At 71.0% G+C, this 112345-nt stretch carries 114 protein-coding genes, 3 tRNA genes and 1 other RNA gene (1 of these 118 only partly in view); 71 read left to right on the forward strand and 47 right to left on the reverse strand.

Features of this window, described 5'->3' with window-relative positions; translation table 11 throughout:
- The first annotated feature begins 54 nt into the window (after nt 1–54).
- Together JUB10_RS10315 and JUB10_RS10320 are read left to right on the forward strand one after the other, a co-directional pair.
- Nucleotides 55–1407 carry a M16 family metallopeptidase gene (locus tag JUB10_RS10315; RefSeq protein ID WP_207456465.1) on the forward strand — a complete coding sequence of 451 codons (1353 nt, stop codon included), beginning with the start codon at nt 55–57 and terminating at the stop codon, nt 1405–1407.
- 19 nt (nt 1408–1426) lie between these two features.
- Entirely contained in the window at nt 1427–2032 is a 606-nt protein-coding gene (locus tag JUB10_RS10320; protein ID WP_207456467.1) for a histidine phosphatase family protein, read from the forward strand.
- Between the two features lie 104 nt (nt 2033–2136).
- Here the strand turns inward: JUB10_RS10320 and JUB10_RS10325 are convergent, their stop codons facing one another.
- The gene (locus tag JUB10_RS10325) at nt 2137–2622 is read right to left on the reverse strand and encodes a GNAT family N-acetyltransferase (protein WP_207456469.1); all 486 of its coding nucleotides are present in this window, start codon (nt 2620–2622) and stop codon (nt 2137–2139) included.
- A 44-nt stretch (nt 2623–2666) separates the two neighbouring features.
- Between JUB10_RS10325 and dapB the strand changes: the two genes are divergently transcribed.
- Both dapB and JUB10_RS10335 read left to right on the forward strand, forming a co-directional pair.
- Entirely contained in the window at nt 2667–3395 is a 729-nt protein-coding gene (gene dapB, locus JUB10_RS10330; protein ID WP_207456470.1) for a 4-hydroxy-tetrahydrodipicolinate reductase, read from the forward strand.
- The gene (locus tag JUB10_RS10335; RefSeq protein WP_207456471.1) at nt 3396–3851 is read left to right on the forward strand and encodes a hypothetical protein; all 456 of its coding nucleotides are present in this window, start codon (nt 3396–3398) and stop codon (nt 3849–3851) included.
- 5 nt (nt 3852–3856) lie between these two features.
- Here the strand turns inward: JUB10_RS10335 and JUB10_RS10340 are convergent, their stop codons facing one another.
- Nucleotides 3857–4747: a TIGR01777 family oxidoreductase gene (locus JUB10_RS10340; protein ID WP_207456472.1), complete on the reverse strand. Its 891-nt coding sequence runs from the start codon at nt 4745–4747 to the stop codon at nt 3857–3859.
- Nucleotides 4744–5169 (reverse strand): OsmC family peroxiredoxin, encoded by a 426-nt coding sequence (locus tag JUB10_RS10345; protein WP_207456474.1) that lies wholly within the window; start codon nt 5167–5169, stop codon nt 4744–4746. The genes JUB10_RS10340 and JUB10_RS10345 overlap by 4 nt, the downstream gene beginning before the upstream one ends.
- Nucleotides 5170–5286: 117 nt before the next feature.
- On the opposite strand from JUB10_RS10345, the gene thyX reads away from it, so the two are divergent.
- The 17 genes from thyX to JUB10_RS10430 all read left to right on the forward strand — a co-directional run bounded on the left by thyX (nt 5287) and on the right by JUB10_RS10430 (nt 21741).
- A complete protein-coding gene (gene thyX, locus JUB10_RS10350; RefSeq protein ID WP_307859189.1) occupies nt 5287–6030 on the forward strand; it encodes an FAD-dependent thymidylate synthase in 744 nt (247 codons plus the stop codon).
- A 43-nt stretch (nt 6031–6073) separates the two neighbouring features.
- Entirely contained in the window at nt 6074–7054 is a 981-nt protein-coding gene (gene dapA / locus JUB10_RS10355) for a 4-hydroxy-tetrahydrodipicolinate synthase (protein WP_207456478.1), read from the forward strand.
- Between the two features lie 64 nt (nt 7055–7118).
- Complete coding sequence (locus JUB10_RS10360; protein ID WP_207456480.1) at nt 7119–8795, forward strand: ribonuclease J; 1677 nt, start codon at nt 7119–7121, stop codon at nt 8793–8795.
- A 129-nt stretch (nt 8796–8924) separates the two neighbouring features.
- A complete protein-coding gene (locus tag JUB10_RS10365; RefSeq protein WP_207456482.1) occupies nt 8925–10562 on the forward strand; it encodes an ABC transporter substrate-binding protein in 1638 nt (545 codons plus the stop codon).
- A 90-nt stretch (nt 10563–10652) separates the two neighbouring features.
- Entirely contained in the window at nt 10653–11732 is a 1080-nt protein-coding gene (locus JUB10_RS10370) for an ABC transporter permease (RefSeq protein WP_207456484.1), read from the forward strand.
- Nucleotides 11732–12766: an ABC transporter permease gene (locus tag JUB10_RS10375; protein ID WP_207456486.1), complete on the forward strand. Its 1035-nt coding sequence runs from the start codon at nt 11732–11734 to the stop codon at nt 12764–12766. The genes JUB10_RS10370 and JUB10_RS10375 overlap by 1 nt, the downstream gene beginning before the upstream one ends.
- Nucleotides 12763–14427 carry an ABC transporter ATP-binding protein gene (locus tag JUB10_RS10380; protein ID WP_207456487.1) on the forward strand — a complete coding sequence of 555 codons (1665 nt, stop codon included), beginning with the start codon at nt 12763–12765 and terminating at the stop codon, nt 14425–14427. The genes JUB10_RS10375 and JUB10_RS10380 overlap by 4 nt, the downstream gene beginning before the upstream one ends.
- Complete coding sequence (locus tag JUB10_RS10385; RefSeq protein WP_307859190.1) at nt 14424–15287, forward strand: ABC transporter ATP-binding protein; 864 nt, start codon at nt 14424–14426, stop codon at nt 15285–15287. The genes JUB10_RS10380 and JUB10_RS10385 overlap by 4 nt, the downstream gene beginning before the upstream one ends.
- Nucleotides 15284–16276 carry an NAD(P)-dependent oxidoreductase gene (locus JUB10_RS10390; protein ID WP_207456489.1) on the forward strand — a complete coding sequence of 331 codons (993 nt, stop codon included), beginning with the start codon at nt 15284–15286 and terminating at the stop codon, nt 16274–16276. Before JUB10_RS10385 ends, JUB10_RS10390 begins: the two co-directional genes overlap by 4 nt.
- Entirely contained in the window at nt 16276–17277 is a 1002-nt protein-coding gene (locus JUB10_RS10395) for a lactonase family protein (RefSeq protein ID WP_207456496.1), read from the forward strand. The genes JUB10_RS10390 and JUB10_RS10395 overlap by 1 nt, the downstream gene beginning before the upstream one ends.
- A gap of 37 nt (nt 17278–17314) precedes the next feature.
- Nucleotides 17315–17387, forward strand: a tRNA-Asn gene (locus JUB10_RS10400).
- A gap of 135 nt (nt 17388–17522) precedes the next feature.
- Nucleotides 17523–18752, forward strand: coding sequence for a sensor histidine kinase (locus JUB10_RS15065; protein ID WP_207456498.1), 1230 nt, complete (start codon nt 17523–17525; stop codon nt 18750–18752).
- Nucleotides 18749–19432, forward strand: a complete 684-nt coding sequence (locus JUB10_RS10410; RefSeq protein ID WP_207456500.1) for a response regulator — start codon at nt 18749–18751, stop codon at nt 19430–19432. Before JUB10_RS15065 ends, JUB10_RS10410 begins: the two co-directional genes overlap by 4 nt.
- Nucleotides 19433–19522: 90 nt before the next feature.
- Nucleotides 19523–19816: an SHOCT domain-containing protein gene (locus JUB10_RS10415; protein ID WP_207456501.1), complete on the forward strand. Its 294-nt coding sequence runs from the start codon at nt 19523–19525 to the stop codon at nt 19814–19816.
- A 61-nt stretch (nt 19817–19877) separates the two neighbouring features.
- On the forward strand, nt 19878–20753 hold the full coding sequence (locus JUB10_RS10420; protein WP_307859191.1) for a sensor histidine kinase: 876 nt from the start codon (nt 19878–19880) through the stop codon (nt 20751–20753).
- Nucleotides 20750–21430 carry an AzlC family ABC transporter permease gene (locus tag JUB10_RS10425; RefSeq protein WP_207456503.1) on the forward strand — a complete coding sequence of 227 codons (681 nt, stop codon included), beginning with the start codon at nt 20750–20752 and terminating at the stop codon, nt 21428–21430. The genes JUB10_RS10420 and JUB10_RS10425 overlap by 4 nt, the downstream gene beginning before the upstream one ends.
- Nucleotides 21427–21741: an AzlD domain-containing protein gene (locus tag JUB10_RS10430; RefSeq protein ID WP_207456505.1), complete on the forward strand. Its 315-nt coding sequence runs from the start codon at nt 21427–21429 to the stop codon at nt 21739–21741. Before JUB10_RS10425 ends, JUB10_RS10430 begins: the two co-directional genes overlap by 4 nt.
- Before the next feature lie 53 nt (nt 21742–21794).
- Here the strand turns inward: JUB10_RS10430 and JUB10_RS10435 are convergent, their stop codons facing one another.
- Complete coding sequence (locus JUB10_RS10435; protein WP_207456507.1) at nt 21795–22106, reverse strand: hypothetical protein; 312 nt, start codon at nt 22104–22106, stop codon at nt 21795–21797.
- A gap of 79 nt (nt 22107–22185) precedes the next feature.
- Nucleotides 22186–22752 (reverse strand): peptide deformylase, encoded by a 567-nt coding sequence (gene def / locus JUB10_RS10440; RefSeq protein WP_207456514.1) that lies wholly within the window; start codon nt 22750–22752, stop codon nt 22186–22188.
- 20 nt (nt 22753–22772) lie between these two features.
- On the opposite strand from def, the gene JUB10_RS10445 reads away from it, so the two are divergent.
- The 6 genes from JUB10_RS10445 (at nt 22773) to JUB10_RS10470 (ending at nt 27477) form a co-directional block, all read left to right on the forward strand.
- Entirely contained in the window at nt 22773–23780 is a 1008-nt protein-coding gene (locus tag JUB10_RS10445) for a DMT family transporter (protein WP_307859192.1), read from the forward strand.
- Between the two features lie 44 nt (nt 23781–23824).
- On the forward strand, nt 23825–25021 hold the full coding sequence (locus JUB10_RS10450) for a glycosyltransferase (RefSeq protein ID WP_242682447.1): 1197 nt from the start codon (nt 23825–23827) through the stop codon (nt 25019–25021).
- Between the two features lie 113 nt (nt 25022–25134).
- Nucleotides 25135–25208: transfer RNA gene (locus tag JUB10_RS10455), tRNA-Ile, on the forward strand.
- A gap of 211 nt (nt 25209–25419) precedes the next feature.
- Nucleotides 25420–26031: a molybdenum cofactor guanylyltransferase gene (gene mobA / locus JUB10_RS10460; RefSeq protein WP_207456515.1), complete on the forward strand. Its 612-nt coding sequence runs from the start codon at nt 25420–25422 to the stop codon at nt 26029–26031.
- On the forward strand, nt 26024–26263 hold the full coding sequence (locus JUB10_RS10465; RefSeq protein ID WP_242682448.1) for a DUF6457 domain-containing protein: 240 nt from the start codon (nt 26024–26026) through the stop codon (nt 26261–26263). Before mobA ends, JUB10_RS10465 begins: the two co-directional genes overlap by 8 nt.
- A complete protein-coding gene (locus JUB10_RS10470) occupies nt 26260–27477 on the forward strand; it encodes a molybdopterin molybdotransferase MoeA (RefSeq protein WP_207456516.1) in 1218 nt (405 codons plus the stop codon). Before JUB10_RS10465 ends, JUB10_RS10470 begins: the two co-directional genes overlap by 4 nt.
- A gap of 20 nt (nt 27478–27497) precedes the next feature.
- Here the strand turns inward: JUB10_RS10470 and JUB10_RS10475 are convergent, their stop codons facing one another.
- From JUB10_RS10475 to nirD, 4 genes are all read right to left on the reverse strand, one after another.
- On the reverse strand, nt 27498–29102 hold the full coding sequence (locus tag JUB10_RS10475) for an FAD-dependent oxidoreductase (protein WP_307859193.1): 1605 nt from the start codon (nt 29100–29102) through the stop codon (nt 27498–27500).
- On the reverse strand, nt 29099–31183 hold the full coding sequence (locus JUB10_RS10480) for a molybdopterin oxidoreductase family protein (protein ID WP_207456517.1): 2085 nt from the start codon (nt 31181–31183) through the stop codon (nt 29099–29101). The genes JUB10_RS10475 and JUB10_RS10480 overlap by 4 nt, the downstream gene beginning before the upstream one ends.
- 22 nt (nt 31184–31205) lie before the next feature.
- Nucleotides 31206–32621: an MFS transporter gene (locus tag JUB10_RS10485; RefSeq protein ID WP_207456519.1), complete on the reverse strand. Its 1416-nt coding sequence runs from the start codon at nt 32619–32621 to the stop codon at nt 31206–31208.
- Nucleotides 32622–32705: 84 nt separating this feature from the next.
- Nucleotides 32706–33770, reverse strand: coding sequence for a nitrite reductase small subunit NirD (gene nirD / locus JUB10_RS15070; protein ID WP_307859194.1), 1065 nt, complete (start codon nt 33768–33770; stop codon nt 32706–32708).
- Nucleotides 33771–33962: 192 nt separating this feature from the next.
- On the opposite strand from nirD, the gene nirB reads away from it, so the two are divergent.
- Genes nirB through JUB10_RS10505 form a run of 3 tightly spaced genes read left to right on the forward strand, consistent with a single transcriptional unit; the run spans nt 33963 to nt 38741 of the window.
- Nucleotides 33963–36512, forward strand: coding sequence for a nitrite reductase large subunit NirB (gene nirB, locus JUB10_RS10495; RefSeq protein ID WP_207456521.1), 2550 nt, complete (start codon nt 33963–33965; stop codon nt 36510–36512).
- Between the two features lies 1 nt (nt 36513).
- Complete coding sequence (cobA, locus tag JUB10_RS10500) at nt 36514–37557, forward strand: uroporphyrinogen-III C-methyltransferase (protein ID WP_207456522.1); 1044 nt, start codon at nt 36514–36516, stop codon at nt 37555–37557.
- 20 nt (nt 37558–37577) lie between these two features.
- Complete coding sequence (locus tag JUB10_RS10505; RefSeq protein WP_207456524.1) at nt 37578–38741, forward strand: uroporphyrinogen-III synthase; 1164 nt, start codon at nt 37578–37580, stop codon at nt 38739–38741.
- Here the strand turns inward: JUB10_RS10505 and JUB10_RS10510 are convergent.
- Together JUB10_RS10510 and JUB10_RS10515 are read right to left on the reverse strand one after the other, a co-directional pair.
- Nucleotides 38717–39877, reverse strand: a complete 1161-nt coding sequence (locus tag JUB10_RS10510) for a glycosyltransferase (RefSeq protein WP_207456526.1) — start codon at nt 39875–39877, stop codon at nt 38717–38719. The genes JUB10_RS10505 and JUB10_RS10510 overlap by 25 nt on opposite strands.
- Nucleotides 39874–40839 (reverse strand): phosphodiester glycosidase family protein, encoded by a 966-nt coding sequence (locus JUB10_RS10515; protein ID WP_207456528.1) that lies wholly within the window; start codon nt 40837–40839, stop codon nt 39874–39876. The genes JUB10_RS10510 and JUB10_RS10515 overlap by 4 nt, the downstream gene beginning before the upstream one ends.
- A gap of 202 nt (nt 40840–41041) precedes the next feature.
- Between JUB10_RS10515 and JUB10_RS10520 the strand changes: the two genes are divergently transcribed.
- The 5 genes from JUB10_RS10520 to JUB10_RS10540 are packed head-to-tail and all read left to right on the forward strand — an operon-like array spanning nt 41042 to nt 46388.
- Entirely contained in the window at nt 41042–41626 is a 585-nt protein-coding gene (locus JUB10_RS10520; RefSeq protein ID WP_307859195.1) for a DUF4956 domain-containing protein, read from the forward strand.
- On the forward strand, nt 41623–42390 hold the full coding sequence (locus JUB10_RS10525; protein ID WP_207456529.1) for a polyphosphate polymerase domain-containing protein: 768 nt from the start codon (nt 41623–41625) through the stop codon (nt 42388–42390). The genes JUB10_RS10520 and JUB10_RS10525 overlap by 4 nt, the downstream gene beginning before the upstream one ends.
- 17 nt (nt 42391–42407) lie before the next feature.
- Nucleotides 42408–44153, forward strand: a complete 1746-nt coding sequence (locus JUB10_RS10530; protein WP_207456531.1) for a carbohydrate-binding domain-containing protein — start codon at nt 42408–42410, stop codon at nt 44151–44153.
- Nucleotides 44154–44208: 55 nt separating this feature from the next.
- The gene (locus tag JUB10_RS10535) at nt 44209–44940 is read left to right on the forward strand and encodes a response regulator transcription factor (protein ID WP_242682449.1); all 732 of its coding nucleotides are present in this window, start codon (nt 44209–44211) and stop codon (nt 44938–44940) included.
- Entirely contained in the window at nt 44937–46388 is a 1452-nt protein-coding gene (locus tag JUB10_RS10540) for a sensor histidine kinase (protein WP_207456535.1), read from the forward strand. The genes JUB10_RS10535 and JUB10_RS10540 overlap by 4 nt, the downstream gene beginning before the upstream one ends.
- A gap of 733 nt (nt 46389–47121) precedes the next feature.
- Here JUB10_RS10540 and JUB10_RS10545 read toward each other — a convergent pair.
- The 8 genes from JUB10_RS10545 to JUB10_RS10580 form a co-directional block, all read right to left on the reverse strand.
- Nucleotides 47122–48300 carry an MFS transporter gene (locus JUB10_RS10545; RefSeq protein WP_207456537.1) on the reverse strand — a complete coding sequence of 393 codons (1179 nt, stop codon included), beginning with the start codon at nt 48298–48300 and terminating at the stop codon, nt 47122–47124.
- A gap of 119 nt (nt 48301–48419) precedes the next feature.
- Nucleotides 48420–49277 carry a sugar phosphate isomerase/epimerase family protein gene (locus tag JUB10_RS10550; RefSeq protein WP_207456539.1) on the reverse strand — a complete coding sequence of 286 codons (858 nt, stop codon included), beginning with the start codon at nt 49275–49277 and terminating at the stop codon, nt 48420–48422.
- The gene (locus JUB10_RS10555) at nt 49274–50110 is read right to left on the reverse strand and encodes a carbohydrate ABC transporter permease (RefSeq protein WP_207456540.1); all 837 of its coding nucleotides are present in this window, start codon (nt 50108–50110) and stop codon (nt 49274–49276) included. Before JUB10_RS10555 ends, JUB10_RS10550 begins: the two co-directional genes overlap by 4 nt.
- The gene (locus JUB10_RS10560; protein WP_307859196.1) at nt 50104–51078 is read right to left on the reverse strand and encodes a carbohydrate ABC transporter permease; all 975 of its coding nucleotides are present in this window, start codon (nt 51076–51078) and stop codon (nt 50104–50106) included. Before JUB10_RS10560 ends, JUB10_RS10555 begins: the two co-directional genes overlap by 7 nt.
- Before the next feature lie 6 nt (nt 51079–51084).
- Complete coding sequence (locus JUB10_RS10565; protein WP_207456546.1) at nt 51085–52401, reverse strand: ABC transporter substrate-binding protein; 1317 nt, start codon at nt 52399–52401, stop codon at nt 51085–51087.
- Nucleotides 52402–52553: 152 nt separating this feature from the next.
- Nucleotides 52554–53666, reverse strand: a complete 1113-nt coding sequence (locus JUB10_RS10570) for a LacI family DNA-binding transcriptional regulator (protein ID WP_207456548.1) — start codon at nt 53664–53666, stop codon at nt 52554–52556.
- Nucleotides 53667–53717: 51 nt separating this feature from the next.
- Nucleotides 53718–54590 carry a PfkB family carbohydrate kinase gene (locus JUB10_RS10575; protein WP_207456550.1) on the reverse strand — a complete coding sequence of 291 codons (873 nt, stop codon included), beginning with the start codon at nt 54588–54590 and terminating at the stop codon, nt 53718–53720.
- A 70-nt stretch (nt 54591–54660) separates the two neighbouring features.
- On the reverse strand, nt 54661–55659 hold the full coding sequence (locus tag JUB10_RS10580; protein ID WP_207456552.1) for an SIS domain-containing protein: 999 nt from the start codon (nt 55657–55659) through the stop codon (nt 54661–54663).
- 301 nt (nt 55660–55960) lie between these two features.
- On the opposite strand from JUB10_RS10580, the gene JUB10_RS10585 reads away from it, so the two are divergent.
- Nucleotides 55961–56155, forward strand: a complete 195-nt coding sequence (locus JUB10_RS10585; RefSeq protein ID WP_207456553.1) for a hypothetical protein — start codon at nt 55961–55963, stop codon at nt 56153–56155.
- A 21-nt stretch (nt 56156–56176) separates the two neighbouring features.
- Here JUB10_RS10585 and JUB10_RS10590 read toward each other — a convergent pair whose 3' ends face one another.
- The gene (locus tag JUB10_RS10590; protein WP_207456555.1) at nt 56177–56638 is read right to left on the reverse strand and encodes a MarR family winged helix-turn-helix transcriptional regulator; all 462 of its coding nucleotides are present in this window, start codon (nt 56636–56638) and stop codon (nt 56177–56179) included.
- A gap of 31 nt (nt 56639–56669) precedes the next feature.
- Here JUB10_RS10590 and JUB10_RS10595 point away from each other — a divergent pair, with 31 nt between their 5' ends.
- From JUB10_RS10595 to JUB10_RS10625, 7 genes are all read left to right on the forward strand, one after another.
- Nucleotides 56670–56912, forward strand: a complete 243-nt coding sequence (locus tag JUB10_RS10595) for a hypothetical protein (protein ID WP_207456557.1) — start codon at nt 56670–56672, stop codon at nt 56910–56912.
- 42 nt (nt 56913–56954) lie between these two features.
- A complete protein-coding gene (locus tag JUB10_RS10600) occupies nt 56955–57350 on the forward strand; it encodes a hypothetical protein (RefSeq protein WP_207456559.1) in 396 nt (131 codons plus the stop codon).
- 83 nt (nt 57351–57433) lie between these two features.
- Nucleotides 57434–58369 (forward strand): DUF2510 domain-containing protein, encoded by a 936-nt coding sequence (locus JUB10_RS10605; protein ID WP_207456561.1) that lies wholly within the window; start codon nt 57434–57436, stop codon nt 58367–58369.
- Nucleotides 58370–58550: 181 nt separating this feature from the next.
- On the forward strand, nt 58551–58820 hold the full coding sequence (locus tag JUB10_RS10610) for a hypothetical protein (protein ID WP_207456563.1): 270 nt from the start codon (nt 58551–58553) through the stop codon (nt 58818–58820).
- Nucleotides 58813–59973, forward strand: coding sequence for a YihY/virulence factor BrkB family protein (locus JUB10_RS10615; protein ID WP_207456565.1), 1161 nt, complete (start codon nt 58813–58815; stop codon nt 59971–59973). The genes JUB10_RS10610 and JUB10_RS10615 overlap by 8 nt, the downstream gene beginning before the upstream one ends.
- Before the next feature lie 51 nt (nt 59974–60024).
- Entirely contained in the window at nt 60025–60849 is an 825-nt protein-coding gene (locus JUB10_RS10620; protein WP_207456567.1) for a DUF1684 domain-containing protein, read from the forward strand.
- A gap of 61 nt (nt 60850–60910) precedes the next feature.
- A complete protein-coding gene (locus JUB10_RS10625) occupies nt 60911–62596 on the forward strand; it encodes a bifunctional 3'-5' exonuclease/DNA polymerase (protein WP_207456569.1) in 1686 nt (561 codons plus the stop codon).
- Here the strand turns inward: JUB10_RS10625 and JUB10_RS15075 are convergent.
- Nucleotides 62575–63747: a glycosyltransferase gene (locus JUB10_RS15075; protein ID WP_207456571.1), complete on the reverse strand. Its 1173-nt coding sequence runs from the start codon at nt 63745–63747 to the stop codon at nt 62575–62577. The genes JUB10_RS10625 and JUB10_RS15075 overlap by 22 nt on opposite strands.
- Nucleotides 63748–63881: 134 nt before the next feature.
- On the opposite strand from JUB10_RS15075, the gene JUB10_RS10635 reads away from it, so the two are divergent.
- Entirely contained in the window at nt 63882–64385 is a 504-nt protein-coding gene (locus JUB10_RS10635; RefSeq protein WP_207456573.1) for a DUF3145 domain-containing protein, read from the forward strand.
- A gap of 99 nt (nt 64386–64484) precedes the next feature.
- On the opposite strand, the gene fabF is transcribed toward JUB10_RS10635, so the two are convergent.
- The 6 genes from fabF to aceE form a co-directional block, all read right to left on the reverse strand.
- A complete protein-coding gene (fabF, locus tag JUB10_RS10640) occupies nt 64485–65723 on the reverse strand; it encodes a beta-ketoacyl-ACP synthase II (protein WP_207456575.1) in 1239 nt (412 codons plus the stop codon).
- Nucleotides 65724–65782: 59 nt separating this feature from the next.
- Nucleotides 65783–66034 (reverse strand): acyl carrier protein, encoded by a 252-nt coding sequence (locus tag JUB10_RS10645; RefSeq protein ID WP_207456577.1) that lies wholly within the window; start codon nt 66032–66034, stop codon nt 65783–65785.
- An 83-nt stretch (nt 66035–66117) separates the two neighbouring features.
- On the reverse strand, nt 66118–67128 hold the full coding sequence (locus tag JUB10_RS10650; protein ID WP_207456578.1) for a beta-ketoacyl-ACP synthase III: 1011 nt from the start codon (nt 67126–67128) through the stop codon (nt 66118–66120).
- Nucleotides 67125–68051, reverse strand: coding sequence for an ACP S-malonyltransferase (locus JUB10_RS10655; protein ID WP_207457060.1), 927 nt, complete (start codon nt 68049–68051; stop codon nt 67125–67127). Before JUB10_RS10655 ends, JUB10_RS10650 begins: the two co-directional genes overlap by 4 nt.
- 119 nt (nt 68052–68170) lie before the next feature.
- Nucleotides 68171–69358 (reverse strand): PucR family transcriptional regulator, encoded by a 1188-nt coding sequence (locus tag JUB10_RS10660; protein ID WP_207456579.1) that lies wholly within the window; start codon nt 69356–69358, stop codon nt 68171–68173.
- A gap of 6 nt (nt 69359–69364) precedes the next feature.
- On the reverse strand, nt 69365–72091 hold the full coding sequence (gene aceE, locus JUB10_RS10665) for a pyruvate dehydrogenase (acetyl-transferring), homodimeric type (RefSeq protein ID WP_207456580.1): 2727 nt from the start codon (nt 72089–72091) through the stop codon (nt 69365–69367).
- Between the two features lie 259 nt (nt 72092–72350).
- Here aceE and JUB10_RS10670 point away from each other — a divergent pair, with 259 nt between their 5' ends.
- Nucleotides 72351–72824, forward strand: coding sequence for a peroxiredoxin (locus tag JUB10_RS10670; RefSeq protein ID WP_207456582.1), 474 nt, complete (start codon nt 72351–72353; stop codon nt 72822–72824).
- Between the two features lie 80 nt (nt 72825–72904).
- Nucleotides 72905–73699 carry a hemerythrin domain-containing protein gene (locus tag JUB10_RS10675; protein ID WP_207456584.1) on the forward strand — a complete coding sequence of 265 codons (795 nt, stop codon included), beginning with the start codon at nt 72905–72907 and terminating at the stop codon, nt 73697–73699.
- 54 nt (nt 73700–73753) lie between these two features.
- On the opposite strand, the gene JUB10_RS10680 is transcribed toward JUB10_RS10675, so the two are convergent.
- The gene (locus tag JUB10_RS10680; RefSeq protein ID WP_207456586.1) at nt 73754–73939 is read right to left on the reverse strand and encodes an Rv0909 family putative TA system antitoxin; all 186 of its coding nucleotides are present in this window, start codon (nt 73937–73939) and stop codon (nt 73754–73756) included.
- 101 nt (nt 73940–74040) lie between these two features.
- Here JUB10_RS10680 and JUB10_RS10685 point away from each other — a divergent pair.
- The 3 genes from JUB10_RS10685 to JUB10_RS10695 all read left to right on the forward strand — a co-directional run bounded on the left by JUB10_RS10685 (nt 74041) and on the right by JUB10_RS10695 (nt 75632).
- Nucleotides 74041–74113: transfer RNA gene (locus tag JUB10_RS10685), tRNA-Val, on the forward strand.
- A gap of 128 nt (nt 74114–74241) precedes the next feature.
- Nucleotides 74242–74835 (forward strand): hypothetical protein, encoded by a 594-nt coding sequence (locus tag JUB10_RS10690; protein WP_207456587.1) that lies wholly within the window; start codon nt 74242–74244, stop codon nt 74833–74835.
- The gene (locus JUB10_RS10695) at nt 74811–75632 is read left to right on the forward strand and encodes a GIY-YIG nuclease family protein (RefSeq protein ID WP_307859197.1); all 822 of its coding nucleotides are present in this window, start codon (nt 74811–74813) and stop codon (nt 75630–75632) included. The genes JUB10_RS10690 and JUB10_RS10695 overlap by 25 nt, the downstream gene beginning before the upstream one ends.
- A gap of 105 nt (nt 75633–75737) precedes the next feature.
- Here JUB10_RS10695 and JUB10_RS10700 read toward each other — a convergent pair whose 3' ends face one another.
- The gene (locus tag JUB10_RS10700) at nt 75738–76292 is read right to left on the reverse strand and encodes a cupin domain-containing protein (RefSeq protein ID WP_207456590.1); all 555 of its coding nucleotides are present in this window, start codon (nt 76290–76292) and stop codon (nt 75738–75740) included.
- 394 nt (nt 76293–76686) lie between these two features.
- Between JUB10_RS10700 and JUB10_RS10705 the strand changes: the two genes are divergently transcribed.
- From JUB10_RS10705 to JUB10_RS10730, 6 genes are all read left to right on the forward strand, one after another.
- Nucleotides 76687–77007 (forward strand): hypothetical protein, encoded by a 321-nt coding sequence (locus JUB10_RS10705; RefSeq protein WP_207456592.1) that lies wholly within the window; start codon nt 76687–76689, stop codon nt 77005–77007.
- A gap of 324 nt (nt 77008–77331) precedes the next feature.
- Nucleotides 77332–77898 carry a hypothetical protein gene (locus tag JUB10_RS10710; RefSeq protein WP_207456594.1) on the forward strand — a complete coding sequence of 189 codons (567 nt, stop codon included), beginning with the start codon at nt 77332–77334 and terminating at the stop codon, nt 77896–77898.
- Between the two features lie 96 nt (nt 77899–77994).
- Entirely contained in the window at nt 77995–78660 is a 666-nt protein-coding gene (locus JUB10_RS10715; RefSeq protein WP_207456599.1) for a hypothetical protein, read from the forward strand.
- Nucleotides 78661–78743: 83 nt separating this feature from the next.
- Nucleotides 78744–79106 carry a hypothetical protein gene (locus JUB10_RS10720; protein WP_207456603.1) on the forward strand — a complete coding sequence of 121 codons (363 nt, stop codon included), beginning with the start codon at nt 78744–78746 and terminating at the stop codon, nt 79104–79106.
- Between the two features lie 96 nt (nt 79107–79202).
- Nucleotides 79203–79631, forward strand: a complete 429-nt coding sequence (locus JUB10_RS10725; protein WP_207456604.1) for a VOC family protein — start codon at nt 79203–79205, stop codon at nt 79629–79631.
- A gap of 70 nt (nt 79632–79701) precedes the next feature.
- Entirely contained in the window at nt 79702–79899 is a 198-nt protein-coding gene (locus JUB10_RS10730; protein ID WP_207456606.1) for a hypothetical protein, read from the forward strand.
- Nucleotides 79900–79915: 16 nt separating this feature from the next.
- On the opposite strand, the gene JUB10_RS10735 is transcribed toward JUB10_RS10730, so the two are convergent.
- A complete protein-coding gene (locus JUB10_RS10735; protein WP_207456615.1) occupies nt 79916–80257 on the reverse strand; it encodes a DUF2200 domain-containing protein in 342 nt (113 codons plus the stop codon).
- 137 nt (nt 80258–80394) lie between these two features.
- Here JUB10_RS10735 and JUB10_RS10740 point away from each other — a divergent pair, with 137 nt between their 5' ends.
- The gene (locus JUB10_RS10740) at nt 80395–82020 is read left to right on the forward strand and encodes a xylulokinase (RefSeq protein WP_207456618.1); all 1626 of its coding nucleotides are present in this window, start codon (nt 80395–80397) and stop codon (nt 82018–82020) included.
- A gap of 108 nt (nt 82021–82128) precedes the next feature.
- Nucleotides 82129–82251 carry a hypothetical protein gene (locus tag JUB10_RS14925; RefSeq protein WP_278250355.1) on the forward strand — a complete coding sequence of 41 codons (123 nt, stop codon included), beginning with the start codon at nt 82129–82131 and terminating at the stop codon, nt 82249–82251.
- A 79-nt stretch (nt 82252–82330) separates the two neighbouring features.
- Here JUB10_RS14925 and JUB10_RS10745 read toward each other — a convergent pair whose 3' ends face one another.
- On the reverse strand, nt 82331–82555 hold the full coding sequence (locus tag JUB10_RS10745; RefSeq protein ID WP_207456620.1) for a hypothetical protein: 225 nt from the start codon (nt 82553–82555) through the stop codon (nt 82331–82333).
- Between the two features lie 167 nt (nt 82556–82722).
- On the opposite strand from JUB10_RS10745, the gene JUB10_RS14930 reads away from it, so the two are divergent.
- Together JUB10_RS14930 and JUB10_RS10750 are read left to right on the forward strand one after the other, a co-directional pair.
- Nucleotides 82723–82851: a hypothetical protein gene (locus JUB10_RS14930; RefSeq protein WP_278250356.1), complete on the forward strand. Its 129-nt coding sequence runs from the start codon at nt 82723–82725 to the stop codon at nt 82849–82851.
- A gap of 167 nt (nt 82852–83018) precedes the next feature.
- Nucleotides 83019–85412, forward strand: a complete 2394-nt coding sequence (locus JUB10_RS10750) for an ATP-binding cassette domain-containing protein (protein WP_207456621.1) — start codon at nt 83019–83021, stop codon at nt 85410–85412.
- A gap of 7 nt (nt 85413–85419) precedes the next feature.
- Here the strand turns inward: JUB10_RS10750 and JUB10_RS10755 are convergent, their stop codons facing one another.
- Nucleotides 85420–85698, reverse strand: a complete 279-nt coding sequence (locus tag JUB10_RS10755; RefSeq protein WP_207456623.1) for a hypothetical protein — start codon at nt 85696–85698, stop codon at nt 85420–85422.
- A 143-nt stretch (nt 85699–85841) separates the two neighbouring features.
- Between JUB10_RS10755 and JUB10_RS10760 the strand changes: the two genes are divergently transcribed.
- Nucleotides 85842–86204: a hypothetical protein gene (locus tag JUB10_RS10760; RefSeq protein ID WP_207456625.1), complete on the forward strand. Its 363-nt coding sequence runs from the start codon at nt 85842–85844 to the stop codon at nt 86202–86204.
- A 9-nt stretch (nt 86205–86213) separates the two neighbouring features.
- Here the strand turns inward: JUB10_RS10760 and JUB10_RS10765 are convergent, their stop codons facing one another.
- The 3 genes from JUB10_RS10765 to JUB10_RS10775 all read right to left on the reverse strand — a co-directional run bounded on the left by JUB10_RS10765 (nt 86214) and on the right by JUB10_RS10775 (nt 87513).
- Nucleotides 86214–86726, reverse strand: a complete 513-nt coding sequence (locus JUB10_RS10765; protein ID WP_207456627.1) for a hypothetical protein — start codon at nt 86724–86726, stop codon at nt 86214–86216.
- Between the two features lie 64 nt (nt 86727–86790).
- Nucleotides 86791–87042, reverse strand: coding sequence for a hypothetical protein (locus tag JUB10_RS10770; RefSeq protein ID WP_207456629.1), 252 nt, complete (start codon nt 87040–87042; stop codon nt 86791–86793).
- A 78-nt stretch (nt 87043–87120) separates the two neighbouring features.
- A complete protein-coding gene (locus JUB10_RS10775; protein WP_207456631.1) occupies nt 87121–87513 on the reverse strand; it encodes an ankyrin repeat domain-containing protein in 393 nt (130 codons plus the stop codon).
- Between the two features lie 109 nt (nt 87514–87622).
- Between JUB10_RS10775 and JUB10_RS10780 the strand changes: the two genes are divergently transcribed.
- The gene (locus tag JUB10_RS10780; protein WP_207456632.1) at nt 87623–87826 is read left to right on the forward strand and encodes a hypothetical protein; all 204 of its coding nucleotides are present in this window, start codon (nt 87623–87625) and stop codon (nt 87824–87826) included.
- A 25-nt stretch (nt 87827–87851) separates the two neighbouring features.
- Here JUB10_RS10780 and JUB10_RS10785 read toward each other — a convergent pair whose 3' ends face one another.
- The 4 genes from JUB10_RS10785 to JUB10_RS10800 all read right to left on the reverse strand — a co-directional run bounded on the left by JUB10_RS10785 (nt 87852) and on the right by JUB10_RS10800 (nt 90401).
- Nucleotides 87852–88049 (reverse strand): hypothetical protein, encoded by a 198-nt coding sequence (locus JUB10_RS10785; RefSeq protein ID WP_207456634.1) that lies wholly within the window; start codon nt 88047–88049, stop codon nt 87852–87854.
- A 196-nt stretch (nt 88050–88245) separates the two neighbouring features.
- Nucleotides 88246–89343 (reverse strand): carboxylate-amine ligase, encoded by a 1098-nt coding sequence (locus JUB10_RS10790; protein WP_207456636.1) that lies wholly within the window; start codon nt 89341–89343, stop codon nt 88246–88248.
- 29 nt (nt 89344–89372) lie between these two features.
- On the reverse strand, nt 89373–89861 hold the full coding sequence (locus tag JUB10_RS10795) for a MarR family winged helix-turn-helix transcriptional regulator (RefSeq protein WP_207456638.1): 489 nt from the start codon (nt 89859–89861) through the stop codon (nt 89373–89375).
- Nucleotides 89862–89900: 39 nt separating this feature from the next.
- Nucleotides 89901–90401: a MarR family winged helix-turn-helix transcriptional regulator gene (locus tag JUB10_RS10800; RefSeq protein ID WP_307859198.1), complete on the reverse strand. Its 501-nt coding sequence runs from the start codon at nt 90399–90401 to the stop codon at nt 89901–89903.
- 178 nt (nt 90402–90579) lie between these two features.
- Here JUB10_RS10800 and JUB10_RS15080 point away from each other — a divergent pair, with 178 nt between their 5' ends.
- From JUB10_RS15080 to rnpB, 5 genes are all read left to right on the forward strand, one after another.
- Nucleotides 90580–91479: a DMT family transporter gene (locus JUB10_RS15080; RefSeq protein ID WP_207456639.1), complete on the forward strand. Its 900-nt coding sequence runs from the start codon at nt 90580–90582 to the stop codon at nt 91477–91479.
- 10 nt (nt 91480–91489) lie between these two features.
- Nucleotides 91490–94909, forward strand: coding sequence for a cytosine permease (locus JUB10_RS10810; RefSeq protein ID WP_207456641.1), 3420 nt, complete (start codon nt 91490–91492; stop codon nt 94907–94909).
- Nucleotides 94910–94944: 35 nt separating this feature from the next.
- Entirely contained in the window at nt 94945–95763 is an 819-nt protein-coding gene (locus JUB10_RS10815; RefSeq protein WP_207456648.1) for a Nif3-like dinuclear metal center hexameric protein, read from the forward strand.
- A 41-nt stretch (nt 95764–95804) separates the two neighbouring features.
- Nucleotides 95805–96578: a zinc ribbon domain-containing protein gene (locus JUB10_RS10820; protein WP_242682450.1), complete on the forward strand. Its 774-nt coding sequence runs from the start codon at nt 95805–95807 to the stop codon at nt 96576–96578.
- 9 nt (nt 96579–96587) lie between these two features.
- An RNA gene (gene rnpB, locus JUB10_RS10825) (RNase P RNA component class A) lies at nt 96588–96949 on the forward strand.
- Between the two features lie 35 nt (nt 96950–96984).
- Here the strand turns inward: rnpB and ppgK are convergent.
- A complete protein-coding gene (ppgK, locus tag JUB10_RS10830) occupies nt 96985–97776 on the reverse strand; it encodes a polyphosphate--glucose phosphotransferase (RefSeq protein ID WP_207456650.1) in 792 nt (263 codons plus the stop codon).
- Nucleotides 97777–97853: 77 nt separating this feature from the next.
- Here ppgK and JUB10_RS10835 point away from each other — a divergent pair, with 77 nt between their 5' ends.
- Nucleotides 97854–98024 carry an SPOR domain-containing protein gene (locus tag JUB10_RS10835; RefSeq protein WP_207456652.1) on the forward strand — a complete coding sequence of 57 codons (171 nt, stop codon included), beginning with the start codon at nt 97854–97856 and terminating at the stop codon, nt 98022–98024.
- Nucleotides 98025–98037: 13 nt separating this feature from the next.
- Here JUB10_RS10835 and panB read toward each other — a convergent pair whose 3' ends face one another.
- Nucleotides 98038–98853: a 3-methyl-2-oxobutanoate hydroxymethyltransferase gene (gene panB / locus JUB10_RS10840; protein WP_207456653.1), complete on the reverse strand. Its 816-nt coding sequence runs from the start codon at nt 98851–98853 to the stop codon at nt 98038–98040.
- Between the two features lie 72 nt (nt 98854–98925).
- Here panB and glnA (JUB10_RS10845) point away from each other — a divergent pair, with 72 nt between their 5' ends.
- Both glnA (JUB10_RS10845) and JUB10_RS10850 read left to right on the forward strand, forming a co-directional pair.
- Nucleotides 98926–100263: a type I glutamate--ammonia ligase gene (glnA, locus tag JUB10_RS10845; protein WP_207456655.1), complete on the forward strand. Its 1338-nt coding sequence runs from the start codon at nt 98926–98928 to the stop codon at nt 100261–100263.
- A gap of 29 nt (nt 100264–100292) precedes the next feature.
- Entirely contained in the window at nt 100293–103256 is a 2964-nt protein-coding gene (locus JUB10_RS10850) for a bifunctional [glutamine synthetase] adenylyltransferase/[glutamine synthetase]-adenylyl-L-tyrosine phosphorylase (RefSeq protein WP_207456656.1), read from the forward strand.
- Here JUB10_RS10850 and JUB10_RS10855 read toward each other — a convergent pair whose 3' ends face one another.
- The gene (locus tag JUB10_RS10855) at nt 103257–103988 is read right to left on the reverse strand and encodes an SDR family NAD(P)-dependent oxidoreductase (RefSeq protein WP_207456657.1); all 732 of its coding nucleotides are present in this window, start codon (nt 103986–103988) and stop codon (nt 103257–103259) included.
- 260 nt (nt 103989–104248) lie between these two features.
- Nucleotides 104249–105673 (reverse strand): type I glutamate--ammonia ligase, encoded by a 1425-nt coding sequence (glnA, locus tag JUB10_RS10860; protein ID WP_207456658.1) that lies wholly within the window; start codon nt 105671–105673, stop codon nt 104249–104251.
- Nucleotides 105674–105814: 141 nt separating this feature from the next.
- Between glnA (JUB10_RS10860) and JUB10_RS10865 the strand changes: the two genes are divergently transcribed.
- Nucleotides 105815–106219: an RDD family protein gene (locus tag JUB10_RS10865; protein ID WP_207456660.1), complete on the forward strand. Its 405-nt coding sequence runs from the start codon at nt 105815–105817 to the stop codon at nt 106217–106219.
- A gap of 157 nt (nt 106220–106376) precedes the next feature.
- Here JUB10_RS10865 and JUB10_RS10870 read toward each other — a convergent pair whose 3' ends face one another.
- On the reverse strand, nt 106377–107093 hold the full coding sequence (locus JUB10_RS10870; RefSeq protein ID WP_207456662.1) for a DUF4191 domain-containing protein: 717 nt from the start codon (nt 107091–107093) through the stop codon (nt 106377–106379).
- Between the two features lie 166 nt (nt 107094–107259).
- Here JUB10_RS10870 and JUB10_RS10875 point away from each other — a divergent pair, with 166 nt between their 5' ends.
- Nucleotides 107260–108624, forward strand: coding sequence for a serine/threonine-protein kinase (locus JUB10_RS10875; protein ID WP_207456663.1), 1365 nt, complete (start codon nt 107260–107262; stop codon nt 108622–108624).
- Nucleotides 108625–108682: 58 nt separating this feature from the next.
- On the opposite strand, the gene sucB is transcribed toward JUB10_RS10875, so the two are convergent.
- From sucB to JUB10_RS10890, 3 genes are all read right to left on the reverse strand, one after another.
- Nucleotides 108683–110338, reverse strand: coding sequence for a 2-oxoglutarate dehydrogenase, E2 component, dihydrolipoamide succinyltransferase (gene sucB / locus JUB10_RS10880; protein ID WP_207456664.1), 1656 nt, complete (start codon nt 110336–110338; stop codon nt 108683–108685).
- Nucleotides 110339–110380: 42 nt separating this feature from the next.
- Nucleotides 110381–111754 (reverse strand): dihydrolipoyl dehydrogenase, encoded by a 1374-nt coding sequence (gene lpdA, locus JUB10_RS10885; protein ID WP_207456666.1) that lies wholly within the window; start codon nt 111752–111754, stop codon nt 110381–110383.
- 93 nt (nt 111755–111847) lie between these two features.
- Nucleotides 111848–112345, reverse strand: partial view of a leucyl aminopeptidase gene (locus tag JUB10_RS10890; RefSeq protein ID WP_207456667.1) — the end only. The gene runs 969 nt beyond the window's last position; only the last 498 of its 1467 coding nucleotides appear in the window; its start codon lies off the right edge, out of view — the gene reads right to left on this strand; its stop codon occupies nt 111848–111850.

The following is a 112345-nucleotide window of genomic DNA, read 5'->3' on the forward strand; positions in this document are numbered from 1 at the left end:
GGGCCTCGGAAGGCGCTCAGAGACGCGCTGCCGCAGTCCCGTAGCCTGTCGGGCGTGACCCGAGCCGTTCGCCTGCCCCTCGATCTTCCCGAGCTCACGTTCACTGCCGCGGGGGAGTCGCTCGTGCGGCGCTCGGTGCTGCCGAGCGGCGTGCGCATCCTCTCCGAGGCCGTGCCGGGGGCGCGCAGCGCGACGATCGGCTTCTGGGTGGCGGTCGGCTCCCGCGACGAGCGCGAGGGCACCTTCGGGTCGACGCACTTCCTCGAGCACCTCCTGTTCAAGGGCACCCCGACCCGCACGGCGCTCGACATCGCGGTGAGCTTCGACGCCGTCGGCGGCGAGCACAACGCCGTCACGAGCAAGGAGCACACCTGCTACTACGCCAAGGTGCAGGACCGCGACCTGCCGATGGCGATCGACGTGCTCGCCGACATGTTCACCTCGTCGCTCCTCGACGAGACCGAGTTCGAGAACGAGCGCGGGGTGATCCTCGAGGAGCTCGCCATGGCCGACGACGATCCCGCGGATGTCGCGAGCGAGCGCTTCTTCGAGGCGGTGCTCGGGGTGCACCCGCTCGGCCGCCCCATCGGCGGCAGCCCCGAGACGATCGAGGCAGCCACCCGCGACTCCGTGCTCGCCCACTACCGCGCGAACTACCGTCCGCAGGACCTCGTCGTCACGATCGCCGGCGCCGTCGACCACGACGACGCGGTCGCCCGCATCTCCGCGGCCCTCGAGCGGGCGGGCTGGGACCTCTCGGTCGCGGCCACGCCCGTGCCGCGCCGCACCCCCGCCGACCCGCCCGAGCAGGGGTCCCCGCTCGTCGTCGTCGAGCGGCCCCTCGAGCAGGTCAACATGTTCCTCGGCGTGCCCGGGCTCGCCGCGGGCGACGAGCGCCGCAGCGTGCTCGCCGTGCTGACGAGCGTGCTCGGTGGCGGCATGTCGTCGCGTCTCTTCCAGGAGGTGCGTGAGCGACGCGGCCTCGCCTACTCCGTCTACGCCTACACACCGAGCTACTCCGACGCGGGCGTCTTCGCGATGTACGCCGGATGCACCCCGGCCCGCGCCCCCGAGGTCGCCGAGCTCATGCTCGCCGAGTTCCGCCGCGTCGGCGACGACGGCATCGAGCCGCACGAACTCGCCCGCGCCGTGGGGCAGCTCGGCGGGGCATCCGCCCTGGCGCTCGAGGACTCCGACACCCGGATGTCGCGGCTCGGCAAGAGCGAGCTCGTGCTCGGCGAGTTCGTCGACCTCGACGAGACGGAGCGGCGCCTGTCGCTCGTGACCGCCGAGGACGTGCGCGCGCTGGCCGAGGAACTCGCTGAGCGGCCCGTCGCGGTCGCCGCCGTCGGGGCCGTGGAAGAATCGTCGTTCGCGGGGCTCACCGTCGAGGCGTCCGCGAGCTGACCACAGGAGCACTCGAACTTTGGCCCACTTCCTCTACCTCGTCCGCCATGGCCAGCAGCAGGACGCAGAACACGGACTGCCCGACGGCCCCCTGAGCGAACGGGGCAAGCGGCAGGCGCGCGCGATCGCCGACCGGCTCGGCGGGGTCCCGTTCACCGCGGCGTGGCACGCCCCGACGCAGGGTTCGGCCGAGACCGCCAAGGTGCTGCGCGAGCGCATGCCCGCGCTCGACGTGAAGCCGTCGGCGCTGCTGTTCGACTGCGTGCCGAGCGGTCCCACCCCCGACATGCCGCGCGCGTTCGAGCCGTTCTTCGGCGGCGTCACCCCCGCCGAGATCGAGGCGGGGCAGGCGCAGATGAGCGACGCGGTCGACTGCTGGCTACGCCCCGGCGGACGCGACGACCGCCACGAGCTGCTCATCACCCACAACTCGGTCATCGCGTGGTTCGTGCGCGAGGTGTTCCAGGCGCCGGAGTGGCGCTGGATGGGCATCAGCCAGGCCCACGCGGGGCTCTCGATCATCCGCGTCCGGTCGGCGAAGCCGCCCGTGCTGATCTGCCACAACGACCTCGGTCACCTGCCGGTCGAGCTCCGCACCGGCATGCCGGTCGAGCAGCCGTACTGACACCACCGGCGGTCGTGTAGAGCCGAAGCCGGGTGTCGAGACCCTCGCACGCGCAGAGACCTCGATACGCCGCTGTCGCGGCTACTCGAACGCCGAGGGGCTGATCAGCTCAGCCGCTTCGCGTACCAGTCCGTCGCGTCCGGGTTGTCGTTGTACGCCGGCACCGGTACGAAGCCCGCCGAGCGGTAGAGGCCGCCCGCCGCCTCCAGGGTCGAGTTCGTGTCGAGCACGAGCTCCTCGGCGCCGAGGTCGCGCCCGCGGCGCTCGAGTTCGGCGAGCAGCGCGCGCCCGAACCCCATGCCGCGCACGTGCGGCTGCAGGAACAGGTGCTTCACCTCGAAGCGCCGCAGCCCCTCCCGCGAGGTGCCGAGCGAGCGGATGCCGCCGCAGCCGACGTCCGCGGGCTCGCCTGCGAGGTCCTCGCTCTCGACGACGAGGAAGACGCCCTCCGGCGGCACGAACTCGGCCGGGTCGGGGAACGAGGGGCGGAAACCGTCTCCGCCGAAGGCGGCGCTCAGCGCGGCGAAGTACTCGCCGAGCAGGGCCAGCGCCGAGTCATCCGTCGTCCTCGCCTCGCGCCAGCTCACCATGCCTCCAGCGTAGGCGCGGGGAAAGCGTCGGTAGGGTGGGGGACATGGCAACCAAGGTCGCGGTCATCGGCGCGACGGGCAGGATGGGTCAGCTCGTCTCACGGGTGGTCGAACAGACCGACGGCTTCACGCTCGCGGCGCAGGTCGACTCGAAGGGCGAGCTGACCGAGATGCTCGGCGCCGACCTCGTCGTCGATGTCACCGTGCCGGGCGTCACGCAGCAGGTCGTCGAGTTCGCCGTCGCGCACGGCATCAACGTCGTCGTCGGCACGAGCGGCTGGTCGGGCGAGCGCATCGCCTCGCTCGAGCGGATGATCGACGGCAACCTCGCCGTCGGCGTGCTGATCATCCCCAACTTCTCCGTCGGCAGCGTGCTCGCGACGAGCTTCGCGACGATGGCGGCGAAGTACTTCGAGTCGATCGAGATCGTCGAGGCGCACCACGCCGGCAAGGTCGACAGCCCGTCCGGCACCGCCGTGCGCACCGCCGAACTGATCGGGCAGGCACGCGCCGAGCTCGGGCCCGTCATCGCGCCGCACGCCGACCAGCGCGCCCGCGGTCAGCAGGTCTCGAGCGTGCCCGTGCACAGCCTGCGCCTGCAGGGCGTGCTCGCCAAGCAGGACGTCTACTTCGGCGGCACCGGCGAGGTGCTCACCATCAGCCACGAGACGGTGTCGCCGAACGCGTACGAGGCGGGCATCCGCATCGCGCTGCAGGCCGGCCGCACGGCGACGGGCGTCACGGTGGGCCTCGACAAGCTCATCGGGCTCTAGATGCGCGGTTTCGTCGGGGCGCTCGTGATGGCCGCCCTGCTCGTGCTCTACTTCGTCGTCGCGGGCCAGCGCTCGGTCGTGCTGCTCGGCTCCGGCGATCCGATCGCGGTCGGCATCGGCGTGGGGCTGCTCGTGCTCCCGCTGATCGGCGCTGGACTGCTCGCCGCGGAGCTCGCCTTCGGGTTCCGGTCGCAGCGCCTCGTGCGCATCCTCGACGCCGAGGGCGGCCTGCCCGTCGACGACCTGCCCAAGCGGCCGAGTGGGCGCCCCGTGCGCGAGGCCGCCGACGCGGATTTCGTGCGCTACAAGGAGGCCGTCGAGGCGAACCCGGGGGAGTGGCGCGACTGGTTCCGCCTCGGGCTCGCCTACGACGCCTCCGGTGACCGGCGGCGCGCCCGTGCCGCGATCCGTCAGGCCATCAGGCTGGAGCGCGGCACGGCGACGCCCGAGGGCTGAGCGGCTCAGCCGTGCAGCCAGGCGTCGATCGCCTGCTCCACCGTCGTGTGGCGGAACGTGAACCCGTCGGCGGTGAGCTTGGTCGGCAGCACCTTCTGGCTCGGCAGCAGCAGCTCCCGGCCCGCCTCGCCCATACCGATCGCGATGACCTTCTCGGGGATCACGAACGCGTAGGGGCGGTGCATCGCGCGGGCGAAGTAGCCCGTCACGCGGTCGCTCGTGGCGGGCGTCGGCCCGGCGAGGTTGACCGCGCCGACGAGGGTGGGCGAGGTCAACGCGTGCACGATCGCGGCCGCCTCGTCGTGCAGGCTGATCCACGGCCAGTGCTGTCCGCCCGAGCCGAAGCGGGACGCGACGCCGAGCTTCGTCGTCGGCACGAGGGGCTTCAGCACCCCGCCCTTGCCGATCACGAGCCCCGTGCGGATCTTCACGACGCGGGTGGCCGGCGGCGCGACATCCGCCGCCTTCTCCCACCCCTCGACGACGTCCGCGAGGAAGCCCTGGCCGCGCTTCGACTCCTCGGTGAGGCGCTCGCCAGGGCGGTCGCCGTAGAAGCCCACCGCGCTCGCACTGACGAACACCTTCGGCGGGTTCTTCGCCATGTTCATCGCCTCGGCGAGCGCCTGCGTCGCCGTCACTCGCGAGTCGAGGATCGTGCGCTTGTAGCCCGGCGTCCACGGCAGCCGGCCCAGCGAGGCGCCGGAGAGGTTGACGACGGCGTCCATGTCGTCGAGCAGCGAGAAGTCCATCATCCGGGCGCTCGGCGCCCAGTTGAACTGGTGGTCGTCCTTCGGCTCGCCGCGCACGAGGGCGAACACCTCGTGCCCGCCCTCACGCAACTGCTCCGACAGCTCCGTGCCGATGAGGCCGGATGCGCCGGAGATCAGGACCTTCACGCCAGGCTCGCCTCGAGCGTGATCGGGATGCCCGCAAGGGCCTGCGACACGGGGCAGTTCTCCTTGGCGTCCGCGGCGAGCCGCTGGAAGTCCTCCTCGGAGATGCCGGGGATCTTCGCGCTCACGAGCAGGTGGCTGCCGGTGATGCCGGTGCCGGGCACGAACGAGACGGCGGCGGTGACCTGGATGTTCTCCGGCGGCGTGCCGTTCTCCGCCAGCGCGTTGGCGAAGGCCATGGAGAAGCAGGCCGAGTGCGCGGCGCCGAGCAGCTCCTCGGGGTTGGTGTCGCCGGTCTCGTCGGTCGAGCGGGCCTTCCACGACACGGCGAACTCGGCGGCCTCCGACGAGTCGAGCGAGGTGGTCCCGCTGCCCGTCATCAGGTCGCCCCGCCACAGGGTCGTCGCTTCGCTGGTCTTCGCCATGGGAACCTCCTCGGTCTGGTGGCTCCACACTATTGCCGGCCCTGTGCGGGCTCCCTTGGAATGCGCCGAGCACGCCGGTACCGCGCTGCGGGGCACGCGCCTTGTAGGTTGTTCCCCGTGCCGGAAGAACGCGAAGTCGACATCCAGTTCCGCTCCGACGTGACGGTCGAGCTCGTCCGCTCCAGCGCCCACGACTCCGACGTGCTCTTCGCCGCTCGGGTGTCGACGCAGGGCGAGCAGACGCTCGAGGCGGCGCAGTCCGACGCCGAGGCCACCGAGAAGCGCGACCGCGGGCTCATCAACTACCTCATGCGCGACCGCCACGGCTCGCCGTTCGAGCACAACTCGATGACCTTCTACGTGCAGGCGCCGATCTTCGTCTTCCGCGAGTTCATGCGGCACCGCATCGCCTCGTACAACGAGGAGAGCGGGCGCTACCGCGAGCTCCGCCCCGTCTTCTACGTGCCCGCGCCCGAGCGCAACCTGGTGCAGGTCGGCAAGCCCGGCGCTTACGAGTTCCTCCCCGGCAGCGAGGAGCAGATCCGTCTCGTCGACGCGCAGACCCGGCTCGTCTCCATCGAGGCGTACGCCGCGTACCAGCGGATGCTCGAGGCGGGCGTCGCCCGCGAGGTCGCACGCATCGTGCTGCCGCTCAACATCTACTCCTCGATGTACGTGACCGTGAACGCCCGGTCGCTCATGAACTTCCTCTCGCTGCGCACGAAGCACGAGGACTCCACGTTCCCCTCCTTCCCGCAGCGCGAGATCGAGATGTGCGCGGAGAAGATGGAGCAGCTCTGGACCGAGCTCATGCCGCTCACCGCCGAGGCGTTCACCCGTAACGGGCGCGTCGCTCCCTAGCAACGGTCCGCCGCCCGTGCCGGGCGCCGATACCCTTGTCTCCGTGTCAGACTCCGCCAACCCCTTCGGCCAGGTGCTCGTCGCCCTGGTGACCCCGATGACGCCGGACGGCGAGGTCGACTGGGCGGGTGTCGAGAAGCACATCGACGACGTGATCAACGCGGGTGCCGACGGCATCGTGGTGAGCGGCACGACGGGGGAGACCTCGACCCTCACCGATCCCGAGAAGATCCGGCTCGTCGAGGTCGGCAAGAGCGTCTCGGCCGGCCGCGCGAAGATCATCACGGGCGGCGGTTCGAACGAGACCGCCCACGCGATGCAGCTCGCGCGCCAGAGCGAGAAGGCCGGCGCCGACGGCAACATGGTCGTGACGCCGTACTACAACAAGCCGACCCAGGCGGGCATCCTCACCCACTTCCGGATGATCGCGGATGCCACCGACCTGCCCGTCATCCTCTACGACATCCCCGGCCGCACGGGCGTCCCGATCCGCTACGAGACGATCCTCCGCGCGGCGAAGCACCCCAACATCCTCGCCGTGAAGGACGCCAAGGGCGACCTCGCCGAGGCGAGCCGGGTGCTCAACCAGACCGACCTGCTCTACTTCGCCGGTGACGACGCCAACGCGCTGCCGTCGCTCGCGATCGGCGCGACCGGGCTCATCGGCGTCACCGCCAACATCGCCGCGACGCCGTACCGCCACATGGTCGACGCGGTGAACTCCGGCGACCTCCGGACGGCGACCGAGGCGCACAAGAAGCTCGAGCCGCTCGTGCGCGCCGTGATGACGCACGTGCCCGGCACCGTCGCGACGAAGTTCATCCTGCACGGCCTGCGGCGCATCGACTCGCCGCGCGTGCGGCTCCCGCTCGTCGGCCCCGAGGACTTCGAGGCCGCGCTCATCGAGGACGACATCGCCCTCGTCGGCCCCGACATCGACGGGCTGAGCTTCAAGAACTTCCGACCCGACCGCAACGCCGCCGCCGGCGGAGCGCTCCCCAAGATCGCCGGCACCACCCGCTGACGCGGGCGGTGCGGAGTATTACGCCAGGGGGCTGACGGCCCCACCGTCCGACCGACAGGACCCAATGCCCAACACCGTTTCAGAACCGCGCCCGCTCGATCGCGGCGTCCTCCGCGTCATCCCGCTCGGCGGCCTCGGCGAGGTCGGCCGCAACATGACGGTCTACGAGCTCGACGGCAAGCTGCTCGTCATCGACTGCGGCGTGCTCTTCCCCGAGGAGCACCAGCCCGGCGTCGACCTGATCCTGCCCGACTTCACGCCGATCCGTGACCGCCTCGACGACGTCGTGGGCGTCGTGCTCACGCACGGTCACGAGGACCACATCGGCGCGGTGCCCTACCTGCTCCGGCTGCGCAACGACATCCCGCTCATCGGCTCGACCCTGACGCTCGCACTCGTCGAGGCGAAGCTCAAGGAGCACCGGATCAGCCCCTACAGCCTCACCGTCAAGGAGGGGCAGCGGGAGCAGCTCGGGCCGTTCGAGCTCGAGTTCATCGCCGTCAACCACTCGATCCCGGATGCCCTGGCGGTCGCCGTCCGCACGTCCGCGGGTCTCGTGCTGCACACCGGCGACTTCAAGATGGACCAGCTGCCGCTCGACGGCCGGCTGACCGACCTCCGCGCGTTCGCCCGCCTCGGCGAGGAGGGGGTCGACCTCTTCCTGCCCGACTCCACCAACGCCGACGTGCCCGGCTTCACCCCGCTCGAGCGCGACATCGGACCGGTCATCGAGTCGGTGATCTCGAAGTCCTCCCGTAAGGTCGTCGTCGCGAGCTTCTCCAGCCACGTGCACCGCGTGCAGCAGGTTCTCGACGCCGCCTCGCGCAACGGGCGCAAGGTCGCCCTGATCGGCCGGTCGATGGTGCGCAACATGGGCATCGCCGCCGACCTCGGCTACCTCAAGGTGCCGCAGGACGTGCTGATCGACGCGAAGGCCGCCGGCAACCTGCCCGACGACCGGGTCGTCTTCATGTGCACCGGCTCGCAGGGCGAGCCCATGGCCGTGCTGTCGCGCATGGCGAACATGGAGCACGCCATCGAGATCGGCAAGGGCGACACCGTCATCCTCGCCTCGTCGCTCATCCCCGGTAACGAGAACGCCGTCTACCGCGTGATCGACGGGCTGACCAAGCTCGGCGCGAACGTCGTGCACAAGTCGAACGCGAAGGTGCACGTCTCCGGGCACGCCGCCGCCGGCGAGCTGCTCTACTGCTACAACATCCTGAAGCCTCGCAACGTGCTCCCGGTGCACGGCGAGTACCGCCACCTCACCGCGAACGCCGACCTCGCCACGAGCACCGGCGTGCCCGAGCAGAACGCGATCATCGGCGAGAACGGCATCGTCGTCGACCTCGTCGGCGGCGTCGCCCGCGTGACCGGCCAGCTCGACCTGGGCTACGTCTACGTCGACGGCTCGACCGTCGGCGAGATCACCGAGGCCGACCTCAAGGACCGCCGCATCCTCGCCGAGGAGGGCTTCATCTCGATCTTCGTCGCCGTCGACGCGCAGACGGGCCGCGTCATCGTGGGCCCGGAGATCCAGGCGCGCGGCTTCGCCGAGGAGGAGCGCGTCTTCGACTCCGTGCGCCCGCAGATCATCAAGGCGCTGCAGGAGGCCGCCGAGAACGGCACGCGGGACACGCACCAGTTCTCGCAGGTCGTGCGCCGCACCGTCGGGCGCTGGGTCAACACCAAGCACCGCCGGCGCCCCATGATCGTGCCGGTCGTGATCGAGGCCTGACCGGCATCCGTTGCAGGCTGGTTACAGAACTGCCGAGCGACACCGTGATCGGTCGACCCTGGTGTTGACTGACGACGAACTCCCCTGATTCCGGGGACACTCCCACACAGCACGACAAGAGAGGCACGGATGTCCAGATCCGTATTCCGCGCTCGCTCGCTCGCCGCCCTCGGCGGCACGGCGGCGGTCGCGATCGCACTGACCGGCTGCACGGCCGGCGACGACGGCGGCAACGGCGGCGGGGGCGACGACTCGATCATCGTCGGCACCACCGACAGCGTCACCTCCCTCGACCCCGCGGGCTCGTACGACAACGGCTCGTTCGCGGTGCAGAACCAGGTGTTCCCCTTCCTGCTGAACACCCCCTACGGCAGCCCCGACGTCGAGCCCGACATCGCGGAGTCCGCCGAGTTCACGAGCCCGAACCAGTACACGGTCACCCTCAAGGAGGGCCTGACCTGGGCCAACGGCAACGAGCTCACCTCCTCCGACGTGAAGTTCACGTTCGACCGCCAGCTCGCGATCGCCGACGCCAACGGCCCGTCGAGCCTCCTGGGCAACCTCGAGAGCGTCGAGACCCCCGACGAGACGACGGTCGTCTTCAACCTCGTCAACCCCAACGACCAGACCTTCCCGCAGGTGCTCTCGAGCCCCGCCGGTCCGATCGTCGACGAGGACGTCTTCAGCGCCACCGAGCTGACCCCCGACCAGGAGATCGTCGACGGCAACGCGTTCGCCGGCCAGTACACGATCACCAGCTGGGAGCTCAACAGCCTCGTCGAGTTCACCGCGAACCCGGACTACCAGGGCCTCCTCGGCCCGGCCGAGACCGAGAACGTGCTGCTGAGCTACTACGCCGACTCCTCGAACCTCCGCCTGGACGTCGAGACCGGTGAGATCGACGTCGCCTACCGCAGCCTCGCGCCGGCCGACATCGAGGACCTCCGCGGCAACGACGACGTCAACGTCGTCGACGGCCCCGGTGGCGAGATCCGCTACATCGTGTGGAACTTCGACACGCAGCCCTACGGCGCGACCACGCCCGAGGCGAACGCCGACCAGGCGACCGCCGTGCGTCAGGCCGCTGCCGCGCTGATCGACCGCGAGCAGATCGCCGAGCAGGTGTACCGGGGCACCTTCACCCCGCTGTACTCCTTCGTGCCCGAGGGCCTGACCGGCGCGACGACCTCGTTCCAGGAGCTTTACGGCGAGAACGGCGGCCCGAGCCTCGACCAGGCCACGCAGATCCTCGCCGACGCCGGTGTCACGACCCCGGTCACGCTGAACCTGCAGTACAGCCCGGACCACTACGGCCCGTCGTCGGGTGACGAGTACGCGCTCGTCGAGAGCCAGCTCGAGGAGGGCGGCCTGTTCGACGTGAACCTGCAGTCCACCGAGTGGACGCAGTATTCGGCCGACCGCACGAGCGACGTGTACCCCGTGTACCAGCTCGGTTGGTTCCCGGACTACTCCGACGCGGACAACTACCTCACGCCGTTCTTCTTCAACTCGGAGACGACGACCGCGTTCCTCGCGCAGCACTTCGACGACCCGGAGATCAACGCGCTCATCTCGCAGCAGGCGACCACCGCCGACGCCGCCGAGCGCACCGCGATCATCGAGCAGATCCAGGACCGCCTGGCCGAGATCGTCCCGACGATCCCGCTGCTCCAGGGTGCGCAGGTCGCCGTGACCGGAACCGACATCGAGGGCGTCACGCTCGACCCGTCGTTCAAGTTCCGCTTCGCGCCGCTGACGCGCAGCTGAGCCAGCAGTAGCAACGGGCGCCGCCCGGGGGACCGCCACGAGCGGGACCCCGGGCGGCGCCTGCCCCTCCTGACGAAGAGGCACCACCACATGACCACGACAACGGATGCCCCCGCCGCGGCCCCCACGAAGAAGCCGCGCAGCGCAGGCGGCGGCCTCGGCCGCTACATCCTCGTCCGCTTCCTCCTGATCTTCCCGACCATCTTCATCCTCGTGACGATGGTCTTCCTGCTGATGCGCACGATCGGCGACCCGATCACCGCCGCGCTCGGCGGGCGTCTACCACCCGACCAGCTGCGGGAGCGGATCGCCGAGGCCGGCTACGACCGGCCCGTGCTCGTGCAGTACTTCGAGTACCTCGGCGACATCCTGCGCGGCGACTTCGGCACCGCCCTCACCGACAACCGGCCGGTCACCGAGATCCTCACGACCTTCGGCGCCGCGACCGTCGAGCTCGCGTTCTACGCGCTTCTCGTCGCGTTCCTCGTCGGCATCCCGCTCGGCATGCTCGCCGCCTACCTCCGCGACCGCTGGCCCGACGCGGTGCTCCGTGTCTTCGCGATCCTCTGCTACGCGACCCCGGTCTTCTTCGCCGGTCTGCTGCTGAAGCTCGTCTTCTCGGTCGCCCTCGGCTGGCTGCCCGTCGCCGGTCGAGCCGGCACCCGCACCGAGCTGCGGCTGCAGAACGTCGACGACCCGACGGGCATCTACCTGATCGACGCGATCCGCCTCGGCAACGCGTCGGTGATCGGCGACGTGCTCTCGCACGCCGTGCTGCCGGCGCTCGCGCTCGGCCTGCTCACGGCGGGCGTGTTCCTCCGCCTCGTCCGCACGAACATGATCGGCACGCTCTCGATGGACTACGTCGACGCGGCCCGCTCGCGCGGCGTGCCCGAGTCCCGGCTCGTGCGCAAGCACGCGTACCGCCCCGCGCTCATCCCGATCGTCACGGTCATCGGCTTGCAGATCGCGATGCTGCTCGGCGGCGCCGTACTCACCGAGACGACGTTCGAGTGGGAGGGCCTCGGCTTCCAGCTCGCCCGCTACCTCGGCGCGCGCGACTTCGTCGCCGTGCAGGGCATCGTCGCGCTCCTCGCGGTGATCGTCGCCCTCACCAACTTCGTGGTCGACATCATCGCCGCCCTCATCGACCCGAGAGTGAGGTTCTGATGGCCGCCCGGCGCCCCGTCCTCTCCCGCCTGCCCGTCGTCCACCAGCTGCGCCAGTCCGTCGGGCTGCAGCGAGGCATGCTCGTCACGGGCGTCGTCATCATCGGCATGTTCCTGCTCGTCGCGCTGCTCGCTCCGCTGCTCGCGCCCTACGGGTTCGCGCAGCTGCGCGACGAGGACGGCGCCTTCGGCGCCCAGCAGCCGCCGAGCTCGGAGCACCTGCTCGGCACCACGGTCGGCGGGTACGACGTGCTCTCCCGCGTGATCTGGGGCACCCGGACCGCTCTGCTCGTGATCGTCGTCGCCGTCGCGATGTCGCTGTTCGTCGGCGTCATCCTCGGGGTGGTCTCCGGCTACCTCGGCGGCTGGCTCGACCGCATCCTCGTCGTCGTCGCCGACGCCGTGTACGCGTTCCCGAGCCTGCTGCTCGCGATCGTCGTCGCGATCGTCATCTCGGGCGGGCAGTCGAGCGTCTTCGGCGGCGTCCTCGCCGCGGCGATCTCGATCACCGTCGTGTTCATCCCGCAGTACTTCCGGGTCATCCGCGCAGAGACCGTCCGCATCAAGTCGGAGGCATTCGTCGAGGCGGCCCGCGTCATCGGCGCGTCGACGCCGCGCATCCTGTTCAAGCACGTGCTGCGCAACGCGACCCGCACGCTGCCGCTGCTGTTCACGCTCAACGCGTCCGAGGCGATCCTCACCCTCGCGGGGCTCGGCTTCCTCGGTTTCGGCATCGAGCCGACCTCCGGCGCCGAGTGGGGCTTCGACCTCAACCGCGCGATCGGCGACGTGACGAGCGGCATCTGGTGGACCTCGGTCTTCCCGGGTCTCGCGATCGTGCTCGTCGTGCTCGGAATGACCCTCGTCGGCGAGAGCCTCAACGACCTCGCCGACCCGCGGCTCCGCGCCCGGCGTCGCGCCGACAACACCCCGCCGCCCGCCGGCGACCCGGTGAGCGTCGTGCCCGGCGGCGCGAACTCGCCGACCACGAGCCTGCAGGACGAGCTCCCGAACCCCGGAGAGGTCCGCGCATGAGCGTCGTCGACATCCGCGATCTGAACGTCACATTCGCGACCGACGGCGGCGACGTCCGCGCCGTCGACGGGGTCAGCCTCTCGGTCGACGCGGGGGAGGTGCTCGCGATCGTCGGCGAGTCCGGCAGCGGCAAGTCCGTCACCGCGAAGACGATCCTCCGCCTGCTCCCCGAGACCGCGACCTCGTCGGGCGCCGTCGTGCTCACCGGCAAGGACGTGCTCTCGCTCTCGCCCGCCGACCTGCGCCGCACGCGCGGCGAAGACGTGGCGATGGTGTTCCAGGAGCCCTCCACCGCGCTCAACCCCGTCTACACCGTCGGCTGGCAGATCGCGGAGGGGCTCAGGGCGCACGGCCGGATGTCGCGCCGCGAGGCCCGAACGAAGGCGATCGACATCCTCCGCACGGTCGGCATCCCCGATCCCGAGCGGCGCGTCGACTACTACCCGCACCAGTTCTCGGGCGGGCAGAAGCAGCGCGTGGTCATCGCGATGGCCCTCGTGCTCCGCCCGTCGCTCATCGTCGCGGACGAGCCGACGACGGCGCTCGACGTCACGGTGCAGGCCGAGATCCTCGACCTGCTGCGCAGCCTGCGCGACGACTTCGGTACCGCGATCGTGCTCATCACGCACAACATGGGCGTCGTCGCCGACCTCGCCGACCGCGTCGCCGTGATGTACCAGGGCAAGCTCGTCGAGCAGGCGGATGCCAGGACGCTCTTCGCCGCGCCGCAGCACGAGTACACCAAGCGACTGCTCGCCGCCGTGCCGAAGCTCGGCGAGGGACCCGCCCGCGCCGCGGCCCGCGCCGCCGAGCGCACGGGGGAGCGCGAGGACGTCGTCGTCGCGAGGAACCTCGTGATCGAGTACCCCGGCCGTCTCGGCCGGAAGGGCTTCCGCGCGGTCGACGACGTGAGCTTCTCGATCGCCCGCGGCGAGGTGCTCGGCCTGGTCGGCGAGTCCGGATCGGGCAAGACGACGATCGGCCGGGCGATCGCGGGGCTCACCCGCGTCACCGGCGGGTCGCTGTCGGTGCTCGGCACCGAGCTGCTCGGCGCCCGTTACCGCGACCTCGCGCCGCTGCGCCCGGAGATCGGGTTCGTGTTCCAGGATCCGGCCACGAGCTTCAACCCGCTCCTCACGATCGCCGACAACGTGGCGGAGCCGCTCGTCGTGCACTCCCGCGCCGAGTCCGCGCAGGACGCCCGCGCCCGCGTCGACGAGCTGCTCGAGGCGGTGCAGCTGCCGCGGCACTTCGGTGACCGCTTCCCGCACGAGCTCTCGGGCGGTCAGCGTCAGCGCGCGAGCCTCGCCCGCGCGATCGCGCTGTCGCCGACGCTGCTGATCGCCGACGAGCCGACGAGCGCGCTCGACGTGTCGGTGCAGGCGCGCGTGCTCGAGCTCTTCGCCGAGCTGCAGCGCGACCTCGGCTTCGCGGCCCTCTTCATCAGCCACGACCTCGCCGTCGTCGACCTGCTCGCCGACCGCATCGCGGTGCTCTACGCGGGTCGACTGGTCGAGGAGGGCACGGGGGCGGAGGTGCTCGGCGCGCCGAAGCACGACTACACCAAGCGGCTGCTCGCGTCGCTGCCCGTGCCCGACCCGGTCGCCCAGGCGGAGCGCCGGCTCGAACTCGCGCGCCTCGGAGGGAGGAGCACCTCGTGACCGAGCCCGACGTCGGCCTGGCCGTGCTCGCGCGGGACCTCTCGCTCGAGTACCCGCGGCGGGGCGCCTCGCCGCGGCACACGGCCGTGGCCGGCGTCAGCTTCGAGGTGCGGCACGGCGAGATCCTCGCGATCGTGGGCGAGGCGGGCGCGGGCAAGTCGACGCTCGCGCTCGCCCTCGCCGGCTACGCGGGCCTCGACGGCGAGCGCAGCCCCGAGATCGCGGGCGGCACCCTGTCGGTGCTCGGCACCGACCTCCGCCGGCTCGGCACCCGCAAGCGCGAGCGCCTGCACCTCAGCGTCGGGCACCTGCCGCAGGATGCCGGGGGCAGGCTCGACCCGCACCTCACAATCGGCGAGAACGTCGCCGAACCCATCTACTCCCGCGACCGCCGCTTCGACCGCCGCGCCGCGGGCGAGGCCGTCGCGGCGGCGATCGACATCGTGCGGCTGCCGCTCGGCGCGATGACGAAGTACCCGTTCGAGCTCTCGCGCGGCCAGCGCCAGCGCGCCGCCCTCGCCAAGGCGCTCGTGCTCGAGCCGCCGCTGCTCGTCGCCGACGACTTCACGTCGGGCGTCGACGTCACGGCGCGCGCCGGCGTGCTCGACGCGCTGCGCGACATCCGCCGCTCCCGCCAGTTCTCCGCGGTGCTCGTCGGCAGCGACTTCGCCGACGTCGCAAAGATCGCCGACCGCATCGCCGTGATGCACCGCGGGGTGTTCCTCGCGATCGGCACGCTGCAGGAGCTCTTCGAACACCCCGACCACCCCTACCTGAAGACGCTCTCGCGGGCGATGACGGGCGACCTGCCGACCACCGGCGCCGTCCCGATCCAGCCCGCGCGACGGGAGGACAGATGAGTCAGCACCGCGCCGTGCTCGCCCCGGGCGGCCACACCCCGACGACCCGGCCGGAGCCCGGTCCCATCGCGGTGCTCCCGGAGCCCGAGGAGCGCTTCGTCCGGGCGATCGAGGAGGCGGGCGGCACTGTCGCGCCGCTGTCCGACGAGACCCGCGGGCTGGTGTGGCTGTCCTACTCCCGCGCACAGGAGGCGGCCGACGTGCTCGAGCGCCACCCCGGCATCGGTTGGGTGCAGCTGCCGTGGGCGGGCGTCGACGCCTTCGCCGACGTGCTCGCGCCGTTCGCCCAGAAGGACCTGCCCGTGTTCACCAGCGCGAAGGGCGCCTACGCGCAGCCCGTCGCGGAGCACGCGCTCACCCTCACGCTCGCGCTGCTGCGCAAGCTCCACGTGCGCGCCCGAGCCAAGCGCTGGGCCGACGAGGCGCCGAAGGCCGGCACCTCCCTCTACGGGCTGAACGTCGTCGTCATCGGCGCCGGCGGCATCGCGATCGAGCTGCTGCGGCTGCTGCAGCCGTTCGACACCCGCGTCACGATCGTCCGACGCTCGGCCGATCCAGTCGAGGGCGCCGAGCGCACGGTCACGAGCGACCGGCTCGCCGAGGTGCTGCCGGATGCCGACGTCGTCGTCGTCGCCGCGGCCCTGACCCAGGGCACGAGCAAGCTGCTGGGCGAGCGGGAGTTCTCGCTCATGAAGCCGACCGCCGTGCTCGTCAACATCGCGCGCGGCGGGCTCGTCGACACCGACGCGCTCGTCGCCGCGCTCGAGGCCGGCGAGCTGGCCGATGCCGCGCTCGACGTGACCGATCCGGAGCCGCTGCCCGAGGGGCACGCGCTCTGGGGCTCGCCGCGCGCCCTCATCACGCCGCACGCCGCCGACACCGAGGAGATGGTCGCGCCGCTGCTCGCGGAGCGGATCAAGGCCAACACGGCGGCGTTCGTCGGCGACGGCGAGTTCGTCGGCGTCGTGAACCCGGCGGAGGGCTACTGATGGGCGCGTTCTGGGTCGGCTCGTACACCTCGGACATGGAGGGCACGGCGACCGGCATCGGTTGGCTCGACGACGCGGGCTACCGCGCGGTGACGGATGCCCCGAGCCCGTCCTTCCTCGCCCTGCATCCCACCCTTCCCGTGCTCTACGCGGTGCTCGAGCACGAGGGCCGGCTCGAGGCCTACCGGGTCGACGGCCCGGGCGCGCTCACGCCGCTCGGCGGTGTCGACCTCGGCGGCGGGGTGCCCTGCCACATCGCGCTGAGCTCCGGGTCGGCCACGGTCGCCTGCTACGGCGACGGGCGCCTCGTCACCGTCGCGCTCGGCGCGGAGGGCACGCCGGTGCGCGTGGTCGACGTGTTCGCCGGCGAGGGCGGCGGGCCGCACCCCAACCAGGCGAACGCTCGCGCCCACTCGAGTCTCGAAGTCGGCGGCCTCGTGCTCGCGGCCGACCTCGGCAGCGACCTCGTGCGCGTCTTCCGCCGCGACGGGGCCGCCCTCGTCCCCGCGGGCGAGGTGCGGATGCCGGCGGGCTCCGGTCCGCGCGATCTCGCCCTGCACCCGTCGGGGCGCGTCATCGTGCTCACCGAGCTCGAGCCGCAGATCGCGACGCTCGCCGTGGACGGCGACACCGTGGAACTCGTCGCGTCAGTTCCCGTCGTCGACGACCCGGTGGCGGATGACGCCGCGGCCGGGCTCTCCATCACCGCCGACGGCCGCTACGCGACAGCCGGGCTCCGCGGCAGCGACCGCATCGCGCTCGTCGAGCTCGACGCCGACGGCGTCGCCGCGCGGCCCGTGGCATCCGCCCGGATGATCGGCTCGTGGCCCCGGCACCACGTGCTCGTCGACGGAATCGCCCACGTCACGGGTCAGCGCAGCGACACCGTCGAGCGTTTCACCGTGGCCGAGGGAGCTCTCACCCCCGTCGGCGATCAGGTCGCGGTGCCCTCGCCGACACTCCTTCTTCCCGCCGACGCGGCGAGTGGTCTTGCGCGCTGAAAACGTGCGATAGAGTAGTGGGGCTGTTCAGGCGTGATCCTCGATAGCTCAATTGGCAGAGCAGCCGGCTGTTAACCGGCAGGTTCTTGGTTCGAGTCCAAGTCGGGGAGCTCACTGGCCCCCACCGTTCGCGGTGGGGGCCTTTCCTTTTGCCCGCCATCCCGCGGGCACTACTCCCGGGGGAGTACGGCCCGGACGCCGGAGAGCGGATGCCGCACGGCGGTGGCCTCGCCTAGCATCGGCACATGCGGAGCCCGGAGCCGGGGGAGCGCGCCGGGGACCGCCCCGTGCCGCGCCCTGCCTCCGCGCCCGCCCGCCGCCGTGCTCTCCGGCTCTGGGCCCCGGTCGTCGCGACCCTCGTCGTGCAGGTGCCGCCGTACCTCGGCACTCTGCTCGCCCCGCGCTGGGTGTTCCGCGGCGGTCCCGGCCGCCGTGCCCCGTTCTCGCTCGACCTGGATCAGGCGCTCGCCCTGCTCGCGATCACGCTCCTCGCGGCCGCCGCCCTCGTCGCCGCGCGCCGCGCTCCGGGACCGGTCGTCGCGGTGGTCGCGGGTCTCGCGGTCGCCGACGCCCTCGTCGCCGGCGACGACCGCTTCTGGCCGCCCTTCGTCGCCCTCGCCTTCGCGATCGTCGCCGCCGTCGTGCACGGTGCGCGCGTCTGGGCGTGGATCTCCGTCGCGGTGCTCGGCCTCCTGCTGCTCGTCGTCGCCCCGATGCTCGGCGTCGACCTGCCGACCCCTCTGCTCGCCGCCGGCACGGTCGCGGCCGTCGTCGCGTTCGGCGCCGGGGAGGCGGTGCGCGGCCGGCGCGAGCGGGCCGCAGCGGACGCTCTGGCGCGCGAGACGGCGCAGCGCGACGCCCTGCAGGCCGAGCGCGTGCGCATCGCCCGCGAACTGCACGACGTGCTCGCGCACTCGCTCAGCCAGATCAGCCTGCAGGCGGGCGTCGGGCTCCACCTCTCCGAGCGCGACCCCGAGAAGGCGCGCGAGGCGCTCGCGTCGGTTCGCGACACGTCGAAGACCGCGCTCGAGGAGGTGCGGCACGTGCTCGGAGTGCTGCGCTCCGACGACGCGGAGGCCCCGCTCGTGCCCGAGCCGGACCTGTCGCGGCTCGACGCGCTCGTGGCATCCTTCCGCGCCCAGGGAATCGACGTGCGGCTCGACACGTCCCTCGGGCCCGGCGTGCCGCGCCCCGTGCAGCTCGCGCTGTACCGGATCGTGCAGGAGTCGCTGACCAACGTCGCGCGTCACTCGGGCGCCGCCTCGGCCGAGGTCGTGCTCGCGGAGCGCGACGGCGCGTGGATCGCGACGGTGAGCGACGACGGACGCGGCGGCGCGGCGGGCGGCGACGGCCGCGGCATCCTCGGCATGCACGAGCGCGCGGCGCTGCTCGGCGGCACCCTGTCCGCCGGCCCGCGCCCGGGCGGCGGCTTCGCCGTGGAGGCCCGCATCCCGATCAGGAGGGAGAACCCGTGATCCGGGTCGCCGTGGCCGACGACCAGCCGTTGATCCGCGCCGGGCTGCGCGCCCTGCTCGACGCCGAGCCCGACCTCGAGGTCGTCGGCGAGGCCGGAACGGGCGCCGACGCGGTCGCCCTCGTCGCACGCGAGCGCCCGGACGTCGTGCTCATGGACATCCGGATGCCGGAGGGCGACGGGCTCTGGGCGACCGAGCGCATCGCCGCCGACCCGGCGACCGCGCCCACCCGCGTCGTGATCGTGACGACGTTCGAGCTCGACGAGTACGTCGTGCGGGCCATCCGTGCCGGCGCGAGCGGCTTCCTCGTCAAGGACGCGGAGCCGGTCGAGTTCATCCGGGCGGTGCGCGTCGCCGCGGCCGGTGACGCGCTGCTCAGTCCGACGGTCACCCGGCGGCTGCTGGAGTCGGTGTCGGACTCGCTCCGCCGGCCGCCGGACGAGCGGCGGCTCGCAGGCCTCACCGACCGGGAGCGCGAGGTGCTCGCCCTCGTCGGCCAGGGACTCACGAACGAGGAGATCGGCGGCCGCCTCCACCTCAGCCCGCTGACGGCGAAGACCCACGTCTCCCGCATCCTCGGCAAGCTCGGCGCCCGCGACCGCGTGCAGCTCGTGGTGCTCGCGTACGAGAGCGGCCTCGTGACGCCCGGGCAGGGCGAGCGGGCACTCCCGGGGGAGTAGCGGGAAAGACTCCCGGCGGCGGATTCGCCCGCGCATGCTCCGGCGCGACGCTATGAGCGGCCCTCGAGGGCCCCTGCGTTAGGAGAAGACATGCTCGAGCTCATCACCCGATTCGGCCCAGGCTTCGGCCCCGGCTTCAGTCCGTTCTGGCTCATCGGCCCGATCTTCTGGCTGCTCGTGCTCGCCACGCTGATCGTGCTCGCGGTCGTGTTCGCCCGCCGCAACCGGCAGCTCTGGCAGCACGGCGGCCCGTCCGCGTGGCGCGCGGCCGCGAGCGCCGAGCAGGTGCTCGGCGAACGGTTCGCGCGCGGCGAGATCGACGAGACGGAGTACCGGCAGCGCCTCGACGTGCTGCGCGCGGGCCGCCCGCAGCCCCAGAAGTAGCGCCGCCCACGGCTAGTCTTCCTTCCGGAGCCGCGCCCCGTGGCTCCGGAGGGAGGCCTGCGTGGATCAGTGGATCAGCGAGAACGTCACGCTCGTCGCCGCATCCGCCGCCGCCTTCCTCGCCCTCGCCGTCGTGCTGCTCGTGCTGTGGCTGCGGGCAAGGGCTCAGGTCCGCCGCGCCCGCCGCGACCTCGGCTCCTCTCGCGAGCTCGAGTACACGCTCGCGGAGCAGAACGGGCGGCTCCGGATCATCCGGGAGCTGCACGAGGTGGCCGTCCGCAACGTCGGCACGATCATCACCGAGGCCGACGGCGCCCGGCTGACCGCCGAGCGCGACCCGTCGGCTACCCTGCGCTCGGTCGGCGCGATCCAGCGCACCGCCCGCGCGACGCTCGGCGACATGCGCCGCATCCTCTCGATCGTGCGGGACAGCCAGGCGGATGCCAACGCGCAGCCCGCCCAGCGCACTCTCCGCGACCTCTTCGCGGTGCACCGCGACGCCGGCCTCGACATCGCCTTCGAGGAGTCGGGCACGCCCTTCCCGCTGCAGCAGGGCGCCGAGCTCGCGATCTTCCGCATCCTGCAGGAGGCGCTGTCGAACTCGCTTCGCTACGGGGGAGAGGGCACGCAGGTGAAGGTCGCGTTCACCTGGACCGGCGACGGGCTGCGCGTGCAGGTCGACGACGACGGCGACCGCGCCCGGCGCCGCCGCGAGGGCGACGAATCGGATGCCGCGTACGGCGTGCGCGACGACGTCGACGCCCTCACCCGCACACCCACCGGCCCCGGCATCGCCGAGATGCGCGAGCGCACGGAACTCTTCGGCGGCGTCTTCACCGCCGTGACCGTGCCGGGCATCGGGTTCTCGGTCTCCGCGGTCTTCCCGACCCTCAAGCACCACAACGGCGTCCACGGCGTCGACCTGACACGGCGGTGAGCCCCACCGACTCGGCCGCCTGGCGGGCGGCCCTCAGCGTCGCGCTGCCGGTGGCCGCCTACGGCATCAGCTTCGGGGCGCTCAGCGTGGCATCCGGACTCGACGTCTGGCAGACGTCCGTGCTCAGCCTGCTGATGTTCTCCGGGGGCAGCCAGTTCGCGCTCATCGGCGTGCTCGCCGGCGGCGGCACCGGCGGTGCTGCCATCGCCGGCGCCGCGCTGCTCGGGGCGCGGAACAGTTTCTACGCCATGCGGATGGCGTCGGTCGTCGGGCGGCGGCCGATCTGGCGCACCCTCGTCGCGGCGCATCTGACGATCGACGAGTCGACCGCGGTCGCGATCTCGCAGCCGCCCGGCCGGGCGCAGCGGATCGGCTTCTGGGTGACCGGCGCTGCGATCTTCATCGGCTGGAACGCCACGACGCTCGCGGGCGCACTGCTCGGCGACCTGCTCGGCGACCCCCGCGCCTACGGGCTCGACGCCGCGGCGGCCGCTGCGTTCGTCGGCCTGCTCTGGCCGCGGCTGCACGCCCGGCAGCCGATCGCCGTCGCGGTGGCCGCCGCCGTCGTCGCGACCGCCCTGACGCCGGCGCTCCCGACCGGGCTGCCGGTGCTCGCGGCCGCGGCGGTCGCCGTGGTCGTCGGGCTCACCGACTGGCTGGGGAGGCGGGAGCCGTGACCGTCTGGCAGGTCGTGCTGCTCGCGGGCATCGCGGTGCTCGCGCTCAAGATCGCCGGCTACCTCGTGCCGCCGGCGGTGCTCGAGAAGCCGCGGATCTCCCGCACGAGCGATCTCCTGACGGTCGCCCTGCTGGCGGCGCTCGTCGCGGTGCAGACGCTGGGGCAGGGTCAGGCCGTCGTCGTCGACGCGCGCCTGCCCGCGGTCGTGCTCGCCGCGATCCTGTTCGCGCTGCGGGCGCCCTTCATCGTCGCCCTCGTCGCCGCGGCGCTGTGCGCCGCGCTGCTCCGCGCGGCCGGCCTCGCGGTCTGAGTCGGGGCGCGATCAGGGTCGGGCCGCCGTCGTGCCCCGTCGGGCCGCGCGTGTCAGTACGCGATCACGTGCAGCAGCAGCGTCGCCGCTCCGGCGCCGAGCATCCCGACCAGGCCGAGGAACTCCAGCACGAGGATGCCGGCGCCGACCCAGACGCCCGTGAGGGCGAACGCCCGGCGCGACTCGCGCCGCGCCGCGATGATGCCGACGACGAGCCCGGCGATCGCGAGCGGGGTGTTGAAGCCCGTCACCACCGCGGTGAGCGAGAGGATCATGGCGACCAGGCCGAGGGTCTGCTCGGCGGGACGCTCCGGCGCGTGGTCCGGCGTGGCGGGGGTCTGGTCGAGGACGTGCGTGTCGGTCATGGTCCGAGCCTCGTCGAGTGCCCGCGCCGCGGCATCCGCCCGGAGTCGCCGTCGATGCGACCGGAGGATGAGATCCGGCTCAGCCCTCGAGGTCGTCGACGCCCGGCATCCACTTCTGCCCCGGCCCGCCCCAGCTGCGCTTCTTGATGGTCTTCGCGAGCGTGCGGGCGTAGGGGTACTCGAGTCGGTCGGCGTAGAGCACGCCGTTCAGGTGGTCGTACTCGTGCTGGAAGATGCGGGCGAGCCAGCCTTCCGCCTCGATCTCGTAGTCGCGGCCCTCGAGGTCGGTCGCCCGCAGGAGGGCGCGTTCCGAGCGCAGCAGCGGGAACCGCTCCCCGGGAATCGAGAGGCAGCCCTCGGAGTCCTCGTCCTCGTCCGCCTCGGCGATCGGCGCGGGGCTGATCCAGAGCACGGGGTTGATCGCCTCGCCGCGGTGGCGCTCGCCCTCCTCGTCCGTCCAGTCGAAGACGAACAGGCGCAGCGGCACCCCGACCTGCGGGCCGGCGAGACCGACGCCGGGCGCGGCCGCCATCGTGTCGTACATGTCGGCGACCAGGGTGCGCAGCTCCTCGTCGAACGAGGTGACGGGCTCGGCGGGGGTGTGGAGGACGGGGTCCCCGGTGATTCTGATGGGGAGCACGGCCATGCCTCCAAGCCTATTCGTTGGTGCCCGCTAGGCTCGGCGTCGTCCGCACGGCGACCCCTCCGGTCGCCCCCGTCCCCGTCCCGGAGCCGCCCGTGAGCCTGCCCGACGCCCTCGCCGGGTTCGAAGAGGCCCGCCGGACGGTCGGCGACCCGCGCACCTGGATCGCCATCGTCCTCGCCGTGATCGGTGCCGCGTGCATGTCGGGCGGCGCCCAGCTGCAGCACGCCGGCGTGGCGAAGGTCGAGGCCGTCGCCCGCGAGGAGCTGCAGGAGATCCGCGGCCTCGGGCGGCAGCAGATCCTCGATCTCCTCCGGCGTCCCTCCTGGCTGCTCGGCACCGTGCTCCTCGGCCTGGCGATCCTGCTGCAGCTGACCGCGCTGTCGATGGCGCCGCTCATCGTCGTGCAGCCCGTCGGCGCGATCGCGCTCGTGATCACCGCGTTCATGAACGCCCGCATCTCCCAGTCGAAGCTCAACCGGGCATCCGTGCGCTCGATCGCACTGTGCGTCGGCGGCATCGCGCTCTTCGTCGTGCTCGCGGCGATCTTCGGCGTCGAGTCGAAGATCACTGAGCAGCAACTGCTGACGATCCTCGCGATCCTCGGCGTGACGATCGTCGCGTTCTTCGCCGCCTTCGTCTGGCTCCGCGACCGTGCGGGCGCGCTGCTCTACATCATCGGCGCGGGCGTGCTCTACGGCTTCGTCGCGACGCTCGCGAAGGTCGTGCTCGTGCGCATCTTCCAGGGCGACTTCGAGATCCTCACCCTGCTGTGCCTCGCGGCGCTGCTCGCCGCGGCCGCGCTCGGCGCCTGGTTCGTGCAGAACGCCTACTCGTCCGGGCCGCCCGACCTCGTGATCGCCGGCCTCACCGTCGTCGATCCGCTGATCGCCGTCGCCATCGGCATCCTCGTGCTCGGCGAGGCGGCCACCGCCCCCGTCTACGCGCTCGTGCTGTTCGCCGTCTTCGGGGTCGTCGCGATCTACGGAGTGTTCCAACTGGCCAAGCATCACCCCCAGGTCACGGCCTAATAGGGTGGACCCGATGATTTCGACGAACGAGGACACCACAGGTCTTGACTGACGATTCCTCGACCGCCGGAACGGCGGCCCCGCTGCGCATCCTCATCGGCGCCGACACCTTCACCCCCGACGTGAACGGGGCGGCGAAGTTCACCGAGCGCCTCGCCGTCGGCCTCGCCGGTCGCGGACACGACGTGCACGTCGTCGCGCCGGCGTTCAACCGCAAGCACGGCACCTTCACCGAGGTCTACGACGGCCAGGCGCTCACCGTGCACCGACTCTTCTCGCTGCGCTGGTACCCCCACGACTGGCTGCGCTTCGCGATCCCGTTCCGCGTGCAGCCGAACACGGCGAAGATCCTCGACGAGTTCAAGCCCGACGTCGTGCACTTCCAGTCGCACATCGTCGTCGGCCGCGGCCTCGTGCGTCAGGCCGCCGCCCGCGGCATCCGGATCATCGGCACGAACCACTTCATGCCGGAGAACCTGATCGAGCACTCGCTGCTGCCCGAGGGGCTGCGTGACAAGGCGATCGAGATCGCGTGGAAGGACGCCGCCAAGACGTTCAGCTACGCGGAGCAGGTGACGACGCCGACCCGCAAGGCGGCGATGTTCCTAGAGAAGGAGACGCACCTGCGCGGCGTGCACGCGATCTCCTGCGGCATCAACGCCTCCGACTACACCGCCGATCTCACCCCGCGCACCGAGAACCGCGTCGTGTTCGTCGGGCGCGTGACGGGGGAGAAGCACATCCACGTGCTGCTGAAGGCCGTGGCGCAGATGGACCCCGAGCTCGACGTCAAGGTCGACATCGTCGGCAGCGGCGACCAGATGCACCAGCTGCAGCAGCTCGCCGTCGACCTCGGCATCCGCTCGAACGTGCATTTCACCGGGCACGCGACGGATGCCCAACTGCGCGAGACCCTGACCCGGGGGAGCGTCTTCGCGATGCCCTCGATCGCCGAGCTGCAGTCGATCGCTACGATGGAGGCCATGGCCAGCGGCCTGCCGGTCGTCGCCGCGAACGCGATGGCCCTGCCGCACCTCGTGCACGACGGAGAGAACGGCTACCTGTTCCAGCCGGACACCCCCGAGGACCTCGCGGCGAAGCTCACCAAGGTGCTGACCCTGCCGCGCGAGGAGTACCTCGCCATGCAGCGCGAGAGCCTGCGCATCGTCGAGGCGCACGACATCGAGAAGACGCTGACGACGTTCGAGAAGCTGTACCGCGGGGAGCCGGTCGCGGACTGACGTCCCCCGCGCCGCGTGCGCGCTGCTAACCCTGGCCTGCCTCGTCGACGCCTGCTGCGCACTCGTGGCGCGGTGTGGCAGGCGACGGATGCCGCGGCGACTACGATCGTCGCGGGGCGGTAGCTCAGCCGGTTAGAGCAGCGGACTCATAATCCGTCGGTCACGGGTTCAAGTCCCGTCCGCCCTACAACTGCTGATGAGAGCGCGCCGACGGGATGGCATCGTCCGAGCGGCCTGACGCAGAGCGTGCCGCCGAAGAGCAGCACCCCGGGCACGAGACGCCCGGCTCGAAATGCACGGACCGCCTCTCAAGACAGCGGGCGTCGTGTGAGGCAGGCGTCATCAACGGTGACGGAGGGGCAACAACACGGAAACGCACCGGGGTTAGCGTTCTCGGCATGTGGAAAGCCGTGATCCTCGCCGGCGGCCGTGCCACGCGCCTCGGCGGCATCGACAAGTGCGCGCTCCGGAACGAGGCGGGCGAAAGCTTGCTTCAGCTAGCCCTGCAGGCCTGTCGGCCGGCCGCCGTGACGGTCGTCGTGGGGGAGGCACGGGTGGGGGCGACGGACACGGCCGCACTCCGCGTCGTGCGCGAGGCTCCCGAATATGGTGGCCCCGTCGCCGCCCTCGCGGCCGGGCTGGCTGCCGTCGACGATGTGCCGGCCGAGTGGACCGCGCTCGTCGCGGCGGACCTCACGGGCATCCGGGACGCCCTACCGGTGCTGCTCGACCGGGCCGCCGACGCGGACGGCGCGACGGACGCGGCAATCGCCGTCGATCCGGACGGACGCACGCAGTGGCTGCTCGCGCTCTACCGCACCGCCGCGCTACGGCGGCGGCTCACGGCGATGGATGCCGAACGACCGTTGGAAGGCGCCTCGCTCAGGGCCCTGCTCGCCGGGATCCCCGCCGCGACCGTCGCCCTTCCGGCGCACCTGTGCGCGGACGTCGACACCGCCGAGGACGCGCGAGCAGCGGGCCTCGCGCTTCCCGAGGTCGCCCATGCCTGAGCAGTCCCTCGACGAATGGCTCGACCGAATCGTGCCCGTGCTCGACGTTCCCCGCGAGCTCGTCGACACCGCGCTCGTGCTCGACCTGGCCCGCGATGCAGCACACGGTGTGCTCCGCCCCGCCGCGCCGCTCACGACGTTCCTGGTCGGTCTGGCGCTCGGACGTTCCGGGGGCGGGGCGGAGGAGTTGCAGCGGCTCGCGCGTCTCGTCACCGGGGAGATCGAGCGATGACCGCTCCGCTCGTCGGCTCTCATGCCACGAACATCGGCTGGGCCGACGCCCGCAACGCAGCCTTCGCACTCGGCGCCGCGGTTCCTCGGCGGCCCGCGGACGTCGTGCCCCTCGCCGAGGCCGCGGGGCGCGTGCTGGCCCACGACGTCTTCGCACTCTCCGCGATGCCTCGGCTCGATGCCTCGGCGATGGACGGCTGGGCCGTCGCCGAGCCAGGAGCAGACGGTGGATGGACGGTGGGCAAGTCCGTGCTGGCGGGCGACGTCCCCGCGATCACGACCCTGGCGCAGGGCGAGGCTCGTCCTATCGCGACCGGGGCACCCGTGCCTCCTGGCACTGTCGCAGTGCTGCGTAGCGAACACGGCGACGTCGTGGGCGGCACCCTGCGGCTCGGCCCGCTTGCGACCCGCTCACCGCGCCCGGGCGACCACGTGCGCCCGGCCGGAGAGGAGGCGCTGAGAGGTGACCCTCTGCTGCGTGCCGGCCTGCCCTTGACGCCGCCGCGTATCGCGCTCTGTGCTGCCGCCGGCTACGACCACCTCGCGGTCGCCGCGGCGGTCGCCGGCGATCTGCTGGTGCTGGGCGACGAGCTCGTGGACGAAGGCGAGCCGCGGCCGGGCGCGGTACGGGACGCTTTGGGGCCCTCGCTGCCGGGAGTGCTCCGCAGCGTGGGGCTCGGCATCGTGCGGCACGCGCGGTGCCCCGATGACGCGCGCGCCACCCTCGCCGCTCTCGCTGCAACCGAGGCGCCGCTCGTCGTGACGACGGGCGGCAGCGCGCGGGGTCCGGCGGACTTCGTGCGCGGGGCCATCTCGGGACTCGGCGGCCGGCTGGTCGTCGACGGTGTCGCGATGCGGCCGGGGCATCCGGTCATGGTCGCGTCGCTCCCGGGCGGTCGGGTGCTGCTCGCACTCCCGGGCAACCCGCTGGCGGCGATGCTCTGCCTCGTGGGGCTCGGCACACCGATTGTCGACGGGATGCTCGGACGGCGCAGCGCGCGCCTCGGCCGCGCCGAGCTCGCGGCGGAGGCCTTCGCGCCCGCGGCATCCGTTCGACTCATGCCCTGCGAGGAGACGGACGACGGGCTCGTGCCGCTGCGGTGGCAGGGCTCCGGGATGCTCCGCGGGCTCGCCGCGGCGGATGCGGTCGCCGTGATCCCCGCGGGAGGAGCCCCGGCGGGCACGAGCGTGCCGGTGCTGCCCCTTCCCTGGTGACGCTCGGACTGAACCAGGGCTCAGCCCGCTGAAACCGTCTCTCCCTTGCCCGCCCGCGCGAGCAGTTCGGCGATGCGGCCCTTGCAGCCGCCGCAGCCGGTGCCGGCTCGGGTCGAGCGCCCGACGCAGGCGACCGTGTCGTCTCCGGCGTCGATCGCCTCGGTGATGCGTCCCGCGGTGACGCCGTTGCACCAGCACACGGTGGCGTCGGGTGCGAAGGGATCGGATGCCGGGGCGACGAGAGCGTCGGTCGAATCCAGTCTCAGCAGGGCGGTCCGGTCGGCGGGCAGCTCGCTGCCTCGCTCGAACAGCAGCGTCAGCTCGGCGGCGGTGCGCGGCATGCCCACGCAGACGAAACCCTCGAGCACACCGCCGCGGGTGACGAGTTTGACGTAACCGCCGCGGGCGGGGTCGGCCCACACGGTCACCTGCCAGGCGCGCCCACACGAATGGCCCTGCGGGTCGGCGTCCCACGGGTCGGCGTCGACGACGCCACCCGCGCACACGTCGACGCCCTCCGCCTTGAGCATGACGACCGTGGGCCGCTCGGCGGGCGGCGCGAGGGTGGCCGAGCGGCCGGCCGCCTCGGCGCGGAGCAACTCGACGAGGGCGTCCGCCTGCCGCCAGCCCGGACCGATCAGCCCAGCGGATGCGCCGGGCACGCGCCCGTCCGGCGCCGCGGAGCCCGGCGTGGCGACCTGCGCGCAGTCGCCGATCGCGAAGACGTGCGGGTCGGTCCAGCTGCGGAGGTGCTCGTCGACCACGACCCCGGTGGACACGACGAGCCCGGCGTCCGCGGCGAGTTCGACGCGTGGCGCCGCACCCGCCGAGAGCAGGAGCAGGTCGCCGTGCACCTGCTTGCCGTCCGCGCACAGCAGCGCATCGAAATGCGCGCGCCCGGCGTCGTCGGTGCGGGTGAGGATGCCCTCGGCGCGAGAGTGCGCGACCATCTCCACGCCCGCGGCCGACGCGGCCAGCGCGAGAGTGCGTCCGCCGGCGACGTCGAGGTTGCGTGCCATGGGGGAGGGCCCGTGGTGCACCACGACGACCCGGGCGCCGCGTTCGGCCGCCGCGAGCGCGAACTCCATGCCGAGCACACCGGCGCCGAGCACGACGATGCGGCGCCGGTCCCGCACCGCGTCGGCGACGAGCTCGGCGTCGGTGAGATCGCGCAGTGTGACGACGCCGCGGGGGAGCGGCCGTGCACCGCGGTCGAGGTCGGCGGGGTCGTGGGGCCGGGCGAGGCGATGACGGCGGGAGCGCTCGAGTCCGGCGAGCGTGGGCACGTTGGCGCGCGCTCCCGTGGCGAGCACGAGGCGGTCGTACGGCAGGTGCGATCCCGTCGAGGTGCGCACGCGACGCCGCTCACGATCGATGCCGGTGGCCGCCTCGCCGAGGCGGACGTCGACTCCCGCGGCCCGGGCTGCGGCCGTGTCGCCGATGTCGAGGGTGTCCCGATCGGCTCGCCCGACCGCGTACTCCGCCACGAGCACGCGGTTGTAGACATCCGCCTGCTCGGCCCCGAGCACGGCGAGGGCGACTTCCCCCGCGCGCACGGAGTCGAGCATCCCCTCGACGAACCGTGCCGCGACGGGACCGTAACCGATGACGACGACGCGGATCACGCAGGGACCTCCTCGACGCGCGCGACGCTCACGAGCGTGCGCTTGAACTCGGGCATGGCGGAGACGGGGTCGACGGCGGCCTCGGTGAGGGTGTTCGCGCGCTCGGCACCGGGGAAGTGGAAGGGCAGGAAGACGGTGTCGTGCCGGATGCCGCTCGTGACCTCCGCCCTCGCCCGTGTCACGCCTCGCGGCGATGTGATCTCGACGAGATCGCCGGAGGCGATGCCGAGGCGCGACGCGGTCGCGGGATGGATCTGCAGGGCCGCCTCTGGGCGGGCAGTCACGAGTTCCGGCACCCGACGGGTCTGGGCGCCGGACTGGTAGTGCTCGAGGAGGCGACCGGTCACGAGGGTGAGCTCGCCGCCCCGCTGCGCTCCCGGCTCGCGCAACCGAGGGATGACCGCCACGAGGCGCGCCAGCCCGTCGGGATGCGCGAACCGGTCCTCGAAGAGCCGGGGCGTGCCGGCCGAGCCGGCAGGGTAGGGCCAGAAGGCGGCGACGCCCTCGTCGAGCCGCGCGTGGCTGAGCCCTGAGTAGTCCGCGATCCCGCCGGCCGAGGCCCGCGCGAGCTCGTCGAAGACCTCGGCCGCGTCGGTGCTCCAGGTGCCGGGAGCGTCGAGGCGCCGCGCGAGCTCGCGCATCACCCACAGCTCGCTGCGGGCCTCGGCGGGCGGGTCGATCGCACGGCGGCGGCGCAGCACGCGCCCTTCCAGGGACGTCATCGTCCCCTCCTCCTCGGCCCACTGCGTCACGGGCAGGATGTAGTCCGCGAGCAGGGCGGTCTCGGACGGGACGAAGTCGCACACCACGAGGAGGTCGAGCTCGTCGAGCGCCCGGGTGACGGCCGCGGCATCCGGCGCGCTCACGACGACGTTCGAGCCGTGCACGAGCAGGGCCTTGACCTCGCGGCCGAGCATGCCGAGCAGTTCCACCGCGGGCACCCCCGGCCCCGGAATCGACTCGGGCGGGACGCCCCAGACGGATGCCACGTGCTCGCGCGCCGCCGGGTCCGTGATCTTGCGATAGCCCGGCAGCTGGTCGGCCTTCTGGCCGTGCTCGCGGCCGCCCTGGCCGTTGCCCTGACCGGTGAGGGTGCCGTAACCGGAGACGGCGCGGCCGCCCTCGACCCGCCCCGGCAGGCCGAGCACGAGGGCGAGGTTGATCGCGGCGGTCGCGGTGTCGGTGCCGTCGACGTGCTGTTCGACGCCGCGGCCGGTGAGGATGAAGGCGCGCCCCTCGGCGAGACGGCGTGCGACCTGACGCAGTTGCGCCGCCGGCACGCCCGTGACTTCCTGCACCCGCTCCGGCCACCAGCGGTTCACCTCGCGGCGGAGCTCGTCGAGCCCGACGGTCCGCTCAGCGAGGTAGGCGGAGTCGGCGAGGCCCTCGGCGAGCACGACGTGCGTGAGCCCGAGGAGCACGACGAGATCGGTGCCAGGGGCGGGCTGCACGTGGATTCCTCCGCCGTCCTCCGTCAGCCGCGCCGTCTCCGAGCGGCGCGGGTCGACCACGACGAGTCCGCCCGCGGCCCGGGCGCCGGCGAGGTGACCGATGAACGGAGGCATCGTCGCCGCGACGTTGGAGCCGAGCAGGAGGATCGTGCGGGCATCGTCGAGGTCCTCGACGGGGAACGGCAGTCCCCGGTCGACGCCGAACGCCCGGTTGCCGGCGGCGGCTGCGGACGACATGCAGAACCGGCCGTTGTAGTCGATGCGGCTCGTGCCGAGCGCGATGCGCGCGAACTTGCCCAGCTGGTAGGCCTTCTCGTTGGTCAGACCGCCGCCGCCGAAGACGCCGACCGCGTCGGCACCATGCGACGAGCGGATGTCCCGGAGCCGCCGCGCGATGTCGTCGAGCGCCTCGGCCCAGGAGACCTCCTCGAACCCGCCGTCGACGCGACGCAGCGGCCTCGTCACGCGATCGGTCGTGTCGAGTACCTCGGCCGAGGTCCAGCCCTTCTTGCACAGGCCGCCGCGGTTGGTCGGGAAGTCCCGGCCGGCCACCTCGATGCGGGCCCCGGCGGGGGTCAGCGACATGGCGCACTGCAGCGCGCAGTAGGGGCAGTGGCTCGACCGGGTCATCCGTCGTCACCTCGTCGCTCGGTCAGATCCGGATGCCGGCGCGGCGACCGCCCCGCAGGTAGACGAGTCCGGTGATCGTGAGCATCAGGACGTAGGCGACGACGAAGCCGGCGAGCCCGGCCTCGTAGCCGCCGGTGGACGTCTTCGACAAGCCGAGCACCTGGGGGATGACGAAGCCGCCGTACGCGCCGACCGCGGAGATGATGCCGAGGGCCGCCGCCGCCCGCCGCTGGGAGCTGATGTCGCCGGCGGTGCGGTGAGCGTCGGCGACGCCCGAGCGCCAGGCGAAGACGGTGGGGATCATGCGGTAGGTCGCGCCGTTGCCGACGCCACTCGCCGCGAAGAGCGCGAGGAACAGCACGAGGAAGAGCCAGAAGTTCGCCAGTGGCAGGGTCAGGATGACCGCGACCGTCATGATCCCCATGGCCGCGAACGAGGTCATCGTCATGGCGGCCCCGCCGAAGCGGTCGGCGAGCCTGCCGCCGTAGGGGCGGGCGAGCGACCCGACGAGGGCGCCGAGGAACGCGAGCGTCAGGGTGGCGCCGCCCACCGCGAACGTGGAGAACTGGGGGAAGAGGTCGGCGATGAGCTTCGGGAACACGCCCGCGAAGCCGATGAACGAGCCGAAAGTGCCGATGTAGAGGAACGCGAGCACCCAAAGGTGCGGCTCCTTGGCTGCGGCGAGGGAGGCGGCGAAGTCGCTCCGGGCGGCGGAGAGGTTGTCCATCCGCAGCGCGGCGCCGATGGCGGCGACGAGGATGAGCGGCCCCCAGATGAGCCCGGCGAGGGGCAGATTCACGGCGCCCGCCGCGCCGATCGTGATCGCGATGGGCACGAGCAGCTGGGCGACGGCGGCACCGAGGTTGCCGCCCGCGGCGTTCAGGCCGAGTGCCCAGCCCTTCTCCCGCTGCGGGTAGAAGTAGGTGATGTTCGCCATCGACGACGCGAAGTTGCCGCCGCCCACCCCGGCGAGCGCCGCGACGGCCAGCATGACGGCGAAGGGCGTCTCGGGGTTGCCGACGCAGAGCGCGAGCCCGGTCGCCGGCAGGAGCAGCAGCAGCGCCGACACGATCGTCCAGTTGCGGCCGCCGAAGCGGGCGACCATGAACGTGTAGGGGAAGCGGAGGGTCGCGCCGACGAGGCTCGGCATCGAGATGAGCCAGAAGATCTGCGCGGTGTCGAACGTGAAGCCCGCGGCGGGCAACTGCACGACCACGATCGACCAGAGCTGCCAGACGACGAACCCGAGGAACTCGGCGAAGATCGACCAGCGCAGGTTCCGGGCGGCGATCCCGCGGCCGACGGACTCCCACTGCGCGGTGTTCTCGGGCTCCCAGCCGTCGAGCCATCGGCCGGGCCTGCGGCTCAGCGCGGGCGCCTCCGCGGGCGGGATCGTCGACGTCGGTGCCGGGGCGGTGCGGGTGAGTTCGGCGGTCATCACTCTCTCCAAAGGGTCGGCGGTGCGGGGTGCGATGGGCGGTACGTGGTGCCCGCGCGCGACGCTGCGCGTGGAGAAGGGGGGTCAGACGAGGGCGCGGTCGTACAGCTCGGCGACGATCTCGACGAGCTCGCGCGGCGGGACGGAGGTGGCCGTGAGGAGCGGCTCGCTCGTGACATCCGCCCCGGCGTTAGCCGCGAGCCCGGCGAAGTACCCGGGCGCGAGCAGGTAGGACGCGACGACGACGCGCCCGCCGGGGTTCGCTGCGCGCGTGCTCGTCACCGCCTCGGCCACGCGCGGACGGGCGGCCGAGATGAACGAGACGGTGACCGGCCTGCCGAGCTCGGCGGCGAGCAGGGCCCCGGCGGTGTGGCAGTCGTCGACGGCGCGGCGGTCGCTCGAGCCCGCGGCGGCGAGCACGACGTGGTCCTCGTTCCGCAGTCCCGCCTCGCGCAGGCGGCGTGCGAGCACCGTCGCGAGCCGCGGGTCCGGCCCCAGAGCGGCGGTGACGTCGGTCGTCGTCTCCGCCTCCGCGGCCGCCTCGGCGAGGTCGACGTGCACGTGGTAGCCGGCCGAGAGCAGCAGCGGCACGACGACCGCGTCCGCCTCAGCGTCGAGGGAGTCGAGCACCGACGGCACGTCCGGCTGCTGCACGTCGACGAACGCGTCGAGCACCGTGAGCTCGGGCCGTGCGGCGCGCACCGCCTCGAGCAGATGTGCGACGGCGGCCGCGCCCGCGGCATCCGAGGTGCCGTGCGAGGCCGCGACGAGGGCGCTCCTCGGCGCGACCTCGATCACGCCGTCGCGCTCGCGCACCCGCCAGGTCGGCAGGCGGAGCGCGTCGGGCTTCGTGTAGCAGTGACCCGACTCGAGGTCGTAGACGTCCTTATGCAGCGGCGAGGCGATGGTCGGGCGGTCGCCCTTCGAGCCGACGATGCCGCGGGAGATGACGGCGGCGCCCGTGGCGGGGTCGAGGTTGGAGACGGCGAACAGGCGGCCGTCGGGCAGGAGGAACAGGGCGATCTGGCTCGCGCCGACGAGCGCGGCCTCCCCCCACAGGGGCTCGAGCTCGTCGCGACGGCAGACCGCGGTCCAGATCGTCGCCGTCCGCTGCGCGCCGGCCGGCTCTCGTGTCTCGGTGATCGTCACGGGGTCGAGGCTAGGAAGGGCATGTTTCCGTAGGGCACGCCTCCCGTGACGCCCCCGTAACGTCTGCCTCACTCGTCCGCCGCGCCGACGTGAGATGCGCGTTACAGAGCGTTACCTGGGCGCAATAGGGCTGGAACGCCCGGTCCGTACCGTCGAACACGTCCGAGAACCGCGTCGCCCCGGAGGACCCATATGTCTCAGGCCCGTCACGTCGTCGTCATCGGCGGCGGACCCGCCGCGCACCGCCTGACCGAGTCCCTCGTGTCACGGCTCGCGCCGGATGACGACGGCCTCGCCGTCACCGTGCTGGCGGAGGAGGTGCACCGCCCGTACGACCGCGTCGCACTCAGCCGCCGGCTCGAGGGGCAGGTCGACCTCACCCTTCCCACCGATGTCTGGGAGCACGCGGCGGTCACGCTCCGCACCGGTGAGCCCGCGCTCGCGATCGATCCGGATGCCCGGACGGTCACCACCGCGCAGGGCGTGCTCTCCTACGACGAACTCGTCCTCGCCACGGGATCGAGCGCGTCCGTCCCGCCGATCGAGAACGCGGGCGCCGGCCGCGTCTACCGCACCCTCGAGGACGTCGACGCCCTCGTCGCGGAGATCGCGGACCTCGGCGTGCGGCGTCGCCGGCCCGCCAACGTGGTCGTCGTGGGCGGAGGTCTGCTCGGGCTCGAGGCCGCGGGCGGCGCCGCGCGGCTGGGTGCCAACGTGTCGATCGTGCACTCGGGCCGGTGGCTGATGTCGAGCCAGCTCGACGAGGGCGCCGGGCAGACCCTCGGCCGGATCATCCGCTCCCAGGGCATCGCCCTGCACCTCGGCACCAGGCCGAGCGGCATCCTGCTCTCCGAGGGCGGTACGGTGCTCGGCGCGGCCCTCAACGACGGCTCGAGCGTGCACGCCGACATCGTCGTCTTCTCGATCGGCATCACCGCGCGCGACGAACTCGCCCGGGCCGCGGGCATCGAGGTCGGCGCGCGGGGAGGCGTCGTCGTCGACGAGGCCTGCGCCACGAGCGCACCCCACGTGTGGGCGATCGGGGAGGTCGCGAGCATCGAGGGCGTCTGCATCGGACTCGTCGCTCCGGCCAACGCGATGGCGGAGGTCGTCGCCGACCGCATCCACGGCGGGCGCGCCGCTCTCCCCGGCATCGACGACGCCACCAAGCTCAAGCTCTCGGGCGTCGACGTCGCGAGCTTCGGCGACGCGCTCGCCCGGGGTACGGGCGCCCTCGAGGTGGTCTACGCCGACCCGGCGCGCGGCGTCTACCAGAAGCTCGTCGTGAGCGACGACGCCAAGACACTGCTCGGCGGCATGTTCGTCGGCGACGCCGGTCCCTACACCGCCGTGCGGCCGCTGCTCGGGCGCGAGCTCGACGCCGAGCCCGCCGCCTACCTCGCGCCTGCCGGCATGGAGCCGACGGCCGGGGGCGAACTGCCCGACGACGCGCAGCTCTGCTCCTGCAACAACGTCTCGGTCGGCGCGGTCCGCGACGCCGTCCATGACGGATGCCACGACCTCGGCGAGCTCAAGGCGTGCACCCGGGCCGGCACCCAGTGCGGCTCGTGCGTGCCTCTCGTCAAGAAGCTGCTCGAGACCGAGCTGACGAAGTCGGGCGTCGAGGTGTCGAAGGCGCTGTGCGAGCACTTCGCGCTCAGCCGTGCCGAGCTGTTCGAGTCGGTCCGCATCCTCGGGCTGACCAGCGCCGAGGCGATCATGTCCCGCTTCGGCACCGGCCTCGGCTGCGACATCTGCAAGCCGGTCGTCGCCTCGATCCTCGCCAGTCAGACCAACGGCTACATCCTCGACGACGGCCAGGGCGTGCTCCAGGACACCAACGACCGGGCGCTCGCGAACATGCAGAAGGACGGCACCTACTCGGTGGTACCGCGCATCCCCGGCGGCGAGATCACCCCGGCGAAGCTCAAGGTCATCGCCGAGGTCGCCGAACGCTACGACCTCTACACGAAGATCACCGGAGGCCAGCGCATCGACATGTTCGGGGCGCGCCTCGAGCAGCTGCCGGACATCTGGCGGGAGCTGGTCGACGCGGGCTTCGAGTCGGGCCAGGCGTACGGCAAGTCCCTCCGCACCGTGAAATCGTGCGTCGGATCGACCTGGTGCCGCTACGGGGTGCAGGACTCCGTCGGCATGGCGGTGTTCCTCGAGGAGCGGTACCGAGGCCTCCGCTCCCCGCACAAGTTCAAGCTCGGCGTCTCGGGCTGCGCCCGGGAGTGCGCCGAGGCCCGCGGTAAGGACATCGGCGTGATCGCGACCGAGCTCGGCTGGAACCTCTACGTCGGCGGCAACGGCGGCTACCAGCCCGCGCACGCCCAGCTGCTGGCCGGCGACCTCGACGACGAGACGCTCGTACGCTTCATCGATCGGTACGTCATGTACTACATCCGCACCGCCGATCGGCTGCAGCGGACGGCGCGCTGGCAGGAGGAGCTGCCCGGCGGCCTCGACCACGTGCGCGACGTCGTCGTCGAGGACTCCCTCGGGATCGCCGCCGAACTGGAGGCGGCGATGGAGCGCCACGTCGGAACGTACCGCGACGAGTGGGCGGCCACGCTCGCCGACCCGGAGCGGCTGAAGCGCTTCCGCTCCTACGTGAACGCGCCGCAGACGCCGGACCCGTCGCTCCGGCGGGTGCGCGAGCGCGACCAGGGACGCCCCGCCACGGCCGAGGAGCGCGTGCTTCTCGCCGGCCCCACCATCCCCGTCCGAGGAGCGTGACATGGACCTCTCCATCCCCCTGACAGGGCGACGCGTGCTGGTCATCGGCACCGCGGTGAGCGCTCGTCGCGTCGTCGCGCGCTGCGCCGTCGAGGGCGCGGACGTGCGCCTCGTCCCCGCCCACTCGCTCCCACCCCTCACCGGCCGCTTCCGCCGCCCGGCCGCGGACCTCGTCGTGTGGGTCGAGGGCGACACCGGCATCCGGGCGCGGCTCGAGCAGGAGTGCCGGCGTCTCGGCATCTGGTTCACGGCGGAGTCGCCTGTCACGCCGGTCCCGCGCGGACACGTCACCCTCGTCGGCGGCGGGCCGGGCGACCCCGATCTGATGACCGTCGCCGGCCGGCGTGCCCTCGCCGACGCCGACGTCGTGCTGTTCGACCGCCTGGCGCCCCGCGAGGACCTCGAGCGGTGGGCGCCCGGAGCCGAGCTCATCGATGTGGGCAAGACCCCCGGCCATCACGCAGTGCCCCAGCACGAGATCGAGGCACTCATGGTCCATCACGCGCTGCGCGGGCTGCGGGTGGTGCGGCTGAAGGGCGGCGATCCGTTCGTGTTCGGCCGCGGCGGAGAAGAGGTGGCCGCATGCCGGGCCGCGGGGGTGCCGGTGAGCGTGGTGCCTGGCGTGACCAGTGCGATCTCCGTTCCCGGGTCCGTCGGCATCCCCGTGACGCACCGCGAGATCAGCCGCTCCTTCACGGTCGTCTCCGGACACGCGCCATTCAGCGAGAACGAGCTCACCCACCTTGCCGGGATCGGCGGCACGCTCGTCGTGCTCATGGGCGTCAACACGCTGCCGCACCTGGTCGCCGGACTACGTCGCAACGGCATGGGAGCCGAGGTCCCGCTCGCGATCGTCGAGCGCGGCTTCAGCGAGAGCCAGCGCACGACGGTGACCGATCTCGGCGGAGTACTCGCGGAACTCGGCCGGGTCCAGCCGCGGTCGCCCGCCGTGATCGTGATCGGCGAGGTCGTGAGACAGCGCCCCGGAGGGGAGACGGCATGGGATACTGAGGCCGCCCGAGCCGTCGCCGCCTTCGCGAGCTGAGAACGGAGGGAGTTGCTTCGATGCCCGTCACCGGAGGGACGCCGAGCGCCACGGATGCCGCAGAGCAGAGCGCGCCCGGATTCCGGCCGGATCAGCTGGAGGGCTTCCGCATCGGTGTGACGAGCGACCGCCGTTCCGAGGACCTCATCAGCGCCTTCGAGCGCCGCGGCGCCGAGGTCACGCACGCCCCGACCATCCGCATGACGGGCGTGAGCGACGACACGGTGCTCGTCGACGAGACGCGCGCGGTCATCGATGCGCGACCCGACGTACTCCTCGCCACGACGTCGTACGGCATGCGGCGCTGGCTCGAGGCGGCGGATGCCGCGGGGCTCGGCGACGACCTCATGGACGTCCTCGCCGAGGCGCGGATCCTCGTCCGTGGTCCCAAGGCCCGCGGCGCGGTCCGTGCAGCGGGGCTCGACGATCACGGGATGAGCGAACGCGAGACGACCACGTCCCTCGTCGACCTCGTCCTCAAGACGGACGTCCGGGGACAGTCCGTCGCCGTGCAGCTGCACGGCTTCACCGACCCCGAACAGCTGCACCGGCTGGAGTCGGCCGGAGCGAGGGTGCTGCCGGTCGCCCCGTACCGCTGGACCAAGCACGAGGACTCAGCCCGAGTCATCCGCCTCATCGACGCCGTGTGCTGCGGCTCCCTCGACGCCGTCACGTTCACGAGCGCCCCGGCCGTCGAGGCGCTCTTCGCGACCGCGGCCGAGGTGGGCAGGCTCGACGCACTGCAGGGTGCGTTCCGCGAGAACGTCGTCGCCGCAGCAGTCGGACCCGTGACAGCGGCGCCGCTCGTCGAGGCGCAGATCCTGCCGATCGTGCCCGACCGCTTCCGGATGGGCGCCCTGATCCGCCTGCTGTGCGAACACCTCGAGCAGGCCTCGGTGCACCGGCTCGAGACGGAGTTCGGCACTGTCGAGTTGAGGGGGAGGACCGTGGTGCTCGGTGACCGCAGGGTCTCGCTCAATCCTGTGCCCCTCGCCCTCTTCCGCGCGCTCGTGGAGGCCGGCGGGCACACCGTTTCCCGCGACGCCCTGGCCCGGTCGGTGCCGGGAACACTCGACGACCACGCCGTCGACGTCGCAGTCAGCCGGCTGCGGCAGGCTCTACCGAACGGCCGTCTCGTGTCGACCGTCATCAAGCGGGGCTATCGCATCCCGGTCAAGGAGTGAGCGCCGCGCTGCCGGCATCGACCAGGCTCCGGTCGGGGGCGCCGCGCTGCCGGCCCCATCGAGTCCTGACTCGAGGCCCGGATGTCCCTGCTCCTAGTGGACCTGGCCCGAGCCGTGGGCGCGGTCAACCGCCCATCCCGCGCGAACACGAGGTAGCGCTGCGCCACGAACGCGCCGAGGTAGAGCACGGTGTCGGTCAGGGGCTTCGCGACTGTGAGCGCGACGCCGAGCCCGGTGAGGGCGGCGAGTCCTGCATAGTTGAGTGCGAGCAGCGCGACGGCGAGGGCGACGTACTTGCCGAGTTGAGCCGGCAGAGATCCCGACCGTCGCGCCTCGAAAACGATGGTGCGGTTGAGGGCGAAGTTCGCGCTCGCGCTGAGTACGCGGGCGAGAACGACCGACAGCAGCAGTGACTCGCTGAGGCTGAACAGCACCGTCAGTGCCACCCAGTCGAGCGCGAACGAGCCGAGTGACACGACGACATAGCGCAACATCGGCCGCATCACGGCGATCGAGTCGTGGACGGGGCGGAAATGCGACGACGCGTTGCCATCGATGTACACGGTGGTGATCTCGATCTCTCTGAGCCCGTGACCGGCCGCGGCAGCGCGCAGCAGCACGGTGAGCTCCCACTCGAAGCGTTCGCCGGGCACGGTGAGCAGCCACGGGATCATCGCGGCCGGGATGCCACGTAGTCCGGTCTGAGTGTCGTGCACTCGCACGCCGCTGACGGATGAGAACAGTCGGCGGGAGACCGCGTTGCCGGCGCGGCTTCTCAGCGGCACCCGGCCGGTGAACCGCCGGCCGCCGAGCACGAGCGCGTCGCCTTGTTTCGTGGCTCTGGCGACTCGGTCGATGTCGTCGGGGCGATGTTGGCCGTCACTGTCGGCGGTGACGACGGATGTCCCCGGGTACCGCGCCGCGATGTGCGCGAGTCCGGTCTTGAGAGCGCGCCCCTTGCCGGCGTTGCGCAGGTGACGCACGACCTCGGCGCCGCGCGCCTCGACGTCGGCGAAGAGCCGGGCGTAGCGCGATCCGCTGCCGTCGTCGACGACCACGACCCGAAAGCCGTGCAGGGCGTCGACGAGGTCGAGCAGGCGCTCGTCGGGCTCGTAGGCGGGGATCAGCACGATCACGAGGCGCTGCCCGCGATGTAGAGGATGTCGGAGGTGCCGCGCTCCTCGCCCTTGCCGAGCGGATCGTTGACGAGCGCCCCGTTGAAGTACATCGTCGACGAGCCGCCACCGTCGATGTTGTACGCGGTGGTCGCGCCGAGGTCCTGCATGATCTGAGCGAGTTCGGTCATGTCGACGCCGGCGCTGTAGCCGGGGCTGCGCCCGTCGACGACGACGAAGACGAGGTGGTTCTCGCCGATGACGCCGATGGCTGTGCGGGGCTGGTCGCCCTGAATGGAGTGATTGCCGAAGTTCGTGTCGACCTCTACGTCGTCGATGCCGTCGACGATCTCGCCGTCCTCGACGAGTGCGGGCCCGAACGACAGGGTGTTCCAGACGCCGTCGGCGAGCAGCTGCTCGGCCGTCGTCGTCGTCTCGTCGTACACCTCGACGGTGCCGTCGAGGTAGAACGCCAGCCCCTGGCGGGCGCCCTCGTCGCGGTAGATCACGCCGTTGCGGATGACGATGCCGGTGTCGCGGAAGCCGTAGTAGTCGCCGTTGATCGCGAAGATCGCCTCGTTCGCCTCCGCGATCGTCGAGGTGGTCTCGGTGATGTTGGTGCCGAAGCTGTTGTCGGCGAACGCCGACTGCAGCACCGTGGCATCGCTCAGCATCACGTCGGCGACGTAGTAGGTGACGGTGTCGTCGCCCCCGCCGGTCGTCACAGTCGAGATGTCGATTAGCGCGTCATCCGACTCGTAGCTCGATCCCTCGACGGTGCCCGAGGTCGTGCTCGTCGCCTCGACCGTCGCGTTCTCGGCCTCGTAGGCCTCGACGTCGGTGATCGCCACGTGCTGGATGACGAAGCGGTCGAGCGCCCACGCCGACGCTCCGCCGGCGGCGAGCGTCAGCGCGAGGGCGGACGAGAGGACGATGGCGCGGCGGCGTGGTCGGCGTCTGCGGGGGTCGGGTGTCGAAGTCATGCCTCAGGAGTACGGATGCCGTCTGAGATGCACGTTGCCCGCGACTGAGGCACGCCCCAGCGAACCCTTGGTCGCAACCAAGTGCCCTCACCGTCGGCCGACCGCCCCTGGCCGGTCTCAGCCGCCCTCAGGACGCGCCATAGGAACGACCAAGCCTCGGACGGCTCACTAGGGGCATCCGTTCCGACCCCAAGGAGATCCCGTGATCACCGCCGTCATGATCGCCGCCGACCTCGTCGCGATCAGCCTGCTCGCCTTTGCCCTCTACTTCTCCCGCCACCGTCGCCGCGACCTCGTCGTCGCGTTCGTCGGCGTCAACGTCGGGGTGCTCGCCGTCTCGGTCGTGCTCGCCTCATCGTCGGTCGGGCTGGGGCTCGGTCTCGGTCTGTTCGGGGTGCTGTCGATCATCCGGCTGCGCTCGTCCGAGATCTCGCAGCGCGAGGTGGCCTACTACTTCGCCTCGCTCGCGCTCGGCCTCATCGCCGGGCTCACCACGGCGCTCTCGTGGCTGCCGCTCGCGCTCATGGCCCTCATCGTCGTCGCGCTGTTCGTGACCGACAGCCCACGCCTGCTGGCCCGCTACCGACACACGACGATTACGTTGGACCGCGCGTTCACCGACGAGCAGTCGCTCACCCTGCACCTCGAAAGCCTCCTGGGCGGGCCGGTGCGCGCGCTCACGGTCCAGCAGGTCGACCTCGTGAACGACACGACCGTCGTCGACGTTCGACACGAGTCGGCCACCGGCGTGCGCCGCGACGCCCGCGTGCTGGAGACGACGCGATGACCCTCGAACGACTGCAGCCCATCACCCTCGACGAACTCGTCGCCGAGGCCGCGCTGCTCACGCGCGTCGACCGCAAGTACGTGCTGCCGGCGAAGGATGCCGCGCAGGTGCTCGCCCGCCTGCCGGAAGACACCCGCGTGCTGACCATCGACGGCGCGACCTCGTTCGAGTACGAGTCCTTCTACTTCGACACGCCCGACCTGCTCAGCTACCGCATGGCCGCGCTCGGCCGCCGCCGCCGTTTCAAGCTGCGCACCCGCAGCTATGTCGACTCCGAGGACTCGTTCCTCGAGATGAAGACGCGCGGCGCCCGCAGCGCGACGGTGAAGGACCGCATCGAGTACCTCTTCGACGAGCGCGAGACGCTGACCCGCGAGGGGCGCGCCTACGTCGAGGAGTCGCTGCTCGGGCTCGGCTTCGAGCACCCCGATCAGCTCGAGCTCGTGCCCACCCTCGCCACCCGCTACCGCCGCACCACCCTGCTGCTGCCCGCGACCGGCAGCCGCGCGACGGTCGACACCGACCTCTCGTGGCAGCTCGCCGACGGCACGACCCTCGCTCTGCCCGAGCTCACGATCATCGAGACCAAATCCGGGCAGCGCACCGGCGAGGTCGACCGCCTGCTCTGGGCAGCCGCCCACCGCCCCTCGACCATCAGCAAGTACGGCACCGGTCTCGCCGCCCTCCGCGACGACCTGCCCTCCAACAAGTGGGCGCGCGTGCTGCGCCGCCACTTCCGACCCGACGCGGCGATCGCCGCCTGACCCCGACAGGACCTCCCATGCGCAAGAACCGCTTCCTCCTGCCCGCCGTGCCGCTCTTCCTGACCGGCTCACTGCTCGCCGGATGCACCGTGACCGCGGCATCCGGAACCGCCACCAGCTCCTCGAGCGATTCGTCTGCCACGACCGTCGCCGACGTCGACGCCACCCTCACCGCCGAGCAGGTGCTCGCCGAGAACGAGGACGCGACGACGGTGACCGAGGACGAGTGGAACACCGGCACCGAGACCACGATCACCCTCGACGGCGACACCGCGTCGGTCGACGGTTCCGGCGTCACGGTGGACGGCTCGACGGTCACGATCACCGAGGCCGGCACCTACCGGATCAGCGGCGGCACCTTCACCGGCTCGATCGTCGTCGCCGCCCCGGAGGACGCGGTGGTCGCCCTCGTGCTCGACGGCGCGACGATCGAGAACCCCGACGGCGCCGCCATCGCGGTGACGAGCGCCGACGACGTCGCCGTGCAGCTCGAGGACGGCACGACGAACACCCTGTCGGACGCCTCGAGCTACGCCGACGACGCCGACGTGAACGCCGCTCTGTTCAGCGAGGCCGACCTCACGATCGGCGGCACCGGCGAGCTGGTCGTGAACGGCAACGGCAACGACGGCATCACGAGCGAGGACGACCTCGTCGTGACCAGCGGCACCATCGTCGTGAGCGCGACCGACGACGGCCTGCGCGGTAAGGACTCCCTCACGATCACCGACGGCACGATCACGATCGACGCCGGCGGCGACGGGCTCACCTCCGACAACGAGGAGGACGCCACCCGCGGTTACGTCGACATCTCCGGCGGAACGTTCGACGTGACATCCGGCGGCGACGCCCTCTCTGCCTACACCGACCTCGTCATCACCGGCGGCACTCTGACCCTCACCAGCGGCGGCGCCGCCGGGTCGACCGTGGCCGACGACGCCTCGGCGAAGGGTCTCAAGGGGCTCACCTACGTCGTCGTCGAGGGCGGCACGATCGAGGCGGATGCCGCCGACGACACCGTCCACTCCAACGGTGCCGTGCACGTCAACGGCGGCTCCCTCACACTCGCCTCGGCCGACGACGGCGTGCACGCCGACACCGCGCTGCACATCGACGGCGGCGAGCTGACGATCACCGAGTCGGAGGAGGGTCTCGAGAGCGCTGCGATCACGATCGCGGCCGGAACGATCGACATCGCCTCAGCCGATGACGGCATCAACGCGTCATCCGGCACGACGTCGACCGGCGGCGGCATGGGCGGCGGCGGGATGGGTGACACCGGCGAGACGCTGACGATCACCGGCGGCGACACGACGATCCGCGCCGAGGGCGACGGTTTCGACTCGAACGGGTCGGCGACGATCAGCGGCGGCACGCTGACGGTGTGGGGTCCCCAGAGCTCGGGGAACGGCGCGCTCGACGTGAATGGCACCCTCGACGTCTCCGGCGGCACGGTGCTCGCCGTCGGCAGCGCCGGCATGGTCGTGTCGCCGTCGACCTCGTCCGCTCAGGGCTGGATCTCGGTCGCGGCATCCGGCAGCGCGGGCTCCACCGTGCAGATCGTCTCCGGCGGCACCGTCATCGCGGAGTACGAGGCGGAGAAGGACTTCGCCTCGGTCGTGTTCTCGGACGAGGAACTGACCGACGGTGGCAGCTACGAGGTCGTCGTCGACGGTTCGACCGTCGCGACCGCGACCGAGGGCGAGGCGATGGCGGGCGGCATGGGACCCGGCGCCGGCGGCGGTCCCGGCGGTCGTCCTTAGCCCATTCATAGGAACGACCTAGAGACGGACAAGAGAGAAGCACTTGGCTATGACCATGACGATTCCAAGCTCCCGCTCGGCGCTCATTCGGCCCGACGGCAGCCCCATCCGCGCGCTCATCGTCGACGACGAGGCCAGCCTCAGCGATTTGCTGCGCATGGCGCTCCGCAACGAGGGGTGGGACGCGCGCACCGCGTCGAACGGGCAGGAGGCCCTCAACACGGTGCGCGAGTTCGAGCCCGACCTCATCGTGCTCGACATCATGATGCCGAACCTCGACGGCATGGAGGTGCTCCGCCGCCTCCGCGCCGCCCGCAACGACGTGCCCGTGCTGTTCCTCACCGCGAAGGACGGCGTCGACGACCGTATCGCCGGCATCTCCGCGGGCGGAGACGACTACGTCACCAAGCCGTTCAGCCTCGAGGAGGTCGTGGCCCGCCTCCGCGGTCTCGCCCGGCGTCACGTCGCCGCCGTGTCCGAGGAGGATCCGCAGCTCGTCGTCGGCGACCTCGTGCTCAACGAGGAGACCTACGAGGTCGAGCGCCGCGGCACCCCGATCCAGCTCACCGCCAAGGAGTTCGAGCTGCTGCGTTACCTCATGCGCAACCCGCGCCGGGTGCTCAGCAAGGCGCAGATCCTCGACCGGGTGTGGAGCTACGACTTCGGCGGCAAATCGAGCATCGTCGAGATCTACATCTCGTACCTGCGCAAGAAGATCGACACCCTCGGCGATCCGATGATCCATACGGTGCGGGGCGTCGGCTACACGATCAAGCCCACGGCGTGAGCGAGCGCCGCCGCTGGTCCCTGCGACGTCGACTGGTCGTAGGGACCAGCCTGCTCGTCGCGATCGTCTTCGCGATCGTCGGCGTCACGACCGTGCTCGCGCTGAGGGAGAACCTCACCTCCCGCCTCGACGAGCAGGTGCTGACCGCAGTCGACATGTCGTCGCGGCCCGGCCCCGGCGACCAGATGCCCGACGACGGCGGCTTCGGCCCGCGCCAGCGCATCGGCACTCTGCAGGTCGTGCTCGAGAGCGGCGACGTCGTGAGCTCCGCCTACACGTCGGACACAGGGGCCGAGATCGCGCTGACCGACGAGCAGCTCGACATCCTGCAGTCCCTCGACTTCGAGGAGCGCACCCCGGTGACGGTCGATCTCGGCGGGAATCTCGGCTCGTTCCGGCTCGCGTCCGAGACCGTGGGGACCGAGACCGTCATCGCCGGCAACTCGCTCGACGAGGTGACGATCACGACCGGCAACCTCGCCCTCATCATCACGGCGGTCATGGCCGCCGCGCTCCTGCTCGCCGTGCTCGCGACCACCTTCTTCGTCAAGAACGCGCTGCGCCCGCTCGAGCGCGTCGCCTCGACGGCGACGCGGGTGGCGCAGCGCCCGCTCGCGGCCGGGGCGGTCACGATGCCGGAGCGCGTCCCCGCCGCCGACACCGACCCCGACACCGAGGTCGGCCAGGTCGGCGCCGCGCTCAACCAGCTGCTCGGCCACGTCGAGTCGGCCCTGTGCTCGCGCCAGCACAGCGAGGAGCAGCTGCGGCGATTCATCGCGGATGCCTCGCACGAACTGCGCACGCCGCTCGCCTCCATCCGGGGCTACGCCGAGCTCTCGCAGAGCGACCCCACACCGATGTCGCCGACGCAGGAGCGCTCGCTCGAGCGCATCGCCGCGGAGTCCATCCGAATGACGTCGCTCGTCGAGGACCTGCTGCTGCTCGCTCGCCTCGACGCCGGGCAGCCGCTGCGGCGGGAGCCCGTGGACCTGGCGCGGGTCGTCGTCGACGGCGTGAGCGATGCTCACGCCACAGATCCCTCGCATCACTGGACTATGGACCTCGCCGACGCGGAGGTCGAGGTCACCGGAGACGAGAACAGGCTGCGCCAAGTCGTCGTCAACCTGCTCGGGAACGCCCGAGTACACACTCCGCCAGGCACGAACGTGACAACTGAGTTGAGCACCGAGGCGGATGCGGCCGTCATCCGCGTGCTCGACGACGGACCAGGCATCGCCCCCGAGCTGCAGGCGCAACTGTTCCAGCGCTTCACCCGCGGCGACAGCGCGCGCTCCCACGACCATGGCAGCACCGGCCTCGGCCTCTCGATCACCCAGGCGATCGTCGAGGCGCACGACGGCACGGTTGCGGTGCAGAGCGAGCCCGGCCGCACGGTGTTCACGGTGCGGGTTCCGCTGCGGCGCGCACGAGGGCGGACCGCCGCTTGACGAGCTCGATGATCCGTCGAGCTATCCCCACGGGTCCGCTCGTACTTCGACACACGGCGAAGTCGGATCGTCCAGTCGGGCGACGGCGACTGTAAGCACGCGCTCGTGTCACCTGAGTGAGGAACGGGCGGACCGCTGGGTTTCACTGCTCGTGGGCGTCGAGGCTGCGTCGTGCGCGGGGCACCTCGGGCCGTCCTCGACGAAGCAAATCGCACCCTCGTTCGCACATCAAGTTCAACCGCCGCCCGCGCGCGTCTCAGTGCGGCAGGGGAGACCTATCCTTCGTCGCTTCCAAGCATCGGAATCGCGCTCGACCGGATCCGCTTTTTCGGCGTCATCGCCGAGGAAGCGGATCGTTCAGAAGCCTCGCGGGTTCCGGCGGCTCTGCAGGTAGCCTCGGCGTGCGCAGAGGTCCTGCCACTTCTCTTCGTTCACGGCTCGGAAGTTCCGGCCCCGTGCCTGGCAGATTCGACGCCAAGCAGCGTCGCTGACGAGGTCATCAGAGTCGATGGTCTCGGCGTTGATCGAGCGAACGATCGCCTGGTCCGAGGATGCAAGAACTCCTGCCATGTGTGCTCCACTTCGTTGATGAGAGTCGGCGATGACGTCAGCGGATCGGTACTACGTAGCCTCACAGTTGCTCGAACGGATTCGCCAGTGGCTCTCGGATGGGTGGTCGGCGCGGAGTCGTTCTCCTAGCCCGTGCTGCGTTCGGCATTTGCACTACCTCTGGTCAGTGGGTGCGCAGCCCTTCCTCCTGCGGCGTGCGTGCCGCGGCGCTCGCGCGGTTCAGCGCGACGAGCACTCCGGCGGCCGCGAGCGCCGCCGAGATGGCGAACCCGCCTTCCACGCCGGCGCTGTCGATAGCGGCGCCGGCGACACCGGTGCCGAGAGCGGCCCCGACGAGCGAGCCGGTCTGCAACCAACCGAACGCCTCCGCCGACTCGGAGAACGGGGTCGCCTCCGACACGAGGCGGTACATCAGCGAGAGTGCGGGCGCGTGACCAGTGCCCGCCAGGAACATCGCGATACCCAGTAGCGGGGAGCTCGCGGTCAACCCCGCCACCGCGGTGAAGACCGCCACGGCGAGGATGAGGAGGGACAGTGCCCAGCGGCTCGAGGAACGGTGGCCGAACGCGATCCCGCCCACCATCGAGCCCAGGCCGAAGGTCGCCAGCACGAGCCCGGCGTCGATGTGCGCATCCCCGAATCGAGCGACGACCGCGACCTCCAGCCCCGTGAACGAGGCGATCAGGAAGAACGACGCCGCCGTGGCGACGAGGACCGGCCGGTGCAGCAACACCCGCCCGAACCTGCCGGTGGTGCGGGGGAAGCGTGTGTGCCGGAGCTCCGGCGAGGCGACGAACCAGGCGCCACCGACGACGAGCACGACGACAGCCGTCATGATCGCCGCAGTGGTCGAGAAGGTGCCCGCGATCACCGTCACGGCGACGGGGCCCACGATCCAGATGAGCTCCTGGATCGACGCGTCGAGCGAGAACAGTGCGGGCAGGCGATCACCAGGAGCGATGCGCGGATAGAGCGCGCGAAGCGCCGACGTGATGGGAGGAACGGCAGCGCCCGTGATCGCCCCCAGGGCGAGGTCGCCCCAGAGTGGAAGATCGGTGAGCCCGATTCCCGCGAGCGCGGCGGCGCAGAGCAGCGTCGACAGCGCGATGGTGCGGCGCGCGCCCAACCGACCGAGCAGACGACCCAGCACGGGACCTGAGAAGGCCTGGCTCACGCTGAGGCACGACAGGATGAGGCCCGCCTGCAGGTACGAGCCCGTGCGTGCGTGAACGTGCATGACGACCGCGAGGGAGATCATCCCGAACGGGAATCGTGCCGTGAGCTGCGACGCCATGATCCGCACGAGGGCGCGGGAGCGGAGCAGTGAGATGTAGGCGCGCATGGAAGACCTCTCGGATCGGGAGCCGGATGGCAGGCAGCCGGAGGGGACGCAGGACCGGCGCGACCCGCGCGACCCGGGTGACGAGTCGCACCCGGACGGCACGTTCGTCGGGCGGGACGCTACTGAGCGATAGCCCGTTCGAACGCGTTCAGTGACTGCTGGAGATGGGGGCGCGGGTCGAAGGCATAGGACCCGTCGCCGAAAATCTCGAAGGTGATGCGCCCTGCGTAACCGTGTGCACCGAGGTCGCGGACGACCTGGGGCAGGTCGATCTCGCCGTCGCCCCAGGCGAGATGCCCGGCGGGGGAGCCGTCGACGAGATGCACGTGATTCACGTGCCCGGGGAGGTTGCGGAAGTAGTCGGCGACGGTCTCACCGGACACGGTCATCGCCACGGTGTCGAGCGCCACTCCCAGCGACGCCGCATCGACTTCCGCGAGCATCGCCGCGGCGTCCTCGGAGGTCAGGACGAGGTTCGACTCGACCCGCTGCAGCGGCTCGAGCACGCAGGCGACCCCGAGGTCGGCGGCCCTGTCCACGATGCGACGCAGGCCGTCGACGGAGCGGCGCCAGGCCAGCTCGCGTGGTTCGTCCTCCGCGCCCCGACCGGACGTGAGGAACAGCAGTGGCGCGCCCAACGTGCTGCAGATCTCGGCCGCCCGCAGGAACATGGCGACGCTCGACTCCCGCAGCCCCTCGTCGGGCGAGGCGATGTTCACCGGGTAGGCGACCTGCTCGGGCGTCACGCAGTACACCGAGAGCTCCCGTGCCTCCAGCTCGCGTGCGATGCGCTCGAGTCTCGTGTTCGTGACGGTGGGGATGTGCAGGTGCGGCGCGACCCCCCACAGTTCCAGGTCGTGCAGTCCGAGGTCGACCATGTCCTGCAGGAACCGCTCGAACGACTGATGCTGGTAGGAGAAGTTCGAGCCGGTGACCTGGCTTCGGGTGAGGGTGCGAGCGGAGGTGGTCCCCGTCATTTGCCGATCCCGTCTGCGAGCCCTCGGATGAAGTAGCGCTGACCGACCAGGAACAGCAGCACCATGGGGGCGGCCGCCATGACCATCCCCGCGAACACCACCGGGTATTCCGTGCCGTGCTTCGCCATGAGGTTGGTGAGACCGACGGGCAGAGTCTGGAAATCCCCGCCGCTCGTGAACACCATGGCGAACAGGTACTCGTTCCACGTGAAGAGCACGTTCAGGATCACGGTGGACACGATGATCGGCTTGCACATCGGCAGGATGATCTGCCAGAAAGCCCGCGCCCGTGACGCGCCGTCGACCGAGGCCGCCTCGTCGATCTGCGCCGGCAGATCCATCATGTACGCGCGGATCAGGAAGACCGTGAAGGGGATCCGGAACGCCGTGTAGAGGATGAGCAGAGCCCAGAAGGTGTTGTAGAGCCCCATCGCCTGGAACATCCGGACCAGCGGGATGAGCGCGACCGTCGGAGCGAGCATGAGGCCCGCGAGGATGATGATGAGGATCGTGCGACTCAGCGGGATCTTGATCCGCGTCAGACCGTATGCCGCCCACGCGCCGATGAACACGGTCGCGATGGTCGACGTGATCGTGACGAGAGCGCTCATCGTGAGGTAGTCGCCGACCCCACGGTTCCACGCGTTGGCGTAGTTCTCCCACCGCAGTTCGACCGGCAGAGCGAACGGGTTGCCGAACAGTTCTGCGTTCGTCTTGAAGCCGTTGAGAGTCATCCAGAGCAACGGGTAGAGGACGACGACGGTGAGTGCGAGCAGGAACGCCCACACGAAGGTCGAGCCGATCACCCCGAGAACGGTCGTGCGCTTCACCATTCCACCCTTCGCTTGCGAGAGATCCAGAGCTGGGCGAGCGCGAGCGCCAGCGTCACCACGAATATCGCTGTGGCGATCGCGGCTGCGTAGCCGAAGTCGTTGCGGACGAAGCCACTGCGGTACAGCCATGTGCCGAGTACCTGACTCGAGTTGTTCGGTCCGCCGGTGGTCATGACCATGACCTCGTTGAACACCTGGAAGGCGCCGGACACCGTGACGATCATCATGAGGCCCGTCATCTCGCGCACGAGTGGGATCGAGACCGAGAAGAAGCGCCGGACGGGACCGACGCCGTCGATGGCTGCGGCTTCGTACAGTTCGGACGGGATGCGCTGCAGCGCGACGGCGAACAGCAGGGTGCAGTAACCGAATCCCTGCCATTGGCTCATCGCGATGATCGCGAAAATCGCGGTGTTCTCCTGGCCGAGCCAAGCCTGACCGAGTTCACCGACACCGAGGCCGTCGAGCGCCGCGTTGAGGAGCCCGAGTCGCGGCTCGTAGATGAAGTAGAACAGCAGCCCGGCGACCGTCAACGAGATGGCGGACGGGATGAAGTAGATGACCCGGAACGCCTTCCTCCACCTGTCGCTGCGGAGGCTCTCGATGAGAGCGGCGAGAACGAGGGCGCCGCACACCTGGAAGACGACCGAGATGATCGAGTACCAGACGTTGTTGACGAGGGCCGACCAGAAGACGGGGTCCTCGATTATCTTCTGGTAGTTCTCGAGACCGATGAAGGTCTGCGTGCCCGTGTAGATGTCCCACTCGATGACGCTGAAGCCGAAGTTCTGCGCAAGCGGCAGGTAGACGAATACGGCCAGGAGCGCGACGGCGGGAAGGACCCAGATCAGACCGCGCGCCGCGGCGAGGGGAGAGCTCCCCGTCCTGCGCTTCTTCGGGGGTTCGATCGCAGCCCCCGACACGGGGGCCGTGAGAGCGGGCCCCCGTGTCAGTTCGTTGACGGTCACGGTCGTCTACTTCGCGCCCTCGGATGCGGCCTGGACGCTCGCGAGGATCTCCTCCGGCGTGCTGTCGCCGCTGATCAAGGCCTCGCCGCCGGCGAGCCAGGCGTCGGCGACGTCGGGCACGGTCACGGAGTCGAGCCAGATCACAGTGGAGGAGGCGTCGTTGACGAGCTCGATGCCCTCGACCACGGCCGGGCTCGAGTTCTGGTCGCTGACGCTGCCGATGACGGCGCTGGGCTGACCGTAGGGCGGCGCGGACAGGGTCGCGGCGTTCTCGACCGAGGTCGCGAACTTCATGAAGTCGACCGCGAGGGCCGCGCGCTCAGAGCCCGCGTTGATGATGTAGCCCTCCGGGGATCCCTCGATCGCTCCGGCGTCGCCTTCGCCGCCCGCAGGAGCGGGCAGCGGGAAGATACCGAAGCCGTCGCCGGCCACCGTGGTGCCCTCGCCCGCCGATGAATCGAATTCGAGGATCTCCTGGTAGTACATGGCTGCGCGGCCCTCTGCGAGCGCCTGCTGGGCAGTGGTGTAGAGCACTCCGTTCGAGTCGGCGCCGGTGTCGGTGCACTCCTCGACGAGCGTGGCGAACTGCTCCAGAGAGGTGAGGTAGCCCTCGTGATCCCAGGTCGCCGTCTCGGGGTAGAAGTCGTCCTGCAGCGTCTCGGCGGGGACGTTGTAGGCGAAGAGCTGCTGGAGGTAGTGGAGGGCGGGCCAGCCGTCCTTGTTGCCGAACGCGATCGGCTCGTACCCCGCCTGACGGATGGCGCCGCACGCGTCGATGAGCTCGTCGAAGGTCGTGGGCGGCTGAACGCCCGCCTCGTCGAAGATGCGCTCGTTGTATCCCATGAACTTGCCGTTGTTGTAGAGCGGGACCGCGTAGTACTTGTCGCCGTACTTGAACGCGTCGAGTGATGCTTCTCCGAAGGTGTCGCCCCACTCCGTGCCGGGTTCGATCACCTCGGTGAGGTCGGCGGCGAGGCCGGCCTTGACGAAGTTCTCCGCCCAGTTGCCCGCCCAGGTGAAGTAGATGTCGGGGAGTGCCTGCGACGCCGTCAGCGTCTTCGTCTTGTCCTTGATGCTCTGGTCGGTCTCCTGGATGAGCTCGAACTCGACGTCAGGGTGCAGCTTCTGGTACTCGACGGCGAGGTCGTTGAAGTAGCTCTCGAGCGGCTCACCCCCGAACTTCGTGAGGATGCTCAGCGTGCCGGAGTACTGCGGTTCCGCAGTCAGGTCGGCGGTGGCAGCTGGTGCCTGGGGTGCGCACCCCGTGAGGGCGATGGCCGCTGCGGCCATGGCCGCCAGTCCGGTCTGCCTGAGTGTCGGCATCGTTCTCTCTTTCGATGAGACGGCCGGACGTTCACTGCAATGTGAAAGACCCGCCGTTGGATCTGATCTCGATGGACGGTATCAACTTTGATACCGGTATCAGAAGGTAGCACCCGGATAGGCGCCCTGCCCATCCCCGGAGCTGATTTTCCTCAGCGGGGGAGGAGGGTGGGCTTCCGCTTCCGCACCGACCCGCGCTCGACCATCTGAGCCGGCAGGACTTCGTGAACGAGGGGCTCGTCGTCGCCGCCGTGGATGCGCGCGATGAGGAGTTCGGCGGCGCGTGCGCCGACGTCGCGCATTGGCTGGGCCACCATGGAAAGCGGGGGCTCCATCACGTCCGCCCAGGGTGTGTCGTCGAACCCGAGCAGAGAGACGTCGTCGGGGCAGCGCAGCCGGCGGTTCCGCAGGGCGCGGAGGGTGCCGACGGTGGCATCCGTCTCGGTCGTGAAGAACGCCGTCGGAGGTTCGGCGAGCGCGAGCATGCCGGAGACGGCCCTGGTCGCCTGCGTCTCGGTCTTGATCACGTGCGTGACGAGCGACGTGTCGAACTCGAGGTCTGCGTCGGCCAACGCGTCGAGATACCCCCGCAGCCTTTCGCCGTCGCTCCAGAGGGCGCCGTCGAGAACCGACCGCATGGCCTCGAGATCTTCCGCAGGCTGTACCGTCACCGGCCCCCAGACGAAACCGATACGGGTGTGCCCTGCCTCGATGAGAGTCGCTACGGCCTCGCGGGCGGCCTCGCGGTTGTTGATGACCACGGAGTCGGCGTCGAATCCGGCGAGGAGGCGATCGATGAGCACGATCGGAACTCCGCGCTCCCTCACCGCCTGCAGGTGGGCGAGGTCGTCGTTTCTCGTCGCGGCGGAGGCGACGATGAGGCCGTCGACCTGTTTGTCGAGGAGCAGCCCGACCGCGGCCTTCTCCTCGGAGAGTTCCTCGTTGGTGCTGAGCACCAGGATGTCGTAGCCCTCCTGCTTCGCAGCATCGGAAAGCCCTCGGAGCACGCCGGCGAAGAAGGGATTGGCCACGTCGGCGAGCACCACGCCGAGGGTCTTGGTGACGCCGGTCGTCATACTGCGGGCGAGGCTGTTGACGCGATAGCCGAGCCGTGCCGCGACGGCGAGCACATGGGACCGTGTCGCCTCGCTGACGGAGCCGTAGTTACCGAGGCTGCGGGCGACCGTTGCGCGCCCGACCCCTGCTGCGGCGGCCACCTCCGAGATCGTGGGCGAGGCGGGTGGCCGCGGCCGTTCGGAGCTCATCGGCCACGCTGCTTCTGCATCCGGTCCGTCCTCTCGTCGGGCATGTCGTCTCTATTCTGCGTCGGCGAAGCTGCACCCGTGCGCGAACGCGCCCTCGACGTAGCACTGCAGAGCCGCGTAACGCGAAGCGCACTCGAGGGCAGTCGCGATAGCCGTGCTGCTCGGCCCTGTCGTGCGCGTCCAGCCGGAGCGGAGCAGAGCGAGCGTGAATGCGGCCAGGAAGGCGTCGCCGCACCCCATGGTGTCCTTGAATCGCTCCGGATCGATCGGCTCAGCGCGGACGCTATGGATCTCCGTCCCGTCGAAGAGCATCGCGCCGTTCGGGCCGCGGGTGCCGAGCACGAGTGCCGAGCCGTACGAGCGGACACGGCGCAGCTCCTCCTCGATCTCGGTCTCGTCCTCCTCGGCGAACGACAGCAGAGCGAGGTCGAGGTGAGGGACGACCTCGGCGAGGTATGCGGGGGTGCGGTGTTCCGGGTCGTCGGAGAAGTCGTAGGAGATCAAGGCGCCGGTCCGGCGCAGTGCTGGGAGTTCGGGCACCGAAGCCGAGAAGACGCTCGAGTGGACGAGATCGAAGCCGCTGAGGTAGCGAATGTGGTCGTCCGTGAGTCGGAATGGGTCGGTCGTCGTGACCCCGCCCTCGTTCCAGCCCCGGAAGTATCGCTCGCCGTCGACGACTTCGATGTTCGTCGCGCCGTTCTCTCCGTCGCGGATCACGCAGAGGCGAAGGTCGATGCCGAGGCTGTCGAGTACCCGGTGCACCAGGCGTCCGTGCGCGTCATTCCCGAACACCCCGACGTACGACGAGTCGACTCCGAGTTGCCGCGCGTAGACGGCGTAGTTGACACAGTTCCCGCCCGGATACATCACCTGGCGGTCGATGAATCGGTCGACGATGTTGTCGCCGAATCCCGCAACTCTCACGGTTGCACTCCTGAAGTCGAGTGGCTGCGGGGCTCGTTCGAGCCCCGCAGCCACTGGTGGTGTCGATGGATCAGTACTCGACGACGCGGTAGTAGCGGCGCAGATCGAGTGAGTGCCCGCGAACGGCTTCGAGGTGCTTGCTGATGCGGTGGGTGACGACGTCGACGAGCATCGGGCCGATGAACGGGCGGAAGCGCTCGCTGATGCCTTCGAGCGCGTAGTCCCTGGTGTCGATGACGGTGACGTCATCGCTGTACTTGACCGCGAAGTTCTCCACACGGTCCATCAGGGGGCGGCTCTGGTCCTCGCCCTTGAAGAGCAGCAGTGCGGTGTCTTTCTCGATGAGCTCGAGGGAGCCGTGGAAGAACTCGGCACCGTGCACGCGGGAGGTTCGAAGCCACTGCATCTCCTCCAGCACGCACATGGAGTAGAGGTAGGCGTACCCCCACAGGTTCCCCGCCCCGACGACGAAGTAGTAGTCGGTCTCGGCGTGCTTCTTCGCGAACGCCTCGGCCATCGGCTCGGCCTGCTCGGCGGCAGCGACGAGCGCCTCGGGCAGGGCCGAGAGTTCGTCCGCGAATGCCTCGTAGTCCTCGAACTCACCGCGGCGCGAGAGCACCCCCGTCGTGAACAGGAGCAGCTGGATGTCGAACCACGTCTTCGGAGCCGAGATGAGCGCGCGGTCCACCGCCGTGGCGATGGGCGAGTCGGCGATGCCGGTGAAGGCGATGGTGTAGGCGCCCTTCTCCTTTGCGAACTCGATCGCCTCGACGACGTCCTCCGTCGTGCCGGAGACCGAGGTGAAGACGGCGATCGATCGCTCCCCGAACGCGGGATCCTGGGTGAGCATGAGCTCCTTGCCGATCGCCGCACGGACGGGAAGCGTGGAACGCGCCTGGAAGTAGAGCTCGTAGGGCAGAACCGCGGCGTACGTGCCTCCGGCGCCGATGAAGTAGATGTTGTCGTAACCGCGCTCGTCGATGAAGGCGACGGTCTCCTCGATGTCGGAGCGAAGGGCGATAGCGCTCTTCAGCTGGGCCTGGGTTTCCTCTTTGTTGAAGCCGAGCAACTCGTCTTCCCCTCTTGCTGGTGGTGGCTGTCTCGGCGATGAGACATCGTGATACCGGTATCACTGCTGCTCAATACTGGCCGCGGTGCACGCCGAAGTCAACGATTCCCCGATACGGCGTGACTCGCGTCGCCGTAGCCGGTGATGATCGGCTGCGAGAGCTCGCCCAGGCGCGGGGCCGCTCGTCGGCCGTGCGCGCGCCGTCGTGCTACCCGCCTCCGTGCGCGGCTCATTGCGACGGCGGCAGGTCGTCGACGGAGTGGGCGTATCGCAGCGCCGCCGGCGCCCCTACGATCTCGACATGGAGGTCCTCCCCGCCCTCGCCGTCACGCTGGTCGTGGTCGCCGCCCTCGGGCTCGCCTACCTCGTGCATCGGTCGGAGGAGGCTGCCGCGCAGAATCCGGCGCGTGACATCCACGGCGACCAGTCGGCCGGTGCGGCGGGATTCGGGTTCGGGGACGCCGGCGGCGGTGACGGCGGTGGGGGATCCTGCTGAGGCGTCGCCGGCCCGGGTGCGTCAGCCGACGGCGTCGATGGGAGCCGCGCCTCTGGCCCGCTCGCTCGCGCGCAGCAATGTGATCAGCCCGTCGCGCATCGTCTCGAGCTCCTCGACCGAGACGCCCAGCCGCTCGACGATCTGACCGGGAACCGCCTCGGCGCGACTTCGCAGGGCGCGGCCCTCGTCGGTGAGCGTCACGGCGAGCGCGCGCTCGTCCTCGCTCGAGCGCAGCCGCTCGAGCAGGCCCGCCTTCTCGAGGCGCTTGAGTAGCGGGCTCAGCGTCGCGGGCTCGAGCAGCAGGTCCTCGGAGAGGTCGCGCACCCGGCGCGGGCTCCGCTCCCACAGCGCGAGCATCACGAGGTACTGCGGGTGGGTGAGCCCGAGCGGCTCGAGCACCGGCCGGTACAGCCCGATCACCGAGCGGCTCGCGGCCGCGAGGGCGAAGCAGACCTGACGGTCGAGGGCGAGCGGATCCTGCATGCCGCCAGTTTAGCTAGTACGCTAACTATTCGTGCGGCAACAGCAGGGCGACCCGACCAACCCGTTCGGCAAGCGCGGGTTCTGGGACCGGTGGAACAGGTTCTTCTACATCTTCTCCGGGCCGGCTCAGGTGGGTGTCGGCGTCGGCAAGAAGGAGGCCCCGTACGTGCCGCCGGCCGATCCCACGTGCCCGCTCTGCGGCAAACTCCTCGCCGATCACCGCATCGAGCGGGGCACGGGGAACCAGGCCACCCGCTTGCACTGCCCCGAGTAGTGCGTCGTCCCGCTGACATCCGCTCGCGCTAGGGTGCGAGGCGTGGCGGACCGGCACGAACAGCACCCCGACGGCGAGCGCCGCAGCGGCTGGCAGGCGGATGACCAGAGCGGCGCCGACCGCGGACGCGGCAGCCGCTTCTGGGGCTGGCAGCCGCAGTCCGTCGCCATGGACATGCAGCGCACTCCGCCGCCGAACGGGTTCGCGATCTCCGCTCTCATCTTCGGCATCCTCGGCCTGCTGTTCACACCCATCCCGTTCTTCATCGGGCTCTTCCTCGGCGGGCCGTTCGATCTGCTGGCCGTCGCGTTCGGCATCGCGGGGGTCCGGGCGGGCCGGCGGCTCGGCGGAATCGGCCTCGTCCCGTCGGCGGTCGGTCTCGGGCTGGGCGCCTTCGCCCTGCTGCTGATCCCGTTCGGCGCCGGCTGGGCGTGGTGAGCGCGACTCGGCAGGCTTCCCGCGGGCGCTCAGTTCTCCGTCAGTAGGATCACGAACAGAAGTCCACGCGAGGGGAGACCGCGATGACCGACCAGCAGCAGCTGCCGCCCGCCGGCTACTACGCAACACCTGACGGTGCCATGCGGTGGTGGGACGGGACGCAGTGGACCGACTACTACGCGCCGACCGGCAGCCTGCCCACGACCGAGCCGGGAGCGGACGACGACGCGCCCGACCAGCAGCGCACGGCTGTGCTGCCGACGCTCGAACGTGATCTCGACGACACCGTCGTCGTGTCGCGTGAAGACCGCACCCCGGCGAGGGATGAGTCGCCGCTCGCCGAGCCGGGTACGGCCGACGAGTCCGCGCCGACGGGGAGCACCGGCCCGCTCGGGCCCAACGACACCGGCGACCTCCGCATCTTCTCGTCGCTGAACTCGACGACCGAGACGCCGACAGCTCCGCCTGTCGCCGAGTCGAGCTCGAGCCAGGACCCCGCTCCCGCCACCACGACGACGGCGACGGATGACGCGCAGACGAGCGGCAGCGTTCCGGTGACGCCGCCGCAGCAGCCGAGCGAGCCGCGCCAGGAGGCGCCGCAGCCGCCGCGCGAGCAGAAGCAGCCGCGCCCGCAGCGCGAGCCCAAGCCCCCGCGCCCTCCGCGTGAGCCCCGCGGCGAGCCGTCCCTGCACGTCCCGAGCTTCCCCGGCCTGCAGTTCGGCACGCCGCACTCTCGCTCGACCGTCGCGCGGGTGCTCCCGCTCGTCGGGCTCGGCATCGTGCTGCTCGCCTCGCTGCTCGCCATCATCGGCGCCTTCAGCGAGACCCGCGAACTCATCGCGACGTTCGCGGTGCTGACCTTCATCGGGATCATCGTCGCCGCCGTCGGGGTGTGGGCGTCGTGGAACGCCGAGCCCAGGAGCTGGCGCTACTTCTCGCTGATCGTGCTGGGGATCACGGTGTTCGCGCCGCTCCTGCTCGTGATGTTCCTGCTGGCGGTCCTCATCATCCTGAGCTGAGCCGATCGACGCAGTCGAGAGCACCGTCGGGCCTTCGCCCGGCGGTGCTTTCTCGTTTCCGGGGCGCGCCCGGTCTTACTGAGAGAACCTTGTATGTCGGCTCCTCGAGTTCGGGATGCCAGGGGCGGGGTCGTACCGTGAAAAGCAGCCCGTGCACCCGCGGGTTCCCGAAAGGAGCGCAATGGCCGACGACTTCGACCCCTCGCTACTGAGTCCCGCCGAACTGCGGCTGCACATCGCGCAGACCCGCGAGGGCGTGGAGCGCTCCGTCGAGGAGCTGAAGGGCAGGCTCGACTTCCGCGCCCACTACTACCGGGCGCTCGCGACCTGGAAGCGCGACTACGGCACCAACCCCACCGCCTTCCTCGCGACCGCCGCCGGCATCGGGCTCATGGGCCTGTTCGTCGTCGGCGCCCTCGTATTCGACAGAGACGGCAACGACGATGAGTGACACCCAGGAGACGGCAGCCAAAGGTTCGGCCGCGCCGAACCCGGACGACCCCCGCAAGCCCGACAGCATCACCGACATCAAGAAGCGCTCGTGGACCTACGTGCTCGGCAAGACGTTCCGTGAGTTCAGCAACGACCAGTGCACCGACCTGGCCGCCGCGCTGACGTACTACACGGTGCTCTCGATCTTCCCCGCGCTGCTGGCCTTCGTCTCCGTGCTCGGGCTGTTCAGCGACCCGCAGCAGACCACGGAGTCGGTGCTCGGATTCGTGCAGACGCTCATGGGTGGCGGCGGCGCGAACGAGAGCGAGTTCATGACGATCCTCCGCGGGATCATCGAGCAGACGACCAATGCGCCCGCCGCCGGCCTCGGCCTGGTCACGGGTATCCTCGGCGCCCTCTGGTCCGCCTCCGGCTTCGTCGGCGCGTTCTCCCGCGCCAGCAACCGCATCTACGAGGTGCAGGAGGGTCGCTCGCCGCTCGTGCTGCGCCCGACCCAGCTGCTCGTGACGACGATCGCGGTCGTGCTGCTCGTGGTCGCGGCGATCCTCGTGGTGCTCAGCGGTCCTGTCGCCGAGACCATCGGCAGCATCGTCGGGCTCGGGCCCCAGGTGGTGTTCCTGTGGGACATCCTGAAGTGGCCAGTGGTCGTCGTGATCGGCGTCGTCGTGATCGCGATCCTGTACTACTTCTCGCCCAACGTCCAGCAGCCGAAGTTCCGCTGGATCAGCGTCGGCGCCGGCTTCGCCCTGTTCATCTGGGCGCTCGCGAGCGTCGGCTTTTTCTTCTACGTCGCGAACTTCTCGAGCTACGCCTCGACGTACGGCTCGCTCGCCGGCGTCATCATCTTCCTGCTGTGGATCTGGATCAGTAACAACGCCCTCCTCTTCGGGGCCGAGCTCGACGCCGAACTCGAGCGCGGCCGCCAGCTGCAGGCCGGCATCCCGGCGGAGGAGACCCTGCAGCTTCCGCCGCGGTCGACGGCCGTCATCGAGAAGAAGGCGGATGCCGAGGCGAAGGACGTGCTCAAGGGGCTGGAGATCCGGCTCGCGCACGACCACGCGAACTCGCGGCCGCACTCGTGGCCCGAGAAGCGCCGCCGGGAGCGCATGGAGCGCAAGGCTCGGAAGCAGGCGGCGAAGAAGCAGAAATAGCGGGGGCGGCTGCCCGGTTGCATCCGTCGTCCCGATGGGAAGGATGACCCGATGACCGCATCCACGACCGATCCGGTCACTCAGCACGAGCAGTTCCACCGTCGGCGCGAGCAGGCGGTCGTGCGCTCGCAGGGCAACCTCGCCCTCGTCAACACCCAGTGGATCGACCACGAGCAGACCGTGTGGGGCGTGCCGGGAGTGTGGGCGCCGCTGCCCAACGGGCAGTCCGGGCTGCTGCTGACCGCGGACACCGCGGACGGCATCCTCGTCGACGGGGCGCTCGTGGAGGGTCAGGTCATCGTGGCCGGCCGGGACGCCGTCAATCCCAGCGACATCCGGTTCAGCGACAACGTCACCGGCTTCGTGATCGCGAACGAGGAGGGCGGCTACGGCCTCCGCGTGTGGGACTCCGCGAGCGAGGACATCCAGCGCTTCGGCGGCATCGACGTCTTCCCGTACGACCCGCGCTGGGTGATCGAGGCCCGCTTCGAGGAGGTGCCGGGCGGACTCACCGTCGGCTTCTCGCATCTGAAGGACGAGGGCCGCACCCGCGAGCGGGTTATCCCCGGCGAGATCCGCTTCACCCTCGACGGCGCCGACTACGCCCTCGTTGCGTTCAAGTCGGGCAAGGCGCTGCAGCTCGTGTTCGCGGACGCCACGAACGGCGACAGCACCTACTCGGTCGGACGCTTCCTCTTCGTCACGCCGCGCGACGACGGCACGGTGACGCTGGACTTCAACCGCGCGGTGCTGCCGCCCTGCGCCTTCAGCTACCACTTCAACTGCCCGCTGCCGCCGAAGCAGAACCGCTTCGCGATCCCGATCGAGGCGGGCGAGAAGAACGTGCTCGCGAAGGACGGCTCTCTGCTGCACTGATCGGTGTCGCCGCCGACGGCGTGGGTCGGCCGGTGACGGCGGCTCGGGGGAGGATGGCTGCGTGTTCGCCGTCCTCAGCCGCGCCGGTGATCCGGATGCCGCCGCGCTGACGGTGCTCGACGCGTCCGGCGCCCTGGTGCGCTCGGAGGAGCACCCCCGGCGTGCGCTTCCCGCCGTGGTGACCGCCCTCGAGGCGGACCGGCCGCGGTGGGTGTGGGACGACACCGCCCGGTGGTACCCGCCGCTCCTCGCCGCGGGCGTGCGAGTCGAGCGCTGCGTCGACCTCCGGCTCTGCCACGCGATCCTCCGCAACTCGGTGTTCACCACGGAATCGTCGCTCGCGACCGCGCCGCGATCGACCTGGGACGCCCCGGGCGTCGGTGCGGCGGATCCCGGCGCCCTGTTCGACCTCGGCGGCGGCGATGCGGAGCCCGACCGCGACGAGGTGCTCGCCGAGTTCGCCGCCCAGCAGGCGGCGGTCGACGGCTCGCCCGAGCCCGGGCGGATCGCGCTGCTGCTCGCCGCGGAATCCGTCGGCGCGCTCCTCGCGGCCGAGATGACCCACGCGGGCCTGCCCTGGCGCGCGGACGTGCACGACCGCCTCCTCTCCGACCTGCTCGGCCCGCGGCCGGCACCCGGGCTCCGCCCGGCGCGGCTCGAGTCGACGCTCGACGAGGTGCGGCGCGCGCTCGACGACGACACCGTCAACCCGGACTCGCCCGCGGCTCTGCTCGCGGCACTCCGCCGCGCGGGCATCGAGGCCCGCTCGACCCGGTCGTGGGAACTCGAGCGCGTCGAGCATCCGGCGATCGAGCCGCTGCTGCGGTACAAGAAGCTCGCACGCCTGCTCGCTGCGAACGGATGGCACTGGCTCGACACCTGGGTGAGCGGTGGCCGCTTCCGCCCGGTCTTCGTGCCCGGCGGCGTCGTCACCGGCCGCTGGGCCTCGAACGGCGGGGGAGCGCTGCAACTGCCGCAGCACGTGCGCGGCGCCGTGCTCGCCGACGAGGGGTGGACGTTCGTCGTCGCGGACGCCGCCCAGCTCGAGCCCCGGGTGCTCGCCGCCATGGCGGGCGACACCGCCATGGCCAAGGCGGGCCAGGGCACCGACCTCTACGAGGGCATGGTGCGCTCGGGCGCCGTCGAACGGCGCGAGCAGGCGAAGTACGGCATGCTCGGCGCGATGTACGGCGGCACGAGCGGCGAGAGCGGCCGGATGCTGCCGAGGCTCGCCCGCGCCTACCCGCGAGCGATCGGGCTCGTCGAGGAGGCGGCGCGGGCCGGCGAGCGAGGGGAGCGCGTCTCGACTCGGCTCGGCCGCTCGTCTCCGAAACCCGGCAGCGAATGGCAACGGGTGCAGGCGAGCGCGTACGGCGACGAGGCGTCCGAGCTCGACGAGCGTCGCGCGCGGGGCGACTCCCGAGCCTGGGGCAGGTTCACCCGCAACTTCGTCGTGCAGGGCACCGCCGCGGAATGGGCGCTGTGCTGGCTCGGCTCCCTGCGGCGGCGGCTCTGGCAGCTCGGCGCAGGGCAGCCCGGCGACGGGCAGCTCACCGACCGGCCGCACCTCGTCTTCTTCCTCCACGACGAGGTCATCGTGCACACGCCCGAGCATCTGGCCGCCGAGGTTGCCCAGGCGGTGCAGGCGGCCGCCGACGAGGCGGGTCGCCTGCTCTTCGGCTCGTTTCCCATCGAGTTCCGGCTGTCCGTCGCGACGGTGCGGAGCTACGCCGACGCGAAGGACTGATACAACCCCGTCACGCGCTCGACGTAGCGCCGCGGCGAGAAGGCGTCGGCGCTGGCCCGCGCCGCGGCCGCCAGGCGCTCGAGCTCGGCGGCATCCGTCGCGAGGTGCAGCAGCGACTCCGTCAGCTCCTCGACCGACGGCCCGCTGAGGTAGCCCGCCGCCGTGAGTCCCTCGGTGAGCCGCGCGTCGCAGTAAAGCACTCCGCGCCCGCGCCCGATCGACTCCGCCACCGTCATCGGCTGGTTGTCGAAGCCGACGCTCGAGAGCACGAACGCGCTCGCCTCGTCGAGCAGCGTGGCGACGTGGTCGCGCTCGACAGGCCCGAGCACCTCGAGCTCCGGGCGTCCGTCGCACAGCTCCCGCAGCTCGCCGAGCAGCGAGCCGCCACCGGCGAAGGACAGGGTGAATGCCCCGGGGGAGCGCTCGAGCGCGGCGACGGCGGCGCGGGCCACCTCCAGCGGGCGCTTCTCGGGCTCGCACCGCGCGACCCAGAGGAAGCGTGGGCACGCGGGCAGGGGAGCGGGCACGGCCACGACGGAGGGCGACGGGTTCGGCACCACCTCGACGGACGCCTCGACTCCCGCTGCGCGGAGGTCGGAGGCCTGGTGCGCAGACGGCGAGAGCACGAGGTCCGCCCGTCGCGCCATCCCGAGCGTGAGGTTCCGCAGCACCGACTCCATCGGCTTGGGCGACAGGGATTCCGTCGGCAGCGGATGCCCCGTCAGCGCCCGCAGCAGGGGAGCGGATGCCGCCGCGAGCGGGCCCTGCGCCGGGGCATCCGTCGCCCAGTAGAACGTGTGCACGGTGTGCACGACCGGAATGCCGAGCTCGCGGGCGACGTCGGTCGCCGCGTGCGCGAGCCCGAACTCGGTCTGCACGTGCACGACGTCCACCTGCGCGAGGGCGAAGCGCAACCGCCGCCGCAGCTTCGCGGTGTTGGGCACGACGGGGAGGTCGAGCCCGGGGAGAGCGCCGAGCGCGGTGAGCCGGATGTCCGGGCGCGGGCTGCCCGGGGTGGGGTCGCGGCGTTCGGGGGCGAGGAGCAGCACCTCGTGCCCCGCCTCGCGCAACGCATCCCGCTGGGCGTCGATCGACGTCTGCGCTCCGCCGACGTAGTCGAGGAAGTAGTCGCAGACGATGGCGATGCGCACCCGGCGAGCCTACTGAATCACAGGCTTGTAATCCGCGGGGGACATCTGGAATGATGCGGGTACAACCGCAAATACGGGAACTCGTGTTTCGCCCAGGTCGATGGGGAAGTCGCACCTGACGAGATGGAGGAACCGTGGCTGCTGCATATGCGCGAGGAGTGCTGTTCGTGCACTCCTCTCCCCGCGCGCTCTGCCCCCACCTGGAGTGGGCAGCAGGTCGCGCTCTTGGTCGTGCCGTGAACTTCCGCTGGATGCCGCAGCCGATCCTTCCCGGTGCCATGCGCACCGAGTTCTACTGGGAGGGCGAGCAGGGCACCGGCGCCGAGATCGCGAGCGCGCTGCGTGGGTGGGAGCACCTGCGCTACGAGGTGACCGAGGACCCGTCGCCCGGCGCCGACGGCGGCCGCTGGCTGCACACGCCCGACCTCGGAATCTTCTTCGCGCAGACCGACTCCGCCGGCAACGTCGTGATCCCCGAGGACCGCGTGCGCTACGCGATGGAGGTCGCCGGGTCGAACACCCTCGAGCTGCACCGCGAACTGCGCCTCGCTCTCGGGCAGGCGTGGGACGACGAGCTCGAGCCATTCCGCCACGCCAGCGACGACAACCCGGTGGTCTGGCTGCACAAGGTCGGTTGATCCCAGCGCCGGCCGCGAAGACGAACGAAGCGGCGCACCCAGGGACGGGGATGTCCTGGGTGCGCCGCTTCGTTTATTCGCGGTCCGAACCGTGCAGGCCTAGACCGTGCGGAACGCGACGACGGCGTTGTGGCCGCCGAAGCCGAACGAGTTGCTGATCGCCAGCAGATCGCCGGCGGGCAGCTCGCGCGGGGAGGTGACCACGTCGAGGGCGACCTCGGGGTCCTTGTCGTCGAGGTTGATCGTCGGGGGAGCGGTGCGCTCCGCCAGCGCCTTGACCGTGAGGATCGCCTCGAGGGCACCCGTGCCGCCGAGCAGGTGGCCGTGCGCACCCTTCGTCGCCGAGACGGGGATCTGCCCGACACGGTCGCCGAAGATGCGCTCGAGCGCGTGGAACTCCGCGACGTCGCCGACCGGCGTGCTGGTGGCGTGGGCGTTGATGTGCGCGACATCCGCCGGGCTCGCCCCCGCCTGCTCCAGCGCGGCCTTCATCGCACGCGCGGCGCCCGAGCCCTCGGGGTCCGGAGCGGTGATGTGGTACGAGTCGCTCGTGACGGCGCCGCCGGCGAGCTCCGCGTAGATGCGGGCGCCGCGGGCCTTCGCGTGCTCCTCGGTCTCGAGCACGAGCACGCCCGCGCCCTCGCCGAGCACGAAGCCGTCGCGGGCCGTGTCGTAGGGGCGCGACGCGCGCGTCGGGTCGTCGTTGCGGCGGGAGAGGGCCTGCATCGAGGCGAACGCCGCGATCGGCATCGGGTGGATGGCCGCCTCGGTGCCGCCGGCGAGCACGACGTCGGCGAGTCCGGCCTGCAGGTGCTCGTAGGCGTTGGTGATCGATTCGGTGCCGGAGGCGCAGGCCGAGACGACGGTGCGCGCGTAGGCACGGGAGGGGATGTGCATGCTGATCGCCGCGGCGGGCGCGTTCGGCATGAGCATCGGAACGGTCATGGGGAGCACACGGCGAGGGCCGCGCTCGCGCAGCGTGTCCCAGCCGTCGAGCAGGGTCCACACGCCGCCGATGCCGGTGGCGAAGTCGACGCCGACGCGGAGCGGGTCGATGTCCTCCGACAGCCCGGCATCCGCCCAGGCCTCGCGCGCTGCGATGAGGGCGAACTGGCTGCCCGGGTCGAGGCGCTTGACCTCGTGGCGCTCGAGAGCGTCCACGGCGGGCACCTTGACCTGTGCGGCGAACGTGACGGGGATCTCGTACTTCGAGACCCACTCCTGTTCGAGGGGGCGCACTCCGGACTCCCCGGCGAGCAGGGCGGTCCAGGTGTCACCGACGTTCCCGCCGAGCGGGTTCGTCGTGCCCATACCGGTGACGACGATCTTCTTGGTCATACGACTACTCCGAGAGGGACGAGCGACCCGGGCGCCCCGTGTGGACGCCCGGGTGCGCACTACTGCTGCGAGGCGTTGGTGATGAAGGAGACGGCGTCACCGACGGTCTTGAGGTTCTTGACCTCTTCGTCGGGGATCTTCACGTCGAACTTCTCCTCCGCGTTGACGACGATCGTCATCATCGAGATGGAGTCGATGTCCAGGTCGTCCGTGAACGACTTGTCCATCTCGACGGTGTCGGTGGCGATGCCGGTCTCGTCGTTGATCAGCTCGGCCAGGCCGGCCAGCACTTCCTCGTTGGACAGAGCCATGTTTTCTCCTTGGGGGTGTCGTTGTGACCGCTAATCAGCCTAGGGGCGGATGTCGCGGGCACCGTTCGGTGCGCGGGTGCGCGTCAGGGCAGCACGACGACCTGGGCTCCGAACACGAGTCCGGCGCCGAAGCCGATCTGGAGGGCGAGCCCTCCGGAGAGCTGCGGGTTCTCCTCGAGCAGGCGGTGCGTCGCGAGGGGGATCGAGGCGGCCGACGTGTTGCCGGTCGTGGCGATGTCACGGGCGATCGCGACGTGCTCGGGCAGCTTCAGCTGCTTCGCGAGCTCGTCGATGATGCGCATGTTCGCCTGGTGCGGGATGAAGGCGGCGAGGTCGTCGGGGGTGATGCCGGCGGCGTCGATCGCCTGCTTGGCGACCTTCGCCATCTCCCAGACCGCCCAGCGGAAGACCGTCGGGCCCTCCTGGCGCAGGGTGGGCCAGTCGACCTCGCCGGCGCCGTCGCGGTACTTCGCGAGGGGGCTGTCCATGCCCACGGCGTCCCACTTCGAGCCGTCGGAGCCCCAGATGCTCGGACCGATGGCGGGGCTGTCGCTCGGACCGACCACCGCGGCGCCCGCGCCGTCGCCCAGCAGGAAGGAGATGGTGCGGTCGGTGGGCTTGGCGAAGTCGCTGAGCTTCTCGGCGCCGACGACCAGCACGTACTCGGCCAGTCCGGCGCGCACGAGCGAGTCTGCCTGCGCGATGCCGTAGGTGTAGCCGGCGCACGCGGCGCTGACGTCGTAGGCGGGAGCCGGGGTCGCGCCGATCCGCTCAGTCAGCAGCGCGGCGAGCGACGGGGTCTGCACGGTGTTGCTGATCGTCGAGACGACGACGGCGCCGATCTGCTCGGGACGGATGCCGGCCTTCTCGATCGCCTCGCGCGAGGCCTGCTCGGCCAGGTCGATCGCCTCGATGCCCTTCGACGCGCGCTTGCGGGTGATGACACCCGTGCGCTGCTGGATCCACTCGTCGGAGGAGTTGATCGGCTCGATGATGTCGTGGTTGGTGACCGTCAGGTCGCCCCGTGCCGCGCCGACCCCGCGGATGCGGGTGTACTGCGGGCCGGTGGACTGCTTGAGGGTGATGGTGCTCATTCGCTGCCGTTCGCGTCGAGGAGGTCGTAGGCCGCCTGGAGGTCGTCGGGGGTCTTCACGGCGACGGTCGGCACGCCTCGCAGGCCGCGCTTGGCGAGCCCGGTGAGCGCGCCCGCCGGCGCGAGTTCGATGATGCCGGAGACTCCGTTCGCCGCGAACGACTCCATCGTCTTGTCCCAGCGCACGGGGGAGGAGACCTGACCGACGAGCAGCTCGACGAACGCCGAGCCCGAGGTGACGACGGAGGCGTCGTGGTTGGTCCAGATCGTCAGCGACGGGTCGGCGGGAGCGAGCGTCGACGCGACCTCGCGCAGCGTCTCGACCGCAGGCGCCATCCAGCGGGTGTGGAACGCGCCGGCGACCTGGAGAGGGATGACGCGGGCGCCGGCCGGCGGGTCCTGCGCCAGTGCGCCGAGCGACTCGAGCTCGCCGGCGACGACGATCTGCCCGGCGCCGTTGAAGTTGGCGGGCTCGAGTCCGAGCGTGTCGAGCTTCGCGAGGAGGGCGTCCTCGTCGCCGCCGATCACGGCGCTCATGCCGGTCGCGGCGCGGCCCGCGGCATCCGCCATCGCCTCTCCGCGGGCGCGCACGAAGCGCATCGCGTCGGCCTCGGGCAGGATGCCGGCCCCGGCGGCGGCCGTGATCTCGCCGACGGAGTGACCGGCGATGCCGCCGATCCGCTCGCGGCGGCCGTCCTCGAACAGGGCGCCGAGGGTCATCAGACCCGCGGCGACGATGAGCGGCTGCGCGACCGCGGTGTCGCGGATGGTGTCGGCGTCCGAGGTCGTGCCGTGCGCGATGAGGTCGATGCCTGCGGCATCCGAGAGTCGGTCGAGGTGCTCGCGACGGGCGTCGTCGAGAAGCCAGGGCTCGAGGAAACCGGGGGTCTGCGAGCCCTGTCCGGGCGCCACGACGACGATCATTTCACCCATGATGCCAACCTCTCCCGAGGTGGCTTGGATGACCTCGCACTAAAGATGCGGCGAGCCGTTGTGGGTATCGACAGTTCAGCGGGATCGACGATTCCGCAGGAGGCGACGATTCAGCGCCGCTTCGGCTGGCCGTCGTGGTCGGCGATCGAGCCGACGATGAGGGCGGCCTGCAGGATGAGCGCCTCGCGGGCGCCGGTGGCGTCCCAGCCGATGACGTCGCTCACGCGCTTGAGCCGGTAGCGCACGGTGTTCGGGTGCACGAAGAGCTCCCGGGCGGTCGCCTCGAGCGAGCGGCCGTTGTCGAGGTAGCACCAGAGCGTCGTCAGCAGCTCGGTCGAGTGGGCCTTGAGCGGCTTGTAGATGCGGTTGATGAGCGCCGACCGGGCCTGCGGGTCACCGGCGAACGCACGCTCGGGCAGGAGGTCGTCGGCGAGCACCGGGCGCGGCGCCTTGCGCCACGAGCGCGCGACGGCGAACCCGGCGAGAGCCGCCTTCGCGCTCTTCGACGCGTCGACGAGGCTCGGCACCTCGTGTCCGAGCACCAGGTGACCCGGGCCGAAGCCGGGCTCGAGTTCGTGGGCGATGTCGATGAAGGCCTTCATCTCGGTCGGTTCGCCGTCCTCGCCGTTGGCGGGCTGGGCGCGACCGATGACGAGCACGAGGCGGGAGCCCTGCACGCCGATGAGGACGTCGGCCTCCTGGTGCCGCGCGGTGCGGCGCAGCTGGTCGACATCGAGCTGGCGCGGCGTCGTGCCGACGAGCACCGAGACCTCGCCGTGGCCGTGCCAGCCGAGCGCGGCGATCCGGCTCGGCAGTTCCTCATCGTGCTCGCCGGCGAGGATCGAATCGACGACGAGTGCCTCGAGCCGGGCGTCCCAGAGACCACGGGCTTCCGCCGCGCGGGCGTAGACGTCGGCAGCCGCGAAGGCGATCTCGCGGCTGTAGAGCAGGATCGCCTCGCGCAGGCTGGCGTCGCCCGACTTGATCCTGTCCTCGACGACCTCGACGACGACGCGGATGAGCTGCAGCGTCTGCTGCAGGCTGACCGAGCGCAGGAGTTCGCGCGGGGCGGCGCCGAAGACGTCCGCGGCGATCCAGGGCTGCGAGGTGGGGTCGTCGTACCACTGGATGAACGACGAGATGCCCGCCTGCGCGACGAGGCCGACCGCCGAGCGCCGCCCTGGTGGCATGTCGCCGTACCAGGGCAGCGTCTCGTCGAGTCGTTTCAGTGTCGCGGTCGCGAGTTCACCGGAGATGGTCCGCAACCAGGCGAGGGTCTCCGCACGGGTCTTCGCCAAGGAGGCCTAGCTCTCGCCCCCGGCCGACCCGCTGGTGCCGGCCGTGACGTCGTGCAGGCGGTAGCGGTCGATCGCCTGCTGAGCGAGGCTGCGGTCGACCTTGCCCTGCTTGGCGAGCATCTCGAGCGTGCGGACGACCACCGACGGTCCGTCGATCTTGAAGAAGCGACGGGCGGCAGCGCGCGTGTCGGAGAAGCCGAAGTTGTCGGCACCGAGGGTCGCGAAGTCGTTCGGCACGAACGGACGGATCTGGTCGGGCACGGCGTGCATGAAGTCGCTCACCGCGACGACCGGTCCCTCGGCGCCCTGCAGCTTCTGCGTGACGTAGGGGACCTGCTCGTCCTCGTTCGGGTTGAGGAAGTTGTGCTCCTCCACAGCGACGCCGTCGCGGCGCAGCTCGTTCCACGAGGTGACGCTCCAGACATCCGCCGACACGCCCCAGTCGTTCGCGAGCAGCTCCTGAGCCTCGAGCGCCCACGGCACACCGACGCCGGAGGCGAGGATCTGCGCCTTGGTGCCCTCGGCCTGGCCGTCGCGGAGCTTGTAGATGCCCCGGATGACGCCGTCGACGTCGAGGTTCTCCGGCTCGGCCGGCTGGACCATGGGCTCGTTGTACACCGTGAGGTAGTACATGACGTTCGGGTCGGCGTGCTGTCCGCCGTACATCCGCTCGATGCCGGAGCGGACGATGTGTCCGAGCTCGTAGCCGTAGGCGGGGTCGTACGTGACGATCGCCGGGTTCGTGGACGCGAGCAGCGGCGAGTGGCCGTCGGCGTGCTGGGCGCCCTCACCGGTCAGGGTGGTGCGTCCCGCCGTCGCGCCGATGATGAAGCCGCGCGCCATCTGGTCGGCGGCCGCCCAGAAGGCGTCACCGGTGCGCTGGAACCCGAACATCGAGTAGAAGACGTAGACCGGCACGAGGACCTCGCCCTGCGTCGAGTACGACGTGCCCGCGGCGGTGAACGCCGCGGTGGCGCCGGCCTCGTTGATGCCGACGTGGACGATCTGGCCCTGCGGGCTCTCCTTGTAGGCGAGGAGCAGCTCCCGGTCGACCGAGGTGTAGTTCTGGCCGTTCGGGTTGTAGATCTTGGAGGTCGGGAAGTACGCGTCCATACCGAAGGTGCGCGCCTCGTCGGGGATGATCGGCACGATGCGGCTGCCGAAGCCCTTGACTCGCAGCAGGTCCTTCAGCAGGCGGGCGAACGCCATCGTGGTGGCGACCTCCTGCTTGCCGGAGCCCTTCTTGACCACGTCGTACGCGCTGTTCTCGGGGATCGCGACCTGCGTGTACTTCGAGCGGCGCTCGGGCACGTAGCCGCCGAGAGCGCGGCGGCGTTCGTGCATGTACTGCACGGCCTCGTTGTCGGGGCCCGGGTGGTAGTACGGCGGCAGGTACGGGTTCTCCTCGAGCTGCGCGTCCGTGATCGGGATGCGCATCTCGTCGCGGAACTGCTTGAGGTTGTCGAGCGTGAGCTTCTTCATCTGGTGGGTCGCGTTGCGTCCCTCGAAGCTCGGGCCGAGGCCGTAGCCCTTGACCGTCTTCGCGAGGATGACGGTGGGCTGGCCCTTGTGCTCGGTCGCCGCCTTGAAGGCCGCGTAGACCTTCTTGTAGTCGTGGCCGCCGCGCTTGAGGTTCCAGATCTGCTCGTCGGAGAAGTCCTTGACGAGCTCGAGCGCGCGCGGGTCGCGCCCGAAGAAGTTCTCGCGCACGTAGGCGCCGGACTCCGCCTTGTAGGTCTGGTAGTCGCCGTCGGGCGTGCGGTTCATCAGGTCGACGAGCGCGCCCTCGGTGTCGCGACGGAGCAGGTCATCCCACTCACGGCCCCAGACGACCTTGATGACGTTCCAGCCGGCGCCGCGGAAGAAGCTCTCGAGCTCCTGGATGATCTTGCCGTTGCCGCGCACGGGGCCGTCGAGGCGCTGCAGGTTGCAGTTGATGACGAAGTTGAGGTTGTCGAGCTTCTCGTTGGCGGCCCACTGCAGGGCGCCGCGCGACTCGACCTCGTCCATCTCGCCGTCGCCGAGGAACGCCCAGACCTGCTGGTCGGACGCGTCCTTGATGCCGCGGTTGGTCAGGTACTTGTTCGACTGCGCCTGGTAGATCGCGTTGATCGGGCCGAGGCCCATCGACACCGTCGGGAACTGCCAGAAGTAGGGCATGAGCCGCGGGTGCGGGTAGGAGCTGAGGCCGCCGTGGGCGTGCGACTTCTCCTGACGGAAACCGTCGAGGTGCTCGGTGCCGAGGCGTCCCTCGAGGTAGGCGCGGGCGTACATGCCGGGGGAGGCGTGGCCCTGGTAGAAGATCTGGTCTCCGCCGCCGGGGTGGTCCTGGCCGCGGAAGAAGTGGTTGTGCCCCACTTCGTAGAGCGCCGCGGACGACGCGTACGTGGAGATGTGGCCGCCGACCGCGATGCCGGGGCGCTGGGCGCGGTGCACGGTGATCGCGGCGTTCCATCGGATCCACCGGCGGTAGTCGCGCTCGAGCTCCTCGTTGCCGGGGAACTCCGGCTCGTCCTCTGGCGCGATCGTGTTGACGTAGTCGGTCGTCGGCACCATCGGCACCCCGAGCTGCAGCTTCCGGGAGCGCTCGATCAGGCTCAGCATGATCTCGCGGGCCCTGCCCCGACCGTGCGCCTCGACGAGTGCGTCGAGGGACTCCTGCCATTCGGCGGTCTCTTCAGGGTCCTGGTCGGTGCTGTTCACCGAGTAGGGGTCCTGCGGGTTTACCGTCACCGTTGACCTCTTATCGTTCGTCCAACAGACAGTGCCCACGCTACGGGCACCGGGTCACGGTGCGCGTTGTCGGGGGACCGGACAATCCTAGAACGCGCGGCCGACCCGCCGTGCGCAGGAGGGGCTTCCGGATGTTTCGCGGCGGGCGCAGCGGCATCCGTTTCCCTGCTGCGGCGCGGCCTGCCAGGCGTGCGGGGGAGGCGTAGCATGGCCGTCCGGCGGTCCGCTGTGGCGCGGACCCGGAAGGATTCGAATCGAAATGGCTCTCGAGAACGAGACCCAGGCACCGGACTTCGATCTGCCGAACCAGTTCGGCGAGCGCGTGCGGCTGTCGCAGTTCCGCGGTGTGCGGCCCGTCGCGCTGGTCTTCTTCCCGCTCGCGTTCTCCTCGACCTGCACGAGCGAGCTGTGCGCGCTGCGCGACAACATCGCCCTGTTCAAGGAGAACGGCGTCGAGCTGATCGCGATCTCCGTCGACTCCAAGGCGACGCTGCGCGCGTTCGCGGAGGAGGAGGGCTACGACTTCACGCTGCTCGCCGACTTCTGGCCGCACGGGGCCGTGTCGAAGGAGTACGGCGTGTTCCTCGAGAACAAGGGCTTCGCCACACGCGCCACCTTCCTCATCGACACCGCCGGCACGATCCGCGCGAGCTTCATCACCGCGCCGGGCGAGGCGCGGCCGATCGCCGCCTACCGCGAGGCCGTGCGCCAGTTGGTGCCCGTCACCGCGTGAGCCCTGCCTGAGGTTTCCTCGGCCTTCGCTCAACTCCGGCTGCAACAGTCGAGGGACCCGTCCCGCGCAGAGGAGCCACGATGCATCCGTCGATCGCAGAACAGAGCGTCGAGCAGTTGGGTGGCAGGCTCAGCGTGCTGACCCGGCAGAAGAAGGACCACATCGAGCTCGACGAGCTGCTGCAGCGGCTCGAGGGTTCTGAGGGTGCCGACCAGGAGCGGGTGCTGCTCGACATCTACGCCCTGGTCTTCCCGCATGCGTTCGCCGAGGAGTCGGTGCTGTGGCCGGTGATGCGCCGCACCCTCGACGACGGCGAGGAACTGACGCTCGCCGTCGAGCGCGAGCACCAGGAGGTGAACGAGCTCGTCACCCGGCTCGAGACTCTCGAGCACGGCACGCTGGAGCGCTCCGAGGTGCTCGACCGGCTGACCGAGGTGCTGCGCGAAGACGTGCGCGACGAGGAGGACGAGCTCTTCCCGCGGCTGCAGTCAGTCGTCGACCGGTGGGAGCTGCGCCGGCTCGGCCTGTACTGGGAGATCGTGCGCCGCATCGCGCCCACCCGCGCTCACCCCGTGGTCGCCCGGCGCCCACCCGGCAACGTGATCGCGGCCCTGCCTCTCTCGATCGTCGACCGCACGCGCGACCTCGTCGACGCCGCCCGGTACGCCGCGCGGGTCGATCCGCCCGCCCTCCGCGCCGTCAGCAAGGGGCTGACCGGTGCGGGCCACGCCCTCGAACACCTGCCGTTCATGAAGTCGGGCGAGGACGAGTCGACTCGCGTCGAGAGCGGCTCGGTAGGCTCGCGGACGGCGCTCGTCGCCGCCGTCGCCGGGGCCGGGCTGCTGCTCGTGCTGTTCAGCCGCCGCCGGCGCTGATCGCGCAGGCGGCGGGACGGCCTGAGGAGGAAGGATCCTCCGCCGGCCGATCGATCACTTGTCGCCGAGCTTCGAGTCCGCCGCGTTCTGCGCCTTGTCGATCTGGTCGCCGTGCTTGCCGCCGGTCGCGTCATCCGCGCGGTCCGCGGCTCCGCCGAGCGCCTTGTCGCTCGCCTGTTCCCCCTTGTCCGAGTTCAGTGCGTCGCCAGCCTTCTTACCGAGGTCATCCATTCCAGCCATGACTCCACGGTGCGCCCGAGCCCTGGGTTCTGCCTCCGCGCCAGGTGGGAGAAGCCACGGCGGCGCGGCGGCTACGATGAGTGCGCCGCTTTGCGGCGAAGGGGCCTTTAGCTCAGTTGGTAGAGCGCCACGTTTACACCGTGGATGTCGTCGGTTCGAGCCCGGCAGGGCCCACCTCACACTTTTGCTGGTCGAATCGGCTCAGCTGACGTGAGCGCCGCGCTGATGCTGATGGCGTTGGGGGAAACCGCGCATTGCTGCCGCTCGGTCGCACGTGTCGGTGCATTCGATAGCGTTCAGGTGTGAAGAATCGGTCCCTCTCGACCTTGGCAGCTATTGCGGGTGTGACGTTCGCGCTGGTCGGATGCGCAGGGTCGGAAGCTGGTTCAGCGCCGGTCGTGCCCCCGACGCTGACTCCCTCGCCTTCCGAGACGGCCGCCGCCTCCGACTACACCCCACCCGCTGAGCTGATTGGTGAGGGCCTTGCGGACGAGGTGCTCGCGGACGGCGTCACCGACTACGCCGGTATCAGCGCCGAGTACCAGCGTGCAATCGACTCGTTCCCCCTCCCTCTGCCAGAGGGGTTCACCTTCCCCACCGAATACCAAGGCGGGCCGCCGAGCGAACCGACTCAATACGAAGCCGGAAATGGATACATCACGCCCTACTTCCTCGCCCAGTGCGCCTACGGGTCAGCAGCGATAACGGCCCACGTGGGCGGTGACGAGGACGCGGCAACCGAGAACCTGCACCTAGCCATCGATGTGACCTACACAGAAGCGTTCGACATGTTCGTCGAGGATCCGTCGCGCGGATTCGTGACCGGCGTTCTCGAGCCCGCGCTCGACGGGAACTATGGTCCGCTGACGTCGTGGAGCTCGGGCAACTGCTCATGACGCCGCTGACCCTCGCCCCGATCCTGGCTCACGCGGGTATCGACCCTCTCGACGCGATCGCGATCCGCCACGCGTACAGCCGCGAACACGACGGCATCCATGCAGACTCCACCGACGAGGAGATCCTCGCCTACACACGCGACCAGACCTCAGACCGCCGGTTCTTCCCCGCGGTACCGCCGAGGTTCTGGATCGTGTTCATCAAGGAGGGCGGTGATCAGGCGCGGCTGTGGGCGGTCCTTGAGAACCGCGGGCAGGTATCTGACAACGGAAGCCGGCGCACCTTCGACCTCGTCGAGACGGACCACCTGGCCGACCTTCGCGAACGGCTCGTCGTGGGCTGGCGGTCACCGCGCAGCTTCTGGATGCACGCGTCAACCGCGGCCCCCTACCCGGTCGTCAGCATTGCGGACGCGCAGCCAGTGCCGTTCCCCGGCTTCGACCGCCTGATCCTCGAGCACCCTCAGCTTCAAGCCGTGATGCGCGAGCACCGATACGCCGCTTGGCGGACCGCGCTCGCCTCTGTGGTCGGTATCTACTTGATCACCGACACTCGCGATGGGCGCCACTACGTTGGCAAAGCCGACGGCAAAGAGAGCATTCGTCAACGCTGGAACGCGTATGCGACCAATGGACACGGCGGCAACCGTGACCTTATCGGCCGTGACCCCGAGAGCTTCCGCTTCTCGCTTCTGAGGGTATTCGACCCCTCGACGCCGACCGAGGAGATCAACGCAGCCGAGAGCCACTTCAAGGGCGCCCTCGACTCGCGCACCCACGGGCTCAACGCCAACTAGTGCACCGGCGCGGCCGTCGTAGTCCTGGTCGCTGATGTGCTCCTTCCACACGGTGGTGGTTGGGTGGGGCCCAGGCGCGAACCCGCGTTGCCAGGAGGAACGCGATTACCGGCAATAGCGGCGCTTGAGGGCCTCGTCGACGCCTCGCGCCTTCGCGACACGCGCGAGACCTCCGAGTGTGACGTTCATGACGCGGAGCGCTCCGACCGCTCGCGTGTCGCTCAGCTCGAGCAGCACTGCCAGATGCAGCGGGTTCGTCGGCATGCTCCTCCGGTCGACCAGGCCGTCGGTCGCCAGACCGTAAGCGATTCGCAGGGACTGCTCGAAACCTTCGTGTCCTGGTCGCAGCTCGACGTGTACTCTCGCTGGCTCGCTCGTGGACGCGTTGAACCAGCGATGCACGATCCCGATCGGCACGAGCGCGTTCTCCCCGGGGTGCAGAATCAGGCGCCGTTCGCCCACCTGCGCGCTGAGCTCGCCCTCCTTGGCGAAGAACTGTTCGGTGAAGGACCGGTGGTAGTGGAGGACGTTCCCACCGCCCGGCGCCACCACCATCTCGACGAGCGTCAGCTCACCGTCGGTCTCGCTGGCGGTCTTGAGAAAAGTCACCCGGTCGCGCTGCACCGGGTTGTAGATCTCGCGCTGAAGCGGCTGAGTCAACGGTCTCACCCCTTCGAGGCTGAACGCCTCGGTCGCGTGTGAAGCGGATGGGCGGGAAGGGGCGCCTCGACAGGTGACGACGTGGCGTCATGACGGCTGTGGCCGGTGGGGATCATGGTGCGGCCGCCGGGCCAGCGACGTCAAGGGGTCGCCCGGGCGAGCCCTGCCGTCCCGAATCGCTTGCCACTGACGGGTCATTCGGAGAGGACAGTCGCGGTGCTCAAGAGCTTGACGGGCAGATTCGGCACGGCCACACTCCCTTCCATCCGGACAGGCAGGAGGCTGCGCTGTGAGAGGGAGATGGCCACTCGTCGTTGCTTCGACTGCTCAACTCGGTTCTGGGCTCCTGGCTCGGCGGATCGCGTTGCGAGACGGTCTTGCCGCTGACTGGCGGGTGATCCGGCTTCCGCCCGACCGGCTGGCCACTCACCAGTGGATCGTCGGCACGGCGCTGTCCGCGCCGAACGTGATGCTCGTCGCTCAAACGGCGCTCGTCGCTGCACTCGCCGTTCGGCCCCTTCCGTGGGCGGCGCGGGGACTGGGAGCGCTCGGAGGGATGATGGCCGCCGGCTACTTGATGGAGGCAGGATTCCCGGAGGCGATTCGTCAGCCGGACCGCGAGAAGACGCCGATCCTGCTCGGCGGGTTCGCGCTTGCCCTCGCAATGGGATTGCTCGGCTCGCGCGCCGCACGAAGCCGCGGGTCGATCGCCTGACGCAGCGGCCGTGCAACCACCGGTGGCGTCCGTGTTGCACACCACGTGCTCCCCATAAAGATCCAGGGCGCGTAACCATGCCGGGTTAGGCTCTCCTCCTGCTGACCGGCAGGGCTCACGCGACCAACAGAAGGAGGCGCCTCGACGGTGGCAGCCCCTTCTCGTCCCCGCCGTCCCAGCGCGGGAAGCGCACGGCGGCCGTCGACGCGGTCGAACAGAAAGCGCGCAGGCAGTGGCAGTCGGTCGACCACACGGACGAGACGAACGCGACCACGCGCATCGCGACGCAGCCCCGCCGACAAGGCATGGTCGCTCGGCTCCGCGGTGTTCGCCGCCGCCGTCGCGGTGCTCGCGGCGGTCCTGCTCGTGATCGGCGCGGGACAGCAGGGGGCCGGCGGACTCGTCTGCGTCGACGAGGCAGGACAACCGGTCGACCTGCACGCGAACATCAGCGGCTACTCCGGCGAACAACTGAGCAACGCGAAGGCCATCATCGACGCCGGAGCCGCGCTCGGCGCGCCCCGCGAGGCCCAGGTCATCGCCGTGATGACCGCGATGGGGGAGTCGGGACTTCGGGTGCTCGACCACGGCGACGCTGTGGGTCCCGACAGTCGTGGGCTCTTCCAGCAGCGTGACAACGGCGCGTGGGGCACGTATGACGACCGGATGGATCCAACGACGAGCGCGCAGCACTTCTACCGGGCTCTTCTGCGCCTGCCGGACTGGCAGTCACTCGAGCCGACGGTGGCCGCCCACCGAGTGCAGCGCAACTCCGACGAGGACCATTACGCGCGGTACTGGGATGCCGCGAACGCGGTTGTCAGGGGCCTTCCCACCGGCGCACTCCGCTGCGCCGACGGCGATCCATCCGTAGCTCTCCCGCGCTCATAGTCCCTCGAGTCACATTCGACTCGCCCGTGGATTGGGTATAGCGGTGGACCAGTGATCCGTGCTCTGATAAGCGCAGTCAATCTGGGGAGGCCGTCGGTGAGCCGTCTCAAGCTCGTGCTTCAGTTCTTCGTCTCGGTCGCCGTCACGGCGCTCGGGGTCTTCATCGCGGCTCCGGTCCGCGATCGGCGAGGCAGCGCGGCCTTCGGTCGACAGCTGGCACGCGCGGGAGAGAGCAAGCAGAAGCTGCTGGCGCTCGTTCCGGCCCTGCTGCTCGTCGGCTGCGCGGCTGCAGTGCCTCAACCCGGCGAAGACCCCGTGCCGACGACCCCCTCGGTCTCGGACGGGCTGCCTGCGCCAAAAGGGCACGAGCTCGTCGGGAGCTACTCGTTCGCCGTGCCGAGTGGCGACACCTGCGTGGCGACCTACTTCTTCCCCGATCACGCGGACGACGACCTGCTCGCCACCGCACACTCGGTGTTCGACCGACTGACGGCTGAGGACATCGAGCCGGGTGTCGACGAGGCCATCGAGGCCGCGCGTCGCACCGAGGGGACGGCGGTCGACGCCGACGGCAACGAGGTGCCAGCGGGCTACGGAACCGAGTGGTACCCCGAGCCCGACGTCGAGTACTCGTCGGCGGTGGCGGATGTCATCGGCACGCTGCTGCGGGCGGAGTGGTCGGCGGCCGGGATCGACGCCGAGCAACCGCAGAACAGCACGCATCAGATGGCCATGGAGTGCGACGGCGAGTCGCGGGACTAGCAGCGTGGTGCCGGAGTCCCGCTCCGGCGTCGCCCGAACGAAGGTGAGCTCGAATGCGAGTCCGGTCCTGGGCATTCGTCGGATTGACTGCGCTCGCACTGCCGGGATGCGCCGGCGGCTCGGGCGAGGCGACGCTGCGGAGCCTCGAGGGCGGGCCGGTGCAGTTCGAAGCGCGCGGCAGCATGGGGGACGGAGTCGATGACGTCCGCGTCTTCGTCTATCACGAGGGCGATCTGCTGAGCGGGCCCTCTGAGAGCATCGTGCCGTGGAAGACGACCACCGGCGTCGGACCCGTGCCGACGACCGTGAGCATGACGGTCGAGTCCCTCTCCTCCGACGGCGAGGCGCGCTGCACGATCCACTGGGGTGGTCGGAGCGTCAGCAACACCGCCCGCGGAGACCATGCGGTCGCCGAATGCATCGCCCACCTCGAGGCGGGCCGGTGAGGCACGAGTCGAGTGCCCGGCGCCGACCTATCCACCGTCGGTGGGCTCTGCCATGATCACGCCAACGGCGACCGCAGCGACGCGAAGGAGACGACCATGACCGTGCGGCTCAACCCCTACCTCGGATTCCGGGACAACGCCCGGGAAGCGCTCGAGTTCTATCACTCCGTCTTCGGCGGCGAGCTCACGGTGAGCACCTTCGCCGAGATGCACGCGGCGGAGGACCCTGGCGACGCCGACAAGATCATGCACGGACAGCTCGAGGGCGAGCACGGCCTGCTCCTCATGGCATCCGACGCTCCAGCGGGCATGGAGACTCCAGACAGGAGCAACATCTCGGTCTCGCTCAGCGGCGACGACGAAGCCGTGCTCACGGCTCACTGGAACGGGCTGGCGGCGGGCGCGACGATCATCGAGCCGCTGGTGACGGCGCCCTGGGGTGACACCTTCGGGATGCTCACGGACCGCTTCGGCGTCACCTGGCTCGTCAACATCAGCGGCTCGTCCACCCGGCAGCCGTCCTGAGCCGGATCGGCATGGGCTGCGCCGGCCGCATCGACGCGGCGATCACCAGGCCGAGCGGTGGGGGAGCGGGATGAGCATCGAACCGAAGGCACCACGGAGCCTCGTCATCGGGCTGACAGTGGCCATCGTGCTGGTGCTCGCCGTCGGTGCGGGCGCGGCGATGCTCGTGTTCAGCGGAGGAACCGCCGACGTCACGACGATCCTCGCGTCGGTGGGGATCTTCCTCGTGCTGTTCCTGCTGTCCGCGCTCGTGATGTGGCGGGGCTGACGAGCGGCGAGGGGCGTCACGCTCGCAGGATCTTCTCCATCGACTTGCCCTTCGCGAGTTCGTCGACGAGCTTGTCGAGATAGCGGATCTTCTGCATGAGCGGGTCCTCGATCTCCTGCACGCGCACGCCGCAGATGACCCCGGTGATGAGCGAGGCGTTCGGATTCAACTGCGCCTGGGCGAAGAACTCCTCGAACGTCGTGCCCCGCTCCAGATGCTGCGACAGCGCTGACTCGTCGTAGCCGGTCAGCCACTCGATGATCCGGTCGAGGTCGGCGCTGCTCCGGCCCTTCCTCTCCACCTTCGTCACGTAGAGGGGATAGACCGAGGCGAAGCTCGTGGTGAAGATCCTGCTCATGCGACGACGCTAGTGCTCGCCCCGCGCCGCCACGAGGGGTGCAGACAGGGCTCCGGATGCCTCGGCCGGCGGCATCCGGAGCACCGGTACTGTTACGAGCGACCCTGTCGCCGGCACCGGCGACCATGCGATACCCGATGGAGGACCCTGTCGTGAGCCCCGACCGAGCGGAAGTGCGGGATGCCCGCGAAGTGATCGTCTCGGGAGGTGCGACGCTCGGCATCGAGCTCGGCTCGACCCGCATCAAGGCGTGCCTGATCGGGGACGACCCGGCCACCGTGATCGCGACCGGCAGCCACGAGTGGGAGAACCGCTTCGTCGACCGCCTCTGGACCTACACCGAGGACGACATCTGGTCGGGCCTGCAGGCGGCCTACGCCGACCTCGTCGCCGACGTGCGCGAGCGCCACGGCGTCGAGCTCGAGAACGTCGCCGCGATCGGTGTCTCCGCGATGATGCACGGCTACCTCGCCTTCGGGCCGGAGGACCAGCTGCTCGTGCCGTTCCGCACCTGGCGCAACACGAACACGGAGCGCGCGGCCGGCGTGCTGACCGAGCAGTTCGGCACCAACATCCCGCTGCGCTGGTCGATCGCGCACCTCTATCAGGCTGTGCTCGACCACGAGCCGCACGTGCCCGACATCCGCTTCTTCACGACGCTCGCCGGCTACGTGCACTGGCGGCTCACCGGCCGCCGCGTGCTCGGCGTCGGGGACGCGTCCGGCATGTTCCCGATCGACGTCGCGACGCGCGACTACGACGCCTCCCTCATCGAGCGCTTCGATGCGCTGGCCCGCGAGGAGGCACCCGGCCTCGACCTGCGAGAGCTGCTGCCCGACGTGCTCGTCGCGGGTCAGCCGGCGGGAGAGCTGACCGCTGAGGGCGCCGCGCTGCTCGACCCGGCCGGGCGCCTGCAGGCCGGCGCGGTGTTCTGCCCGCCCGAGGGCGACGCCGGCACCGGCATGGTGGCGACGAGCGCCGTAGCCCCGCGCACCGGCAACGTCAGCGCCGGCACCAGCATCTTCGCGATGGTCGTGCTCGAGCGTCCGCTCGAGGGCGTGCACCACGAGCTCGACATCGTGACCACCCCCGCGGGTGACGCCGTCGCGATGGTGCACTGCAACAACGGCGCCAGCGAGCTCGCGGCCTGGGCGAACATGTTCTCCCGCTTCTCCGCCGCCGCAGGAGCGCCGGTCGAGTCGGATGCCGTGTACGAGACCCTCTTCCGCGAGGCGCTCGTGGGCGACGCGGATGCCGGTGGGCTGCTCGCCTACAACCACCTCGCCGGCGAGCCGATCGTGGGCCTCGCCGAGGGGCGTCCGCTCTTCGTCCGCACGCCCGACAGCCGGCTCACGCTCGCCAACTTCATCCGCGCGCAGCTGTACGGCGTCTTCGGCACGCTCGCCCTCGGCATGCGGGTGCTCGACGCGGAGGGGGTCGCCCTCGATCGGATGCTCGCCCACGGCGGCATGTTCCGCACCGCGGGCGTCGCCCAGCGCTTCCTGGCGGGCGCGCTCGGCGCTCCCGTCGCCGTCGCCGAGACCGCGTCCGAGGGTGGCGCCTGGGGGATCGCGGTGCTCGCCGCGTACGTCTCCGCCGCCGAGCGCACCGACCTCGACGGCTACCTGCGCGACACCGTCTTCGCGGATGCCGCGTTCGACACCGTCGAGCCCGATGCCGCCGACGTGGCGGGCTTCAACGCCTACCTGCAGCGCTACGACGCAGGCCTCGCCGTCGAGCGCGCGGCGGTCGAGTCGCTCTGACGAGACGACGGGACGAACGGCCCTGCTGACCGGGGCCGGCGCTGCCTAGCGTTGCCGAATCGTCGCCGCGGCCGAGCCGGTCGCGGCGAACGGGAAGGGAGACCGCAGTTGAACACCGGACACGAGAGCGTGGGCGAGGACCCGCGCGAGTCGCTGCGCAGGCGGCTCGACGAGGCCATCGACAAGATGGAGACCGAGCACCAGGCGGTGCGGGACCAGCTGCAGGGCTGAGCCCGCCCGCCGATCGCAGGAAGGACGCCCGCGGTGCGACGACCGGTCGCGCCGTGGGCGTCCGCGTCTGCGTGACGCCTTAGCTCGAGCGGTAGCGCAACACCAGCCCCGCAGCGATCAGGGCCGACCCGAGCGGCGGCGCGATCGTGCGCACGATCTGCGAGAAGCCCGTGGCGAACAGGAGCCCGGGCGTGTTCGTTCCGTTGGTCGCGAGGGTGAGCAGCGCGAGGTCGGCCAGCATGAGGGCGACGGATGCCACGAGCAGGGCGATCCCGGTGGCGAGCATTCGACCGGCGAGACTCACGGTGGTCCTTCCGTCGTCTGAGGGTGCTCGCAATCTAGGGCTTCGCCCGGGCGCAGCGTCGGCGACGCGGCGGGCGGCGAGCCGGAGGATGCGCTAACCTACCGCGTCCGCTGACGCCGGGATGGGGACATCCGTGGCATCCGGGCGTTCATGAAAGGAGAACCACGATGACGACGAACGGGCAGGAGCGTCTGCAGACGAGCGACCCGCGCGACCAGCTTCGTGTGCGCATCAACGACGCCATCGACCGGCTCGAGCGAGAGCACCAGGCGATGCGCGCAGAGCTCGGGCTCTGAACCACCGACAGGACGACGGCCCCCGATCGACATAGCGATCGGGGGCCGTTTCCGTTCCCCGGCAGATCGAACCGGCGGATCCGCCCTCGTGCGCGTCGGCGGCAGGTGGTTTGATCGAGCCGTCGTCGCCGATCGTCCCTGTGCGACGGAAGCTGGAGGACCAGACGTTGAGCACGACCGCCGCCTCGAACGCCCCCACCGCCGCCGTACCCGCGGCCGACAGTCACGAGCTGATCCGCGTGCAGGGCGCGCGGGAGAACAACCTCAAGGACGTCAGCGTCGAACTGCCGAAGCGACGCCTGACCGTCTTCACCGGGGTGTCGGGCTCCGGCAAGAGCTCGCTCGTCTTCGGCACGATCGCCGCGGAGTCGCAGCGGCTGATCAACGAGACGTACTCCGCCTTCATCCAGGGCTTCATGCCGACGCTCGCCCGCCCCGAGGTCGACGTGCTCGAGGGACTGACGACCGCGATCATCGTCGACCAGGAGCGCATGGGCGGCAATCCTCGGTCGACCGTGGGCACCGCCACGGACGCCAACGCCATGCTGCGCGTGCTGTTCAGCCGGCTCGGCGAGCCCCACATCGGCTCGTCGAACGCCTTCTCGTTCAACGTCCCGTCGGTCAAGGCGAGCGGCGCGATCACGGTGCAGAAGGGCGAGAGCAAGGGCAAGGCGGTCAAGACGTCCTACACGCTCCTCGGCGGCATGTGCCCGCGCTGCGAGGGCATGGGCACCGTCTCCGACATCGACCGCGGCCAACTCTACGACGCGTCGAAGTCGCTCGCCGAGGGGGCCCTCACGATCCCGGGCTACAACGTCGACGGCTGGATGGTGCGGATCTTCAGCGAGTCGGGCTTCCTCGACCCGAACAAGCCGATCCGCGACTACAGCGAGCGCGAGCTCGAGGACTTCCTCTTCAAGGAGCCGACGAAGGTCAAGTTCCAGTCGATGAACATGACCTACGAGGGCCTGATCCCGAAGATCCAGAAGTCGTTCCTGTCGAAGGACCGCGAGTCGATGCAGCCGCACATCCGCGCCTTCGTCGACCGCGCCGTCACCTTCACCGCGTGCCCGGACTGCGAGGGCACCCGGCTGAGCCCGGAGGCGCGCTCGTCGAAGATCCGCGGCATCAACATCGCCGACGCGTGCGCGATGCAGATCAGCGACCTCGCGGAGTGGGTGCGCGGCCTCGACGAGCCGAGCGTCGCACCGTTGCTCACGAACCTGGGACAGACGCTCGACTCCTTCGTCGAGATCGGCCTCGGCTACCTCTCCCTCGACCGGCCCTCCGGCACGCTCTCCGGCGGCGAGGCGCAGCGCACCAAGATGATCCGCCATCTCGGCTCCTCGCTGACGGATGTCACGTACGTCTTCGACGAGCCCACGATCGGGCTGCACCCGCACGACATCCAGCGCATGAACGAGCTGCTGCTGCGGCTGCGCGATAAGGGCAACACGGTGCTCGTGGTCGAGCACAAGCCCGAGACGATCGCGATCGCCGATCACGTCGTCGACCTCGGTCCGCGTGCCGGGTCCGCCGGCGGGGAGGTCTGCTTCGAGGGGACCGTCGACGGCCTCCGTGCGAGCGGCACCCTGACCGGCCGCCACCTCGACGACCGTGCGCGGCTGAAGCAGACCGTGCGCACCGCGAACGGCGCGCTGGAGATCCGCGGGGCGAACTCCCACAATCTGCGGAACGTCGACGTGGACATCCCGCTCGGGGTGCTCTGCGTCGTCACCGGCGTGGCCGGTTCCGGCAAGAGCTCCCTCATCCATGGGTCCGTCCTGGGCCGGGAGGGCGTGGTGTCGGTCGACCAGAGCGCGATCCGGGGCTCGCGACGCAGCAACCCCGCCACCTACACGGGGCTGCTCGATCCCATCCGCAGCGCGTTCGCGAAGACCAACGGCGTGAAGCCCGCCTTGTTCAGCGCGAATTCCGAGGGAGCCTGCCCGAACTGCAACGGCGCGGGCGTGATCTACACCGATCTCGGCATGATGGCCGGGGTCGCGACCACTTGCGAGGTGTGCGAGGGGAAGAGGTTCCAGGCCGAGGTGCTCACCTACCACCTCGGTGGCAAGGACATCAGCGAGGTGCTCGCGATGCCCGTCAGCGAGGCCGAGCAGTTCTTCGGCGCCGGGGACGCGCGGACGCCGGCGGCGCACGCGATCCTCGAGCGGCTCGCGGATGTCGGGCTCGGTTACCTCAGCCTCGGTCAGCCCCTCACGACGCTCTCCGGCGGCGAGCGGCAGCGACTCAAGCTCGCGACGCAGATGGCCGACAAGGGGAACGTCTACGTGCTCGACGAGCCGACGACGGGGCTGCACCTCGCCGACGTCGAACAGCTGCTCGGGCTACTCGACCGTCTCGTCGACTCCGGCAAGTCCGTGATCGTGATCGAGCACCACCAGGCCGTCATGGCGCACGCCGACTGGATCATCGACCTCGGACCGGGGGCGGGGCGCGACGGCGGCCGCGTCGTCTACGAGGGCACGCCAGCCGACCTCGTGGCGGCGCGCTCGACGCTCACGGGGGAGCACCTCGCGGCCTACGTCGGGGGATGACCCGGGGTCAGCGCGCGATCCCGAGCAGCGATCCGCCGCCCAGCACTCGCGCGATCGGAGGAACCTCGGTGCCCAGTTGCGCCGCGATCTCTTCCGGCGAAAGACCGTCCGCGGCGCAGTCGCGGATCACCGTCTCGATGTCGCGGCTGCTCGCGTCGAGCTCGGCGAGCTGCTTCCGCAGGCTCACCAGGTCCGGTCGCAGTCGCGCCAGTCGCTCGTCCAGCCTGCCGGTCGGCGGCTCCTGCGACGGGTCGATCGTCCAGTCCGGTCCGCGCTCGTCGCTCATGACGTGACCGTACCCTGCGCGTCATCCGTCGCGGTGCGGAGAACCTGGGGGATGGGCGACGATAGTCCGGTGATCGGTTCCGGGGCGCACGGCGAGCACGCCGCCCAAGCGGCTCTCAGGGGCCGACGAGGGAGCAGGACCGAATGACGGGACGACGCCTTCGCGGCGGAGCGAGCACCGCCCGCCCGACCTACCCGTCGTCGACCGACGGTCCCATCACCTACTTCCCGGTGGGGTGGAACGGCGCCGTGCGGGGATGGGTCTGGATCTCCGACGACGACGACGCCGCCGGCTACGTGCCCCGGCGAGCGGCCGGCGACGAGGGCTTCCGCACCGGGGTCGCCTGGGTCGGCCTCCTCGCCTCCGCGTACGAGGACGGGCTGAGCCCGCGGGCCGCGTTGCAGCGCTACGCCGCGCTCCCGCCGCGCATGGGTCTCGGTCAGTTGCTGCTCGAGCAGCCCGGATACGCCGACAGCGTGTCCGACCTCCGTCGCGGCCGGCGCTGAGGGCCCTCGTCAGCCGAGCGGGCGGGAACCGCGCGCGAGCAGGTCGTGGCGGCCGCCGCGGACCGAGCGGGCGAAGCCGATCGCGCAGAGCGCCACCACCGCGGTCAGGCTCACGAGGTACAGGAGCCGCCCGCCCGGGGCGTGATCGCCGCCGTACGTCTGCAGCCCGTCCGCCACTGCCATGCCGGCGGGGAACGATGCGACCCAGTAGGCGGGCGCGCCGAGCACGAGGAGCCCGAGCTGCCCGGCCGCGACTGTGAGCGGCCGCCAGCCGAGCGCGACGGAGACGATCGCGAGCGCGATCGACAGGGTGACGCCGAGTAGTCCCGCTCCGACCACCCAGGCGAAGGGAAGGGTCTCGCCGTGTTGCGCGAGGGCGTCGAGCAGTTGCACGTAGCTCAGGTGCGGGGCCGCGCCCATCGGGCTCCAGACGAGTGTCTGAAGCGTCAGGACCAGGGCGAAGGTCGCGACCGCGGAGATCCCCCCGAGCGCCACCACGACCCGCACCGTCCGCACCTGCACGAGGAAGGACGATACGGGGTGTGGAGGGCCTCCGCGTCCACCTGGAGATGTAGGCGCGCGGGGATCAGGACTGCAGCGACGACGGGAGGCGGTCGCGGCCGAGCAAGCGGGAGTCGAGCATCGCCTCGGCCTCCTCGACGGGCATGCTCACCTTCAGTACGACGGTGACCTGAGCCATCGGGTCGGCGCCCGGGATCTGGGAGTCGAAGTCCACGTCGATGGCCGAGACGACCGCCTCGCCGGGCTGCACGCCGTGCTCCAGCAGCAGGTGATCGAGTACGACGTAGTCGTCGTAGGAGCGGTTGGTTGTTGCCATGCGAGATGGTAGGCACCGCCGTCTCGGGCCCTGCAGGGCACTAAGTCCCGCTCACCGGACGGTCTCCGGAGGCGGAGCTCAACGATTCAGCAGTGCCGCCATCTCGTCGAGCTCGAAGAAGCTTGCGACCGCCCGCGCGGACTGCGGGCCGGCATCGGGGTCCGCGCCGGCGTCGAGCAGCAGCTCGACGATCGGGGCGTTCCGACGGAAGACGGCCGCGGCGAGCGCGGTCTGTCCCCGGTCGTTGGCGCGCGCGTGATCGGCTCCCCGGTCGAGCAGGAGCCGGACGAGGGGTTCGTGCGTGTGGTAGGCGGCCAGGATGAGCGCCGTGTCACCCGCGCTGTTGGTGAGGTCGACCGGCACACCGCGATCGAGGGCGGCGGAGAGCGCGTCCACGTCGCCGTTGCGGGCGTCCTCGAACACCTGCTGAAGGATCGCGAGCTCGTCGGGGGTCAGGTCGTCGGCGGTCACGCTTCAACGGTAAACGGCCGGTACGTCCGGAACGACGGACGCCTTACGGCGTTCTTTCAGGCGGCGGGTGGAGTGTCTGCACACCAGTGCACCGCTCAGGGGGTGACCGATGACGGAGACCCGGTTCGACCCGCGCTATCCGCGGATCTACCAGCGGGGATGCGTGCCGCCTCCACGCGACCCGCGGATCGCGCTGACCTCGCCGATCGACGTGGACGCGATCGTGCGTCGAAGCGTGCGCCTCCGCGATCCGCGTATCGCGCTGACGAGTCCCGTATCCGTTCGAGCCGTCTCGACGGAGCCGCTCGATTGACTCCGCTCGGGCTAGCGGACCGCGGTCAGTTGCCGATGCCCTGATTCATCCGCGAGTGGTAGCCCATCGCGTGCTGAGCGGCGACGTGAGGGTCGGCGAGGCCGTCGAGGTCGTCCTGCCGGATCTCGTCCTGCCGACCGCGACGACGGGGGACGAACGCGACCGCGGCCGCCGCGATCATAACGCCGAAGATGACGAGACCGGCGATCGCTGAGGCTTCCATGGCCTGATCTTGTCACCTGCGCCGCCGGTGCGGAAGGGAAGCGCGCCGCCATCCCCGCTTCCCGTGCTTGACAGGCCGCGACATCCGCTGTCGAATGGATCTCGCTCGCGCGGAAAGCGTTTGCCCGCGCTCCGTCAGGAGCGGCTCGGGAACGGGCGGGACGTGGCTGAGGGGCCGTCCCGCCCGTTCCCCTTCTTCAGTCGAGGCCGGACTGCGTCTCCTCGATCACCGATCGCATGGCCGCGTCCAGCCCTCCCTGGCGCACCGCCGTCCGTTGACGATCGGCGGACGTGCCGCGCGCGAGCAGCCGCTCGAGGGCGTCGGCGACGAAGGCGTAATCACCGAACTCCTCGAGGGCGGGCCGCAGCCGGGCGAGCAGTTCGCGCGCGGCATCCGCTGCCGGCACGGGTCGCGGATGCCGCTGCTCGACGAACAGCGACGCGCTGAGCCCTCCGCGGGCCGCCTGCCACATCGCCGCGCGGTGCAGCGGCGGCGGGACGAGCCGTGCCGGCCGCCCGGCTTCGATGTCTAGCTCGGCGGCACGCGCGGCGGCGCGGAAGAGCCCGGCGATGAGCACCGCGTCGTCGACGAGCGGCACTGCGTCGCACACCCTGAGCTCGAGGGTCGGGACGTGGGACGACGGCCGCACCTCGAAGTAGGCCATCTTCGCGTCGGCGATGACCCCGCTCGCGACGAGATCGGCGACGAGCCTGTCGTACTCCGCCGCCGACGACAGCTGGCCCATCGGCCCCGCTGTCGGCCAGCGCTGCCACACGATCGTGCGGAAGCTCGCGTAGCCCGTGTCGTGCCCCTGCCAGAACGGCGACCCGGCCGACAGCGCGACGAAGGTCGGCAGATCGGGTTCGAGCCGCTGGGCGACCTCGACGGCGAGATCCCGGTCGGCTATGCCGACGTGCACCTGCGTGCCGCAGATCAGCTGTTCGTCGACCAGTTCGCGGTAGAGCTCCTGCAATCGCCGGTAGCGGTCCTCGCCCGTCAGCTCGAAGTCCTTCGCGGTGGAACGGGGCACTGTGCCGACCGCCGCGACGCCGAGCCCCAGCGGTTCGGCCACGTCGACGAGGCGCCGGCGCAGAGCCAGCAGTTCCCTCCGCAGTTCGTCGAGCGTGCGCACGGGCGCGGTGTTCGTCTCGATCGTCGAGCGCTGGAGTTCCGCGCAGAAGCTCTCGCCGGGCAGCTGCGTGAGCAGCTCCGCCGCTCGGCTCGCCAGTGTCAGCGTCCCGGTGTCGACGAGGTGGAGTTCCTCCTCGGCGCCGAGCGTCAGTTCAGCCCCCATGCGCTCAACCTATGACCGGCGCCCTCGGATCAGGTGTCGATCTCGGAAACAGCGACCGTCATGCACTGCAGGAACGTCATGACGACGTCCGCCTCCGCCGCCGTCAGCCCGCTGACGACTCCGGCGAGCTGGCGATCGAGATCGGTCAGGGTCGCCCCGACGAGTCCCGCCGCGGACGGCGTGATCACGACCGCGAGGCTCCGTCTGTCACGCGGGTGCAGCACGCGGGCGAGGTGCCCGGCCACCGTGAGTCGGTCGAGCACATCGGTGACGGCGGAGCGCGACAGCCCCAGGTGGGCCGCGATGTCGCGGGCGACGACGACCCGCTCCTCGTCCTGGGCGGACAGCACGAACCGAAGGGCGGCGAGATCGGTCGCGCCGACCCCGAGCAGCACCTGCGTGCGCCGCTCCATCGCTCTGAAGGCCGCGTCGTACTCCCGCAGCGCTTCGAGGACGCGAAGGCTGCTCGGCGACTCCGAGGCATACCAGTGGTGCTCCTCGGCGGGAGCGTCGGTCACGGCGCCACACTAGCGCCGCTCGTCACCCGCGGGACAGGACTACGAGGAGTGCGCGTCGATCTGGTCGACCGCGTCCCGCATCCCCTCGAGGAAGTGGATCACCGTCTCGGCCTGCGCATCGTCGAGGGTGCTCGCCACCGCCATCATCCGCGAGTGCATCTCGCCGAGCGTCGCCCGTACCTCGGTGTCGGTCGCGATCGTCGGCTCGACGATCAGCGAGCGCCGGTCGAACGGGCTCGGCTTGCGCTCGAGGTGCCCGCTCTTCTCGAGCCGGTCGAGAAGGATCGTCGTCGATGCCGACGAGATCCCGAGGTAGGTGCTCAGGTCCTTCGGGGCGACGACGTGGCCCTGCTGCTTCTGCCTGATGAGGAAGCGCAGCGCGAGCAGATCGTTCTCGCCCATGCCCATCGAGTTGCGGGTGCGCCGGCGCATCGCGGCCTCGGCGGCGCGATAGATCCGCACGGCCTCGAGTACGCGGACGCTGCGCTGCCTGTCCGCGTCGCTCTCGTACCAATAGGAGGGCGAGGACTGTTCAGGCACTCCACGATGCTAGACCCGCCGACTGCTAGAGCGCCAAGAGGCACGGCGGCCGGGGTACATGTTCCGGAAGCTACTAGTAACCAATACACCCGACTACCCGGCGCCTTGATGGCTAGGCATACAACCACTTCCGCCGTGCGATACCGTCGGGTCCGACGAGGCGACCCGAGGGAGACGAGTGAGAAGTTCCGGCGCGGTCGCCCTTGTGCTCGCGAGCGTGCTCTGGGGTACGACCGGAACCGCGGCGAGCTTCCTGCCGGACGACGTGAGCCCGCTCGCGACGGGCTCGGCGACGATGGCGATCGGCGGGGCGTTGCTCTTCGCGGTCAGCGGCCACCGCGCGCTGGCCGTGCTGCGCGAGTCATCCGCCCGGCGCTGGCTGCTGCTCGGCGCCGTCGGCGTGTTCGTGTACCCGCTCGCCTTCTACTCCGGCATGAATCTCGCGGGCGTCGCCGTCGGCAACGTCGTGGCGCTCGGCTCGGGCCCGATCTTCGCCGCCCTGCTCGAGTGGGCCTTCGAGCGGCACCGGCCGTCCGCACTGTGGAGCGCCTGCACCGCCGTCGCTCTCGTCGGCATCGTGCTGCTCGCGCTCGGCGGGCACGGGGCCGGGGGAGACGCGGATGCCGCGGCGCCCGTCGGCGTCCTGCTGGCGCTGCTCGCGGGGCTCGCCTACGCCGCGTACACCTACGCGGGCGGCCGCGTCATCGCACTCGGTCACGCGTCGACGCCGACCATGGGCGCGATGTTCGGTCTCGGCGCCGTGCCGCTCGCGGTCGTGCTCGTGCTCACGGGCGCCCCGCTGCTGCAATCCAACCTGACGATCGGGGTGACGGCGTACCTCGCGCTGGGGCCGATGCTCTTCGCCTACGTGCTCTTCGGAGTCGGGCTGCGGGCGGTGCGCTCGACGACCGTGACCACGATCACGCTGCTCGAGCCCGTCGTCGCCACGGCCCTCGCGGTCCTCGTGGTGGGGGAGCGCCTCGACCTCGTCGGCTGGGCGGGCCTCGCCCTGATCCTTCTCGGTGTGGTCGTGCTCGCCACGGCTCGTCGCCCCGTCGGAGAACCCGCCCGCTCCTAGACTTCCGAGCATGGCGAGCGACCAGCAACATCAGGACGACGTCGACGAGGACGTCTACGTGCCGACCGGCGCGCGCCGCTCCACCTACACTCCGCCCGCAGACGGGGTCATCCGCCTCGGCGACGAGCAGATCGTGCTCGACGACGACCTGGCCGAGGCGCTCGAGCGCCAGCTGCAGGACACCGGCGCGATCCGCCTCCCCGGCCGCATCGACAGCCTGCGTCCGCAGACCCGCACGATGCCGGAGGCCTCGCCCGTCGTCGCGCAGCAGGATGACGCGGACGACGACGGCGACGACGACGACGAGCAGAGCTCTCCTGCCGGTGCCCGCGGCAACACGTGGCCGGAGTGGGCGCGCGCCGACGCCGAGGACGACGAGCGCGAGTCGCCGTACGAGCCCCTGCCGAGCCACCTGAGTCCCGCGGCCACCGTCGACCCCGTGCTCTTCCCTCCCGCGTCCGAGCTGCTGTCGCGGCTCGGCGACCTCGGTGCGACCCTGCCGCGGGAGCCCGGGCCTCTCCGCGGCTCCGGCTCGGACGTCTTCGCCGGGCAGCCCCTCGACGAGATGACGTCGGTCGCCCCGCTGGCGCTCGTCGAGGAAGCGAAGGTTTCGGATGCCGCGCCACCGTCCGCCGAGCAACCGCCGGCCATCCCGGAGGCGGACGCGGCGCAGCACGAGCCGCTCCTCGGGTCCGACGCCGACGACGTCGCGACCGACGATGACCAGGACTCCGCTCCTGAAGATGCCCCCGAGCTCATCGAGGTCGACGCGACTGCCGGCGCCGAAGCATCCGCCGCCGTGCAGGCCGAACCCGAGGTCTCGACCGCCCCTCCGCTCGTGCCCGAGCCCGAACCTCTCCGGTTCGGCGAGGACGGCCTTCCGGTGCCACCGGCACGCCGGTCGTTGAGCGACGCCGAGCTCGTCGCGCAGCTGGCCGCCGAGGGCGACGACCACGCGTCGTTCGAGCGCCTCGAGGAGCAGATGGCGCTGCGCGCCCGCGAGCTCGAGCAGTTCGGGCGCTGGGAGCACGCGATGCAGGACATCGGCTCGCCCGAGGCGCTCGAGCGCCTCGAGCGGATGCGTCCGCTGTTCACCGGCTCGATCCCGGTCGTCGGTGCCGCCGACGGTGCCGCCGACGGCGCCGCCGACGACGCGGACGCCGAACCGATCGAGGGGTCGCCGGTCGCGCCTCTGCCCCTGGCAGACGCCGGAGCGGCGACGGAACAGACGGCCGCCGAGGCGGTGGACGCCGAGCCCGCGCCCACCGGAGCCGTCGTGCTGCCGGCTCTCGATGAGCTCTTCGCCCCGGGCAGCGCTCCCGCTCGTAACCAGGGTCGACACCGACGGTACGAGCCGGCGGCGCCGAAGGAGGACCGTTCCGTGCCCGCCGCGGCGACGCCGACGGAGGCCTTCGCTCAGCTCACCGGGGCGATCGACATCGTTCCGCAGAAGGCGACCGAGGGCCGGCCCGACCGGGCCGCCGAGGAGCCCGAGGCTCCGCTCGAGCAGGAGCCCGCCGACCAGGACCCGCCCGCCGATCAGGAGGATTCGCCCGAGGAGCCGGTGCACCTGCCGGCCACCGAGGCCATCGACATGAGCGAGGTGAGGCGACGCGAGGCCGGCGAGGCCGCCCGCCGCCTCGAGGCCGAGTACGACGCCGCCGCCACGGGTCAGCTCTGGCCGCTCGAGCCGCTCCCCGCCGAGGCGCCCGAGCCGAGCGGTCCTCCGGTCGAGGCGCTCGCGACCGTCGACGACGAGCGGCACGCGACCCTCCGGTTCGACGCCGACGAGCCGCATCCGGCGACGGCGACCGTGCCCGTCGTCGTGCCGGTCTACGACCTCGAGATCGAGGACGAGGTCGATGCGACCGACCGCGCCTTCGCGCCGGACGAGGTCGCCGTCGACGCCGAGGGCGTCGCCGTCGTCAGCAATCCGCCGACCGCGCCGGTGGAGCCCGTGTCGACCCCGCGCACGAACGAGGAGTACGTGCTCGCCGACACCGAGCCGACCCGCCGGCCGCTCTTCGCCCTCGAAGCCGCGAGCCTCGAGCCCACCCCGCTCGACCACCGCGCCGGGCGTGCGGCCCGCCTGTTCTGGGTCTGGTTCGCCGCGAACGGATCGCTCCTGAGCGTCGTGCTCGGCGCGGGTCTCGTGGGCCTCGGCCTCGATGCGCTGCAGGCGCTGACCGCGATCGCGATCGGACTGATCGTGTCGGCCGTGCCGCTCGCGCTCGGCACGCTCGCAGGCAAGTGGAGCGGGCAGCCGACCCTCGTCGTGTCGAGGGCCACGTTCGGGCTGCTCGGCAACGCCCTGCCCGCGACGCTCGCCGTCGTCACCCGCGTCGTGTGGGGCGGGCTCCTGCTCGCGCTGACTGCTCTCGCGGTCACGGGGCTGCTCGGTCTCGCGGGACTCGGCGGGGCGGGCGTGCGCTACGCGTCGCTCGCCGCGGCCCTCGCGATCGCCGCGGTGGTCGCCGTCTTCGGCTACACCCTGATCGTCGCGGTGCAGGCGGTCGTCGCCGTGCTGACGGCGGTGCTCGCCGTCGCGTTCGTCGCGCTGACCTTGCCGCGGGCCGATCTCGCCGCCGTGGCCGCCGGGGGAGAGGCGTCGTGGTGGCTCGTGCCCTCCGGCGCGGCCCTCGTGTTCGCGCTCGTCGGCGTGGTCTGGGCCAACTCGACCGGCGACGTCGCCCGGTACCAGCAGCCCTCCGGTTCCGGCGCGGCGTCGATGTCGAGCGCGACCTTCGGCGCGGCCCTCCCGGTGCTGCTCCTCGCGGGCTGGGGCGTCGTGCTCGCGGCATCCGACCCCGGGCTCGCCGCCGCGCTCGCGAGCGACCCGGTCGCCGCGCTCTCGTCGCTCGTGCCCGCCCCGCTCGCGGCGGCCCTCCTCGCCGGAACGGCGCTCTCGCTCGTCGGCGGCGCGGTGCTCACGCTCTACTCCGGCGCCTTCGCCCTCGCCGCCCTCGGGCTGCGCGCGCGCCGCTGGCAGGCGGTCGTCGTGGCCGCCGTGCTCGCGGGGCTGGTCGCCGCCCTCCTCGTGGGCGGATCGCTCGCCGTGCTGCCCGACCTGGCCGTGACGCTGGCGGTGCCGACGGCGGCGTGGGCCGGGCTGTTCGGCGCAGAGATGCTGCTGCGCCGCAGCCGGTTCGAGTCGCCGGCCCTGCTGCGTCGGGGCGGCGTCTATGCCGACTGGGTGCCCTCGAACCTCGTCGCACTCGTGCTGCTGAGCGTGCTGGGCTTCGCGTTCACGACGGCGGATGCTCCGGGCTTCGGCTGGCTCGGCTTCGGGTGGACCCTCCTCGGGCTGCCCGCCTCGGACCCGCTCGCGCAGAGCGATCTCGGCGTGTTTGCGGCATTCGTGCTCGCCCTGCTGGTGCCGGTGCTGTTCAGCCGCGGCGGCATCCGGCGGCAGGAGCGGCGCCGCCACTGAGTCCGGAGACGGTCGGCAGTTCCTAGACTTGGGGCATGCCGACCGTCGCCGAATTCGCCGAGGCAGCCTGGCGGCTGTGGCCGCTCGATGGAGCCGAGGGGTGGGACGCCCCCGGAGTGCTCGCCGGGTCACCCACCGCGGAGGTGCGGCGTGTCCACCTCGCCGTCGATGCGACCACGGAGGTCGCCGAGGAGGCGGTCGCCGCGGGCGCCGACGCGCTGCTCGTGCACCACCCGCTGCTGCTGCGCGGCGTCACCACGGTCGCCGAGACGACGTACAAGGGCGCCGTGCTCGGCACGCTCATCCGCGGCGGCTGCGCGCTGCTCGCCGCGCACACCAACGCCGACGTCGTCGAGACCGGCACCTCGGCGGTGCTGGCGCGGCTGCTGCGGCTCACGGATGACTCGCCGATCGAGCCCTCGCGCACCGATCCCGCCCGCGGCCTCGGCCGCACCGGCCGGCTCCCCGAGCCCACGACCCTCGGCCGCCTGGCCCGCGGTCTCGCCGACGTGCTGCCCGCGACGGCGGGCGGCATCCGCGTCGCCGGCGACTTCGAGCAGCGGGTCGAGACCGTCGCCGTCTGCGCGGGGGCCGGCGACAGCCTGCTCGGCCATCCCGCCGTCCGCGCCGCCGACGTCTACATCACCTCGGACCTCCGGCACCACCCGGCGTCCGAGGCGCGCGAGACGGCGCGCGTCGGCGGCGGCCCCGCTCTCATCGACACGTCGCACTGGGCGAGCGAATGGCTCTGGCTCGACACCGCCGCCGCCGAGCTCCGCGCCGCCGTTCCCGGCGTCGAGGTGACGGTGAGCGACCTCCGCACCGACCCCTGGGACTTCGCGATCGTGCACTGAGCACCCCGCGGCATCCGACCCCTCCAGCAAGAAGGACCCCCATGGCACTGACCGCCAGCCCCGACGCCCAGGCGCACCTGCTCGACCTGCAGGCGCTCGACAACAAGCTGCAGCACCTCGCGCAGCGTGAGCGCACCCTGCCGGAGTTCGCCGAGCTCAAGAAACTCGCCGCCGAGCTCGAGGAGCACCGCCGCGTGCTGACCGAGCGCACCGGTGTGCTCGAGGACGCCAAGGCCGAGCTGCGCAGGCTCGAGTCCGACGTCGCGCTCGTCGAGCAGCGGATGACGCGCGACTCCGACCGGCTGAAGACCGCGACCTCGACCAAGGACGTGCAGGCGCTCGAGCAGGAGCTCGCCGCCCTCACCCGCCGCCGCAGCGACCTCGAGGACATCGAGCTCGACGTCATGCAGCGGGTCGAGGACGCCGCGGCCGGGCTCGCCGAGGCCCGCGCCGCGTTCGACGGTCTTGTGAGCCGCCGGGCGGAGCTCGAGCAGCGACGCGACGCGAGCCTCGAGCAGCTGGCGAACGAGCGCAAGCACACCCTCGCCAACCGGGCCACCGTCGCGAACGGGCTGCCCGCCGACCTGCTGGCGCTCTACGAGCGTCAGCGCGAACGCTACGGCTGGGGCGCGTCCCTCCTGCGCGCGGGCGTCTCGAGCGCCTCGGGCGTCGCCCTGGGCGCGAACGACCTGGCCCGCATCAGGGCCGCCGCGCCCGACGAGGTGCTGCTCTGCCCCGACAGCAACGCGATCCTCGTGCGCACCGACGAGTCGGGCCTCGAGCCGACCTGGCGCTTGGACAGTCCGCTACCCTGACAGTCGGAATGGGTCGGCCAGACGGTCGCGTCGCCCGCGAGGGCGCCGAGGAACGTCCGGGCTCCGCAGAGCATGGCGGTGGGTAACGCCCACCCGGGGTAACCCGCGAGAAAGTGCAACAGAGAGCAGACCGCCGTCCGCCTGCGCGGGCGGTAAGGGTGAAACGGTGGTGTAAGAGACCACCAGCGCCCGGTGTGAGCCGGGCGGCTGGGTAAACCTCGCCAGGAGCAAGGTCGGACAGGGGACAGTGAGGCTGCTCGCCGAGTCCCCGGGTTGACCGCTGGAGGGGCGTGGTGACGCGTCCCCGAGATAGATGGCCGTCCGCTGCCCTCGGGCAGTGACAGAACCCGGCGTATCGGCCGGCCCATTCCTCTCACCTGTTGGCGGTGGTCCGGGCCGGCGCGGCTCAGACCTGCTGCAGCGAGGGCATGTACTTCGGCGAGGCGGCGAGCGCCGCGGCACCGAGGATGCCCGCGTTGTTGCGCAGGGCGGCCGGCACGATCTTCGCGCGCAGCTCGAGCTTCGGCAGGAACTCCTGGTAGTGCTTCGACACGCCGCCGCCGACGACGAACAGCTCCGGGTAGAGCAGCGCCTCAAGCCGCGAGTAGTACTTCTGCAGGCGGGAGGCCCAGCGGGTCCAGCTGAGGTCGCCGCGCTCCTTGGCGGCGAACGACGCCTTCGTCTCGTAGTCGACGCCGTCGATCTCGAGGTGGCCGAGCTCGGCGTTCGGAATCAGCACGCCGTCGTGGATGAGGGCCGTGCCGATGCCGGTGCCGAGCGTCGTCATGATGACGAGGCCGGGCACGTCCTTCGCCGCGCCGAAGTTCGCCTCGGCGACGCCCGCGGCATCCGCGTCGTTGACGAAGTGAATGCCCCGGCCGAGCCGGTCCTCGAAGAACTTCTCGGCCTCGAAACCGATCCACTTCTTCGACACGTTCGCCGCCGACATCGTGCGACCGCCGACGACCGCGGCGGGGAAGCAGACCCCGAGGGGCAGCGACGGGTCGCCGCCGATCTTCTCGAGCAGCTCGACGACCGTGTCGGCGATTCCCTCGGGCTCGCCGCCCTTCGGGGTCGACAGCTTCGTGCGATCGCCCGCGAGGCCGCCGGTCCGGAGGTCGACGAGCGCCCCCTTGATCCCGGTTCCGCCGATGTCGATGCCGATCGCGAGCGATTCGCCCTCGTGCGTGTCCGTCACGTCTGCTCCCTCGAAGAAGGTGGTCCTTCCTCAAATCTAACAACGTGCCGTCAGCGCCCGAGCCTAGGGTTGGCAGCATGACGCAGTACTGGTTCAACCTGAGGACTCACGAGGTCGAGGAGGGGCCGCAGTCGCCCGGAATCGACCGCTCCGGGCCGTACGCGACGCGCGAGGAGGCGGCGCAGGCCATCGAGCGCATGCGCGCCCGCACCGAGGCGTGGGACCGCGAGGACGCCGAGGACCGCTGATCCTCGTTCGGGGCTAGTCCTCGAAGGTGTGCTCGGGCCCGGGGAACGCGCCGGAGGCGACGTCCTCCCGGTAGGCCGTGGCGGCGTCCGCCAGGGTCTGACGCAGGTTGGCGTACTGACGCACGAAGCGCGGCATCCGGCCCCCGCCGAGCCCGGCGAAGTCGGTCCAGACGAGGATCTGCCCGTCGGTGACGTTGCCGGCGCCGATCCCGATCGTCGGGATCGAGAGCTCCTGGGTGATCCTCCGGGCGACCGACTCCGGCACCATCTCGAGCACGACGGCGAATGCGCCCGCCTCCTCGACGGCGTGGGCGTCGGCGACGACCTTCTCGACCGCGTCGCCGCGGCCCTGCACGACGTGGCCGCCGAGCCCGTGCTCGCTCTGCGGCGTGAACCCGACGTGACCCATGACCGGGATGCCCGCGTCGACGACCCGGCGGATCTGCGGCGCGCTGCGCACCCCGCCCTCGAGCTTGACCGCGTGGACGCCGGTCTCCTTCATGAAGCGGAACGACGAGTGCAACGCCTCCTCGGGCGAGACCTCGTAGGAGCCGAACGGCAGGTCGGCGACGACGAGCGCGCGACGAACGGATGACGCGACGGCGCGCGCGAGCGGGATGAGCTCGTCGACGGTGACCGGCACGGTCGTGTCGTAGCCGAGCACGGCGTTGCCGGCCGAGTCGCCCACCAGGAGGAAGTCGATCCCGGCCTCGTCGAAGATCTGCGCGGTCAGAGCGTCGTAGCTCGTCAGCGCGGTGATCTTCGTGCCGTTGGCCTTCGCGGCCTGGAAGTGGCGGGTTCGCACGCGGCGCACGGGGGTGTCTGCCATGAGCGCGAGCCTACGCCGTGGGCCGGAGCCTGATCGGAGCCACTAGCCTAGGGGCGAGCAGAAAGGCCCTTCGTGGACAAGCAGCGTGACTTCGTACTCCGCACCATCGAGGAGCGCGGCATCAAGTTCGTCCGGCTCTGGTTCACCGACGTCGTCGGGACCCTGAAGTCCGTGGCGATCGCGCCGGCCGAGGTCGAGGGAGCGTTCGCCGAGGGACTCGGCTTCGACGGCTCCGCGATTGAGGGACTCACCCGGTCGTACGAGGCCGACGTGCTCGCTCACCCGGACCCCACGACGTTCCAGGTGCTGCCGTGGCGCGGCGAGGTCAACCCGACCGCCCGCATGTTCTGCGACATCATGACGCCCGACGGGCAGCCGGCCGTGGCCGACCCCCGCAACGTGCTCAAGCGCACCCTCGCCAAGGCGGCCGACCGCGGGTTCACGTTCTACACGCACCCCGAGATCGAGTTCTACCTGCTGAAGAGCGCCAAGTACGGCCCGGAGGGACCCCAGCCGGTCGACTCCGCGGGGTACTTCGACAACGTCCCCGGCGGCACCGCCCACGACTTCCGCCGCAGCGCCGTCCGGATGCTCGAGGACCTCGGCATCTCGGTCGAGTTCAGCCACCACGAGGCGGGTCCCGGCCAGAACGAGATCGACCTGCGCTACGCCGACGCCCTGACGACGGCCGACAACATCATGACCTTCCGCACGGTCGTGAAGGAGGTCGCGATCGAGCAGGGCGTCTACGCGACGTTCATGCCCAAGCCCCTGTCCGGTCACCCCGGCTCCGGAATGCACACGCACATGTCGCTCTTCGAGGGCGACACCAACGCGTTCTTCGACCCGAGCGGGCAGTACCAGCTCTCCAAGATCGGTCGCCAGTTCATCGCGGGTCTGCTGCGCCACGCGCCCGAGATCACCGCGGTGACGAACCAGTTCGTCAACTCCTACAAGCGGCTCTGGGGCGGCGACGAGGCGCCGAGCTTCGTCACGTGGGGCCACAACAACCGCTCCGCGCTCGTGCGCGTGCCGCTGTACAAGCCCAACAAGGGCCAGTCCTCGCGGGTCGAGTACCGCGCGATCGACTCCGCCGCGAACCCGTACCTCGCGTTCTCGCTCATGCTCGCCGCCGGCCTCAAGGGCGTCGAGCAGGGCTACGAGCTGCCAGAGGAGGCGGCGGACAACGTGTGGGCGCTGACCGACGCTGAGCGTCGGGCGCTCGGCTACGAGCAGCTGCCCGCGAGCCTCGACCACGCGGTGTCGCTCATGGAGGACTCCGAGCTCGTCGCCGAGACCCTCGGCGAGCAGGTGTTCAACTTCGTGCTGCTCAACAAGCGCCGCGAGTGGCGCGAGTACCGCGCGCAGGTGACGCCGTACGAGCTGCAGAGCAACCTCGAGATGCTCTGAGCCCGGCCTAGGGATCGAGTCGAGCGCGGATGGCACGCAGCACCGTCCTGACCGACCTGGCCCGGCTCGGCTTCGCCGACCTGTCCGCCTCGGCCGCCCTCCTCGCGGCGGCCGAGGGCGGGCTGCCGTTCCCCGTCGAGGCGTTCTCGCACGCCGCCGATCCGGACCTCGCCCTGCGCTCGGTCATCGCGATGCACGGGCGCGCGCCGGACACCCTGCGCGAGTTCGTCGAGGATGAGGGCGCCTGCCGTCGGCTGCTGCGCGTGCTCGGCGCGTCGGAGGGGCTCGGCGAGTTCTTCGCCCGGCATCCGGGGGAGCTCGCGCACCTGGCATCCGCCGTCGACCGGCTGCCCGAGCCGGAGGAGCTCGTCGCCGACCTGCTCGACGCGGTCGAAGCCGACGACGAGGGCTTCACCCGCCTCGAGCCGGAGGCGGCCACCGTCGCCCTGCGGGTGAGATACCGCCGGCACCTCGCCCGGATCGCGGCGTTCGACACCGGACAGCCCGACCCGCTCGCAGCCGTCGACGCCGTCGCCGCAGCCCTCGCCGACCTCGCGGGCGCCGCGCTCGACGCCTCGCTCGCGGTCGCGCGGTCGTCCGTGCGATTCCCGCGCGCCGACGTCGCGCAGACGCGGCTCGCCATCATCGGCATGGGCAAGGCCGGCGCGCGCGAGCTCAACTACGTCAGCGACGTCGACGTCATCCACGTCGTCGAGGGCTCGGGCGAGCTCTCGAGCCAGCGCGCCGTCGACATCGGCACCCGGCTCGCCATGCAGGTCGCCCGGGGCATCAACGACCTCGCGATCGAGCCGGGGCTGTGGGAGGTCGACGCGAACCTCCGGCCCGAGGGCAAAGACGGCGCCCTCGTGCGCACGCTCGAGAGCCACCTCGCGTACTACGACCGCTGGGCGAACAGCTGGGAGTTCCAGGCGCTGCTCAAGGCACGGCCGCTCGCCGGCGACCGCGAGCTGGGGGAGCGCTACGTCGCCGGGGTCGCGCCGAAGGTGTGGGCGAGCTCGGGCCGGGAGAACTTCGTCGAGTCAGTGCAGCGCATGCGCGAGCGAGTCACCGAGCACATCCCCGCCGATCAGGTCGACCAGCAGATCAAGCTCGGCCCCGGAGGGCTCCGGGACGTCGAGTTCACGGTGCAGCTGCTGCAGCTCGTGCACGGCGCGACCGACCCCGAGGTGCGGCAGCGCTCCACCCTCGAGGCCCTCGCAGCGCTCGCGGGTCGTGGATACATCGGCCGCTCCGAGAGCGCGGAGTTCGCCCGCGAGTACCGCTTCCTGCGCCTGCTCGAGCACCGGCTGCAACTCGCGCGGCTGCGCCGCACGCACCTCATGCCGACCGACGACGAGCACCTGCGCGTGCTCGCCCGGTCGACCCGCCTCGAGCCCAACGGTCGCGCCCTCGTCGAGCGCTGGCAGCGGTCGAAGCACACCGTCCGCTCCCTGCACGAGCGCCTCTTCTACCGGCCGCTGCTCAGCGCCGTCGCCGCCCTGCCCGAGGAGGGCGTCACCCTCACGAGCGAACAGGCGATCGCCCGGCTCGCGGCGATCGGCTTCGTCGACCCCCGGGGAGCGCTGGGTCACGTGGCGGCGCTGAGCGGAGGAGTGTCGCGACGGGCGGCGATCCAGCGCACGCTCCTGCCCGTGCTGCTGCAGTGGTTCGCCGAGACCGCGGACCCCGACCACGGCCTGCTCGCCTTCCGCCGGCTGAGCGAGCGACTCGGCCAGTCGCACTGGTTCCTCCGGATGCTCCGCGACTCCTCCGGCGCGGCCGGGCGGCTCACCCGCGTGCTCGGCTCGTCGAAGTACGCGGGCGATCTGCTCGAGCGGCACCCGGAGTCCGCCGCGTGGCTCGAGGACGAGCGGGACCTGCACCCGCGGCCGCTCGAGGCGCTCGTCGCCGAGACCACCGCGACGATCGCCCGCCACCGTGGGGAGCCCGAGGCCGCGGCATCCGCCCTGCGCTCGGCCCGGCGGCGCGAGGTGCTGCGCCTCTCGCTCAACGGCATCCTCGGGGTCGACTCGATCGAGACGATCGCCCGCGGCCTGAGCGACGTCACCACCGCCCTGCTGCGCGGGCTCGTCGCGCTCGCGCACGACCCCGCCGACGGCTTCGAGTTCGCCGTCATCGCGATGGGCCGCTACGGCGGGGAGGAGCTCGGCTTCGGCTCCGACGCCGACGTGCTGTGGGTGCAGCGCCCCACGACGCTCGAGCCGCACGACGCCCAGACCCGAGCGACGAAGGTCGTCGCCCGCATCAACGCACTCGCCGAGGACAACCGCCTGCCGCTGGAACTCGACGCGGGTCTGCGCCCCGAGGGCAAGAACGGGCCCCTCGTGCGCTCGCTCGACTCGTACCGCGCGTACTACTCACGGTGGTCGCTCACGTGGGAGGCGCAGGCGCTGCTGCGCGCCCGTGGCGTCGCCGGCGACGAGGCCCTGCTGCGCGACTTCACCGCCCTCGCCGACGAGGTGCGGTACCCCGAGACGCTCGACGACCGGGAGGTGCGCGAGGTCAAGCGCATCAAGGCCCGCGTCGAGTCGGAGCGCCTGCCGCAGGGCGCCGATCCCACCCGGCACCTCAAGCTCGGGCGCGGCTCGCTCTCCGACGTCGAGTGGTTCGTGCAGCTGCTGCAGCTGCAGCACGCCGCGACGATCCCCGCGCTCCGCACCCCCTCGACCCTGGCCGCGCTGACGGCGGCGGTCGACGCCGGACTGGTCGACCCGAATGACGCGGCGCGGCTCTCCCGCGCGTGGATCCTCGCCTCGCGCACCCGCTCGGCCGTCACCCTGTGGTCGGCGAAGACCTCCGACGTACTGCCGAGCGACCGGCGGCAGCTCGAGGGCGTCGCACGCCTGCTCGGATACCCGCCGCACTCCGCGAGCGCCCTCGAGGACGACTACCTCCGCACGACGAGGCTCGCGCGCCAGGTGTTCGAGCGGCAGTTCTACGGCGTCCAGCGCGGGCCTGCGCCGACCGCCTGATCAGCTCATCCGGATCACGTTGCCGGTGATCCGCCGCGCGGCGTCCGAGACGAGGAATCCGACGACCTCGGCGACCTCGCCGGGGTCGGCCACGCTGAAGAAGCGCTGGTCCCGTGCGACAAACTCGCGCACCTCGTCGGTCACCCAGCCGGTGTCGGTGATCGGCGGATGCAGCGCGTTCGCTGTCACGCCGAGTCCGCCGAGCTCGAGGCTCGCCGACATCGTGTAGTTGACCAGGGCGGCCTTGGCGGCGCCGTAGGAGACCTCGCCGGGGAAGCCGCTGTCGCCGCCGGACGTCATCGTGACGATGCGCCCCCAGCTTCCGCCGCGACCCTGCAGCCGCCGCGCGAACTCCGCGATCAGCAGGCCGCCCGCGCGGGCGTCGACCGCGAACTGCCGGTCGATCGTCGACGCTTCGACGGGGGAGAGGAAGCGGCCGGCCCAGTCGTCGTCGGCCACGGTGAACGTGTCCTGCAGCGACGCGGTGGCGTTGTGGACGAGCACGTCGACGGGCCCGAAACGCGCCTCAGCCTCCTCGAACAGCCCGGGGAGCGCGGCGGCGTCGGCGAGGTCCACCGGCACCCAGTGCACGGGCCAGGCGGCATCCGTGGTTCCGGCCTCGAGATCGGTGGCGAGCACCGACATGCCGGCCTGGACGAGGGCGGCGACGATGGCGCTGCCGATGCCTCCGGCGGCACCGGTGACGAGGGCGACGTGCGGGGTCGTGGTCATGCTCCGACGCTAGAGCAGGTCCGTCATGCGGTGAACCTGCGCACCGCGCATTAGTCGCCGCGCGACTCGCGCGACCGAGGCCTGTCCCGGCTACCCGTGACGAGAATCCCGCCCGCATCCGCAACTCCGGGGAGGAACTGCTCGGGCCTAGCCGTTCGCGTCCGGAGCTCGAGCTGCTCGGCCGGCGGGGCCGCAGCGGTCGCACTGCATGCGAAAGCGGGCCGCACCCCGAAGGATGCGGCCCGCTTCGTGTGCAGGGATCAGACCGAGAAGTACAGCTCGTACTCGAACGGGTGCGGACGCTGCGCGGCGGGGATGATCTCCTTCTCGCGCTTGTAGGCGATCCACGTCTCGATGAGGTCCTCGGTGAAGACGTTGCCCTTCGTGAGGAACTCGTGGTCGGCCTCGAGCGCGTTGAGCGCCTCGGCGAGCGAGCCCGGAACCTGCGGAATGAGCTTGGCCTCCTCGGGCGGCAGCTCGTAGAGGTCCTTGTCGACCGGCTCGTGCGGCTCGATGCGGTTCTGGATCCCGTCGAGGCCCGCCATGAGCTGAGCGGCGAACGCGAGGTACGGGTTGCCCGAGGCATCCGGGGCGCGGAACTCGATGCGCTTGGCCTTCGGGTTCGTGCCGGTGATCGGGATGCGGACCGACGCCGAGCGGTTGCCGGCCGAGTAGACCAGATTCACGGGCGCCTCGAAGCCGGGCACCAGGCGGTGGTACGAGTTCAGCGTGGGGTTCGTGAACGCGAGCACGGCCGGGGCGTGCTTGAGGATGCCGCCGATGTACCAGCGGGCGATGTCCGAGAGGCCCGCGTAGCCGGCCTCGTCGTAGAACAGCGGCTTGCCCTCCGACCAGAGCGACTGGTGGGTGTGCATGCCGGAGCCGTTGTCACCGAACAGCGGCTTGGGCATGAAGGTCGCGACCTTGCCCCACTCCTCGGCGGTGTTCTTGACGATGTACTTGAACTTCAGGATGTCGTCCGCGGCGTGGACCATCGTGTCGAACTTGTAGTTGATCTCGCCCTGACCGGCGGTGCCGACCTCGTGGTGGCTGCGCTCGACCTCGAGACCGACCTCCATGAGCTTGAGGACGATGTCGTCACGCATGTCGGCGTGCTTGTCGATGGGGGAGACGGGGAAGTAGCCGCCCTTGAAGGGGGTCTTGTTGGCGAGGTTGCCGCCCTCCTCCACGCGACCGGTGTTCCACGCGGCCTCGTCGGAGTCGACCGAGTAGAAGCTGGAGCCCTGCTTCACCTCGTAGCGCACGTCGTCGAAGATGTAGAACTCGGCCTCGGGGGCGAAGAACGCGGTGTCGGCGATGCCGGTCGACGCGAGGTACTTCTCGGCCTTCTTGGCGACCTGGCGCGGGTCACGGCTGTAGATCTCGCCGTTACGCGGGTTGTAGATGTCGAACACCATGATGAGGGTGCGCTCGGTGCGGAACGGGTCGATGTAAGCGGTCGACACGTCGGGGATGAGCTGCATGTCGGATTCGTGAATGCTCGCGAAGCCGCGGATCGACGAACCGTCGAACAGCTGGCCGACGGAGAAGAAGTCCTCGTCGACCGTGGCGGCCGGAATGTTGAAGTGCTGCTGCACACCAGGGAGGTCGGTGAATCGGATGTCGAGGAACTTGACATCCGTGTCCTTGATGAACGCGAGCACCTCGGAAGAATCACTGAACATGAATTCGGGCTCCAATGGGGGCTGGTACTGACGGGCCCCTGGATCGGAACCCGCCCGAAAGGTTAGCCGCGGGCCGTTTCCCGAGGGTGTCGCTATTGTTTCGGCGATGTTACGCGTTCTCACCCGGCTACCATCGACCACATGAGTTCTGCGGGCGTCGCGGGCGACTGGCCCGGCAGGGACCTCGGCCTCCCGGCATCCGGACCCCGCTCGATCGGCCGGCTCGGCCGCCGCATCGGCGCCCTCGCCATCGACTACGGCTACACCGTGATCATCAGCATGGTGTTCTTCGGCTACGACCGGTTCTCGCTCATCGCGATCTTCGCCGTGACGCAGATCGTCTCGATCCTGCTCGCGAACGGCAGCATCGGTCACCTGCTCGTCGGCCTCAGGGTCGTGCCCGTCACCGGCGGCCGGCTGCAGTGGTGGCGCCCCATCGTGCGCACCCTGCTGCTGTGCCTCGTGATCCCCGCCGTGATCTGGGACAAGGACCAGCGCGGCATGCACGACCGCGGCGCCGGCACCGTGCTCGTCAGCGTCCGCTGAGGTAGCACCGGCGGTCAGACAGCGGGGTCGCAGGCGTCTGCCGACGTCGCCGCGCCAGTCGGCCTCCGAACGACGAGCGGCCTAGTTACCCGCGCCCCCGGAAACGCGAAGACCCGACGGCGTCGGGGACGCTCGCCGGGTCTCGTTCCGCGACGGATCAGCGCGGACGCTGTGACCGCACCCGCGTCGGGTCAATGCCCTTCGGGATGCCCAGGCCCGCGGTGTTGCGGCTCAGCGAGCTCAGGCGGTTGTTGACGGCGAAGATCTCGGCGCGCGACAGGGTCTTCTTGTAGGAGCGCAGCTTCTTCGGCACCTGGTGCAGCCGCACCGACTCGTCGTCCTTGCCGACGGTGAGGGTGTTGATCTGCACGTTGGGCAGGATGCGGCGGATGTTGCGCTGCTCGTCGTCGAGCATGCGCTTGACGCGGCTGCGCGGTCCCTCGCCGATGAGCACGATGCCGCCCTTGCCGACGGCGCGGTAGACCGCGTCCTGCGTGCGGGGGCTGACGGCGACGGGCATCTCGCTGCCGGTCCAGCCGCGGCGGAGGCCGCTCTTCAGCACGGCGCCGACGGCGCCCGGCTGACCCTCGATCTGCGAGTACGCAGCCCGCTCGGCGCGGCGGCCGAGCACGATGAGCGCGATCAGCGCGCCGGTGAGCACACCCGCGATGATCCAGAGCGCGATGATGAAGCCGTTGCCCGCCGAGAGCAGCAGCGCGAGCACGATGCTCACGACGATGGGCAGCACGAGGGCGAGCACCATCCACAGCACGACCGACTTGTCGTAGCGGCGGGTCATGTTGAAGACCTGCACCATCTGCTTCAGACGGCCGGGCTCCTTGGGGGTCTTGCGTTCGGCTTTGTCGCGTGCCATGCGTAAAGGATACGGCCAGCAGGGGACCCCTTCCGCCGGTCAGGATCGTGGCCGCTGCGCCCTCAGCGGACGGAGTTCTCCTCCCCAGTCGTGATGTGCCCGGACTGTCTCCCCTGGTGCCGCTGCTCGGGCCCGCATCGCCCGCGGGCGGCACGACGATGAAGCGGTGGAGACGATCGCGGGCCTGACTCTCACCCGGCGACTCGCCGAGGGGGAGCGATCCATCGTCTGGCACGCCCGCGGGGCCTCGGGCTCCGGCTACGCCGTCAAGGTGTTCGCCCCGCACGTCGACGCCGACGCGATCGACCGCGAGCTCGATGCCCTCGCGCGGGCGCAGGGGCCGCACGTCGTGCCGCTCCTCGACGTCTCGGCGGATGCCAGGGGCGCGACGGCCCTCGTGCTGCGGCGGTTGCGGCCGGCGCCGCTCTCGTCGCTCGTCGCCGAGCGCGGTCCGCTCGCCGTCGGCGAGGCGATAACCGTGCTCGCGCCGCTCGCCGCCGCGGTGGCCCGCCTGCACGCGTCGGGCCTCGCGCACGGCCGGCTCGACGCGGGGTCGGTGCTGTTCGACGCGGCGGGCGCCCCGTTCCTCGCGTCCTTCGGAAGGGCGCGGGCGCTGGCCGAGTCATCGAATCCGTTGCCCGAGGCGCGACTCGCCCTGTTGCCCGAGGTCGTCGCCGACGCACGGGCTCTCCGCGCTCTCGCCGCCGCGCTCGTGCCGCCGGGCGTCGCCCCGGCGTGGCTGACGGGCGACGAGGTGCCGCCCGAGCGGTTCGCGGCCGTGCTCGCGGAGCGGGCGTTCGAACTCGGAGACGCGACCGCCGTCTCGTTCGACTCGCCCGCGGCGACCCTTCGACCCGCGGACGAGGTGCGTTCCGCCGCGGGACCGCCGGCCGCCGTCGCAGCGCGGCCCGCTCGGGCCTGGCTGGCGGCCGCGCCGCTGCCGCCAGCGGTCCTCGACGCGGTCGAGTCCGCGATCGCGTCCGTGAGCGCGGGGGCGGGTCTCCTGCGGCGGTTCCGTCTGGGCCGTGTCAGCCCGCGCGCGTGGCTGCTCCTCGGCGGGGCTGCAGCGCTGCTGATGGCGGCGATCGCGCTGCCGAGGACCGAGGCGACCGCGAGCGACCCCGCGGCGCCGCCGGGCGACGGCGCGACTGCGGACACCGAGCCTGCCGGCGTCGAGCCCGGGTCGCCTCCGGCGCTCGGCGACGCCGTCACCGGCGACGACCCGCTCGCCGCCGCCCAGCTCCTCATCCAGGCCCGAGAGACGTGCCTGCGGGATCTGTCGGTGCTGTGCCTCGAGGCAGTGCACCAGCAGGGCGCTCCGATCGCGACCGCGGACGCCGAACTCGTCGAGGCGATGCGGACCGGAACCGAGCTGTCGCTGCCGCGGCCGGAGGGCCTGCACCTGGTGGAGCGCCTCGGCGACACCGCGATCCTCGCCGGCACCGTCGAGACGGGCGCGTCCGCCTCGGTCGTCGTCAGCCGAGGGGAGGCTGGCTGGCGCCTCCGCGAGGTCAGGGTCGACACCGGATGAGTGGAAACGACGACGGCCCCGGTCTCCGAAGAGAACCGGGGCCGTCGTGACCGGGTCGTCAGATCCCGAGGTCGCCCTCGAAGTCGCCGGCCTCGAGGCGGTTCTTGACCGCGACCAGGAAGCGGGCGGCATCCGCGCCGTCGACGATGCGGTGGTCGTACGACAGGGCGAGGTACACCGTCGAGCGGATCGCGATCACGTCGCCCTCGGCGCCGCTCAGCACGACCGGACGCTTCGTCACGATGCCGGTGCCGAGGATCGCGACCTGCGGCAGGAACACGACCGGGGTGTCGAAGAGCGCGCCACGCGACCCGGTGTTGGTCAGCGTGAAGGTGCCGCCCGACAGCTCGTCCGGCTTGAGCTTGTTCTCGCGGGTGCGCAGGGCGAGGTCGGCGATGTCGCCGGCCAGCTCCGCGATGTTCTTCTCGCCGGCGTTCCGGATGACCGGGGTGAGCAGGCCGCGCTCGGTGTCGACCGCGATCGAGATGTTCTCGTGGTCGGGGTAGACGATGCTGTCACCGTCGACCGTCGCGTTGATGATCGGGTACGTCTTCAGGGCCTCGGCCGCGGCGATCGCGAAGAACGGCAGGAACGAGAGCTTGTTGCCCGTCTTCTCCTGGAACTGCTTCTTGACCTTGTCGCGGAAGGCGGCGACCTTCGTGACGTCGACCTCGACGACGCTCGTGAGCTGCGCGGTCGACTGCATCGACACGACGGCGCGCTCGGCGACGACCTTGCGCAGACGTGACATCTTGACGGTGGTGCCGCGCAGCGGCGAGACCTCCACCTCGGTGCGCTGGGCCGTGGCCGCGGCGGGCGCCGCACCGGCGCCGGCGGGGGCGCTGGTCGAGGCGTCGAGCACGTCCTGCTTGCGGATACGACCGCCGACACCGGTGCCGGTGATCGAGGCCAGGTCGACGCCGCGCTCGCTCGCGAGCTTACGGACGATCGGCGTGACGTAGCCGGCGTTGGCGCCGCTCGGCGCCTCGTCGGTCTCGGTCGGCTGCGCGGCGGGAGCGGATGACTCGGGCTGCGCGGCCGGAGCGGGCTGCGCGGCCGGGACGGCGGCGGGAGCGGGCTGCGCGGCGGGCGCCTGCTGGGCGGCCGGGGCGGGGTCGACCGACTCCGCCGGGGCGGGCGGGGTCACCTGCTGCTGCGCGGGGTCACCGGGGGCGGGCGCCTCGTCCGAGGGGACCTCGGCCTCGAGGCCCGGCTCGGGCGACGACGGGGCCGCGGTGGCCCCCTGGTCCTGCTGCTGACCCTGGGCGGGCTGCGCGGGCGTCTCGGTCGCAGGGGCCGGGGCGGCGGGCGGCGGCGGCACCGGCGCGCCGGCGGGCTCCTGCACGGCGGGGGCCGGGGCGGCCGGGGCGGGCTGCGCGGCGGCGACGGGCGCCTCGGCGGCCGGGGGCTGCTGCTGCTCCGGAGCGGGCGCGACGGCCTCCTGCGGGGCCTCGGGCTCCGAGGACCCGGCGCCCGAGCCGTCACCGATCGTGACGAGCGGGGTGCCGACCTCGACGGTCTCGTCCTCGGCGACGAGGATCTGCTCGATCACGCCCGCGACGGGGGAGGGGATCTCGGTGTCGACCTTGTCGGTCGAGACCTCGAGCAGCGGCTCATCGACCTCGACGCGGTCGCCGACGTTCTTGAGCCACCGGGTCACGGTTCCCTCGGTGACACTCTCACCGAGTGCCGGGAGGTTGACCGATTCGCTCATCTGTGGATGCTCCTTCTTAGTGGTGGTCTGCCTGGCGCCGGATCAGAGGGCGTGCAGCGGCTTGCCGGCGATCGCGAGGAACGCCTCGCCGAGGGCTTCGTTCTGAGTCGGGTGGGCGTGCACGAGGGGCGTGATGTCCTCGGGGTAGGCCTCCCAGTTGACGGCGAGCTGAGCCTCGCCGATCAGCTCGCCGACGCGGGCGCCGACCATGTGCACGCCGACGACGGGACCGTCGTTGACGCGGACGACCTTCACGGAGCCGGTCGTGCCGAGGATGTGGCTGCGCCCGTTGCCCGCGAGGTTGTAGTCGTAGGTCGTGACCTTGTCCTTGCCGTACTTCTCGACGGCCTTGACCTCGCTGAGACCGATCGAGGCGACCTCGGGGTCGGAGTAGGTGACCTTGGGGATGTTGACGTCCTCGATGATGATCGGGTTCAGGCCCGCGATCTCCTCGGCGACGAAGATGCCCTGCTGGAAGCCGCGGTGCGCGAGCTGGAGACCGGGGACGATGTCGCCGACGGCGTAGACGTTCGGGACGCTCGTGGCGAGGCGCTCGTTGGTGAGCACGTAGCCGCGGTCCATGCGGATGCCGTTCTCCTCGAGCCCGAGGCCGCCGGTGGCGGGCCCGCGGCCAACCGCGACGAGGAGGAGCTCGGCCTCGACGGTCTCGCCGTTCTCAAGAGTGACGACGACGCCGTTGTCGTGCTGCTGCACGCTCTGGAAACGCACGCCGAGCTTGAACTCGATGCCGCGCTTGCGGAAGGCGCGCTCGAGCGCCTTCGACATCGCCTCGTCCTCGTTCGGCACGAGGTGGGGCAGACCCTCGACGATCGTGACCTCGGAGCCGAAGCTCTTCCAGACGCTCGCGAACTCGACGCCGATCACGCCGCCGCCGAGGATGGCCACCTTGCCGGGGATGAAGTCGAGGCCGAGCGCCTGCTCGGAGGTGATCACGCGGCCGCCGAGGTCGAGGCCGGGGAGCGAGCGGGAGTACGACCCGGTCGCGAGGATCAGGTTCTTGCCGGTGACGGTGTCGCCGTTGACGGTGACGGACGTCCCGCCGGCGTAGCGACCCTCGCCCTCGATGACGGTGATGCCGCGAGCCTTGATGAGGCCGGTGAGGCCCTTCCACTTCGACTGCACGACGCCCTCGCGGTACTGCGTGACCGCGTTGATGTCGACGCCGTGGAGGGTGGCCTGCACGCCGTACTTGGCCGCCTCGCGGGCGCCGTCGGCGATCTCGCCCGCGTGGAGCAGTGCCTTGGTGGGGATGCAGCCGACGTGGAGGCAGGTGCCACCGAGCTTGTTCTTCTCGATCAGCGCGACGCTCTGGCCGAGCTGGCTCGCGCGCAGTGCCGCGGCATAACCGCCGCTGCCGCCGCCGAGAACAACAAGGTCAAAATTCTGATCAGCCACCCAGCAACTCCCTTGTGCTCATACGTGCAGCACCCGCGTCAGGGGTGCGACGCGGGGCCGATTCGGCGGTGTTCGCCCGCCCCCTCGACCTTACTACGCGCGTCCGAGCTCCCGAGCGACGGCGACGAGCGCCCGCACGGCGACCCCGGTGGAGCCCTTGCCCGTGAATCCGTAGCCTCCGGCCGCGTTGTTGGCGGGTCCGGCGATGTCGAGGTGCGCCCACGGGATGCGCGTGTCGGAGCCCTCGCGGGTGCCGATGAACTCGCGCAGGAACACCGCGGCGAGCAGCATCCCGGCCGCCGTGTTGCCCGGCTTCGCGTTGGCGATGTCGGCGACGTCGGAGGCGAGCAGGGCCCGCAGCTCTCCGGGCAGCGGCATCGGCCACAGGGTCTCGCCGACGCTCTTCGCCGCCTGCACGACCTGGCCGACGAGCTCGTCGTCGCCCATCGTGCCGACGTAGCGGTTGCCGAGGGCGACGGATGCCGCGCCGGTCAGCGTCGCGACGTCGATGATCGCGTCAGGCTGCTCCTCGCTCGCCGCGACGAGACCGTCCGCGAGCACGAGGCGGCCCTCGGCGTCGGTGTTGAGCAC

This window comes from Desertivibrio insolitus (genome assembly GCF_017355965.1).
Classification (GTDB): Bacteria; Actinomycetota; Actinomycetes; order Actinomycetales; family Microbacteriaceae; genus JAFIQW01.

Bases quoted from the DNA above. Each gene is read 5' to 3' on its own strand.
- JUB10_RS10325 (WP_207456469.1), bottom strand. From the start codon at position 2,622: ATGGTGAGCTGGCGCGAGGCGAGGACGACGGATGACTCGGCGCTGGCC.
- dapB (WP_207456470.1), top strand. From the start codon at position 2,667: ATGGCAACCAAGGTCGCGGTCATCGGCGCGACGGGCAGGATGGGTCAG.
- JUB10_RS10335 (WP_207456471.1), top strand. From the start codon at position 3,396: ATGCGCGGTTTCGTCGGGGCGCTCGTGATGGCCGCCCTGCTCGTGCTC.
- JUB10_RS10345 (WP_207456474.1), bottom strand. From the start codon at position 5,169: ATGGCGAAGACCAGCGAAGCGACGACCCTGTGGCGGGGCGACCTGATG.
- JUB10_RS10360 (WP_207456480.1), top strand. From the start codon at position 7,119: ATGCCCAACACCGTTTCAGAACCGCGCCCGCTCGATCGCGGCGTCCTC.
- JUB10_RS10365 (WP_207456482.1), top strand. From the start codon at position 8,925: ATGTCCAGATCCGTATTCCGCGCTCGCTCGCTCGCCGCCCTCGGCGGC.
- JUB10_RS10370 (WP_207456484.1), top strand. From the start codon at position 10,653: ATGACCACGACAACGGATGCCCCCGCCGCGGCCCCCACGAAGAAGCCG.
- JUB10_RS10375 (WP_207456486.1), top strand. From the start codon at position 11,732: ATGGCCGCCCGGCGCCCCGTCCTCTCCCGCCTGCCCGTCGTCCACCAG.
- JUB10_RS10380 (WP_207456487.1), top strand. From the start codon at position 12,763: ATGAGCGTCGTCGACATCCGCGATCTGAACGTCACATTCGCGACCGAC.
- JUB10_RS10390 (WP_207456489.1), top strand. From the start codon at position 15,284: ATGAGTCAGCACCGCGCCGTGCTCGCCCCGGGCGGCCACACCCCGACG.
- JUB10_RS10395 (WP_207456496.1), top strand. From the start codon at position 16,276: ATGGGCGCGTTCTGGGTCGGCTCGTACACCTCGGACATGGAGGGCACG.
- JUB10_RS15065 (WP_207456498.1), top strand. From the start codon at position 17,523: ATGCGGAGCCCGGAGCCGGGGGAGCGCGCCGGGGACCGCCCCGTGCCG.
- JUB10_RS10415 (WP_207456501.1), top strand. From the start codon at position 19,523: ATGCTCGAGCTCATCACCCGATTCGGCCCAGGCTTCGGCCCCGGCTTC.
- JUB10_RS10435 (WP_207456507.1), bottom strand. From the start codon at position 22,106: ATGACCGACACGCACGTCCTCGACCAGACCCCCGCCACGCCGGACCAC.
- def (WP_207456514.1), bottom strand. From the start codon at position 22,752: ATGGCCGTGCTCCCCATCAGAATCACCGGGGACCCCGTCCTCCACACC.
- mobA (WP_207456515.1), top strand. From the start codon at position 25,420: ATGTGGAAAGCCGTGATCCTCGCCGGCGGCCGTGCCACGCGCCTCGGC.
- JUB10_RS10465 (WP_242682448.1), top strand. From the start codon at position 26,024: ATGCCTGAGCAGTCCCTCGACGAATGGCTCGACCGAATCGTGCCCGTG.
- JUB10_RS10470 (WP_207456516.1), top strand. From the start codon at position 26,260: ATGACCGCTCCGCTCGTCGGCTCTCATGCCACGAACATCGGCTGGGCC.
- JUB10_RS10480 (WP_207456517.1), bottom strand. From the start codon at position 31,183: ATGACCCGGTCGAGCCACTGCCCCTACTGCGCGCTGCAGTGCGCCATG.
- JUB10_RS10485 (WP_207456519.1), bottom strand. From the start codon at position 32,621: ATGACCGCCGAACTCACCCGCACCGCCCCGGCACCGACGTCGACGATC.
- nirB (WP_207456521.1), top strand. From the start codon at position 33,963: ATGTCTCAGGCCCGTCACGTCGTCGTCATCGGCGGCGGACCCGCCGCG.
- cobA (WP_207456522.1), top strand. From the start codon at position 36,514: ATGGACCTCTCCATCCCCCTGACAGGGCGACGCGTGCTGGTCATCGGC.
- JUB10_RS10505 (WP_207456524.1), top strand. From the start codon at position 37,578: ATGCCCGTCACCGGAGGGACGCCGAGCGCCACGGATGCCGCAGAGCAG.
- JUB10_RS10515 (WP_207456528.1), bottom strand. From the start codon at position 40,839: ATGACTTCGACACCCGACCCCCGCAGACGCCGACCACGCCGCCGCGCC.
- JUB10_RS10525 (WP_207456529.1), top strand. From the start codon at position 41,623: ATGACCCTCGAACGACTGCAGCCCATCACCCTCGACGAACTCGTCGCC.
- JUB10_RS10530 (WP_207456531.1), top strand. From the start codon at position 42,408: ATGCGCAAGAACCGCTTCCTCCTGCCCGCCGTGCCGCTCTTCCTGACC.
- JUB10_RS10535 (WP_242682449.1), top strand. From the start codon at position 44,209: ATGACGATTCCAAGCTCCCGCTCGGCGCTCATTCGGCCCGACGGCAGC.
- JUB10_RS10545 (WP_207456537.1), bottom strand. From the start codon at position 48,300: ATGCGCGCCTACATCTCACTGCTCCGCTCCCGCGCCCTCGTGCGGATC.
- JUB10_RS10550 (WP_207456539.1), bottom strand. From the start codon at position 49,277: ATGACGGGGACCACCTCCGCTCGCACCCTCACCCGAAGCCAGGTCACC.
- JUB10_RS10555 (WP_207456540.1), bottom strand. From the start codon at position 50,110: ATGGTGAAGCGCACGACCGTTCTCGGGGTGATCGGCTCGACCTTCGTG.
- JUB10_RS10565 (WP_207456546.1), bottom strand. From the start codon at position 52,401: ATGCCGACACTCAGGCAGACCGGACTGGCGGCCATGGCCGCAGCGGCC.
- JUB10_RS10570 (WP_207456548.1), bottom strand. From the start codon at position 53,666: ATGAGCTCCGAACGGCCGCGGCCACCCGCCTCGCCCACGATCTCGGAG.
- JUB10_RS10585 (WP_207456553.1), top strand. From the start codon at position 55,961: ATGGAGGTCCTCCCCGCCCTCGCCGTCACGCTGGTCGTGGTCGCCGCC.
- JUB10_RS10590 (WP_207456555.1), bottom strand. From the start codon at position 56,638: ATGCAGGATCCGCTCGCCCTCGACCGTCAGGTCTGCTTCGCCCTCGCG.
- JUB10_RS10605 (WP_207456561.1), top strand. From the start codon at position 57,434: ATGACCGACCAGCAGCAGCTGCCGCCCGCCGGCTACTACGCAACACCT.
- JUB10_RS10610 (WP_207456563.1), top strand. From the start codon at position 58,551: ATGGCCGACGACTTCGACCCCTCGCTACTGAGTCCCGCCGAACTGCGG.
- JUB10_RS10615 (WP_207456565.1), top strand. From the start codon at position 58,813: ATGAGTGACACCCAGGAGACGGCAGCCAAAGGTTCGGCCGCGCCGAAC.
- JUB10_RS10620 (WP_207456567.1), top strand. From the start codon at position 60,025: ATGACCGCATCCACGACCGATCCGGTCACTCAGCACGAGCAGTTCCAC.
- fabF (WP_207456575.1), bottom strand. From the start codon at position 65,723: ATGACCAAGAAGATCGTCGTCACCGGTATGGGCACGACGAACCCGCTC.
- JUB10_RS10645 (WP_207456577.1), bottom strand. From the start codon at position 66,034: ATGGCTCTGTCCAACGAGGAAGTGCTGGCCGGCCTGGCCGAGCTGATC.
- JUB10_RS10650 (WP_207456578.1), bottom strand. From the start codon at position 67,128: ATGAGCACCATCACCCTCAAGCAGTCCACCGGCCCGCAGTACACCCGC.
- JUB10_RS10655 (WP_207457060.1), bottom strand. From the start codon at position 68,051: ATGATCGTCGTCGTGGCGCCCGGACAGGGCTCGCAGACCCCCGGTTTC.
- JUB10_RS10670 (WP_207456582.1), top strand. From the start codon at position 72,351: ATGGCTCTCGAGAACGAGACCCAGGCACCGGACTTCGATCTGCCGAAC.
- JUB10_RS10675 (WP_207456584.1), top strand. From the start codon at position 72,905: ATGCATCCGTCGATCGCAGAACAGAGCGTCGAGCAGTTGGGTGGCAGG.
- JUB10_RS10680 (WP_207456586.1), bottom strand. From the start codon at position 73,939: ATGGCTGGAATGGATGACCTCGGTAAGAAGGCTGGCGACGCACTGAAC.
- JUB10_RS10725 (WP_207456604.1), top strand. From the start codon at position 79,203: ATGACCGTGCGGCTCAACCCCTACCTCGGATTCCGGGACAACGCCCGG.
- JUB10_RS10730 (WP_207456606.1), top strand. From the start codon at position 79,702: ATGAGCATCGAACCGAAGGCACCACGGAGCCTCGTCATCGGGCTGACA.
- JUB10_RS10735 (WP_207456615.1), bottom strand. From the start codon at position 80,257: ATGAGCAGGATCTTCACCACGAGCTTCGCCTCGGTCTATCCCCTCTAC.
- JUB10_RS10740 (WP_207456618.1), top strand. From the start codon at position 80,395: ATGGAGGACCCTGTCGTGAGCCCCGACCGAGCGGAAGTGCGGGATGCC.
- JUB10_RS14930 (WP_278250356.1), top strand. From the start codon at position 82,723: ATGACGACGAACGGGCAGGAGCGTCTGCAGACGAGCGACCCGCGCGAC.
- JUB10_RS10755 (WP_207456623.1), bottom strand. From the start codon at position 85,698: ATGAGCGACGAGCGCGGACCGGACTGGACGATCGACCCGTCGCAGGAG.
- JUB10_RS10760 (WP_207456625.1), top strand. From the start codon at position 85,842: ATGACGGGACGACGCCTTCGCGGCGGAGCGAGCACCGCCCGCCCGACC.
- JUB10_RS10770 (WP_207456629.1), bottom strand. From the start codon at position 87,042: ATGGCAACAACCAACCGCTCCTACGACGACTACGTCGTACTCGATCAC.
- JUB10_RS10780 (WP_207456632.1), top strand. From the start codon at position 87,623: ATGACGGAGACCCGGTTCGACCCGCGCTATCCGCGGATCTACCAGCGG.
- JUB10_RS10785 (WP_207456634.1), bottom strand. From the start codon at position 88,049: ATGGAAGCCTCAGCGATCGCCGGTCTCGTCATCTTCGGCGTTATGATC.
- JUB10_RS10790 (WP_207456636.1), bottom strand. From the start codon at position 89,343: ATGGGGGCTGAACTGACGCTCGGCGCCGAGGAGGAACTCCACCTCGTC.
- JUB10_RS10810 (WP_207456641.1), top strand. From the start codon at position 91,490: ATGGCGAGCGACCAGCAACATCAGGACGACGTCGACGAGGACGTCTAC.
- JUB10_RS10815 (WP_207456648.1), top strand. From the start codon at position 94,945: ATGCCGACCGTCGCCGAATTCGCCGAGGCAGCCTGGCGGCTGTGGCCG.
- JUB10_RS10820 (WP_242682450.1), top strand. From the start codon at position 95,805: ATGGCACTGACCGCCAGCCCCGACGCCCAGGCGCACCTGCTCGACCTG.
- JUB10_RS10835 (WP_207456652.1), top strand. From the start codon at position 97,854: ATGACGCAGTACTGGTTCAACCTGAGGACTCACGAGGTCGAGGAGGGG.
- panB (WP_207456653.1), bottom strand. From the start codon at position 98,853: ATGGCAGACACCCCCGTGCGCCGCGTGCGAACCCGCCACTTCCAGGCC.
- JUB10_RS10850 (WP_207456656.1), top strand. From the start codon at position 100,293: ATGGCACGCAGCACCGTCCTGACCGACCTGGCCCGGCTCGGCTTCGCC.
- JUB10_RS10855 (WP_207456657.1), bottom strand. From the start codon at position 103,988: ATGACCACGACCCCGCACGTCGCCCTCGTCACCGGTGCCGCCGGAGGC.
- glnA (WP_207456658.1), bottom strand. From the start codon at position 105,673: ATGTTCAGTGATTCTTCCGAGGTGCTCGCGTTCATCAAGGACACGGAT.
- JUB10_RS10865 (WP_207456660.1), top strand. From the start codon at position 105,815: ATGAGTTCTGCGGGCGTCGCGGGCGACTGGCCCGGCAGGGACCTCGGC.
- JUB10_RS10870 (WP_207456662.1), bottom strand. From the start codon at position 107,093: ATGGCACGCGACAAAGCCGAACGCAAGACCCCCAAGGAGCCCGGCCGT.
- sucB (WP_207456664.1), bottom strand. From the start codon at position 110,338: ATGAGCGAATCGGTCAACCTCCCGGCACTCGGTGAGAGTGTCACCGAG.